Consider the following 115,343-nt stretch of genomic DNA (forward strand, 5'->3'; position numbering starts at 1 on the left):
GGATTGCTTGAAGAGCTTGCTGCAAAAGCGGCTCCCCCGCCTCTGCCATACCCAAAATTGTACGCTTCATTTGGTCTATCTCAGCGCCTCTCTGAGCCAGATAAGCACACAATTTCGAGTTCATGAGGTTGTCCCCCGCAATATCAAGCGTCTCGGTGCTGAAGCGGTAGACTCATCAGACTACTGGATAAAACACAAATTGGCTGATGAGCTCAGCAGTTGATTCTGGAGAGGCAACGAATTCTGAGAGCTCCACATCCCACCATGTCCCCTCAAGTGTCTCTGTGAGTACCGATCGAGAAAGAGCATCACCACTAGGATACTCAGCCTCCCTCCATTGCTCCAGGACATCAGATTGCCCTCCATCAGTTATCCAGTAAGCATAAATTCTGACGTTAGGACTCATCTCGCCAAGCTTTAGTGGGTCGGGCTGCCCATTTCCCGAGCGATTCGGTTTCAGCACTGTAGGCTCGGTATGAAGATGAAACTCCAATAGAGCAGGCTGTTCACCGTCAGACCTTATGTATAGGAATTTGGCATTCATCAGTGGCAGGTAGTCCCAAGCCCATTTTCGAGATGGACGAGTACCTGATCGTGAAGGGCGCTCGAAATCGATAGGATCCCATAACCAAAAGGTGCTGCCGAATTTCGCTGCAATTTCGTCGAAGGACGGTAGAATCCTCTTGTAGAAAGCTGCGAGCAGGCGGTGCGATCGCTGCACCTGGTTGACGAGCACATTCACTTGTTCACGATTCATTTCCATTTTCTTTCATCCGCTTCAAGAGCACGTACTAACGGCATCATGGATTGCCAATCGATTGCTTGCTGCGCCATTTTTCGGTGGCTTATCGCGCGCCAGTCCTCAAGCACATCAAAAGATGTGCTGAACTGGTCTGCCGGCGAGAGGAGATTAAATAGGTCGTTGAACGGCGCACAATCGTTGTTCATTCCAAAGAGGCTAAAAGCTTCAAGCCAATCCTGGATGATGCGCGAGTCCCTCACATCTGCCTTTGCTAGAATCAAGGCCAGACCTCTCATCACCTCCCCCCATTCTCTGCAGACAACTTGTAAACCTGCGTCAGCAAACTCATCCTGAAGAGCAGCCGCCAATTCGCTCGAATGGTTTGGATTTCGCCCCAGCGCGAGTAGAACAATTGGCTTCGATTCCTCCTCTTCAAGCAGAAGGGCTTCTACCTCAGCTCGCCACTGAGCTAGCCGTTGGGTACCGGCATGGGGAGGTTTTACCTCCACCAACACCTGATGTTTAGGGTAGTCGATGAGCACGTCAGGCTCTACAAATCCTCGACGTTTCCCTGCTCCTAACTTCGGCCAAAACTCGATAGCTTGAAGAGCCCCCAGTGCGGAGGCAATCTCTGCGCCGAGTAGTAGACTCAAAACCTGGCCGTGTGCGTCATCACTCAGATAGGACAGACGACCGAACAGTACCCCAGTCAGAAGATCTTCTCGCTTTCGGAAAAGTTCACGCCAACTTATTACTCGGCCGTCAATCTCGACTCGACCTGCCTTACCGTGAAGAACTGCCGTAAGCATCGACGCATCCTTGAACTTCGTGTTGGTTACAGAACTGCATTCACTGGCCGCAACCGATCATCTGGCCCGCCGGAGTGATGGTACACACGTTGCCTTCACTGTCTTCTGTGTGAGAACCACTGCTATCAGTCCAAGACTTGATCGAATAGCTATTGCCCTCGCTATCTGTAGACTCGACGACGTGGCCATTAAGATACGGACGGGTTTCGGTATCTAGGTGATAGGTATTGCCTTGGGTGTCCCAAGATCTCGCATGGACATCGCCATCTGAGTCAGTGTCAACGTCCGAGCAAACCATGTACTCCCCTTCTCCATAGCATTCAGCCTGCGCGGCTGAAGCCATGAGCAGTGCCATACATGCGATCAGCGTGGAGATTGTTTTTCCCATGCCACACCTATACAGCAACAGCGAATCGTTGAGCGTCCAAGGCAGACACCGCAACAAAGCCGGAGCTTTTCTTAAAGATCATGTTGTGAACAAAGTTCTTCATCGCGTCTGACGGATCAATTGCCTCAAGGTTCAGGCCATCGACTGTGGCCCGAGAGAACGCGACGCTGAGAATAGGTTGATCCTCCATATGCCCTGTCGAACTGTTGAGCACGTTATCCATCGCTGTCACGATCACCAGGTCGTCCGGGAGGATCGCCAACAACTCTCTTCCCACACGCAAAGCGCAGCTGCAGACGTAATCCTGATGGAGCTCATTGAAACGTCCAGCTGGCATCGCTTTGGTTGAGAGCTTGCCGCTCTTGAGCAGAGACCTGATTTCGGAGGGGATGACGTGTGAACCGTGGATGGCCAGCTTCGCTTCCAGAACTCCGCCCTCATGGACGATCATCTGGATAGATGAGCCTAGATGGGAGATTTCCTCCAAAGACTCGAAAGCCTCAATAGCATCAAGCTTCGCTTGGCGGTCACCATCGAGGATACGTAGAGCAATATCACGCTCCTCAGCCCAATCGTCGTGTGAAGTCTTCCATTCTTCAAGCTCTGCCTGAAACAGTCTTTCGTCTTCGGCAGCGGCAACGCCGATTCTCACCAAAAGCGCTTCGCGCTGGCGACGCTCAAGCTTGAAAAGCCGTGCCCAGAAATTAGGGCGATAGCTAGCAGATGCATGATGTGCGGCTTGCTCGAGCGCTCCGGCCTTCAAGGGTTGCCTGGGCTCTGGCGTTGAGAGGATCTTCTTCCATTGCACCGGCTCAGAGCATTCTTTGTGCATGGAAAGCAGGAGATCGATGTGATTTTCATAGACCTCTACCTCGTACGCTGCTTGCTCCAGAGCCTCCATCTTGTCGAACTCTTTTTGCCTCTTCTCGAGCTCACGCTGCCGACGATGAGCGTTGCGCTCAGCGCGTCTGGCCGATGCCTGCAGCGATCTTACAGTCCCTTTCCAACCCATCACAAGGAGATTCCGTATGACAGATCGTCGCCCTCTCAACCCCAACGTGAACGTTCCAAAGCCTGGCGGTGGTGAACAACCACGGTCTCGTAACAAGGACGGTCAAGTCCGCGATAAACGGAGCGATGCTGGCAAACCGCGCGGCAAATGACGGTTTACAGGTCAGCAGCATACGATCTCGCTGCTGACCTGTTCTGCCACTGCAAATTAGCCTTCGTGTGTACACAGGCGCGGCACAATTCGAAGCAACAGTGCTACACCCTGAATCGATAAGGGGCGCTGGTAATGCGCCCTATCGAGTATCACTCTGCGATCCGCTTTATCGCTTTTTCGATACGCTGACGGCCCGCGTGGGCAAGCTTACCGACCCCGGCTTCCTTGGCTACTGCGTAAACCAGCCCCTCTCCTACGTGTCCATGCTTAGTCATTTCATCTACTAAGGCACCTAGTTCGGGCAAGCAGATTTCAGCAAGTGGGCGAATGGCATCGTCATCACCGGGCCTACGAAAGACAACGTTCATATCCGACTCGAGATGAGTCGGCCAGAAGAATGTTCCTGCCTGCTCCTCTTCATGAGATCGGAATCGTGCCCGCGCTATTTGATCGACGCGATCACGAATGCGCGAGCCCGTTCTGACCCAGCCATGAGCACGCGCGATACGCCGTGCAAGCGCCATATCGAGCACAGGCCCCTCCTCTGCCACCACATGGGCAATCATCTGTTCCAAGGTAGCCGTGTAGCTCGCTTCGAAGAATCTGTCTGGATCAACCGCCTTCACAGCCTCGGCAGGGTCTGCTTCCTTGTAAACCAGGTGCTCTACTGGCACATAAGGAATCACGGTATCTTCTGCTGCTTGAGCCGCGGCAGCTCTGGCGTATTTCAACTCTGGCATTGCACCAGACGGATCATTGGCTCCGGCAGCTGAAGTCGAAGCTACAACAGCAACCTGATCCACAACCTCAATGACTTCAGCCATGGCAGCATCGACTTTTAGGCGCTCAGCCTCATGGGCAGCATCGATGACCGCCTGCTTGGCCCTCGATTCGGCAAGCAGTTCGGTGAGACGTTGATGCACCTTTTCTGCGGTTCCCACGGCATCAACCCACCAGTCGGTCGACCAGATCCTAACGATCTCCCAGCCAAGTCCACGCAGCACAAACTCACGCAGCTTGTCGCGATCACGCGCAGTCGCACTGCGGTGATAGGTAGCCCCATCGCACTCGACACCGGCTAGGAAGCGCCCTGGAGCATCAGGGTGCACAACCCCCAAGTCTACTCGGAAGGAAGAGACACCAATCTGGGTATGGATCTGCCAACCCTTCTTGGCCAAGGCAGCAGCGACTGCCTCTTCAAATGGGCTATCGAATCCACCCACACTACCGAAATTAGCTTCAGCCAAGGCCTGCGGCCCACGTTCAGCAAATTCGAGGAAATGCTTCAGGTCACGCACCCCGACGGCTTGCGTCCGAGCAAGGTCAATGTGCTCTGGGCGGAGGGTCGAGAACAGCACCAGTTCTTGGCGAGCACGCGTAATTGCAACGTTCAGTCGGCGCTCGCCACCTGGACGGTTCATCGGGCCGAAGTTCATAGACATCACGCCGGCAGCGTCTTTTCCGTAGGTGGTCGAGAAATAGATGATGTCCCGCTCGTCGCCCTGGACACTTTCCAGGTTCTTCACGAACACAGGCTCGAGCTCAGACTCAGCGAAGTACGAGTCGAGCGACGGATCCCTCCGGCATGCCTCATCGAGCATGTCCATGATGAGCTTCTGCTGCTCACCGTTGAACGTGACCACTCCCACAGTACGACGGCTCTCACGGAAGGCCGGTGACTGAAGGCGAGCAACAAGGTCAGCAACTAGGGCTCTTGCTTCAATCAGGTTGGTACGTGAGCCGCCCTTGTCGTAAACACCAGCAACTGGACACAGCCTCACAGCCTTATCAGCCGTGAATGGCGAAGGGAACGTCACCAGCTTCGAGCCGTAGTAACGCTGGTTGGAGAACGCGATCAGGCTCTCGTGACGGCTGCGATAATGCCAGTTCAGGTTGCGCATCGGCAGGTTCGCGCTGATGCATTCATCCAGGATGCTCTCGAGATCCGCTTCGACATCCTCATCATCAGCAGTGGACTCAGCCCGGTCAAAGAACGAGGTCGGCGGCAGCTGTTTCGGGTCACCTACCATCACGACCTGCTTTCCTCGCGCCATCGCACCAATTGCATCCCAGACCGGAATCTGAGAGGCCTCATCGAAGATGACGAGGTCGAACGGGGTTGAGGCTGGCGGCAGGTATTGGGCAATCGAGAGCGGGCTCATCAGCAAGCAAGGCGTCAGCTTGGTGAGGGCTTCTGGTGCCCGGGTCATCAACTCACGCAATGGAATATGCTTGGTTTTCTTGCCCATCTCATGACGCAGCAAGCCCCACTCTGAAGAGCGGCTCACGCTGTCCTGACTTGGCAGGTCAGCACACAGCCGAGCACGGAGCCAGTCCTTCGTCAGCTCGGTGAACTTGTCATCCAGCGCTCGGAAATCGCGAATACGCTGTTCATGCTCAACGCTGACAAATGTCCGGATCACTTCCTCGTTATCGACAGTGGTATTCAGCCACCAGCGAGCATAATTCACCTCGAAGACGCGGCGGACTTTTCCGGAGGTGATGGCTCCGCTTTCCATGGCCTGGACAATTGGGGCGAGGCCAACGGCGAAGGCCTCATCGCGCACCTTCCTCCAGGCACACCATGCCTTGAGTCGCGCCTCGGACGAAACTACGGTTTCGCAATTTTTCTTGAGATCATTCAACGAAAGGTTTGAGGTCTCAACAGCACCGGCCTCGGTGAAGTGACCGATCGAAGTCAGATGCGATGAACGCTCCTGCAACAACGCAAGCTTTTCGCGCAGGCCAACGCCTGCGAGAGCTATCGCACCTTCAGGCTCTAGCAAAGCGTTGCCATCGCCCAAGAGCGTTTGAAGGGGAGCCTTGTAAGCTGCAATCTGCTCCGGGTTCAGCGCGAGCTTCGCAACAGCAGTTGCTACCTGCCTTTGGAACACCACAGCCTGACGTGCAATCTCAAGCTTGGTCTTCAGGTCACTCCAGACCGGTACCAGTTCTCGCAGGTCAGCCAGGTCGGACAGATCACGTTCAACCGCTGCCCGCTCCTTCAACAGATCGAAGTCACCTTTCAGCAAGGCTCCACAGCGGCCCTCCTGCACTTCTGGGTGATCATCAACAAGGCGACCACGTTCTTCGATATCCCGACGCTCAGCCTGGAAGCACAGCGCTGCAGTAAGGAGTTCAATGTTAGTGTCCTTGCCGCACCAAAGCTGCTGAGTGCTCGAGCCAAGGTCGGACAAGGCACCCATATCGCTATCAAGGCGAGTCAGCGTGCGAAGCCGTCGCAGTTCTTCCTTAAATGCATCACCCAGCTGGCCTTGCTCGACCAACTGGAGCCCATCATCGATCCAGTCCGAGTCTGATTGCTGGAGCCGAATGGCCTCTTGAAGTTTGATCGACGTCGAAAGCTTCTCAGCGTCAGACTTAGAACCTTGCCAAACGGCAACGCACTCTTGCCCTGGCTCAAGCTCATCAATAGCGCGGCGCACGGCACGTATTTCTGCCCAGGTGGCTAAATCCTTACCTTGATCGGCCTCGCCTGCAGTGGTTTGAGTCGGGGCTAGCAAACCTGCGATACGACGCTTACCGAACCAGGACTTTGGCCAGAACGATTCCTCAGCCTCCTTCCACTCTCTCAGCAACAAATCGATGTCGAGCGATTCGATCGTATCGCCATAGGTCGCACTGAGCTGCTGCTTGAGCTCTACTATTTGGCTAAGCAGTGCCACCGCCTGAGCAAGCACATCGGTGACACTTTCCGGCCAGGCCGGGCTGAGCTCACCGAATATGGTGCGACGTTGCTGCAGCAGGTCAATACCCTGCTTCGCATCCGCCACAACGCGAGAAGTCCAGAGCGGCGAAAGCTTAGCGTTTAGCTCTCGATGTTGTTCAACCCACGCACAGCCATCGCTCAGCCGTTGAGAAATGGAGCGGGCTTCAGGCCGCAACGCGAAGCGCCAATCCTGTCCTGCTGCCGCGGGTAGTGCCTGGGAAAGGACTGACAGCCCCTCCAGTGCACCCGGGGTGTATTCCGAAGCTAGGAGCCCAGCCAACTCAACGAACCGATCAGCCGCACACTGGACATCCAAGACGGCAGGCAACACATCACGAGCCGCCTGCACGAACTGTTGTTGCCAATGAGGTGACCATTCCGCTTGACCAACTGCGGACAACGCATTACCAGCAAGCAGGCTGTAGCCCACAGCCTGCGCGTTCACTTCGAGGCGATCGCCCAATTCACGAAGCTCAAGCATGGCCTTGTGGTCATGCGTGTCAGGTGACGCCCAGCCAACAGGGGCAACAGCTTCATCGACACCCGAAGTGACCGTGCCAATCGCATCGTAGATGGTGTAACCGTTGCGATGGCGCCGGTGCAGTCGCTCGACGTAAATGTTCAGGCTGTCGCGCAGCGTTGCGAGACGCTGAGCCTCAACCTCCCATGCAGCGGAATCGACCTGCCCTTTTGCCTCCCAAGCGGACTGCAGCTGGGCCAGCACATCAGTTTTCCGAGCCTTGCTTGAGTGCAACTCGAGGCAGAACTCACCCAAGCCAATCTCACGCAAGCGACGGTACACGACATCCAGCGCGGCGATCTTCTCCGAGACGAACAGCACGCGACGCCCTTGGGCAATCGACTGGGCGATCATGTTGGAAATCGTCTGGCTCTTGCCAGTACCGGGTGGGCCGATGAGCACAAAGTCTTTGCCCTTGGCTGCAGCCATCACTGCAGCCAACTGAGATGAGTCAGACGGCAGCGGGCAGAAAACGTCTGTCGGGCCGTAGTCGCGATCCAGCGATTGCGCCTCTGGGAACGGTGTATCCGAAACGAACGAATCGCGTGGGGTATCCAGAAGGTGCTGAACGACTGGGCTCTGCCGCAGGTGCTCAGCGTTCTCGGCCAGATCCTTCCACATGAGGTATTTGGCAAACGAGAACATCGACAGCACGACGTCTTCGCTCAACTCCCAACCTGGGATGTCCTTGATGGCATGGCCAACCTTGTTCCAAATACCGGCGATATCAAGTCCAGAATCGTCCCGAGGCAATTCGTGCTCCAGCGACCCCAAGCCCAATTCGAAATCCTGTCGAAGCATCTCAATCAGGGTGGGGTTGAAGCGCGGCTCATCATCGTGAAGCACCATGGTAAATCCGGAGCGAGCGCTCTTGCGCTCCAGCGTAACCGGTATCAAAACCAATGGCGCCTTGTACTTCTGCCCTGCTCTGTCCTCGCGTGTCCAACTCAGGAAGCCAATGGCCAAGAAGAGCGTATTGGAGCCGCCTTCCTGCAGCGCTGTACGAGCACCTCGGTACAGTTCGGTGAGTCGAACGTCCATCTCGTTGGATGTCAGCGCAACAAACACCTCTCTGCGATTGAGGGCATCCTCGGCATGCCTGCGACGAACATCCTCACGCTCACGTTGCTCATACAGAGCGCGCTCCCGCGGATCAGCACCATCCATGAGGTCTGGGCGGGTGAGCAGCTTCAGCGACTGACCACTGGCCAATACGTCCTCGAGGGCTCCTGGATCTGGGGACTCCAGCTTCAGCGCCCGCTTGCCTGTCTTGAAGTTCAAGAGGTTGTTTCGAAGCGAGAGATCCAGGAGTTTGCGCTGCCACCGGCCAAGTCGGTCTGCTGGGTCGAGCTTGGAAAGGTCTTCGACCACTACCTCGTGGATCTCATCAGGGATTCCAGCCCCGTCCTCGACCAGGAGCGTCGGAGAGTCCACCGGAACCTCATCAGCAATCCGTGCGATCTGAGCCTCAGCACTTGCGAGTGGCTTGATCCGTTGCAGTCGAGCCCGGCGAATGTCGAGCAGCATTTCAAATTCGCTGTCCGCGTCTTCGGCAATCTGCTTCTCACCTCTCTCGACTGCGTAAGAGAAGGTTGGGACAGGATTCTGCGTACTGAGCGTCGTTTCAAATAGAACCAGTTCCCGCAGCTTCACCCGCTTGCGTACCGCCGTCACATCATCGACAAGGGCAGTAGTGAATTCCTCGGGCTTCATCCACAACCCCGCGAAAGCGTGACCGCGGGTGAACACGATGACTGGGTTCAGCCCGATTTGCTCCAGGGCAGCGCAGAATAGCAGGGTAAGATCCATGCAGGTTGCCAAACCAGTATCGGCAATCTGGCTTGGGCTTCGCACCTTTTGACCTGACTGTTCAAAACTTGCCGGCGGCAATGCATAGTCGAGCTTCATCCGTGCGACGGCGCTCCAGACCGCAGACGCCAGCTGCCAAGCTCGCTTCGCGCCACCCTCGTAACCATCCAGCGATGAGCACAGTTCACTTTGGCGAAGCAACTCAGCCGTCTGCTTCAAGAGTCGTTCAACTGCCGCATCATTCGGCTGCACGAAGGCAGCCGTCATGTCAGGAATATGCCGCAACCCACCCCACTGATTTCGGGGCAGAAGGTCTACGACTTGCTCAAAACGGGAGACCTCCTTTCTGCCGCTCTCGGCTTCCTTGTCGTCCGCCTCAAGCACGAAGGTGAATGTCGACAGCTCAGCTTCGGTCAGACGACTAAGCAACGGGCCGTCCAAGACCAGATCAAGACCAGGAATGATCCGGAAGCTATCTGCCCCAATCTCGTCGATCCGCCACACCTTGGCCTTGAACACCTCAGGTTCTGAGGTCAATGTCAGGGTCGCATTAACGAAACGGTCTTCGGTCTCGTTCGCTATACGAAGTTCGCGAATTACGGGAATGGCGTTCTGGAAGTCGGCAAGGTTCAGCTTCGCCACAAGGGTGGCAAGGATCTTGACTTCTTTAGGTGGGATTTCTTCTTGAGCAGCGGGGGGCTGAACGATGTCGTCCATGCGCAACCTTCCTTGTTGTGATGCTCAAGGGAGTGCCGGACAGACCGGCCGCGAAGGGATCCTCTTGAGCTGATGGCGGGATGATAGCGCTTCCTGCTTCAGGCGTAATGATCCTTTGGTCGTTCGCTGATGCTTAATCTGTTCAGCTAAGCAGCGATCTGCAGCAAAGCGCAGATGCATCCTGACTTGCCACAGACCTATCAGCTCTAAAAAATTAGTATCAAAGGTTTTTCAAAAGTGGCACAAAACTGCAAAAAGTCACATCAAGACTGACTAGTTCAAGGAAAGCCAGCCACCTAAAACATTCCAGCGAACTATAAGCTAGATGTATTGGACTCAATACCTATCAATCTCATCTCAATGTTATTCAAGCCGTCATACACAACTTTTGCATAGGAATGTTCACCAACCCAGTTCAGCTCATTTTTTATTTCTGATAAATCATATTTTATATCATCTAGCTTTTGTGAAACCTCTTCATTGATAGCGACAAGCCGCTCCAGAAGCGTCTCAATATTTTCAGTACTCATAAAAACTCCTTTTCAAAGCAGAGGAAACGGTCTGGTAAGTTCTGCGCAAAGTGGTTGGAGGCTGGGCTAGCTTGGCTGCAAATAGACATTTTGAGGCGCAGCTTGCACATCGAGCAGTGGCGCAGTGCCATCATTAGCATAAAAATGACCTCCTGTGGAAGACCTACGCTTCGTAGTACCGCTTCATCGCCTCAACAGCGCTAGTGCTCAAGGCCACCGCGGCGCTGTTCGATCAGGCTCAGTAGCGATTTTATAGCCACACTCTGCGGCTTGGTTAAATCGTGCTGGAAAAATTCTCCTCGATCAGCCAGGTTGCTGATCAAGGACTCGCCCTTCAATTTGAATACATCAATTGGCGATACCGAGATACTTGCGGAACAGCTTCTGAATCGCCCTGAGCTTCGTAGGCACCTCTTTGTCTTGCACTGAGGCCAATAAAGCTAGTTTTATAAACATCAATCGATGAACGGCCGCATTCGTTTCGAGGACTTTGAGTCAGTAATCTCCGGCCCGTGAGTGGCTTATGAACATTTGACATCGCCCACTTGTTAAATGACGTATTAAGGGAGGTGACCTCCTGTGTCGATCACCTGTGGTTTTGCCTGCCGATCACGCTCGAGCTGCCGGCGCCATATCGACAACTGCACAGCGTCCTTTCGTGCGTACCTTCTGCACCAGTCGCGCTCTGTTGACGAACACATCGATCTGACAACTGCCTGAGTGCTGCACATCCTCCCAGTATTCCGTGTGCACAAGCTGTCCGTTCTGCGGCCCCGTGTAAGCACCCGCGGCTTCACGTGTGACATAGCTGCTGTCGCGCACATACCTGAGCACGACCAGATCCTCTTCCGGCACCACCATGACCTGCCGTGGCACGCCGAAGAAATCGATCAGCTCGCCCACCGGGCGATCTTTCCAGGCACTGCTGGCTTCCAGCGATGCGCAGCCGCTGAGCAATGTGGCCAACAGGCCCAATGCGAACAATCGGTTCATAAGGCCTTCTCCCTGGAGGCCGCTTTACTTGGCAGACATCTGTGCGAACCCTTCGTCGATCTTCTGCATGATGGCTGCCTTGGCAGCCTCGCGGTTCAATATCTGGAACAGCTGCGGCCCTGCCTTGGCTATTTGCGATGCCGGCATCACACCCAGGCGCTCCATTTTCCGGGCCTGGCGGTCAGCCGGTTTACACAGGAAGTCGCGGCTTTGCGCCAACCAGGTGTCAGGTTTGCTCTGCCATTGACTGGAATACTTGGCGTTGTGCAATTCATTGAAAACACTACGAAGATCCTGCGCACCCATGATGCGTACACGGTTCTTTGCACAGTCGATTTCGACATCGTACGCCGTAAAGTTTGGTTTGCCGGGCTCTTCGTAAAGCTGATAAACGCCCAATGATTTCGCGCCACCTGGGCGATTGAAGATGTTATTGGGGTCGCCGTCTGCGACGAACACCTGGTTCTTGCCCAAGCCACCTTGGTAGTGGACTACCCAAAAGTCGCCCATCTGTACATCGCTCGCCTGGGCAGCGAGGACATTGCATACAAAGGCGACAGGCAGGAGCTGCTTCTTGAACACGATCATGGGGGACAGTCCTTTGCCTATTCTTCGAGGCAATAGTTTCTCGCCTGAACATAAGGCAAAGGGCTATCTAGTACATCCGTCCTATGCACCGCTGATAGCGCAGCGGCCACCCCATTCGGGTCTTGAGCGCCCTCCTCTGCAGCCTCGCCGAAAGGCCCGACGCCAGTTGCGCATGATCCGTGTATCAGGGGACGATCTGTCAAAACCGTGTCGTCGATTAGGAGCCGTGCGACGCCCCTGGATTCAGGACACTGGCCGTAACCACGAAGCCAGCACCTGCGGGTGCTTCTCGAACCAGGCGCGCGCCGCTTCGTCAGGGCTCGCGCCGCGGCGGTTGATGGCGTGGTCGAGCTCGGCCACGATGGTGTTGTCCAGGCGGATGTTGTCGAGCACCTGCAGCTGTGCGGCACTGAAACCCGATAGCCGGTCGTCCCGTGCAAGCAATACGGCCCGGTCAACACTGCCCAGCAAACCCTTGGGGTCCTTGAGCTCGCGGATCCGATAGCTGTGATGCAGGAACTGCGGGTGCCAGAGCGGAACTATTCCCCATTTGCCCTCACGCACCAGTTGCTCATAGGCGGCGACGCATTGCTCCTGGGTCCCGGTACGGAAACTGTACCCGGCACTCACCAGGTCATAGTCGACCATCATTTTCAGGGAGAAGCGGGTAATGCCGGCGCCCGCCCCTATCCCTTGAATCTGTTTGTGCATGCGTGCGCTGACGCTGGGGTCAAGCAGGTCCTCTACCGACGCGACCATCGATTCCGGTACATAATCGGGAACCCCCCATAATGCATAGGGCGTGTAATGCAGCCCCAGCTCACGGGTTGCTACCTGTTCCTCCACCTGTGCCTTGTAAAGTCCATGGCTTGAAGGTATCCACGCCGACGCGAGCATGTCGATCGCGCCCTCGCGCAGCCGCTCGAAGTTGCGCTCGTGAGGCGCGCTGGAACGCTCCACCACGAAGCCCATGCGTTGCAACACCAGGGCCACGACCGCTGCTGTGGCATGGTGAAAAGACAAGTCGGTTACGCCGAGCCTGACCATGTTTGCCCCTCTCTCTTGCATGTGCCCACGCGCCAATGCCGCTGGCAGCAAAGCCACAGTGGCCAGGGCCTGGATGAATTGTCTGCGCTTGACCGGTCGCATTGCCCGCACCCTCAGGGATGGGGCGCAACGGCAGATGAAACCGGGTCAAGGAAAATCAGTTGCAAGGGCTCCGCCAACAGCTGGTCGGCCTGCTCGGCAAAACGCTGGAAGTGTGCGGTGGCCAGGTGGGTGTCCAGGGCCTGCTGGTGGTCGAACGCCTCGCGCATGTAGAACGTCCCGGGCTCGTCGCTGCGTTCGAACAGCATGTAGTCGCGGTTGCCGGGCTCCGCTCGGGTGGGCTCGATCAAGGCCAGCAAGGCCGCTTTCAGTGCCGGTGCCTGGCCCTGCCTGGCCTTGAGGATGGCAAGGGAAACAAGGGGTTGATCCTGTCGGTTCATATCGTGCTCCTGGTCGGTTGTCCAAGGCAGGCGCGGTAAGGCCTGCCTCGAGGTGTGTGTCAGTGTCTGCGGGCAGCTCGCCCGGAGTAACCTGGACTGCGCGTCAACACTTTCACGGCTGCAGTGAAAATACCGATCACATCTGTGTCGCCCGTGGCTTGCTGGTACAGCGGTAGAGCAAGTTGGGTTCACTGACGATCAACAAGTGCTCAATGGGTCGGTGCCGGCGCCGCATCGATCTTCAGGCGCATCAAGGCATAGGGTTTCTGCCGCAGGTCCCGCCCGCCTTGGAACAACGCCTGGCGGTGCAGTTGGTTGGCGATGAAGTACAGGTAGCCATCCGGCCCGATCGACAGGGTATCGGGCCAAAGCAGTCGCGGATCATGCACCAACGTCTGCCAGCGCCCGTCCGGCCAGCGCTTGCGGATGGCGTTATGCTCGTAATCGCCGGCATAGACAGCGCCCTCGGCGTCGGCCTCCATCCCATCGGAGGCGCCCTTTTCACCGAGGTCCTCCACGGCTGCGGCAAGCCGTTGCTCGCTGATGGCAGGGTCGCGCAACAAGGCGGTGGACACGGCATACAAGTGTCGGCTCGACAGCGGCGTGAAGTAGAGCGTCTGACCATCGGCTGACAAGGCGATACCATCGGACGCCACCGACAATGGTTTCGATGTGCCGTCCGGCTGGCTCGCCATCAGCGGTGTCCCCTCGACTACCGGAACAAAGCCTGGTGCCACGGAGGTCGAGAGGGCACCACTGAGACGGCGCTCGGCGCGACCGCTGGCGATGTCCATCACGATGATCGCCCCTGGACCGCGCAGCGAGGAGTCGGTCACATAGACCGTGCCTTCGGCGCCATGGCGAAAATCAAAGCGCATGTCATTGACGTAGGTGCTGGGCAACATCACGTTTTCCGGGAACACCAGCCGCTTGACGATTCGATTGCTCGCCAGGTCCACTGCGATCAACTTCGCGCCACCAGGGCGCGGCGCCTGAAACCCCGGTGCCGCAGTGTCCAGCAGCCAGACGCGGCCCCGGCCATCGGCAACTACGCTCTGCACGCTAATCAACCCTTTTGCGGGGTCCTTCGGGTCCTCCTGATTCAACGACAGGTCCGGAAAGGGTCGGACCTCGCCGTCACGAAGCTCGCCGACGGTGAAAGGGACCTTGTCGCCCCAGCGCGGATAGTTGACGAAGATGCGCCCGGCCTCGGTGACGGTGACGCCTGTCGGCATGGCGTCATGGAATGCATGGACCTGTTCGAGCTTGCCGAATGCCCGCTCTGCGGGCGCATGCGCAGATAGCGCATTGGCATCGATAACCTGCGCAGAGGACATACCTGCCGTCAGTGCGGCGCAGAGAAACACGGTTTGTTTAAGCATGCTTGCTCCTGGCGGACCGGATCGGCCGGTCCGCCGTTGTCTGTCAAATAGGTTTCAGAAGCCTTCCAGAACGATCTTGCCGCGCGCCTTGCCACTCTCGACCAACGCATGGGCACGGCGCATGTTGGCAGCATTGATGGCTCCGAAATGCTCGCCCAGAGTGGTGCGCAGGATGCCCTGGTCGATCAGCCCGGCCACGCGCTCAAGCAGCGCGTGCTGGCACACCATGTCGTCGGTCTCGTACAGCGAGCGGGTGAACATCAACTCCCAGTGCAATGACAGCGACTTGCGCTTGAGCGGCATGACATCGAGGGTCTGCGGGTCGTCGATCACACCCAGGCGGCCTTGCGGCCGCAGCACTTCAACCAGTTGCGCGAAGTGCTGATCGGTATGGGTGAGGCTGGCGACATGGCTGACCGACTCGATCCCCAGGGCACGCAGTTGCCCTTGCAGCGGCGCACTGTGGTCGATGACGTGATGGGCGCCCAGTTCGCGCACCCAGTCTGCGGTCTCGGCGCGGGAGGCTGTGCCGATAACCGTCAGGCGGGTCAGTTGCCGGGCCAACTGCACCAGCATCGAACCGACGCCGCCGGCGGCGCCGACGATCAGCAGGGCATCGCCCTCTCCGCCGCCCTCCACGATACCCAGGCGATCGAACAACAATTCCCAGGCGGTGATGGCTGTCAGCGGCAGCGCAGCTGCCTGCGCTGCACCCAGACTGCGTGGTTGATGCCCAACGATACGTTCGTCGACCAGGTGATATTCGCTGTAGCTGCCGGGCCTGGCGATGGAACCTGCGTAGTACACCTGGTCACCTGGCTTGAACAGGGTCACCTGCGGCCCGACTTCACGGACGATCCCGGCCGCGTCCCAGCCAAGTATTTTCGGCTCACGGGTGAAAGTGCCAGCGCGCACCTTGGTGTCGACGGGGTTGACCGACACGGCCTTGACCTCGACCAGAAGGTCCCTTGGCCCAGGGTTCGGCCTGGGCATAAAGATGTCTTGAAGAGACGCAGGGTCTTCAATAGGCAAGCCGTTGTGGATGAAACTGATCGCTTTCATAGGCACTCGCTACTGGATATGGTTTGATTCGTGAACCCAGTCTGGCGTGTCCGGTCATTGGGAAAAACGGGCCCTGCCCGTGAACACTTTCATTGCAGGAGTGATAATGATCCGTCTCGACGACCTGGGCATCTTCGTTCGCAGCGCCGCGCTGGGCAGTTTTACCGCGGCGGCTCACGAGGCCGATTTGTTGCCCGGCCAGGCGGCCGAGGCGGTCAAGCGCCTGGAGCGTGAGCTGGATGTGCGGCTGTTCGCCCGTACTACGCGCAGCCTGCGCCTGACGGCCGAGGGCGAGCAGTACCTGCCTTCTGCCCTGGCGGCCCTGGAAGCCCTCCGACACGGGCGGGACAACCTGAATCGGGAAAGCGCCCAGTTGAGCGGAACATTGCAGGTGGCCGCGCCCTCCGATCTGGGGCGTAACGTGCTGCTGCCCTGGCTAACGGCGTTTCGTCGCGAACACCCGCAGCTGAACCTGCGCTTCTTTCTCTCCGACCAGATCGCCGATCTGTTCCGTGACCCGGTGGATATCGCCATCCGCTACGGCCTTAACGCCGACGCCAACTATATCGCCCTGCCACTGGCACCTTGGAACCGCAAGGTGCTAGTGGCCTCGCCGGAGTACCTGGCGCGGCAAGGTGCGGTGCAGGCCCCCGAAGACCTGCGCGAACACCAGTGCCTGCTGTACATGCAGCAAGGCCGGATCTACGACAAGTGGCAACTGGGGGCGCAGACCGTCCAGGTGCGTGGCGCCCTGCTCTGCGACGATGCCGATATCGCCCGGCGCTGGGCCGTGGCCGGCGAAGGGATCACCTACAAATCCTGGCTGGATGTGAGCGACGACGTGCTGGCCGGACGACTCGTCGTACTGTTGCAGGATCACCCCGGGCCGATCATGCCGCTGAGCCTGGTGTGCCCGCACCGCAAGCAGTTGTCGCCTGCGGTGAGGCAGTTGCACGCCTGGTTGTCGTGCCGCTTCGCCGGGCTCGAGCGCGACTGATCAACGGGAACAGGCAACTGGCGAAGAACAGTTTGTTGGCCTGGATCATGATCAGGGCTCCCGTTCACTGGGCATCGATTTCAGCGAACAGGTACACCAGGCAGAAGCCGTCCATGGGCATCACGGGGTTGGACCAGATCATGCGTGTGTGACGGGCTCGCTCGTTGAAGACCTCCACCAACAGGTCCGAAGCACCATCCAGCGCCTTGGCATGATCGTAGAAGTCCTCGGCCACATTGAGCACGCCTTCGAGCCTGTAAATCTGACGGATCCGGCTCAATTCACCCACCGCATCCTTGAGCTGTGCGATCGCGTTCAACGCCGCCAAGCGGCAGGCCGCATAGCCTTGGCCGAGGTCGAGATCGCGCCCCAGGCGGCCTCGGTACTGCAATTGCCCATCGACCCAGGGAAACTGCCCAGACGTCATCAGCGTATTGCCGACGATGCTCCAGGGTACATAGTTGCCCAGTGCCGGTGCCGGTCTGGGCAAAGCCAGGCCGGCAGCTTGCAGGCGTGATTCGGGCGTGTCGAGCATGTTCATGGTGAGGTCCTTGTGCTGTTGTTATTGTCAAGCACGCGCAAGGCGCGCCTGGACGCCATGCCGAGGAAAACTCAAGCAGGAGGCAGGTCGCCGCAGATCCTTGTCGAACCAACGGCGGTCAATCTGCGCTGACGGTGTGAGGCGCTTCAATCTCTAGGTGCGGCATGCTCTGGCCAACGATTCGGCTACCCGGCACGTAGTCGAAGATCATCTCGATGGTTATGCCGTTAGGGTCCTCGAGAAACAGTTGGTGTTCGCCGATTTGTGGTATGACGCGTTCACGAAACGCAATACCCAGGGATTGCAATCGTGCCTGGACTTGCACCAGTCCCTCGCAACGCAGCGACACATGATCGAGTGAACCCGATCCATACCCGCCTGGCTTGTCGCCCAGGTACATCTGCAGTTCCTTTGGGTCGCCCTGGACACTGGCGATGTGCAACAGCGGCTGGTCACCGGCATACATCCAGTAACCCGGGAAAAGAAACCCCGGCCGGGGCCCTGGCACCAGGCCGATCACGTGCTCGAAGAACGCTGCGGTTTCTACCCAGAGCGGGGTGCGGATGGTGAAATGGTCGAGTTTAAGGATGCCCATGAAATCCTCCGGATTGGGGGTAATGCCAATAAGCGAGCCGTTGGAACACGCGGCTCATCGCACCGGTACATCGTGTTGGAGACCGGCATTGCGCGTGTCGAGTCTGGCGTGCTCAGTGCCCGGGATTAATCAGCCCTGCCCATGAACACTTTCATTGCACAAGTGACAATCATCCGGCTCGAAGCACCGGTTATCTTCGTTCGCCACGTCACTGATAGGCGGGATAGTCGCTGTAACCCACTTCGTCACCGCCGAACAGGCGGCTGCCCTCGAACTCGGCCAGCGGCCAGTCATGCTGCAGCCGCACGGGGAAGTCAGGGTTGGCGACGAAGGGACGGCCGAAGGCAACCAGGTCCACCAGGCCGGCATCGAGCAGCGCCTGGCCGCGCGCCAGGGTATAACGCCCGGCCACGATGATCGCACCGCTGAATTCGCGGCGCAGTTGATGCCGGAAGGGTTGCGGAATCTGCGGTGCGTCGTCCCAATCCGCTTCAGCCAGGTGCAAATAGGCGATACCCAAGGTGTCGAGCGTCTGGGCAGCCTGAAGAATGGTCGGGATCACGTCCGGGCAGTTCATGCCACGGGCGGTGATAAAGGGGGCCAGGCGTACACCGGTACATTGCGCGCCGATCTCCCCGGCGACGGCCCGGGTGACGTCGATCAGGAAACGGATACGGTTCTCGCGGCTGCCGCCATACTCGTCATTGCGCAGGTTCGAGGTGGTGCGCAAAAACTGGTCGATCAGATAGCCGTTGCCGGCGTGGATCTCGACCCCATCGAACCCGGCTTCGCGCGCATGCCGGGCGGCGAGGCGATAATCTTCGATCACCGCCTGGATATCCTCCTGGTTCAAGGCGCGTGGCTCGCTGACATCGACCATCCGCCCTACCCCATCGTCACCGACCACCCATACCTGCGCATCGGCACGCAGCGCGGAGGGTGACACCGGCTGGCCATCGTCGTGGAAGCTGGCGTGGGACATCCGTCCTACATGCCACAACTGCAGGAACATGCGCCCACCCTTGGCATGCACGGCATCGGTGACTTGTCGCCAGCCTGCCACTTGCTCGGCGCTGTAGATACCAGGGGTGAAGCTGTAGCCCTTGCCCTGGGGGCTGATCTGCGTCGCCTCGCTGATGATCAGCCCGGCGCTGGCGCGTTGGGCGTAATAATGCGCCATCATCGCATTGGCCACGTCTCCAGGCTGGGTGCTGCGTGAGCGGGTCATCGGCGCCATGACGATGCGGTTGGGCAGCGTGAGGGCGCCGAGTTCGTATGGGGTGAAGAGTTGCTGCGGGCTGGACATGGGAGGCTCCTGGTCAGATGGGGGCTTGGCTGGGGTGCTGGTAGTCATATGTGGTCGAACTTGAAAGCGAGAGACATGGGCGACATCGTCGCGCTCTGTCGGTGTCTGCATGATCATTTATTGGAAATGTGCGATAAATATGGCTTTTGGCACATAACTTTTAAGGAATGCTTACAAATGCAAGGGCTGGCAGAGTTGAAAGTGCTGGTCAGAACCGCCGACGCCGGTAGCCTCTCGGCCGCGGCGCGTGAGCTGGACATCAGCCCTGCGGCAGCCAGCCTCACGCTCAAGCGCCTGGAGTCGCGCCTGGGGGTTCGCCTGTTCGCCCGCTCGACGCGCCAGCAGCGCCTGACTGTGGAGGGTGAGCGCTATCTGGAAGCCGCGCGGCTTGCCCTGGCAGCATTGGACGAAGGAGAACGGGCAATTCGCGGGGGGCAGCAGGGTCTGGCCGGAGTATTGCAACTGGCGGCACCTTCAGACTTCGGCCGCAGTGTGCTGCTGGGTTGGTTGGATGAGTTGCGCGTCTCGCACCCACACCTGCAGATGCATCTGTTGCTCAATGACCGCCCCAACAACCTGTTCGGCGAACCGGTGGATGTCGCCCTGCGGTTCGGCGTCCCGGTCGATTCAACCCTGGTGGCCTTGCCGGTGCTGGAGGCGCATCATCGGGTCGCCTGCGCCAGCCCCGCCTACCTTGCCCGCCAGGGGGAGCCTGCATCACCTCAGGCGCTGGCCGCCCACTCGGCGATCATCTACCAGCGTCATGGGCGCCCCTACGATGTCTGGCGTTTCAGCCGTGGTGACGAGTTCTGCGAGGTCAAGGTCCGCGGCGACTATCGCAGCGATGATGGCGAAGTTGCCAGGCGCTGGGCGCTTGCCGGGCACGGGATCGTGTACAAGGCATGGCTCGATGTCGTCACGGATGTGCGTGCCGGGAGGTTGCGCGTCTTGTTCGCCGGCTGGCAGGGAGAGCCTGCGCCGGTCTACCTGATGTGCCCGCACAGGGTTCAGGTCAGTGAACGGGTCAGGGTCCTTCAGGCCTTTCTACGCGAACGCTGCACGTCGTTGGCCGGGACGCAGGACATCCGCGCCATCTGAATGGTAGGCTGCCTGTCGCTCAAGTCCGAACAGGCGTCGTCACCATGCCCACCGCGCACACTGCCAAGCCATATACCCTGCTGGCCATCGATGACGATCCGCAATCGCTGGTGATCCTGTCGAAGGTCCTCACGGCCGAGTACGAGGTGCTTCTGGCCAAGAGCAGCGCACGGGGACTGGAGCTGGCCAGGAACAGCCAACCCGACCTGATCATCCTCGACATTACCATGCCGGAAATGGATGGCTTCCAGGTGCTTGGCGAACTGCGCAAGCACGCGGTCACGGCCAGCATCCCGGTGATCTTCCTGACCTCTCGCACCAGCGTCGAGGATGAGCGACTCGGGTTCCTGCTCGGCGCATCGGACTACATCACCAAACCCATTTCACCACCGGTCGTGCTGGCCAGGGTCGCCACTCACCTGGGCTATCGCGACAAGCTGCTGCACCCCTGCCAACCCGATGGCGACTCGACGGCGGGCAGCGACATGCGCGAAGGGTTCATCAGTGCCCTGGCCTTGCAACTGCGGCATAACCCAAGGTTGCGCCTGGATGCGTTGCTGGACAGCTTCGCCGCCTTGCTCGGTCATGTGCTGAGCGAACCCGACCAGGGGGCGTTACGTTCGGCGGCCTGCCTGGCCTTGATCGGCCTCGGCCAACCGCACGACAGCCTGCCCCAGGCACTTGGCGCCGGTCGTTTGCTGATCGAGGAGATCATCGGCCACACCAATGCCGAGGACCCGGTGCTGAACCTGGCTTGGGACCTCAGCCATGCAGATGTCATGCTCGACGGGGGGGCGTCAAGCTCATTGCCGGAGCATGCCCCGCTGTCCACCCGCTTGTTCGCGCTCGTGCTGGCGTACCATTTGGCGCTGCTGCAGCCAGCGGCGAACGTGGCGCTTAGGCATGATCGGGCCCTTGGTGCAATGCTCTCGCACCCTGCGGCATCAAACCTGCCCAGTGACACCGAGAGTCTGTGCTCGACCCTGCTGGGCATCGCCCGTGCGCACCTGGACCGTTGAGCGAGCGCGCTGACCATGGCAAACCTGGAAGACCTCGAACTCTTTGTCCTCATCGCCGAACTGCAAGGGCTTTCCCCTGCGGCACGCGCCATGTCCATCACCCCGGCGGCGGCAAGCCTTGCACTCAAGCGCCTTGAAAACCGCCTGGGGGTGCGGCTGTTCACTCGGTCCACGCGCTTGATGAAATTGACCAGCGAGGGGAAGTGCTACCTGGATAGCGCACAACATGCCTTGAAGATTCTCGCCCAAGGCCAGCGCGCCCTCTCCCAGGATAACGGTCAGCTGGAGCTGTCGGTGTCCTCCGACCTCGGGCGCAACCTGCTGCTCGACCTGTTGCTGCACCAGAAGCAACAGCAACCGAAACTGCAGATTCGCCTCTCGCTGGATGACAGAGAAGAGGATCTGTTCACAGGGCGTTTCGATGCCGCATTACGTTTCGGCCGCACCCTGGCACTGGACCTGGTCGAACTGCCGATAATCAAGCAACACCACTTCGTCGCCTGTGCGTCACCGGCTTACCTGGCAGCGCATTCTGCACCGGAGCACCCTGAGCAGTTGGGCGCGCATGACTGTATTGTCAGCCACAACCTGGGCAAGGCCGAATCGCATTGGCGCTTCCACAACGCGGGTGAGGTCGTGCATGCGCGGGTCCAAGGGCTGTTCTGCTGCGACGACGGCGACATGGCGAGGCGCTGGGCGCTGGCAGGTCAAGGGATCTGCTACCTGCCCTTGCTCAACGTTGCGCAGGACTTGCAGGCCGGCCAGCTTGTGCCGCTGTTGCCCGGCTGGAGTGGCGACCTGGTGCCTCTGAGCCTGGTGGTTTCCCACCGCTCGCGAATCACCGCGTCATTACGTCAGTTGCACGAGTTGTTGATCGAGGCCTGCAACGAACGAATCGGCCGTTGCCAGGCAGTGCTCGCCAGCTGGCAACGGACCTGACCTGCCAACCTTGCCATCCACGCCCCTGCTTACGCTAGCTGCCCTGTGATGCTCCCAGAAGCTTTCATCCTGGTCCTTGTAGGAATCTAGGGTCTGTATGAAACGTCTTGAGACGAAGGTCAGGCAAGGCAAAAACAGCCGAGGAACGGTCGGAGTCGCGCCCGACTTTACGGGTTGTAAATGAGCATTGCGAGGCTGTTTTCAACGCAGCATCACCGAGTATCAAGGCTTTTCATACAGAGCCTAGCGCTGAGTGGCGCTCAGCAGTCGATGAGCATAGGTGAAGTCCATACGGTAAATGGCTTCACGTACCTCCAGCAGTTGCCCGCCCGCGTCCCTCTGGCACAGCGCTTCAACCACCTCAAGCGCCTGGGCGTTGTTCTGCAGTAGCAGGCCTGCCAATCGCTCCACTTCAGCTGGAGAAATCCCTGAGCCAGCGTCTTTACCTAGGGGTGAAATGCCTGGGTCAAGCGACGCTATCGACGCCAGAGTGGCCAGCAACGTTTGCAGACAGCCACTGAGTGCCAACATCGGCGCAAGGGTATCCTCGTCACTCGCGGCACCTTGCTCGAGCCTGGCAGCTGCCGCCTGAACGGTCATCGCGCCAATATGTCCGGCACTGCCACGCAAGCCATGGGCCAACGCAGCCAGGGAAGGCCTGTCATTGCTTTCATGAGCTGACCAAAGTTGCGCCAGAAGCACTTGGTTGTCACGCAGGAACATGCGCAAAAGGCGTTGATGCAAAGCAGGGTCATGGCCCGCTACCGCAAGGCCATGTGCCAGGTCTATGCCTCCCGCCCCCCCGGGTGCGTACGGGGGGACTGCGCTTTCATCGGCTGGCCGCGTGCCTCGGCCAATCCAGCGGCACAGGGTGCGGTAGAACATCTTGACTTCCAAGGGTTTCACGATGCAGTCATTCATCCCCGCCGACAAGACTCTAGCCTGAACTTCGCCGGGCAGATTGGCAGTTACCGCGATGACCGGCAGACAGTGAAGGTGCAGCTCCTGACGGATCCTGGCTGTGGCCTGGTAGCCGTCCAGAATGGGCATCTGGCAGTCCATGAGCACGGCATCGAACGCTGTGTCCCGAGCCAGAATCGCCAAGGCGTCCTGACCGTTGCCTGCGATGACGACTCGAACGCCTGCACGCTGCAACAGGTCCATGAAGACTTCCTGATTAAGCGTGTTGTCTTCCACCACCAACACACGTGCCCCCAACAGTGAAAGCGCTCGCTCCTCTTGGCTGTCCTCACCTACCGGCTCGCTCAACGGAGCCTGTGCGATACGTAAGCATACGTTGAAGCGAAACGAGCTGCCCTGCCCCTCAATGCTCTGCACCTCGATGGTGCCACCCATCATTTGCACGATACGTTTGCAGATCGCCAGCCCCAGCCCCGTGCCGCCGTAACGCCGACTGATGGATGCATCAGCCTGGACGAACGCATCGAACAGGCGGGCGCATTGCTGTGGGGTCATACCCACACCGGTATCGCGAACGATGAACTCAAGCTCGATGTCGTCCTGCCATTGTTTCAGGAGATTGGCATCGATCGTCACGCTCCCTGACTCGGTGAACTTGATCGCGTTGTCCATAAGATTGATGAAGACCTGCTGCAACCGATGCGGATCGCCGATGAACGCTCCTCTCAGAGCCTGCGGGATCTCTGTACGCAACTCGATCGTCTTTTGCTGGAGACGCGAACTTACCAGCCCCATTACCTCATCAAGCAGGTCGACAAGATTGAAGGTCACCTGTTCCAGCTTGAGTTTCCCGGATTCGATCCCAGACAGATCCAGCATCCCGTTGACGAGAGTGACCAGGTGCTTGGCCGCCCGGTCCATCTTCTCGATATAACGCCGTTGCCTGGACTCCAATGGCATGTCGAGCACCAGATGGGCCATGCCAATGACCGCATTGAGCGGTGTGCGAATCTCATGGGACATAGTGTCGAGAAACGCCGACTTGGCCTGGATAGCCAGCTCGGCCTGCTGCCGGGAGTGCTGAAGCAAGGCCTCGGATGCCTTGCGTTCGCTAATGTCGAAGATCACTCCGTCCAGGTACTGGGGTAGCCCGTCCTGCCTGATGATCTGGCCTTTGTCATACAGCCAGCGAATAGCCCCATCGGTCGCAATGATGCGGTACTCGAGGACATAATCCGGGTTTTCCAGGCTCCGATCGAACACGGCCAGATCATCGGGATGGACCAGATCGCGCAAGGGTTTCCCGGCGATGAACGCTTGAGCCGAAACGCCACAGATCGCTTCGATCGCGTCACTGACGAACAGCATCGTGCGCTCCCGGTCCGGAAGGCTGCGAAACACCGCACCCGGGATGTTGCCGATCATCGAACTGAGTTTGGTCTGGCTCTCGACGACTGTCTGCTGTACGTCAACCATCGCACTGATGTCCTGCAGTACGCCGGTTACCCGCGTGGCTGCACCGTGGATGTCTCGTTCCATGACCCGGCCGATGTCCAGCACCCACAGCCACTGCCCGCTTTTGCTGAGCATGCGGTACTCGGCGCGATACTCGTCGGTTTGGTTGTCGATATGGGCATACAGTTTGGCCAATACCTGCGCGCGGTCATCCGGATGCACCAGGCCGGCCCAGCGCTCAAGCCCATTGCCGAGGGTCTGGTCCAATTCACCTTTGCAATAGCCAAGAATGCGCAACCAAACATCGTTGTTGACGATGATGCCAAGGCTAACGTGCCAGTCCCACAGGCCCAGCGCGCCACTTTGCAACGCAAGGTCCAGTCTTCGTTCGCTCTGCTCGATCCGCTGCACGTCGCGTTGGTGCTGACGTGCGTCGGACAACCGCCGCAGGCCGGCCCACATCAGCAGCATCAGAAAAAGCGCGCTAGCGCCTGAAACCAGCAGTACCTGGCCATCGGTCAGCACCTGGTTCAAATTGCTCAGGGTCACGACCGACCAGGGCCCTCCCGGGTCGCTCCAGTCGAAACTGTTCCGAGCCACCGCGTAGCGCTGGCCCTCCACCTCCACCACCGGGCGTCCCAACTCGAATGGCAAGGGTTCAGGCACCCCGCCGGAAAAAGAATGATCGCTGAACTGCCGGCGGATATCGCCGGAGAACATTGCCGGTGTCCACGGGTGATCGGCTTTGAGTACGAACTGTGGCGCATTGGAGGCCAGCACGATGCCGTTGGGAGACATCACCAGCACCAGGTCGTTGCTGCGTGGCTTGTTGAAGCCTGCCTCGAGCGTGCGGGCATCGAACCGCGCTACCAATACCCCAATGATCCGGTCATGCTTGTTCTGTGATTCATAGACAGGCGCGGCCATGTAGAACATGCGCTGCCCCGTGGTGCTGCTGATAGCGCCATAGACACTGCGTCCGCCTTGCAGCGCTGTTCTGAAGTAGGGCCTGAATCCGACGTCAAGCCCCACCACTGACCGCTCCAGACTGTCGTAGGCGGCAACGATCACGCCTTCGCGGTTGGCAACGAATGCATGGTCGGCCCCTACCACCATGGCCAGGGTCTTCAATGGCATGGCGGCCACTTGGCGCGCCTGCGCCACGGGTTGGTCGATCACGGCTTTCAGCGCGGTGTTGTGTCGACCCAGCATCGACAATGCACCAATCGCAAAACCATCGACATTCCAGTCACCAAGGTCGATGGCACGCTCCTGGTTTTGTTGCTGCACCTCGGTAACGAACCGGCTTTCGACATGATTGCGATAATAGGCGCCGATGCCCATGCCAGCCAAGATGGCGACGATCAGGCACCACGACAGGCACTCCCGCCGGCGACGGTCGAAACAGTTCACAATCATGGCATGCGCCCTCCCCGCACCGCCGATCTGGCGCCGCAGGTCAACGGCGCGCCAGGCTGTGAGGGAATTCCGGTGGCAGGAAATCCCGATCCGGATCGTAATCGGCTTTGAGATAATCGCAAAGTGCCTTCAGATCTTCCGGGGCCAGGGTGCCGACGGACTGCTTGAGACGTAGCGAGTCGAGGATGTAGTCATACCGGCTGTCGTTGTACTCACGTACCGCGTTGTACAACTGACGTTGGGCTTCCAGCACATCGACGAGGTTGCGGGTACCGACCTGCAGGCCCATTTGCGAAGCCAGCACTGCGCCCTGGTTGGAGATGATCGACTGGCGGCGCGCCTGGACCTGCTCGACGCCGCTGTTGAGGCTGCGGTGGAGGTTGCGGGTCTGCTCCACCACCTGGCGTTGCAGGTGATCATTGAGAAACTCGCGCTGGCTGAGACGCTGGCTGGCTTCGCGCACTTGCGAGCGGGTCTGCCCGCCGCTGAACAACGGTATGTTCAGTTGCAGGTTGATCGAACGCTGTTCGACGCCGCCGCCATAGCCGCCACCGCGCAGCTCGCTGTTGCCATAACCAAGATTGTCGTTGTCACCGGTCTGATAACGCAACATCGCGTCCAAGGTTGGCAGGTGCCCAGCCTTGCGTGCGCTCAGCGTGTGCTGGGCGGCTTCCCGCGCGTGCTGACTAGCCTGCAGCGACAGATTCTGGCGCATGGCAGTGTCGACCCAAGTCCGGGCGTCATTGGGGTTTGGCAAAGCCAGCGGCATGTCATGGCGCATACCCTGGATCGCCGTGTAGCGTTGGTGGGTCAGGGTGTCGAGGGCCTCGAAGGTGTCCTCCAGGCGTTTTTGCGCGACGATGCGGGTGGCCCGTGCACTGTCGTGGCCGGCCTGGGCCTGCAGTACATCGGTACGATCGGACAGGCCGAGCTGCAAGCCTTTGCGGGCACGGTCCAGCTGACGCAGGAACGCGGCCTCCTCGGCCTTGCTGGCGGCCAGTCCATCCTGGGCCTTGAGCAGGCCGAAGTAAGCCTCGGCGCTGTCGAGCATCAACTTCTGTTCGGTAGCGGACAGTTCCAGCAGCGCCTGGTCGCTCTGGGCCTGGGCAGCCTTGAGGCCGAACCAGCGGTCGGCGCGGAACACCGGCTGGTTGAGCGTGACCTGGTAACTGGTGCCGCTGCGTCGGGTTGCTTGCGCAGGTTGGTTCAGGTGAGTGCTGTTGTTGTTCAGTTCGGCACCGGCCGACAGGGTTGGCAGCAGGCCGGCGCGCGCCTGCGGCACCGCCTCGGCGCGGGCGGCCTGGTCGGAGCGGGCCGCAGCCAGCTCGCTGTTGTTCTGGGCGGCATCAAGGTAGACCTGCCAGAGATCGCTGTTGGCAGCGCTGGCAGGTGTCATGGGCGTTGCGATGGCAAACAGCAGGCCAGCGGCGGCCCGCCGAATGGAATTGATTGGCGTACGCATGGATATGAAGTTCCGCAGGGAAAACAGGAAGCGGCTGGCGGGGTACTGTCCCGCCAGCCGACCGTCACGGCGTCAAGCCAACGGTGACGTCAATAGCGGTCGTTCGGCCTGGCGCGCAGGCGTCCCGGTGCTACTGGCTACCCCCGCGTCCGGGAATGTGGCCATGGCCCCGCTCAATTTCGCCAGTTGCCCTGCGCTGTCCTGTACGACTGGAACGGCAGCGGTTTCGAAAGTGACTTCCTTGATCCAGCGATCACGATCATAACTCCCCGAAATGCCACGCAGCCGATAGTGCTGGTACGGGACACCCTGAGTGTTGATCGCCACACGCATCATGTCCTGCTGGCCGCTCCAGCTCAGCTCGCCAGACACTGCCGTCCAGTCGTTGTCGGAACGCAAGGCTTCGACTCGGTAGGTGCCACTGCGCGTCGTGTCCGCCTGGCCTTCCTGGGCCACGCTGTTCTGGGTATGCACGCTGAGCGCGGTCAATACCACCTTGTGCTTCAGGTCGAAACGCAGGTAACTGGCCTTTGCTTCCATCTCTGGCGTAAGCGCACCGGACACGAATTGCACATCTGCCACCTTGCTGGACTGGTCACCGAAGCCCATGTTGCTGGCCGCACGCCAGGCGAACGCTTCGCCAGCCTGGTCGAAGCCGTCGACCAGGTTGCCTGGCGCGCTTCGACCGAACCAGCTTTGCTCAGTTGGTACTTCACCATCGGCGCGCTCAATGGCACCTTGCTCCCACAGCGCCAATGCGCCATCGCGATCACCGCTGCCGATCTGCTGGTAGGTCAACGTGTTGCCGTTGGCCCCCAGCATCTGACCGGGCTGGAAGGTATAACGGAAATTGTCGCGCAACCGCGAACCGTGGACAGATGCCAGCGCCTGCTCAACCGTTGTATAGGCAGGCAAGCCAATGCCGCGCTGCTGCTGATTGAAGCTGGCCAAGTCATAGGGTTGATCGCCCAGTTGATGGACGTTGCCATCACCGTCCACACGCAGGTACTGCCTGGAGTAGAACTGCGACGAGCTGCGCGAGGAGAACTGCGACAGGTTGTCACTGCTACTGACCTTGATGCGTTCCCCACGGCTACCTGTTTCGTAGTGTTGGCGCTCACTGTTGCCGGCCACCACATCCTCCCCATCGACACCGGCAGCCACCAGCCGTCCGAGCAGGGCATCATTGGCAATACCCGCCTTGAGCAGGCTATCGACACGACGGTAGTCCAGGGAGTGGATGGCGACCATGCGCTGGGCCAGTTGCTCGGCACGTGACGGCAAGTAGCCTTTATGCATCAGAGCAGCCTGCAGTACCTGGGCATCTACAGCACTTTCTGGGCGGAAGTAGAACTTTGCACGGTTGTCGGCCCCTATACCGTTGCTATTGCGAATTGCCTGAAGGTCATTATCCAGATAATTGCGATCATCGCCGCGCAAGGCCAGGGCAAAGTTCAACAGCATGTCCCTGCCTGGCCAAGCTGCTGACCGAGCGTTGAGGTAGACGGCTGCTTCGTCCAGCGAAAGACCATAGTTGAACGCCCGGGTGATGAAAGTCCCGTCAACCTGCAACTTCTCCAGGTTGACGGCGTACTCGGCGTGCGCCTGGTTGAGGATCCAATTGCGACCGGACAGTACATAGTCAACCATGAAGGAGGCCGACAACTGCCCTTGCCCACGCAGGTGGAGGTCAACAACCTTCTCCAGGTTTGCGCGCGTCAGAACGTCCCCCATCCCTAGTTCGCCAACGACGGTCTCCGACACCCCCTTGACTCGCAAATACTTTTTAGCCTGTTCAGACATCACGCCCCAATTGTCGCCATCGCTATTGAAAATGGCACGCATCTGCGCGTCGGTAGCGACACCATTGAGCACCTTGGGTGTAAGTGACAACGAACTGCGCACGATGTTGCTCAAGCCGCGTGTCGCACTAAGTGTTGCGCGGGCGAAACCTGCCGAGTCTCTTGACGAACCACCTTCGCCCAAATCGTACTTCCTGAGCAGGAGGGGTATGCCGTTGTTCGGTGCGTAGACATCAATGTAACGATTCTCCCTGAATCGAAGCACCAGTTCACCCGAGGACAAGTCCAATTGCGTGGAGTTTATCGCTGGTGCGTGGAATCCACCGAAATCAACCCGCTCGATCACGGCGCTCGAGCTACCTCGGGAGAAACTACTGAACCCCAGGCGGCGTTCGCTATCGATCACCACTTGGAAGCCTTCGTTTGAAGAACCGCCGGTGCCAAACAACATCTGCTCGCCGCGTGGGTCGGGCAGGACCCGAACATAGACACTGAAGTCCTGTGTGTCGGGCAACTTCGTGAAGGATTCGGCACGGGCCCCGGCTTCAAGGTTGATGAGCGCCTGAATATCTTCGCGTGAAGTGACAGCATTGTTGATAAATGCCATCCGATCGGCCACAGGGACGTTCAATTCCTGGAGCAAAGCCAGTTCGGTGCTCCGGTAGTTCGGCGGAAACACGACATTCGCGTGCATCTGCATACGGTTCTGCGAAGCATCAAACCAACTGAATCTCACGCTCTGTGGGTTTCGGTAGTAATCACGCAACACCACGCTCTGCCCATCTTTAACAAGCGTCAGGTCATAACCCTGCCCACCCACGGCAGACAGATAATCACCCAAGGGTCTCTCCAGCGTGACCACTTGGCTGTTGGCCGGCGCGAACGGAGAAACACGTAGGCCATGGATGCCGATGCCCAATACCGCATTGGCAGCTTGTGGCATGTGAATGAAATAGCCACTCTCTGCATCAACCTCAGGCAGGCTGTACAGTTGGCCCTGCAGCTCCAACTGCAGATGGCGAGCTCGGCTGTCGACGACGTAGTTTTTCAACACAATCGTCTTCCTTGGCGTTCCGTACCCACCTTCCACTCGCCGATGCGTCGCAGCGGGTGTATCAAAGACCAGTAACTGAAGATCATCACCGACTACTCTTAATCCCAAGCGATCAAGCGCGATGTCGCCTCGAAGTTCCAGGGTATCCAGCTTGCTGTCCATGGACATGTTGTCCAACGTTACCAGGGCAGTCGACGCTACATCGACCTTATAACGGTCGCTTCCCCTCCCCCCCGCCAGGTTGCTTGATTGCGTCGCATCAAGTATTTCATTGCGCTCATCGCCAAGGTGCTGATCGACCGCCACCTTCAGATCAAACGTTTTCAGGTCGTATCGGATCCTTAGCGCAGAATCAGTAGGCTGGGTAAAATATTGACGGACACGTAAGTGCGGTGTCTGCATCAGGCCGCTGGCGCTCAGCCGATTGGCGTAATACAACACTAAATCGTCACCCAGCCGGACCTGTTTGAGTTGAATTTCAGGTCGGCCCTTCAACAGCCAACTGGGTGGCATTACGAGGGAAACCTGAGGATTCGCCAAAGCGTCAACTTCGTAGCTCTCTGTGCTGGTGAGCAAGTTCAAGCGCGTGATGGATGCCACTCTGTGCGTCTTGACCAGGCTGGCCATTGCCTTGTCTATTTCTGCATCAGCCTGGTGACTGTCTACTGCAGTCAGAGGCTGATCACCCCCTTCCTGAATCGCTGGCAGGGCGATTTCCACCAGCCGGGATTTCCCATTGTCATCATTATCTTGCAGCCAGAGTTTAAGTAACTGCCGATCTTTGGCATCTTGATAATTCTCGATACTGAGTTGCAATGGTTGTTCTTTGTCGTTGGAGCGAATTGTCAGCGTGTCATCGATGATGCTGAAACTCAGAGACGTCAAAGGCGCCTCAAGCATGAACTGCATCAGCTGGTTGGTGTGAAACGCCGCTCGAAAATGACCCGCCCCGGCTTTCAGCGCATAAGTGTTGACCGCTTGGTCGTTGCTCAGTCGCTGGATAGCGCGTTGTGGGTCGGCTCCGAACACAAAGGTCTTGGCCATGGTTTCCAGGGAACGCCACTGGTCGTCGATCAGGCCCAGCCCTGGCAGCGAGAAGCTGTACTTGTTGGCGTCCAACAATTGCAAAACCTTGCCGTTGTCCACCGAGCCATCCGCGTGGTACAGCCCCAGGACAGTGAGGACACCCTTGCCATCATTCAGCTCGATGGCCTGGCCATTGCGCCGTAAGCTGATCTGGCTGTAACGCGACGACAGGCTGACCTGCAGTGTCTGCGACGCTTGCAACTCACCTTGTGCATTGCGGGCGCCCTGCAGGCTGATCGTCGCGTTGACCGCGCTCCACAGAGCAGTATCGTTACTCGTGCTGGCGATGCGGTTGCCCTTGTTGACGGAATAGACATTACCCTCACCGGCTCCGCCCTGGATTGTCACCTGCGTCCCCGCCACGTCGAAGAACTCCTGACGCGTGGATCCTCGCACGTCGGCTTTGTTCGCGCCATGCAGCACATAGCTCTCGACACCCTGCACACGCACCTGGCGATCGACCGCCTGTGTCACTGCCGGGCGAGAAGACCCTGAGCGGTTGGTCAGCCCGTCACGCAGCACTCGCGAGCCGCGATAACTCAATGTCATGGCCCCATCGGTATCGCTCGCCAGAGCGACATCCATTCCTTGAGCATCGAACATCAGGCTGTCGTTCTCGTTCAACCCTTGTTGCAGTTGCTGCGGGTCCAGGCTCCCGGCGTCGATCTGGCGAATACGCGTGCCCGCGTCCAGGTTGAACGCATCGGACAGACGTCCCCCCGTCGCCGTGGACAGTGCCTGACCGGCAAGATTGAAAAGATTGCGCTTGTCCTGGCTACCCACCGCTTGGAAGTCAGGATGCTGGTTACCCATCTCCATCCAGACTTGGCCACCGTCGTTGGGCATCTGTGTAGCGACCCGATTCATCGCACCGTAGGCCACCTGGTGCTGCAAGGCGTAGTAGAAATCCTCGCCCGACTTCAGCGTACCGTGGGCCACTTTGTTGTCGCGGTCGCGGTAGTTCAGATAGCCATACTGGTCCTTGGCGAACAGATCGGAAAGGTAGAGCTTGGTCTTCTCCCAATCGCTGTTGAGGGTATTGCGCAACTCGCTCGCGGCACCGACAGCTTCCTTCTCGACCCTCGCGCGCTTGAGCGCGTCGGTTTCAACACCCACCCAGGCGGCGAAGAACTGAGCGACCTGGTCAGCGGTGCTGGCGAAATAGTCACCGAATTCGGCGAGCTGCATGGCCCCCTGCACGACCCCGTTGATGATAAAGCCGGCGGCCGCAATCGCCACCCCGATCGGCCCTGCCGACGCAGCCAGCGTGCCCAGCACCGAGGCGGCCACCGCGCTGCTCAGCGAGGCGGCAATGGATACGCCAGTCAGTGCCAGGCTGACGGCTGTGGTCACGGTGGTGATCACCGTGTTGGCCACCAGGCTCTTGTACTCGTAGCTGCCCATGTCGCCATTGCCCGACCAGAAGGACTGCCATTGCAGGCCGATTCCGGCGAAGGTCACCGGCGCCAGCGCAGCATCCAGCACGCCCCCCCTGATCACCGTGGCCGCCTTGGAGAACGAACTTACCGCCCCCAGTGCCTTGCCCGCCGCAGACACGGCCTTGGCAATTGCGGCGCTCAATGGCGACATGGCCACGCCACCGATCAGTCCGGTCAGGTTGAGCCCTTTGTCCGTTGAGCTCATGTGCTGCCAATTGCCGATCAGGTCGCGCACGGAGTTCAGCGTTTCGAAGACATCCAGTGCGGTTCCGAAGCGGTCAGCCGCTACCACCGCTCTGCTCGGTTTGCTGGAGCGCTGCGTATCGACTGTGTCGACGAGCGTTCGCACGCGCGCATCTGCAGAAACCTCCAGTGCACGCTTGATGGCCAGGTGCTGATCAGGGGCGAGCTTGAGCATTGCAGACGCCAGGCGTACACGGTCCATGCCGCTTGCACTTTCGACAAAACGCTCGAAGGCTGCACGGTTGACATTGAACGAGGCACCACTTTTACCCAGTAAGCCACGTTCAAGCATGAACGAAGTGGCCTGCTGCTCTGTCCAGCGTGCGGCCTGCAACACCTTCTCAGTGTCCTGCCCTGGAGCGACTCGGTTTTCCGCCGCATCCAGCGCCATCGACTGCAGGATCTGATCCCCCGACACCCCCGGGTTCTGTGCCTGCAGTCGCTTGAACCGGTCGAGATCGAAACCACCCACATCTCGCGCCAGCTCGTAGAGGTTCTGGACCTTGCGCCGCTCGTCCACGCTGAGGCCGCCTGCCTGCGCCAGCCACTGAGCGCGCTCACCCAGCCGTGTACCCAATGCGGCCTGCGCGGCCTTGGCGATTTCCACCTCCAGGCGAGGGCCGGAATAGTCCCTCAGCACGTTGATGTACTTAAGTGCCTCCTGCGGGACGCTCTCGGCGCTGAACAAGGCAACATTGCTACCGCGGCTGCGCTCCACCAAAGTACTGACCAAGCGCGACAGCTCGACCAGCTCGGGCTGCAGCGGCACTTTTGACATTTCATAGTTGAACCGAACCGAGTCGAATGTCAGTTGCTGGTCCGCACGCAGCTTGCCGCCCTGGCTTGCCAACAAGCCGGCGGTGAGCGGCTTGCCGTCCACCAGCAAACCCATGTCATGCAGCAGCACGGCTGGCAAGGAACCTTGCACCACCGCAGTCGCCTGGCCGAAGGCGTTCTTGGCAGGGCCATCGAACAACACATTACCGGCAGCCAGCAGTTGCTGGCGGTTGCGAGCACGCAGGCGTTCGACATGGCTGTCGGGGTCGAGGTGGCTCACGATACGACTACGGTCGACATCAGCATCCAGCACGTTATCAAGCATCGCTGTGGCGAACCTTTCACCCTCGGCCGAGGCAAGGCCCGATTCAGCCATGCGTTGTTGCTCATCAAGCATCGTTTGCACCATCTGCCGGGCACCGACGCTTTCCAGCTCCGTGCTGTTCTGATAGCGCTTGACCAATCCATCCAGCGCATCTTGCAGTTGGGCGACCTTCAATGGGTTGTCCAGCAGCGCGCGCAACGCCGCTTGATCCAGTCGTTCATCGGCCCCCGGGAACAGCCTGCTCAACGCATACTCCTGCGCGGCGCCAAGCTGCTCTGGTTTGATCCGGCCTTGCCCGAGATCGTCAAGCAACGCCACTACATCAATACCCTCGCGTCCGAGCAGGACGCTGGCGGCGACGTATTCGTCCCTTTCAAGCACCCCTTGTGCTCGCGTCCAGCTCAACACCCGCTTGTTGGTGCCATCGCTGTGGACCCATTCGCCGCTGGCATCGAGGGTCAGCTTGCGTCCTTCACTGTCCACCGAGACATTGGCGCTACGTACTGAGACCTCCAGCCCAGGGGTTTGCAATGCAGCAACAAGTTGGCGACCAAAGCCTGCCTGTTGCTCGGCATCTTCAAGCGAGCAACCGACCAGGCTGATACGTGCGGGTACCGAACCGATACCGTATTGCGCGTGCAACGCTTGTTGGAAGCGATCCAGGTGCATTGCCCATTGCTCGGCATCGAGCCCACCGAGCGTACGCGCCTGGACAGGCCCACGCCCGTGCCCTACCACCTGCCAGCGTACCTTGTCGTTGGCATGGAGGTTCTGGAACAAACCCGGATCGCCATGAACCAGCCGCATTTGCCCCGAAGCATCGAGCTGCACCACAAGGCTCTTGTCCGGATGTTTACCGGCCAGATTCGCGGCGGCTTTGGCAACTGCGGGATCGTTCTCACTCTGAATGATGATCTGAGCCCGATACTGGCTGTCACCACCTTCCGGGTTGGCGTGGACGACTACAGTGGACCAGTTGCCGACCTGCTGGTTGTGCAGCGGAGCATCAGCCAGTGGCCCGCTGGCCACTCGCTGTACCGCACTGATCGCAGCTTCGTCGGTGGCCCAGACGCCGTTTGCCAAGGTGGCAAGGACACGCGTGCCGCTGAATATCTGCGCCCCCTGAATGCTCAGCGTGGCCGGCAATGTCTCGGCGCTGAAATTGACCAGCATCAAACGCTGCAACGATGCCAGCTGGCGTTGCTGAGCGCGTTTCTGCTCGACGGTGGTGGCGGGCTCGAAACGCACTTCCGTCGTCGCACCGGCGCGATTCTTAAGGATCAACAGACCCTCGGCACTCTTGTTGTCGACTTCGATATCCCAGGCGCTGCGTAGAAGGTCGAATGGCAACAGGCGCTGCAACTGATCGGTGTAGCGTTCAAGCACATTACCCTTGAACGGCAACTCGAGGTACAGCTTGTTGGGATCCCCGGCGAAGGTGAAAGCCCCGCGTTTCGTGGAGGCGTGCCAGCTGTCCAGCAGATGCTGGATGCTGACGTAGGATTCCCCTTGGCGCTTGCCGAACACACTGGCCTGCTTGACCAGCTCAGCAGTGCTCCAAAGTGCTCCAGGCATCACCAGGTCGCCTCGGGCAGCGGCGATTCGCTCGCTGGCTGACAGGGCGTCCATGGCATTGAGTTCAAGCAGCTTGTCGGTGGTCTGTTTGAGCAATGCGATCATTGCCGCGTTACGGCCGGAGCCCGTGTGGGTATCGATGTAACGCTTCACCTCTTGGTGCAAGCTGATCAGAATCGCCCTAGGCCCACTTTCGACCCAACGTTTGTGCGCCGCCGCGTTCATCTCATCGGCGAACGCCGGAGGCAGGTACTTGGGGTTGGCCAGGACTTTGACATCGGCACTGGTCAGTGGCGATCCGATGTCGGTGAGTGGCTTGCCTTCATAATTGCCATACGGCTCGTGGAGCACTTTCAACTCGCCCACCACTCCTGCCTTCTGCAAGGCCCGCAGGATGGGCAATTCAGCGTTCCAGAAGTAACTGTTGACCTTCAAGCCTCCCTTGGACATCACATAGACGGTTCCGCCGAGATCGGCGGTACTGGCGGCATAGACAGAACTGAGAAAGCCGGCAACGGTCAGCGAACCCTGGAACGCCGCATCCGCCAATGGCCCGCCCTTGGCATGACCGACGAGGGTATTACGCAGTTGGTGGACGAAATCCAGCGCCGCCACATCGTAATCGGTGGCTATGCCCGCTTTGCCTTGAGCGGTCAACGCGCCGTCAAGAACGCTTTTGTAACCTTGGAAATCGTCGGACCAGAAGGTCAGCAAACGCGCTGGATTGCCCTTGGCGGCAAACGAGAAGCCCAGCGATTCCAGGTACAGCATCAACTCCGAGCGTTTGCCGAAGTCCTGGCGCAGAATCCCTTCCACGGCCAAATCGGCAATTCGATCACGTTGGGCATCATCGAAATCGAGTGGTCCGGCGAACCCTTGCCGACGTTGTACACCCAGTATGTTGTCCAGTTCGGACTTGAGATGCAGCTTGGCTGCCGCCAAGTCGAGAGCGGCCAGTTCGGCTGTGCTCAGCTGTTTGAAGCCCGGTGTCAGGACTTCGTCCCCCAGGCGCAGCTCACGGGTAAGCCGTTCGTAAACCTCCCCTACCAACTGAATCTTCTCCTGCAGTGTCCTGTAGGGCAGTGATTCACTACCCAGTGGTTGCAGGCGAGGGCCGAAGCGGTCGTATGACGGGGCATTGAATTGCTCTGCTGCCGGCAACCCCTGATTGACGACAGGTAGCACGAGTGCCATGACCTCTTCATAGACACTGCCCTGCAGTTCACTGCCGGCACCCAGCACTCGATATCGGTCAAACATGTCCAGCAGCTTGTGCCCAACGCCACCTGGCAGCGTCGGCTCGTAGCGTGCTGCCACGTAGAGTGTCTCGAAGAACGAATGGTAGCCGTTGCGAATCATGAAAGCGGCGTTGGCCATCTGGAACTGCCAATATTCCTTGAGTGTCAGCGCTCGGCCAAACACGTCTTTCCCCGACAGTGCCTTGGTGACCATTTTCGTGGTGCCCGAAATACCCCCTACAAAAGGTGTATCCAGATCACGCATGTACAGCGTGCTGTTCTTGTTGGTGTCCGGCACGAACTGAGAATAGCTTTGGTACTTGTCGTCGAGGATGACGTAATTGCCCTCCTGGTAGGCCAAACTTTCAAATTTGGCATTCAGTATCAGGTAAGGATCGGGTTGCGCCACGCGGTTGTTGATGCTCACGTCGGGCCCATCATGGCCTTCCATGCCCGAATGCGCGTAGGTCGTATTCGGGCTGCTGACAGCAGCAGTTTCCGCTACAGGACGCAGGACGTGGAACAACACCTGTTTGCGCAGTGACTTGCCCGCCGTGGTCTCCAGGAATGCAGCCACGCTCGAGCGCAGCGTGGTATCGCTGATTTGCAAATACGGTGGTGCGCTGAGCAGCAATTTGACCAGCTTGTCGGAGGTCGCCCCCTCGATGGCAGACAGATTGACGCTCAGAGGCGGGCGTTTATCCCTTGGATCCCGCTTGCTGTTTTCAGCATTGACGTACGCCTGCTCTTCCGCCTGCGCCCGCAATTTGAGCGCTTGATACAAGTCCGGCAACACCTGTTTCGCGGCAGCCAGATCGCTGTCCAGATAACCGTTCTTGCGCAGGCTTATCAGTTTTTCCTGAGCGATAGTGGTAGACAACTTCTGCGAGAGGCCGAACAGCAAATCATCTGTGGCGTCGTGCTGCCACACGGCCTTGGCGAAGTCTTTTTCCCATAACACTTTGTTCAGGTTGTTGCCTTTGATATCACGCTGATCGTTGCCCTGCTCGGCAGTCGGCAGCACAATACCGCCCGGGGTCATGTGGTTGCGTTCCAGCGTTCGCGTCAACTGCGCCTCGAACTGGCTGCGCTGTTGCGGGTCGTTGTACCATGGACTTGCACCTTGACGGCCGTCCTGAAGCGCCTCGAGCCTTTCAAAGAACTCGAGATTGTACGCGTAGAGCTCACGGGTTTCCGCCTGGCTCAACAACTTGCTCGTCAGGGTGTTGTTTTTTTGCCGGGTGACACTCATGAAGGGCGTGGCGCCAACATAGCCGCCACCTTCAGGCTTCTCCAAAAGGTAAAGGCGGTCGACGAAGCCAATGGATTGCTCCAGGTCGCTGATGTTGACGAACGCCCCGTCGCGCGCTGCTGAGTAATAGGTGTGTCGGAAGCCTTCCATAGCAATGGTCTGGAACGACTTGATGTCTGCGTAGTCGTTGATCAGCGCTTCGAGATCGGTGGGTTTGACCTTGAGTACTTCCTCGACGGTATTTTTGGGGGGCGGCGTGATTTCGCCCACTGCAATACCGATCTGGTTGGGGATTTTCCTGTCGACGCTGGTCAGTTTAATGCCGGTCTGGTCATCGAGAGGTTGAATGTTGAAACCGTTGCGCATGCTGTTTTCGGACACCAGGTAGTGCCCAAAGTACTTCTCGACAAACTCGGTTCTCATCAGCACCGAGCGAATCGGCGTGAATGTCGGCGACACGCCCGGTTCGTTCTTCACGCGGTACTGCTCCTGCCAGGCCAGCGAGCGCGCGGTGGTACCAAAGGAGAAGTTGAGCATGCCCTCCTTGGGCAGAACCAGCCTGCCATTATCAAGGAACATGTCCTTGTATTGTCCGCCATAACTGGCATTGACCAACGCCACATTCATACGGATGTAGCCTGGACGCTCTTCCATCAGCAGCAGCGACGCATTGACCGGTGCGTTGTCCGAAGCATCAGGCACATTGCTCATCGCTGCCAGCGCTTCGTTCTGCGCGGCACCTGGTTTCGCCGCCAGCAATGCCTTGTAATTGCGCTCGACGTGTTTGAACGCCTGTAGCTCGGAAAACACCCTTACATAGTTTTCGGTGAAGGTGTCGGTCTTGACCTGTGCAGCCAACTCCCCCTGCAACTGCTTGATCCTGGCGCTGATCTTCCCTTGTTTGGCGTCCTTGTCATTTACCAACGCCGGTGCATCAAGGGGCACCTGGGCGAACGGTGACACAATGCTCAGGGCTTCGCTCCACGCCGTCTCGAAACTGCGCATGGCGGTCTGTTGCCGCGTGTAAAGATCAATATCGATTTGCAGCTGACGCCTGTAATCGCGGTTGGCTTCAGTATCGGGTCGGCCTTGGGCGACGATCATGCTGTCCTTGAGCAGTTGCAGGTGCTCATCGATGGATACCGGATTGGACTCCATTTCATAGTACTGCGCCGCCAGTACACTCAGGGTGCTCTGCTGCATCTCGGTCAGACGCTGATTGACGGTACTGATGTACTGGGCCTGTTCTTCAGGTGTCATGCTGAACCACTCACTGTACCGCCCCTGAGTGGCCAGCTGGTTACGGATAATGCCTTCCATTATTGCGTTGAAATCAGTAGACATCGTGCTGCTCCTGATGGTGGTTCGCGAAGCGCGTTTTGGGGTTCTGAAGTTGCGCAAGGTCGGGACATGCCCGGCGCCATCCGTGGCTGTACTTCATTCCTTCGTCTGCAATGCCCATTGCCTGGCATACACACCGCCAAGTGCGAGCAATTGTTCATGGCTGCCCTGCTCGACCACCTGCCCCTGATCGATCACCAGAATCCGGTCGGCATGGCGCAGGGTGTTGAGGCGATGGGCGACACTGATCACCGTGCGCCCTTGGGTGATGCGCTTGAGGTTGGCCATCACCGCGGCTTCCGATTCGTAGTCCAGGGCGCTGGTCGCCTCGTCCAGCAGCAGGATTCCGGGATTGGTGATCAGCGCCCGGGCCAGCGCGATGCGTTGACGCTGCCCGCCAGAGAGCTGGCCGCCCCGCTCGCCCACCTGGGTCTCGTAACCGTGGGCCAGGCCCCGGATGAAGCCATCGGCCCCCGCCAGTGCGGCGGCTTCCTGGACCTGCAGATCACTGGCCTGCGGGCAGCACAGGCGGATGTTCTCGGCGATGGAGCCGGCGAACAGCACACTCTCCTGCAGCACCACGCTCATGTTGCGGCGCAGCGCCACCGGGTCGGCGATGGCCAGGTCGATGCCATCGACCATCACCCGTCCGTGCTGTGGGATGTACAGGCGTTGCAGCAGCCGGGTCAGGGTCGACTTGCCGGAGCCGGAAGGCCCAGTGATGCCGACGAACTCGCCCGGCTCGATCTGCACGCTGAGGTTGCGCAGGACTTCCTGGCCATCTTCGTGGTAGCGGAACCGCACGCCCTGGAAGCTCACGCTGCCGGCCAACGCTGGCACCGAGGCCAGCCCACCGCTACCGTTCTCGCACTCGGTGTCGAGGATGTCACCCAACCGACGCAGTGAGATCAGCGTGTGCTGGAAGTCCTGCCACACCTGGGCCAGACGCAGGATCGGCTCGACCACATGGCCGGCCAGCATGTTGAAGGCCACCAGTTGGCCGGGGCTGAGCTGGCCATCCATCACCAGGGTCACGCCCCACCACAGCAGCAGCGCGGCGGTGAGCTTCTGGATCAGGCCAATGCCCTGCCCCGCGCAGATGCCCACCAACCGCGTCGAGAACGCAGCGCGCACATAGCCTGCCAGCTGGCGTTGCCACTGCTGCTGAAAACCTTCCTCGGTGGCACTGGTCTTGATGGTCTCGATGCCGGTCACCGCCTCGGTGAGGAAGGCTGTGTTGTCCGCGCCCTGTTCGTATTCGCGCAGGGCACGCTTGCGCAGCAACGGCCCCACGCACAGCCAGAACAGGAAGTACAAGGCCAGTGAGCCGACCACCACCCACGTCAGGGTGGGCGCATAGCGATACATCACCGCGATGAACAGGCCGCAGAACGCCAGGTCCAGCACCAACGTCAGTGCCGAGCCGGTGAGGAACTGACGGATCTGCTGCATCTCGCCGACCCGGGCGATGATCTCGCCCGTCTGGCGCTGCTGGAAATAGCCCTGGGGCAGCTGGATCAGGTGCTGGTACAGCCGCGCCGACAGTTCGGCGTTGACCTTGCTCGCCAGGTTGGAGAACAGCCAGCTGCGCGCAAAGCCATACAGGGGCTCGAACAGTGCCAGGCCCAGCAGCGCCATTCCCAGCACCTGCAGGCTCGACAGCCCGCGGCTGACCAATACCCGGTCGATGATGTTCTCGAACAGCATCGGGGTGACCAGCGCCGTCAGTTGCAGCATCAGGGACACCAGCAGCACACTGCGAAACTGCCGGATGTGCTTGACGATCGAAGGCAGGAACCAGGCGATGCCAAAACGCGGGGCCTGCAGTGCGGCATGCCGGTCTGCCAGCAGCAGGACCGAACCTCGCCAGACAGCACCCAACGCTTGCGTGCTAAGGGTCTGGCAACGGTCCTCCAATGGCCAGTACAGTGTGACCTGGTCGTCGGCCAGGCCATCGAGCACCGCCCAACCGTGCACAGTTTCCAGCAGCGCTGGCCGCGGCAGGTTGTCCAGGCGCGTGACTGTGCTATGTACCAGGCGGGCTCGCAGGCCGACCCAGCCCGCGCAGCGGCACAGGTCGATCGGTGTTGCCATGCCCTCCACGCGGCCAAGGCGATGGTGCAACTGGGCAACATCCACCGCCACGTCAAAACGTCGCGCGGCCCACACCAGCGCATTCAGGCCAGTATCCAGCAACTGCGGTGACGGTGTTGCGTCATGGCTGAACAGTTCGCTCATGCTCAGCGCTCCCGCAGGGCTTCGGATTGGTACTGCTGGATCGGGCTGAGCAGGTAGTCGATGACCCGTCGATCGCCAGTGCGGATTTCTGCGGTCACACTCATGCCGGCCTGCAGCGGCATCCATTGCTCGTCCACCGCGATACTGGTGCGCTGCAGGCGGATGCGCGTGGGAAACACCAATCCCTGCTGCTCATCCTTGATGGCGTCCCGGGAGACATGGACCACCTCGCCCTGCAAGGTGCCATAACGGGTATAGGGAAACGCATCGACCTTCACTTCGACGGCCTGCCCGGCCTTGACGAAGCCCACGTCCTTGTTGAGCACCATTACCTCAGCATCCAGCTCGTTGCCGTCCGGTACCACGATCAGCAACTGCTGCGCCGGCTGTACGGCACCGCCCAGGGTATGTACCGACAACTGCTGGACCACGCCATCCACAGGTGCCAGCAGCGTCTGCTGGCGTTGACGGTCACGCCCTCGCACCAGTTGCTCTTGCAGCACGGCGATGTCCTGGCGGCTGCTGTTGACCACGTCGTGCTGTTCACGCTGGGTTTTTGCCATGTAGCTGTCACGCTGCTCGACGCGGTTGCGTGCCTCGGCCTTGAGCACGTTCAGCTCCGCGTGCTGCTGGGCCAGCGAGCGCTCCACGTCCAGTTGCTCCTTTTCCTGCTCGAGCAACTCGACCCTGGGCATCAGGTCTTCGTCCGCCATGGCCCGACGTGCTTCGAGGCGGCGTCGCACATTGCTCGCCAGCTTGGTCAGGGAGGCGATTTCCACGGCTCGGGCGCGCTGGTTGGCCTGGTTGATGCTGATCTCGGCCTCGAGGCTGTCGAGGTTGGCGTCGATTTCGCGGGCTGTGCTTTGCAACTGGGCGCGGGCGGCAGCCACTTGCTCGGCGGGCAAGTCGGCCGGCGGTCGGTAACTGGTCAGGGGATCGCGACTGAGCAGCGCCTCGGCCCTGGCCCGCTCTAGGCGCTTGAAGATCAGTTGCGCCTGCAACTCGCGCAGCTCGGCATCAACGCCGATCGGGTTGAGGGCCACCAGTGGCGCACCTGCGCGCACCCGCTGCCCTTCTCGGACGAAGATCGCGCTGACTTCCCCCGCCTGGTGGGCCTGGACCACTTTGGTGTAGCTGGACACGATCAAGCGGCCCGTGCTGCTGGCATGGATATCCAGAAAACCCAGCACCGCCCACAGCAGGGCGATCACCACCGTTCCGATCAGCAACCAGGCGGTGCCCCTTGCCCACGGCGCCGGAGGGCGCTCGACGATCTCCAGGTATCCCGGCTGGAACTCGTACTCGTCCCGAGTCCGACGGGCACTCGTCAAGGCGTTGCGCAGTCGACCAGACAAACCCGTCAGGTAGCGGCTCATGCCCGCGCCTCCTGCTGCATCGCTTGCTGCATCGCCCACAGCCGTGCGTAACAACCTCCGTTGGCCAGCAGTTGCGCGTGGCTGCCCGACTCGCTGATCTGCCCCTGCTCCAGGGCGATGATGCGCTGGCAGTCACGCACTGCACTGAGCCGATGAGCGATGACGATCACCGTCCGCCCTGCGGCGATCTGCGCCATGTTGTCCTGGATCAGTGCCTGGGATTCATCGTCAAGTGCGCTGGTGGCCTCGTCGAAGATCAGAATCCGCGGGTCGCCCATCAAGGCCCGTGCGATCGCGATGCGTTGACGCTGGCCGCCGGACAAGGAACCACCCGCCTCGGCCAGGACGGTGTCGTAGCCCAGCGGCAGTTGCAGGATGAACTCGTGAGCGCCTGCCAGTCGCGCCACCTCGATGACCCGCTCCAGGGAGGCGGTGGGATGACGCAGGGCGATGTTCTGCCGCACGCTGCGGTTGAACAGGTAGTTTTCCTGCAGCACCACGCCGACCTGGCTGCGCAACCAGGCTGGGTCCAGTTGCTCGAGTGGCTGTCCATCGATCAGGATGCGCCCGGCGTCCGGGACGTAGAGCTTTTGCAAAAGGCGGGTCAAGGTGCTCTTGCCTGAGCCGGATGGCCCGACGATTCCCAGGGTCTGCCCTGCCTCGATGTGCAGGTCCAGCCCATCGAGCACCAGGTCCAGGTCCGGGCGGTAGCGGAAGGCCAGCTGTTCGATACGCACCTCGCCGCGCAACGCGGCTGACGGCCGTTGCTGCCCCTGCGTCTGTTCCACCGGCAGGTTGAGCATATCGCCCAGCTTGTCCACCGAGACGCGAACCTGCACGAACTGCTGCCAGACATCGATCAACTTGGCCAAGGGTTGGCTGACATGGGACAGCATCATGTTGAACGCGATCAGTTGGCCGAGCGTCAGCTCCAGTGCAATGACCATATGAGCCCCCCAGCAGATCACCGCCACCGCGGTGACCTTCTGCAGCAAGGTCACACCCTGGCTGATGGCGCTCCCCAGGCTCTGGCTGGCAAACCCTGCTTCTACCATCTCGGCGGTCTGCGCCTCCCAGCGCCGCTGCATGCGCGGCTCCACCGCCAGGCTCTTGATGGTCTCGCTGCTGCTGACCGTCTCGTTGAGAAAAGCGGTGTTGCGGGCGGTGGTCTGGAACTGGCGCTCGACACGCCTTTCAAGTGGGCCGGCGCTGGCCCAGGCCAGGGCGACATACAATGGCAAGGTCGCCAGCACCACCAAGGTCAGTGGCCAGGAGATCCATGCCATGACAGCGAAGAACACCACTGTGAAGGCGACATCGACGCACAGGGTGAGCAGCGACCCGGTGAGGAACTCACGGATGCCGTCCAGCTCCTGGATCCTGGCGATGATCGCGCCGACCTGCCGCTGCTTGAAATAGAGCAAGGGCAGGCCCAGCAGATGGCGGAACAGCTTGACCCCGAGGCCGATATCGATACGGTTGGCGGTATGCGCCGAAAGGTATTCCCGCAGCCCCTTGAGCACGACTTCGAACACACCGACCACCACCAGCGCGAGTACCAGCACATCCAGCGTTGCCAGTGCACGATGGACCATGACCTTGTCCATGACCGCTTGAAAGAACAAGGGAGTTGCCAGGGCCAACACCTGGAGCAGCAGTGAGCACAGCAGTACCTCGCCCAGAATTCGACGATGGCGCAGCAACTCGGGAATGAACCAGGAAAGGTCGAAACGCAGGCCGCCTTGTCGTAGCCGGATGACCTCGCCCGTCCAGAAGTGGGCCAACTGTTCACGGCTGAGTATCTGCGGTGTGCTGGAGAGCGGTGATTGGACAAGTGCCTGGGTCGGTGACAATCGAGCAAGGAGCAGATAGTCACCGGCGCAAGTACGCCAGGCCAGTGGCAGCATCTGTGGCTTGAGCGCGCACAGGTCAAGTCGTCTCAGCCGCAAGTCGACGCCACAAGCGGTTGCGTAGCTTCTCACGGACTTGCGCACGTTCTCACGCGCATGCCCATCTGCGCTCAGGGGCTCACGGTCCTGATGCAGTTGCAGCAACAAGCGGCAGCAGCTCAATGCTGACTGGACATCACTGGCCCTTTGTGGGCTCAAAGGCGTCGAACTGATGGTGGCCGAGGCAGCAGTTGATGACGACATTGCAACTCTTCCATTCGTATGAGCAATCCACCTGCCGTGGGCGGCTGAGTGGGGACGAATGGATTTTGTGAGATGAGGGCGAGGGTGATAACTGCGATAGGCGTTAACGGGTGTTAACGAAAAATTGATAATCGATCAGGCGTTGTTCGCTTGTGCGGGGAAGGCAAGAACCGAGATAACCTTGAGGGGTTTGGCACGCATGCATAGAGATCATAGTTCGACTCAGGCCCGGTCTTTTTCTTATCGCCAGTGGACAGGGGGCATAAGGCCTGAAGCATCTACTGGACTGGGAGGAGTGAGAGCGGCGCGGTCGGTGTGGGAGCCGGCTTGCCGGCGATGGGCCGCAGCGGCCCCGAGGTCTAACAGACGCACGAGGTGCCCCACGTACAGCCACCATAAGCGACAACGTGCAATCCTTCGATCAGCAACGGTGTGTGCCTTAGGGCTGATTGCGCCCCTGGATGTTCCCGAGCTGCACCGCAGGTCAATTTTCCGCCTCGGGCGCCCGAAATGCTTTGCTGTAGTAACCAGACGAGTCGAAACAGCAAACCGCCTTCTTACCGGCCGCAAGCATCTCGCAGGCATCCCCAATTCGCTTTTCACGCGTCTTGAGTTGCTTCGCTGAAGTAATCCAGTGGATCCAGTCCACCCGCGCGAGGGTCGTCGTAGAGTTCCAAACCTTTTGAGCCTCAGGTGTGGCTGCCAGGGCTTTCTCGAAATCCGCTGGGATATCGGGTTCGGGCTCCTTCTTCACAGGGGCTAGTTCGAGGGTGACGATATCTCCAACAGCCACACCCGCCGCATCGAGTAACTCGCTACTGACCTTCAACCAATGGCTCAACTGCCCATCGGGTTCAAGGGTTGCCCGGAAAGGATGCCCATTGATCGTGCCGTCAACAGACGTCCTTCCCCGCCTCGGAAGCCGTTCACTCGCGTCCCTTGGAAGCACTACGAACGCCCACAACCTGCCATCACCGGGCTTTGCCGGACGAAGAAGCTTGGCTTCGAATCGGGACCTCGCATCTTCTGTTGTCATGGCAGGTTCTCCAACCGTGCGCTCAGTTAACCATCACCTCGTCCAGCGCCTGCTCAAGGGTGCTGACCGTGCGCTCGAGATTGTGCAGCTTTTCGAGCCCGAACAGGCCGATGCGGAAGGTCTGGAAGTCGGCCGGCTCGTCGCATTGCAACGGCACGCCGGCGGCAATCTGCAGGCCGTGGCTGGCAAACTTCTTACCACTCTTGATATCGGCGTCATCGGTGTAGCTCACCACCACGCCAGGGGCCTGAAAGCCTGCTGCGGCCACGCTCTTGATGCCTTTGCGGGTCATCATCGCGCGTACCCAATCACCCAGGGCCTGCTGTTCGTCGCAGATCTTGTCGAAACCGTAGGCCTGCATCTCTTTCATCACTTCGTTGAATCGCGCCAGGGCATCGCTGGGCATGGTCGCATGGTAGGCGTGGCCGCCCTGCTCATAGGCCTGCATGATCTGAAGCCACTTCTTCAAGTCGCAGGCGAAGCTGGTGCTTTGCGTCGATTCGATGCGCTCGAGGGCCAAAGCGCTAAGCATCACCAAGGCGCAGCAAGGTGAGGCGCTCCAGCCTTTCTGCGGTGCGCTGATCAGCAGGTCGACTGCGCATTTGTGCATATCAACCCAAATCGCGCCTGAGGCGATGCAGTCCAGCACGAACAGGCCACCCACCGCATGCACGGCGTCGCCCACGGCCCGCAGGTACTCATCGGGCAGGATGATCCCTGATGAGGTTTCAACGTGGGGGGCGAAGACAATCTGCGGTTTCTGCGACTCAATGGCCGCCAACACTTCTTCCAGAGGGGCCGGGGCGTAGGCCGCCTGGCGCCCCGTTTCAACCGGCCGGGCTTTGAGCACCGTTGTGGCCGCCGGGATATTGCCCATCTCAAGGATCTAGCTCCAGCGATAACTGAACCAGCCGTTGCGTAGCACCAGGCATTGCTGGCCGGTGGCAAACTGCCGGGCTACCGCTTCCATGCCGAACGTGCCACTGCCCGGGACCACCGCAACCGCCTGGGCGTTGTAGACCTGTTTCAGGGTGGTTGAAATGTTCTTCATCACACCCTGAAACGACTGGGACATGTGGTTGAGCGAGCGGTCCGTGTAGACCACCGAATACTCGACCAGCCCCTCGGGATCGATACCGGGATAAATCTTCGACATGGTGTGGCTCCTTTGGCAGAGATGTCCTTGGCATCGACCCTGCCCTAAGCCATTGCAAATGACAAGATGCATCAGGCGCACCGCAATCGCCAGCTGCGCCCCCGGCCGACTTCTTCATCTCGGTGACAACCACGCCCCCGCCATAGAATGAGCCACATTCACATCAGTGGTGCGTTCACTGACTGGAATGCCAACGGCTTCCTTGGCAGTCGAGCCCCGTATTGAACCCAACTCACACAAAGCGATAAAGCCTCCATTCCTGGATCACGGGGCAGGTGCCTCCATGAAAGTTCAGCGATGTTCACTTCCTTGTCCCACACGCAAAACTCCTTGTTCCACACACCGCTTTTCCCCAACTACGCCTCCACCCAAAATCCGCCCTGACGCCATTCCCCGTTTAGGCTATTTCAGTCCAACCGCAATTCATCTGCAGGCTTGGATGATCATTTCTGTCCGCTTCGAGAGCCCTCCGCGGTGCTAAACGTCTCTGCAGCAATGTCCTACTACAGGGTCGTGGTGTCCGTTGAAAGACGCCCCCCCCGGTTGCAACTGATGTATAGAAGCATGCTGCCACGTTGCAGTGGTGAACCCAGGGGCCATCCAAGGAGCGTGAGCCCTTGAACATGAAGCCCTCTCGCCCCGTCACCACATCACACCTAACCCGATGCGCCTCAGTCGGCAGCGGCAGCTCCCACTTGAACATCATCCGCCGTATATCATCATTGCGCAGCAACGTATCGTATCAGAGGGTAAATTTACCGCACCCAATCGACGAAGAGATCGTAAACTTCGTCATTGATGCGGATACCTCGATTATGATCATCAAAGCCATAGCCGTGCACAGCTAATGCTATTCGGCGTCGGTCCTCATCAAAAAGAAAAATCGGACTACCACTCTGCCCGGCCTGAGTGTCTAAGCCATATAGCAAAGTATCAGCATCCATGCCATCTATGCGCCCGGCGTTGAACCACTGGGTCCCTATTCGTTTATCGGCAGGATAGCCCGATGTGTTGACGATTAAATTGGACAGATTACTGTCGGTGTACGAAGCGAATCCAAACCACCCTAATTGCTCACCTAATGGCCTTTGCAGCCATATGACGCCTATATCCTGATGCTTGTTACCATTTCGCCAGCCGTCATGAATATTGAAATTACCAGAAACGTAGTAATCAAAAGGCGCTAGATCCCCATCTCGGCCTGGAATGACTGTTATACGAGACGCTCCTCGCCCCTTGTCCGGATCATAAAGGTTATGGCCGGCGGTGATCACCGTATGCGGACCAGCAAGCCAGCCCGTCCCTAATAGCTGTCGGTTAGGATGCACCCCTTCAACAACAAGCTGGCAAATACATCGCCACGGTAGAGCGGCGGTATTGGTGATAGGTACTCGATCGTCTTTACCAAATGACGACTGCGGGAAGGCATATTCGAACGCCATCGACTCACCAAGAAACTCTTGCCTTAACCGAGCAGGCAAAGCACGCTTGGGAAAATTTTGAGAGAGAACCCGGGCTGCATTAAAACCTGGAACACTTTCAAGGAGGCCACCATTATTGGTCTGGATCATGAAGTCAGAACGAAACCTAGTGCTGGGTGTCCTTGTGATTTTGTTCATTTGCGCATCCTTGCAGTCCCGTTGCCCATGTTTCCGTCGTTGGAAAGGGACTCTCTGACAGGCTTAGGTGCGGCCCTAGGCTCAACCTGATTCTGAGAATGCATCCCCTCGAGCGCATCGGTTCGTCCAACCCCGATTGTAAGTGTGGCTAAAACTGCATCCGTAGCCCCAGTCCCGTATAGCGCCGCCTCTGCCTTTTCACTGTTTTTTGCGAGCAATGCCTTATCCAACTCTGACTTGGCGGTGATTTCAGCCACCTGGGCATTGGCAAGAGCGGTTTCTTTTCCGCTCAGATCAATTTTGAGTTGCAGAACCTCAGCAATGGCACCGAATACGGCTTTCGTTCCGTCGACAGGTGCACTAGCTACAGCCAAAGCAGAACTCGGACGATCAGTCGTGATTGATTGAAGTACACCGTCCTGCAGCTTTATGTCATGAGTGCTTTTTACAAACGCCCACCGTTCAACCGGCAAAACGTATGTAGGTGAGCCATTGGGTAGCATGGCCATTACCGTATTAGATTCCCCATTCGGCCCTGTCAGTTTCAACACATAGGGCTGATTTTGGCGGTAGCAGAGACCAGGACTGCAGTTTACAGCTTGCTCTTTGTTGACGCTTGCTGCCGTGCCAGATGCGAGATAGACCCCGAAACTGCGCCCAGAGACAGTGTCTATCAATTTTCTGACTGCCTTGCAATCGGACGAGTCGGGTTTGGTGCAGGCCATCGCGTGGCGATTATTCAAATACCCCTTGGTGGCAGCCATGAGACTTTCATTGAAATCTTCGTTCATGTTGCTCGGGTCCAATAGCCCTCGAAACACAAGGTTCGAAGCTGCTCCGATGTCAGCGGCCTCAGCCTTTATTGAACTCACCAGCTTTACGATGGTAGATAACGACTGCTCCGTAGACTCTACCTTCACTGCCTGGAGCAGACCGGTATTCGGATTGACCGTAATTTGAACGTTATCACTGCTAAATGGGTTTGACGATCGCTCAAGTACATAGTGCTGTGCCTGATCCCCTAGAATCAAAGGTTCCTTGACTGTCAGCATTAATACGCCAGAATTCTCAGTGAGCTCCACAGGCAGCAAAGCCTTCGGTAGCATATAAGCAACGCCAGAAGCGTTCGAGCTGGAGGAGGAGCTGCTGAGAATGGAGCCACAAGACGTTAGAGTCAGCGTCGGCAGTAGCAGACCCAACACGGTTACGGCACGAGAGATCAGTTGAACCATTTTTTTGTCCCTGTGAGGTGAAAATTGAACGGGAGACCTGTTCAACATGGCTTCGTGCCAAGCATCAATTAAACCGGACTTCAGACGCATGACTAGCCGCAAGATCGGCGTGCAGGTTCAACGCGAACCGTGAGGTATCTCTCCCCTTCTACCCCGCGCCTAGTATGAGACTAGCATCAGAACAAAATTCCGTTATGGAAATCCTGAAGAAGATGTAGAATTTAGAAATAGGCGTGAAAACCTAAAAACGTGAAAAAAGAATTGGAGCGGCATTTATGCTTGCATCAGTTCCCACCTACGGTAGCCGAGGAAACCTGACGCAGTGTCGGGTATGAACTGGCCAACGGCTGGACTAGTGGTCTGACTGATCTCTCCGAAAAGGGCGCGGCGCATGATAGTTCGCGTTCTCCGAAGTGAGAGGTATTCATAACATCGAACCACTCTATCGGGTGTTTGGCTAACTGTTCTATATGAAATATTAAGGCTCCCGACTTCGTCACCGTCAAAGGCGTGACCAAGCTCGGCGTGAAGAAAGTGGTCTCGATGGTCACTCGTGGCGTGGTGCTGGGCGGTACGTCGCTCACCGTCAGCAACATCAAGGCGTTGCTGAAACAGCAAGGCATAATTTTTTTGATGCTCTGCCTGGCTGGCCGGTACCGCCACTGTGAGGAACAGCATTGAGAACAGGAGTCGGATAAGCATGTGACCCTCCGTGGAACGTGCATGAACCGCTGCTCTTTCGACCTTGCCCTCCTCGATAGGCAGGAAGGCATTCAAAGAGCCTAGCAGCCAAACTGGCACAGTGCCCTGTGCTTCACTCCGTCACCACCTCATACCTCACCCGATGCGCCTCAGTCGGCAACGGCACCTCCCACTTGAACATCATCCGCCGTATATCGTCATTGCGCAGCGACGTATCGCGTCGCTGGTTACGCCGCATGATCTCCTCCTCCGGCCGCTCCAGGTAGACGATCTCCACCTGCGCCCCGTAGCCGTACAGCAAGTCCAGCGTCCGGCTGCGCATCTGCGCCGACAGGTGCGTCGAGTTCCACACGAAGGGCCTGCGCTCGCGCAACAGCGCCTTGGCCCGGTCGATGGCGTAGTGCGCGGCGGCGCCTTCGTTCTGGCCGTGGCGCAGGCCCAGGGCCTGGCGCGCGTCGTCGAACGACACCACCGGCAGGTCCGGGTGGTGTCGGGCAGTCCAGGTGTCCTTGCCGCTGGCCGGCAGGCCGGAGAGCATCACCACCGGGGAGCCCTGGGGTTCGTGCAGCGCATAGTCCGGGTGCACGCGGGCGCCACGCAGGTACTGAATACGCGTGTAGTCGTCGGCAAACGGCCTTGGGCCGTACAAACACCCCTCCTCTGCGGCCAGTTCGCGCCACAGCTCGATGGCGGTCAGCACATCGGCCTTGCCGGCATAGTGGCGGCCCTGCATGTCGGCCTCAGCCACCGCGCAGAGCATCCACACCGGCAGTTCCCAGGACAGCTTGTGCAGCAGAAACTCCGCGCTGCGTCCGCTGCGGTCGCCCTGCAAGGCGAAGAACGGCAATTGATGCACAGTGATGATCCGGCAGATCTGTTCGCGCAGCGCGAACGGCACGCCAGCGCGCCACAGCAGCAGGCGTGCATCCACCGCGCCCCGGCGCGAGTGGCCGGGTTGGCCGATACGCCCGGTCTGTGGGTCGATCACCGTGGTGTCGGGCTTGGCGATGTCATGCAGCAAGGCGGCGAAGAACAGCACGAAGCGCTGCTCGGCGCTGGCGTCGCGGTAAGCGCTCTGCGCCAGCAACGCTTCGACCACCAGCCGGGTATGGACCCACACATCGCCCTCGGCGTGATAGGTCGGATCCTGCGGGGTGTCGGCCAGGCGTGCCAGGGCCGGGATAGCCGCCAGGCAGGCGGCGCAGTCCATGTCGTGCCCGGGGTCGGGCACCAGTTGTTGCAGTTGTCGAATATCCATTTCAGGAAGCTCCACAGTCGCCGCGGCGTTCGCCGTGCCAGTCCAGGGACAGGCGCGGTGCGTAGAGATCGACACCGGCGGCCAGTTGATTGGGTATGAACGGTTGGTTGGCATGGTGCTGGTCGGCGTCGAGGATGGCCTGGACAAAGTCCTGGCGCACCCACTTGAGCCGGCCCAGGGTCTGGCGCTCGTCTTCGAGCTTCAGGTACAGCCCCTCCATGCGGCTCGAGCGGTCGCATTGGCGCCAGGCGCGGGCCAGGTCGAGGCCTTCGCGGCGTATCACCTGCTCGAACACTTCGCGCCAACGCGCGGTCTTGGCCAGCGAGTCGCCGAGCAATGCCATCAGCTCGGCGTAGCGGCGCGGTGCCGGGCCTTCGTACAGCACCGGTACCGACAGCACCGGGCCGTCCGCGAGCAGATGTCGGCGCGCCGCGGTGGACAGGAACTGGCCTGTGGCGCGGTCCCACACGTCGAACTCGCAGAAGAAATGCGGCAGGTGGTCGTAGAACACCGAGTGCTTCTTGTGCAGCCACTCGCCATACAGCACGAAGCGGTCTTCAAGACGCTCCAGCAACCAGTGCTCGTGGGCCACGGCCCATTGCTTGAACAGGTTGAACTGGCGCTCGCGACCACCGCCGCTGAGGTAATGGCCACGCGATTGCAGGCGTAGCTCGCCGCCGTTGGTAAAGCTGATGCCGGCGTTGGCGCCGTCGAGTTTCTCTTCCACCACCAGCCATTGGCCAACCAACGAGCCATAGGCCACCTGGCCGGCATCGCTGTCGCCGTCCTGCAGACGCGAGCCTTGCAGATGCGCTGTGCGGGGGTATTTGAGCAGTTCGAGGGAATGTGCGTCGGCACGAAAATCCATGTTCATGGGTTTCTCCTTGGAAATAGGGAAAAACCGACGACAGGATCAGGCAGGTACGAGGATGAAGCGCCGCCGCGCGCAAGCACGGGCAGCCATCAGGCACGATGGACCGTCGTCGGTATCAGGCGTGTTTGATGGCGCAGGGCACTGGCTTCACCACTTTGGGGAAAGGTTGCGGGGATTCGAGGGCGCATATTCAACAGCAGGTATCAGTCGTGGGTCAAGCCCTCAATGGCAGCAATGTGATAGCATCTGCGCGCCCCTGGAGGGGCAATTTTTTGATATCCCGCAAGGAATACGCTTCGTGAAAGACTTCGTCATCAGCGTCAACAACATCGTTCTCTACATCTCCCTGGCCGTTATCTGGCTGTTCGCGCTCATCACCCTGTTCACCGGCGGATTCCTGCCAGCCCTGGGTGTCTTCGTGGCCGGCAGCCTCGGATGGTGCATCGTCTCCGGCTTCTGGTTCGTCCAGTCCGCCACTTACGAAGAGCTGCGCAAGCTCAACGCCAGCAAGGACTGAAGCATCCGGGCGGCTAGGCACCTCGCCTCGCAGCGCATGGCCGCCCTCCTCCAAGCCTGGAACCGTTATCGGCCGATCAGTACCGCCTCAGCCTTTATTGCGCAGTGCCTCGACCAGTTGCGCCTTGGTCATGCTCGAACGCCCCTTGATATCTTTGCTTCGCGCCTCTTTCATGAGGCTTTCCTTGGTTTGCGTACCCAGTGACGCACCTGACTCACGCGCATGGCCCTGACGCGTTTGCGCCGCCCGCTTGGCCGAATCGGCGCGTGCTGTCTTCTTTTCACTCGGCGATGTCTTGCTGCCCGACCCACCGGCCTTGTCACCGCCGCCGGATTGCTTGTTGACGGTAGCCCAGGCGCGAGCCTCGGCCTCGTCCTTGGACAGGCCCTTGTGCTCGTAGCTTTGCTCGATGTGTTCGGCCTTGCGCTTCTGTTTCTCGGTGTACTTGCCTTTGTCTCCACGGGGCATGTCGTTCACTCCTGAGTGAGTTTGGCTGAACGGTTGAAATGATTGCCACGCCCGAAGTGCGATCGACAGGACGAATGGTCGGCCACCGCAGGTTCTATTCAACGTGATAGTCCGCACCTGCCACCGCCTTCACGAACGCACGATCGGCAAGCCGGCGCAGGTCGCGCCACTCGGTCCAGTCGATCAACCGCTGCCGATCCATCTCATCGGCCTGGCGCAACAGTTCGTCGTGGTAGGTGCTTGGACAATGCCGACGCAGGGCGTGGTTGTCGTAGGTGTCGAACCAGCGGTTGACTGCTGCCAGCCGGCATTGCGCCGGGGTCATCGGGTCGCTGAAGGCATTCATCGCGGGCCGCCCTGCTTTCTTTTACGGAAGATGGCTGCGCGCCGTACGAGGTTCCGTCCAGCCGCCTGGATGGTCACCACAACGCAATGCCACTGGTGATCTGCGCCTGAACTTTACCGCGCTCCCTGGCTTCCCCTGCATAGACCCGTCACCACAGTGCGCAGGAGATCCAACCCATGAGAGCTTTGATCTGTCGCGGTACCCGCGATGTCCGTATCGATAGGCTTCCGGATCCGGTCGACCTGGATAAGGACGGCCGTGTTTTTCGCGCTACAGCCACACGGAGGGTGCAGCCATGATCGATCCCGCCACCGGCATGAAGCCGGGAGAACGCTATGCCGTGGACAACCTCGAGCGGGTGCATCCGTTCACCGGCTTCTTCCTCGACGGCAAGTACTACCTGGGGCCGGAACTGCTGACCGCCGTGTGGTGGCTGGAGGGGCGGCGATTCATCTATGACAACCTCGATGCCACGGGCGAGCCGGTGTTCGCGAACCGCATCGCCGGCGAGATCAAGGACCTGGTATTGACCCTGGCGGACGGCACTCCCCTGGCAGTGTCGCGCCTCAAGCATTGGCCCCCTGACGAGGGGGCCGGTGAAGTCGAACAGCCCGGACAGCGGCCATCGACACCTGAAGCCCCAGCCTTCGCAGCGGTGCAGGGGCGGCGTCTGCTGGCGGGTGTCGAGCGCCTGCAACGCCACCCCGCAGCCATCCTGGCAACCGCCTTGGCCCTGGGATTCGTGGCGGGCTGGGTGCTGGCGGCACTTGAACGCAAGCGCCAGTAGGCGGACCAGGCACGCGTGCGCCCTACCCTGGTCTGCGTCTGTCACTCACTGCCATGTGAGGCTTGAAGATCAGCGTAAAGGTGCCGGTCAGGCGCGCACGCAATTCCTTGGGATGGTGTATCCGAAGTGGACAAGCCATGTAACGCGGTGGAGCGCTGGCAGGGTCAAGACGTTCCGAAAACCCGGTCGGGAAAATCCGATCGACCTCTGGCCGCACCTCGACGTCCCATGAAAGGACGCTGCACATCACCGAGGGCAACCAGGAGGCGAGCCACTCATGAATGACCGCATCATTGAACTGTTCACCGATACCACGCTATTCGGTATCTCCATCCTCAACCTGTTGCTGGCGTTGGGTGTCGCCACCCTGACCTTTGTCGCGGCGCGGGCGGCGATCAGCTTCGTGCAGCGGCGGGTGCGCCGCTGGTCCGAACACGACGGCGCGTTCAGCCAGGTGCTGGCCAAGGTGCTCGGCGGCACCAGCAATGCCCTGCTGCTACTCGCCTCCCTGCTGGTGGGCCTGGGTATGCTCGACCTGCCTGAGCGCTGGCTGGCCCGGGTGGGCAGCCTGTGGTTCGTGGTGGCGGCGCTGCAGATCGGTCTATGGGCCAACCGCGCCATCGCCCTGGGCCTGCGCCGCTATTTCGCCCGGCACGGCAACGAGGGGCTGAACCAAGGCAGCGCGCTGGCCACCCTTTCGGCCTGGGGCGCCCGGGTACTGCTGTGGTCGGTGGTGGTGCTGGCCATGCTGTCCAACCTGGGGGTGAACATCACTGCCTTCGTCGCCAGCCTTGGCGTGGGTGGCATCGCCGTGGCGCTGGCGGTGCAGAACATCCTCGGCGACCTGTTCGCCTCGCTGTCGATCGCCGTGGACAAGCCTTTCGAGGTGGGCGACTTCATCGTCGTCGGCCCCCTGGCCGGCACGGTAGAGCATGTCGGGCTGAAGACCACGCGGATCCGCAGCCTGGGCGGCGAGCAGATTGTCATGGCCAATGCCAGCATGATCAGCAGCACCATCCAGAACTACAAGCGCTTGCAGGAGCGACGCATCGTCTTCGAGTTCGGCTTGTCCTATGACACCCCCACCGATGCCGTGAAGAAGGCACCCGGCATCATCGAGGAAGCGATCAAGGCACAGGGCCAGGCGCGCTTCGACCGCGCGCACCTGCGCGGCTTCGGCAAGGAGGCGCTGGAATTCGAGTGCGTGTATATCGTCAAGGACCCCGGCTACAACCTGTACATGGATATCCAGCAGGCCATCAATTTCCATCTGCTGGAGCGTTTCTCCAGGATCGGCGCCAAGTTTGCCGTGCCGGTGCGGGCGATCAAGGTCACCGCTTTACCCCAGGAAGACATGCTGCGCCTCAAAGAGGCCTGAACGCCTTTGGCCGGTGATCAGCGCCATAGCGTCATCAGGGCGCCTCGTGCGCCGGTCACCGGATCTTGCGCTGGCCGGGGCACGGCGGCGATGCGCGCCAGCGCCTGGTCGTGCGCGCCGTCCTCGGGCCGCTGAATATCGTACTTCTCCTGCCCAAGCGGATAAGCCCCCACCACCAGGAAGTCCTCGCTGTGCTCGACACAGCAATGGCCGGTGCCGGCCGGCAGCACCAGGACATTGCCCGCTCTCACGGTCAACGTCTGGCCGCCCGCGCCGCCCAGTGTCACCCGCGCCTGCCCGCAGGCGACACCCAGCACCTCATGGGCATTGGGGTGGAAATGCTGGTAGTCGAAAATGCCGTCGCGCCACAACGGCGTCCATTGGTGAGCGGCGAACAACGCCTCGAAGGCGCCGGCGTTGTCCTCGGCCGGTGCAAGGCGCAGGCGGTAGAGCAACACGGCGAAGCGGCTGTTCGGCGTCGCGCCGTCATCGGCGAAATGCAGCGTCTTCTGCGGCTGGATGGTGCTGTCGAGGGCAAGCATGAGGGCCTCGCGATGAGGTTGGGCGATACCCTTGAGAATCCGCTGCCAGCGTCGAGGTTCCTGCCGGGCGACCAGGTACATCCAGTGAAACTTTCCCCTTCGCGGCCCAGTCCAGACCCTATCCATCACTGACAGGGACACGACGATGACAACGACGGTAGGTGACTTCCTGGTCGAGCGTTTGTACCAGTGGGGCGTGCGGCGTATCTACGGTTACCCGGGCGACGGCATCAACGGTGTGTTCGGCGCGTTGAACCGGGCCAACGGCAAGATCGCGTTCATTCAGGCCCGCCATGAGGAAATGGCCGCGTTCATGGCCAGCGCCCACGCCAAGTTCACCGGTGAGCTGGGCGTATGTATCGCCACCTCGGGCCCCGGTGCCTCGCACCTGCTCACCGGGCTGTACGATGCGCGCATGGACCACCAGCCGGTGCTGGCCATTGTCGGCCAGCAGGCACGGGCGGCGCTGGGCGGGCACTATCAGCAGGAGCTGGACTTGCTGTCGATGTTCAAGGATGTGGCCGGGGCGTTCGTGCAGCAGGCGTCCACCCCTGCCCAGGTACGCCACCTGCTCGACCGCGCGGTGCGCACGGCCGTGGGCGAGCGCCGGGTAACCGCGATCATCCTGCCCAATGACCTGCAGGACCTGCCCTATGAAGCGCCCGCCAGGGCTCATGGCACCGTGCACTCCGGCGTCGGCTACAGCAAGCCGAGGGTACTGCCCTACACGGCTGACCTGCAGCAGGCCGCCGACGTACTCAATGCTGGGCGCAAGGTGGCCATCCTTGTCGGTGCCGGCGCCCTGCAGGCGAGCGAACAGGTGGAGGCTGTGGCCGAAAAGCTTGGGGCGGGCGTGGCCAAGGCGCTGCTGGGCAAGGCCGTGCTGCCGGACACCCTGCCCTGGGTCACCGGTTCCATCGGCCTGCTCGGCACCGAGCCCAGCTACAAGCTGATGACCGAATGCGACACCTTGCTGATGATCGGATCCGGCTTTCCCTATTCCGAGTTCCTGCCCAAGGAAGGCCAGGCCCGCGGCGTGCAGATCGACCTGCAGCCCGACATGCTCGGCCTGCGCTACCCGATGGAGGTCAACCTGGTCGGTGACACTGGCGAAACCCTGCTGGCGCTGTTGCCATTGCTCGAACACAAGCCCGACAGGCGCTGGCGCAAGAAGATCGAAGGCTGGCGCGCACGCTGGGACAAGACCCTGGAAAAACGCGCCCTGGCCAAGGCCGACCCGATCAACCCGCAGCGGGTGGTGCACGAGCTCTCCCCGCGCCTGCCGGATGCGGCCATCATCACCAGCGACTCCGGTTCCTGCGCCAACTGGTTCGCGCGTGACCTGATGATCCGCCAAGGCATGCAGTGTTCGTTGTCCGGCGGCCTGGCATGCATGGGCGCCGCCGTACCCTATGCGATCGCCGCCAAGTTCGCCTACCCGCAACGCCCGGTGATTGCCCTGGTGGGCGACGGTGCCATGCAGATGAACAACCTGGCCGAGCTGATTACCGTGGCCAAGTACTGGCAGCAATGGGAAAACCCCAAGTGGATCTGCGCGGTGTTCAACAACGAGGACCTCAACCAGGTCACCTGGGAGCAGCGGGTCATGGAAGGCGACCCGAAGTTCGAGGCCTCCCAGTCCATACCGGACGTGCCCTACCACCTGTTTGCCATTTCCATCGGCCTGCAGGGCATCTTCGTCGAGCGCGAGGACGAGGTCGCCAGCGCCTGGGAACGGGCCCTGGCCGCCGACCGCCCGGTGCTGATCGAATTCAAGACCGACCCCAACGTGCCCCCGCTACCGCCGCACATCAAGCTGGAGCAGGCGAAGAAATTCGCCAGCACCCTGCTCAAGGGCGACCCTGACGAGGCCGGAGTGATCGTGCAGACGGCCAAGCAGGTACTGGGTGCGGTGCTGCCTGGCAAGAGGTGATGCCAGCCTTCCGGGAATCCGCTGGAACTTCACGCCAGGCCCGAGGCCTGCCCTTTCAGACCTATCAAAAAAGGAGACACGACGATATCCCCGTCTTCAACGAGCAGTTGATCGCAGCGCTGGGGCGCTGACATTGGCGCATGGCCCCCTCGTCCCCAGCCTGCATCGAGCCGGGGCCATGCTTTGGGTTGTTCACGCCAGCTGGATATACACCGAATAACTACCCAGCAGCACCCAGAACACCAGGAAGATCCACGGGGTACGCAGTGAAAAGAGCAATGACTTGCGATGCCCCGCACGTGAGGTTTCGGCCTCGCAGAACAGGGGGGACTCGTCGTAGGCCAGCCCCATCAAGGGCTCGCTGCGCAGCAAGTGGCTCTGCTTGAGTTGCCAGTGATCGATGATGTTGTACGCCGCCCGAATGCCTGGCCAGGCATTGAGCGAACTCAATACCCCGAGCAAGGCAAGGAACGCAGGCACGATCAGGGTGAACATCTCGCCCCACCCCTGATTGAGGTTGCCCATGGATGAGACGAACGCGATGACCAGAAACGACTGGGCTGCCAGATAGGCGTCCGTGCGATTGGCCAGGATGCTGGTTTCGTACTGGATCTCACGCCGGTAGAAGTCCAGGCGCTCCTTGGGCGAGCCGAACATCCTGGCGTTATGTTCGGTGATTTCGTGTTCGGGGGTCGATGGGGTGATGATTCTAGGCACTCGGTTCTCCTGCGGTCAGGCTCCGGGCAAGAAGAATCGAGGAGCTCGCTGTGGTAGAACCGCTCATGCAGGGCAAAATTCAATTCTGTTTGGCGTTGACCAAATCGGCACCGCCGCCCTGCTTTCAGAGATCCAGGGCGCCCCTGAGCAAGGCGTTGAGCATCCCCGCCACATCATCCCCCTGCTCGTCCAGCACACGCAGCGGAATGCCCTGCAACACCGCTTGCGAACCCGCCACCCCGGTCAGGGCCATCGGGCAGGCAATCTCCATCTGCAATGCGCGCAGCCGCCTGGCCAGGCCGGCGTTCACCGGCCCTTGCACCGCGATCACCAGCGCTGCCGGCAGGGTTGCCGCGCACACCAGCGGAAGTTCCTCCAACGGCTGTCCGCAGCCGAGCACGTCGACGCGCTGTTGCTCGGCGCTCAGCAGCAGGCCGGTACACAGCAACGGTAGTTCGGCATGCCCCTCGGTACCGGCCAGCAGCACCCTTGGCGCATCGGCCTGGTTCATCTGCAGGCGCAGCAGCAGGCGGGCGCGCAGGAAGGTGTCGAGGAACAACCATTGGCTGCGTTCCCCGAAGGCCCTGCCTGCCGCCATTTCCTGCCACACCGGCAGCAGCACCTCACGCAGCACGGTAGCCTTGGGCAGGAGCGTGAACAGCTGGCCATGGACACCTTCCAGCGCCCGTGCATCGAATGCCATCGCCGCCCGTTTCACAGTGGCGCGCCAGTCGTGGAAGGCCGAGTCCTGCTGCACGGGCGCCTGGCGCTGGGCGGCGAGCATTTCGCCGACCTTGCTGATCGGCAGGCCGTTGGCAGTCCAGTGCAGGATGTCGCGGATGCGCTGCACGTCGCCGGGCGTGTACAGGCGATGGCCACCGTCGGTGCGCTGCGGGCGGATCAGCCCGTGGCGGCGCTCCCAGGCGCGCAAGGTCACCGGATTGATGCCGGTCAGGCTGACCACGTCGCGCATGGGCAATAAATCGGGTGAGATGGCTTCGGTCATCAGGAGGGATCGTCGGAAAGATGGCACATTCTAAACCCATACGCTCTTTCTGCGGCGAGCTCAGGTAGGCCATTATGTAGCGAATCGCGCCGGCGCTTTGTACCGTTGCGCCCGCCATACCGCTTAGGCTTTCCATGGGTGTCCCCAATGATCAACGCAAAACTCCTGCAACTGATGGTCGAGCACTCCAACGATGGCATCGTCGTCGCCGAGCAGGAGGGCCCAGAAAGCATCCTGATCTACGCCAATCCTGCCTTCGAGCGCCTCACCGGCTACTGCGCGGACGATATTCTCTACCAGGACTGCCGCTTTCTTCAGGGCCAGGATCGGCAACAGTCGGGCATCGCCGCGATCCGCGAGGCGATCCGCAAGGGCCAACCCTGCCGCCAGGTGCTGCGCAACTATCGCCAGGACGGCAGCCTGTTCTGGAACGAATTGTCCATCACCCCGGTGCGTAACGAGGCGGACCAGCTGACTTACTACATCGGAATTCAACACGATGTCTCGGCGCAGATCGCCGCCGAGGAGCGGGTGCGCGAGCTGGAAGCCGAGGTCGCCGATCTGCGTCGCCAACTGGCGGTGGCCGGTCTCTGAGCAAAATATCTGTACAAGAACGTTGACTTGTACAGATTTAAACGTAGGCTTCGTTTATACCTGTACAAAAAATACCGGTTGTACAGGATTTCCCGGAGCCGAGCATGTCAACGTACCTGCAGAATTTCGCCGAGCGCTTCGCCCAGCTCGATGGAGAGCACCTCGAAGCGCTGGAAAACCTGTACAGCGAGAACGTCACTTTCCGCGACCCGCTGCATCAGATTGATGGGCTAAGCGACCTGCGGGCCTATTTCGCCCAGCTGTACGCCAACGCCCATGACATCCGCTATGTCTTCTCTGGTGTCGACGAGGTGAAGACCGGGCAAGGGTACCTGCGTTGGACCCTGCAGTTTCGTCACCCCCGGCTGGCCGGCGGTCGCCCGGTTTCCCTGCAAGGCTGCAGCTACCTGCAATGGCATGATCGGGTGCATTTCCACCAGGATTTCTTCGACGCAGGCGCCCTGCTCTACGAGCATGTTCCGCTGATGGGCGGGGCGATTCGCTGGCTCAAGGGGCGGTTGGCATGAGCCGCTGCTGGTTGACCGGTGCCAGCAGCGGCATCGGCGCGGCGCTCGCGCAGTGCCTGCTGGAGCAAGGCCATCAGGTAGCCCTGGGCGGTCGCCGGATCGAGCAACTGGTGCCTTTTGCCGAGCGCTTTCCCGGGCAGGTGCTGCTGGCCAACGGTGATCTGGACGATCCGGAGCAGGTCACGCAGATAGCAGCCCGCATTCGCCAGGCCTGGGGCGCACTGGACCTGGCGATTTTCAACGCCGGGACCTGCGAATACCTGGAGCCCGGCCGGTTCGATCCGGCGCTGGTCGAGCGCGTGATGCGCACCAACCTGCTGAGCCTCAGCCATTGCCTGGCGGCCGCCCTGCCCCTGCTGCGGGCCGGCGCACGTCCTCACCTGGTGGTGATGGGTAGCTCGGTGACCTGGCTGGCCTTGCCCCGGGCCGGTGCCTATGGCGCGTCCAAGGCCGCCGTGCGCTACCTGGTGGAGTCGCAGCGCATCGATCTGACGCAAGCCGGCATCGACGTCACGCTGGTCAACCCGGGCTTCGTCGACACGCCACTGACCCGGCGCAACGATTTCCCGATGCCGCAGCTGTGGTCGGCCCAGCGCGCCGCCCAGCACATCGCCAGACGGCTGCCGCGTCGCCCCCTGGAAATAAACTTTCCGCGCCTGTTCACCTGGGGATTGCGCCTGCTCGGAGTGCTGCCGGCGCGGGCGCGCCTGGCATTGGGCCGGCGCCTGGCACGTCAAGAAACGGACTGAGCAACCATGCGTATAGCCATCATTGGCAGCGGCATCGCGGGCCTGACCTGCGCCTACCTGCTGTCGCGCAAACACGAAGTAACGGTATTCGAAGCCGCCGGCTGGGTCGGTGGCCACACCCACACTGTCGACGTGCTGTGGCGCGGTGAGCGCCATGCCATCGACACGGGGTTCATCGTCTTCAACGACTGGACCTATCCCCATTTCATCCGTTTGCTTGAACAGCTCGGAGTCGCTTCGCAGCCGACGCAGATGAGTTTCTCCGTGCATGATCCACTCTGCGGTCTGGAATACAACGGGCACGACCTGAACACGTTGTTTGCCCAGCGCCGCAACCTGCTGTCGCCGGGCTTCTGGGGCATGCTGCGCGATATCCTGCGCTTCAACCGGCAGGCTCTCGCCGACCTCGAGCACCAGCGTATCGACGCCACCACCACCTTGGGCGCTTATCTTCATGAACGCGGTTACGGCCCGCGTTTCATTGAGCATTACATCGTGCCCATGGGCTCGGCCATCTGGTCCATGTCCCGTGCCGATATGCTCGGCTTCCCGCTGGCGTTCTTCGTGCGCTTCTGTCGCAACCACGGTTTGCTGTCGGTGAACCAGCGCCCGCAGTGGCGTGTCGTCGCGGGCGGTTCTCGCAGTTATGTCGCCCCGCTGTGCCGACCCTTCGCCGAACGCATCCGCCTTGACTGCAAGGTGCACCGGGTCGGCCGCGACGAAGGCGGTGTCACCCTGGTCAGCGACGCCGGCACCGAGCGCTTCGACAACGTGGTATTCGCCTGCCACAGCGACCAGGCCCTGGCGCTGCTGGAGGCGCCGAGCGTGCACGAGCGTGCCGTGCTGGGTGCCATCGGCTACGCGGACAACGACGTGGTGCTGCACACCGACACCCGCCTGCTGCCGCGCCGCCGTAACGCCTGGGCCAGCTGGAACTACCGCCTGGGCGGCCCCGAGCAGGCGCCGGCCGCGGTGACCTACAACATGAACATCCTGCAGGGCATCCAGGCACCGACGACCTTCTGCGTCAGCCTGAACCAGACCGCGCTGATCGACCCTGCGCAGATCCTCGCCCGCTTCAGCTACGCCCATCCGCAGTACAGCCTGGCGGCATCCGCCGCGCAGGCTCGGCAAACGCAACTGCAAGGCCAACAGCACAGCTATTTCTGCGGCGCCTACTGGGGCAATGGCTTCCACGAGGACGGCGTGGTCAGTGCGTTGCAGGTGGCCAGGCACTTCGGAGAGCAACTGTGAACAGTGGCCTGTGCCTGGGCTGGCTCAGTCATCGGCGCCTGAGTCCGCGGCCCCATGCCTTTCGTTACCGGATCGGCCTGTTCTACCTGGATCTGGACGAACAAGCCTGGCTGATGGGCCTGTCTCGCTGGCTGGGGCGTTGGCGCCTGGCCCCGCTTTGCTGGCGGGAAACCGACTACCTGCCGAGCCTCACCCACCAAGGTCAGCCGCTGGCCCAGGCCGCGCGATTGCTGGTGAGCCAGGCCACGGGGCAAATGCCCGACGGGCCAGTGTGCCTGCTGACCCAGCTGCGTTGCTGGGGGCTGTCGTTCAATCCGGTGAGCTTCTATTTCTGCCATGACCGCGACGGACATCTGGCGGCGATCCTGCTGGAGGTGCGCAACACCCCGTGGCGGCAGCGTTTCCACTATGTGCTGCCGGTGCAAGGCGACCCGGCGAAAACCTTCGCCATGGCCAAGCGCTTTCATGTGTCGCCGTTCATGCCCTTGGACATGGACTATCGGGTGCGCTTTCACCTGGACCAGGCACAGATGCGCATCCACATGGAGAACTGGCAAGGCAGCCAGAAAGTGTTCGAGGCCGACCTGGCCCTGAAGCGCCGGCCGCTGAATCGCAAGGCTGTGCGCGACTACATCCTGGCCTTCCCTTGGATCAGCCTGCGCACCGTCTCGGCCATCTACTGGCAAGCCCTGCGCCTTTTCATCAAACGCACGCCCATCCACGACCACACCGCCAGCCGAGGCAACCTGGCACTCGGCCACCCCTGCGAGGACCCCGATCATGTCCAATCCGACCCTGAGCGTTAGCAAGTCCGCGGGCCTGGCGCCACTGCTCGGCGGCTTGGCGCGCAAGGCCGTGCTCGCCCAGCTGGGCAAGCTGCGTCATGGCCATCTGCGCCTACTCTGCCATGGTCGCCAGTGGACGTTCGGCGACCCCGGCAGCGCGCTGCAGGCCGAGGTGGAGATACTCGACGACACCGCCTGGAGCCTGATCGCCGGCAATGGCTCGATCGGCGCGGGCGAAGCCTATATCCATGGTTACTGGCGCAGCCCGGACCTGGCGTTGGTCACCCGCCTGTTCGTGGCCAACCTCGATGTGCTCGACGCCCTCGAGGGCGGCCTGGCACGCCTCGGCCGCCCTGCCCTGCGGCTGCTGCACCGGCTCAACCGCAACAACCGCCAAGGCGCCCGTCGCAACATCCTGGCCCATTACGACCTGGGCAATACCCTGTTCGAGCAACTGCTGGATCCGACCATGATGTATTCGGCCGCGCAGTTCGAGCACCCCGAACAATCCCTGGAGCAGGCTCAGCGGCGCAAGCTGGAGCGCATCTGCCAGAAGCTCGAGCTGAGTCCGCAGGATCACCTGCTGGAAATCGGCTGCGGCTGGGGCAGCCTGGCGATCCACGCCGCCACCCGCCACGGCTGCCGGGTGACCACCACGACCCTGTCGCACGCGCAGTACACCTATACCCTGCAACGGGTGAAGGACCTGGGGCTGGAGCAGCGGGTGACCGTGTTGTGCGACGACTACCGCGACTTGACGGGGACTTTCGACAAACTGGTCTCCATCGAGATGATCGAAGCGGTAGGCCACCGCTACTTGCCGGTGTACTTCCGTCAGTGCGCGTCACTGCTCAAGCCCGACGGGCTGATGTTGCTGCAGGCCATCACCATCCGTGACCAGCGCTACGCCCAGGCGCGGCGCTCGGTGGATTTCATCCAGCGCTACATCTTCCCCGGCGGTGCCCTGCCCTCGCTGAGCGTGCTGCTGGACACCGCCAGCCGTCGCACCGCGCTCAACCTCGTGCACCTGGAGGATTTCGGCGTCGACTACGCACTCACCCTGGGGCATTGGCGCGACAACCTGCGCCAGGCGCGCGGCACATTGGCGGCACTGGGCTACGACGAGACCTTTCAGCGCCTGTGGGAGTTCTACCTGTGCTACTGCCAAGGCGGCTTCGAGGAACGGGCCATCGGCGTGGCCCAGCTGCTGTGGGCGGCGCCCCAGGCGCGGCGGGCGCCGTTGCCCGGGCAATGACGATGCCCCGCGCCTGGCTGATCGCCAATGCGCTATGGCTGCAGGTGGGCTGGTGGGCCTGCGTGCTGGGCGCCAAGGTTCCCTGGCTATTGCTCCTGGTGCCGCTGGGGCTGGCCGTGCACCTTAAACTGTGCCCGGCCCGCAGCACCGAAGTCGGCGCACTGTTACGCGTGACCTTGGCCGGTTGCATGCTGGACGGTCTGCTGGGGGCAATTGGGATTTTTCGTTTCGAGGCATGGCCACTGCCATTGTGGCTGGCGCTGCTGTGGCTGGTGCTGGCCAGCGGCTTGCGCCACAGCCTGGCCTGGGCGGGTTGGCCGTTTTGGCGCGGTGCGTCAGTCGGCGCGCTGGGTGGCCCGTTGGCGTACCTGAGCGGTGCCGGGCTGGCCGATGTCGCCTTGCCCCTGGGGCCCGTGGCCACGGGCTTGCTGCTGGTACCGGTCTGGGCCCTGGCCCTGCCCTTGCTGGTGCGCCTCGCCGCGCGGCGCTGAGCGGCGGCAGCGTTCGGAACAGTAGCGCACCTGCGCCCAGCACCGCGCCCAGCGCTTGCGCCAGGTGAAAGGCCGGCCGCATGCCGCGCATACCTTGCTTGGAAGATGCTGCTTCTTCATAAGTCCTGGCCGGCATCGAGCCGCGCCAGCAACGCCTGGCCGCGTTGCCACACGCCCTCGCGACGGGCAGGCGCCATGCCGTCCAGGCTGCGATACACCAAGGCCAGACGAGGATTGCCTGAAAGCTGGGCGCGGTGGCGAATGAGAAAATGCCAGTACAACGCATTGAATGGGCAAGCGTCTTCACCGACCGCCTTGTCCACCCTGAAGCTGCAGGCCTTGCAGTGATCGGACATCCGCTGAATGTAGCGACCACTGGCGCAATAGGGTTTGGAACCCAGGTAACCGCCATCGGCGTGCATCACCATCCCCAGGGTGTTGGGCAGTTCTACCCAGTCGAACGCGTCGATGTACACGGCCAGGTACCATTGGCAGATCGCGGCGGGCACGATACCGGCCAGCAGGGCGAAGTTGCCGGTGACCATCAGCCGCTGGATGTGATGCGCGTAACCGAGGCGCAAGGTCTGTCCGATGGCCTGCGCCATGCAGCGCATGCGCGTCTGCCCGGTCCAGTAAAAGTCCGGCAGGCCACGCGTGTTGCCCAGGCGGTTGAGCCCGGCGTATTCGGGCATGCGCAGCCAGTAGATACCGCGCACATACTCGCGCCAGCCAATCAACTGGCGAATGAAGCCCTCTGCGGCGTTGAGCGGCACCCGGCCCTGGCGCCAGGCGTCTTCCACCTCCTCGCACAGGCAGCGCACGTCCAGCAGCCCGATGTTCAGCGCCGCGCTGATGCGCGCATGGAACAGGTAGGGCTCGCCTTCAGCCATGGCGTCCTGATAGTCGCCAAACGCCGCCAGGCCGAAATCGAGAAAATGACGCCATAGCTGTTGAGCGTCGGCATGAGTCACGGGATAGTCGAAACCATCCAGTTCGCCGTAATGGTCGCTGAAACGCTGGCGAACCAAGGCCACCACGCCACGGGTAATGGCATCCTGTTCAAAATGCGCCGGAAACGGGCCTCGCAGACCGCGCGCCAACGGCTTGCGATTTTCGTCATCGAAATTCCATGCGCCCCCCGCCGGGCTGCCGTCGGGCTCCAGGAGCAGGCCGCAACGCTTGCGCATGCCGCGGTAGAAATGCTCCATGCGCAGCTGGGTGCGGCCCTGGGCCCAGCGTGCGAAAGCCTCTCGCGAGCACAGGAAACGGGTGTCGCGGTGCCACACCAACGGTAGCCCTGCCTCCCGTAACGTCTGTTCCAGGCGCCACTCACCGCACTCGGTCAGGTGGATCTCGCTGGCGCCCAGGGCCTGCTGCCAGCGACGCAGTTCGCCGGCAATGCTGGCACTGTTGCCGTCGGCGTCCAGTTCGACGTAGTGCACATGCCAGCCACGCGCCCTCAGCGCCTGGGCGAAATGACGCATGGCGCTGAAGATAAGCACGATCTTCTGCGGATGATGCGGCACGTAGCGTGCCTCGCCCTCCACTTCGGCCATCAGGATCGCATCGCGGGCAGGGTCCAGCGCGGCGAGACTCGCCAATTCGAACGACAGCTGGTCGCCCAGCACCAGGCCCAGGCGCATCGCCGGGGCTACCACTGCTCGTCCAGCGTCACCGGCACCCGCAGCGGCGCGACGGGGCCGTCGCCTTGCCCGCACATTTCATCGTGTACCACGTGCTGGACCAGCATGCACGGCACCGGCGGCAGCCCGGCCAGCACCTGGCGCAACTGCGTGATGGAGCGAAAGCGCAGGGCCTGCCCGTGATCGTCGCTCAGCGTGACCGGCCCTGCGTCGGCCATGGCCCGCAGGAGGTAGAAACCGCCTTCCAGCGACAGCAGCTCCAGCGCCCGGACCTTGCCGGCGCCGACCTGATCGAAAAGTGTATTGAGATTCATCGCGTGCCCTCCGGCGGGCGGCGGAAGAACAGGGTGACCTGGCCGATCTCCACGCCCAGCTTGCTCATGCGCGAGCGGTTGATCAGGGTGTCGTCGTCCATCAGGTACATCCAGTCGTCCAGGTCCACCTGCCAGTGCCGCCCGTCAACCGGCAGGTCCAGCTGGTAACGCCAGCGCAGCGCATTGCCAGCCGCCTCGCCGCGGGCCTCGCCGATCACGTCGCCAGCGGTGCCACGCCAGCGACCGGGGCCATCGGGCACCAGCGTCCAGGTACGCCGCTGTCGGGTACCGTCGCTGTAGAGAAACTGCTCGTCGAGGATCAACCGGTCGCCATCGCGGCGGCTGTCGATACGCACGTGAAAACGCTTCACCACCTCGCCGGAACGCTTCTGGAACATGCCCCAGGCCTGCACCGGACGCGAAAAGAAGGTCGCCAGGTCCAGCTTGGGTTGCTCGTCGGCATAGTGCTCGACGCCGACATTGCCACAGCTGCCCAGCAGCAGGCACCCGGCCAATAACAGGGCTTTGTACATGTTCATTGTCCTCGATCGTTGCCGGCCAGGCCGAGCAGGCGCTGGCGCAGTTGTGGATCCCGGGCGCGCGGATCCAGCCAGATGGCGAAGAACGCCCGGGCAAAGGCCACATCGGCCACTTCACGGCGCAGCCGGCCATCGACGTAGAAGCGGCAACCTGCTTGCGGGAGGTACACCCCCGTGATGCGCATACCGGGACGTACATCCACGAATGCCGCTTGCATTTCCCCGGTCCAGGCGTCGAGTTGTTGTGCCGTGACGCTGCCGGCGCCAAGGCGACGCATCTCCTCAATGCTGGCCTTGACCAAGGTGTCCCGGGACAACGACCGGTGGTAAGCAAGCTCCAGGGCGAACGGTCGGCCCCAGTCCAGCAGCGGGCCCTCTGCCCACAAGCGGGCGCTGTACAGGCGCAGGCCGAACCAGGTGAACTCGCCTTCACCCAGTCGTTGAGCCGCCGGCAGCGTGGCTCGCCAATCCGCGCCGATCGAGGCGAGCGAGGTCAACAGCAGACAGAAGCAGGCTAATCGTAGAGCGAAGGTCATGATAAACCTGTACAGAAAACAAATTCTGTACAAGATTATATTTTTGTACAGATAAATTCCAATGCTGTATAGAAATTAGGGCAGCTCGATCCATGCCAGGGGAGTACCTCGAATGAGCCTCATCACCAACCTCCACAGCCCCGCAAACGTGCTGGTCTGCGGCGCCAGCCAAGGCATCGGCCTTGCCCTGTGCGAACAACTGCTGGCACGCGAAGACGTGGGCCTGCTAATCGCCGTGTCGCGCCAGGCAAATTGCAGCACGCCGCTCGATGCTCTGGCCCTGACCCATGGCCGCAGGTTGATGCGCATCGACTGCGATGCTCGGAATGAACAGGCGTTGCAAGCACTGGCAGCGCAGGTCCGGGTCAGCTGTGCGCAACTGAACCTGGTCTTAAGTACCCTTGGCCTGCTCCACGCCCCCCCGGCACGCGCCGAGAAGTCGCTGGCGCAACTGGACATGGCAGGGTTGCAGGCCAGCTTCGTCACCAACTGCTTTGCCCCTGTCCTGCTGCTCAAGCACCTGCTGCCATTGCTGCGCCAGCAACCGGTCACCTTCGCCGCCCTGTCGGCCCGGGTCGGCTCGATCGGAGACAACCACCTCGGCGGGTGGTACAGCTATCGCGCGAGCAAGGCTGCGCTCAACCAGCTGTTGCGCACGGCCAGCATCGAACTCAAGCGGCTCAATCCCGCTTCAACAGTCCTTGCCCTGCACCCCGGGACTACCGATACCCCGCTATCGCGCCCCTTCCAGGGCAATGTGCCAATCGACAAACTGTTCTCGCCAGCGTTTGCCGCCAGTTGCATCCTCGAACTCGTCGGCCGGCATGGACCGTTACAGACCGGTACCTTCTGGGCCTGGGATGGCAGGCCAATTCCCTGGTGACTCGCAGGCTTTTCAGCGGTGGAGCGGGTCAAGGAAGATCAGTTGCAACGGATCCGCCAACAACGCGTCAGCCTGCTCGGCAAAACGAAGAAAGTGTTCGGTGGCCAGGTGGGTGTCCAGAGCCTGTCGAGGGTCGAACGCTTCACGCATGTAAAACGTCCTGGGCTAATCGTTGCGCTCGAACAACATGTAGTTTCGGTTGCCGCCCTCGGCCCGGGTCGGTTCGCCAGGCCTCTTTAAAGTGCCGGCGGCTGGCCTGGCTTGGCCTTGCGTATGGCAGCGGTATATCCGGACCGGACAATCTTTTACAAACAAGTTCTTGAGGGTAGCGGCCAGTTAACCTCCAATACTCTAATCGGGAAGTTAGCAGTACTTCAGTACCCTCGAAACCATTGAAATCCAGAGAGCCTTTGTGAAAATATCACTCGCCACAATAACAAAGCACAACTATGAAGCCGTTTGCGAATTGGAAGTCACAGACGAGCAAGAAGACTATGTGGCCAGCAATACCTGGTCACTGGTGGAGGCTGCGTACAACCCTGAATACTCCGTACGGGCCATTTACGCCAACGATGAGCCTGTTGGCTTTTTCATGTGGGTTCAGGCGTCACCCCATAAAATATCCATCTGGCGGTTTATGGTTGACAAGAAGCACCAACAAAAATCCATCGGCAGGATAGCACTAGGCCTGGCACTTCAAGAAATCAAGCGAGCCCCTGGCCTGGAAGAAATTGAAATCTGCTACAACCCTGGTAATCCCGTGGCGAAAAGATTTTATTCCAGCTTTGGCTTCGAAGAGGTCGGCATGGCCCCAGACGGCGAAGACATGCTGGCGCTCATCAGGCTTTAATCTACCGAGACGCCTTTGTTTATCGAAAAGCGGTTCACGCCTGCCCCGCTTCCTGCTGCCCTTGGAGGCGATAGCGAGAAAGCGAAACACCGGTTTGCCGCTTGAAGTAGCGGCACAGGTAGGAGGCATCGACAAAGTTCAGCTCGTCGGCGATCTGGCCGATCGCCAGATTGCTGTAGGAAAGCAGCGCCTTGATTTCCTGGGTCACCTGGCGATCTATCAGGCCTTTGGCGGTGTCGTTGAAAAACGCTTTGGTCAGCTGTGACAGGTAGAACGGCGTGATGCTCAGCGCGTCGGCATAGAACTTCACATCCCGGTGCCTGGTGCAGTGCTTGCCGATCAAGTCCCAAAATTGCCAACTGAGCATTTCCTTGCGGCTGAACGCCCTGCTGCCTTTGTATGTAGCTGGAAGCTGCTCGGCAATTTTCAGGAAAAGATTCTGCAGTTGGTTGCGCAGCATGACGTGCCGGTAAGTCGGGCAGCACTTCACGATATCCCGCATCTGCGCCAGCCATCCTTCTATCAACGGCCTGTCGTCACTGTCCGGGACGCAATGTGGATGTTCATGCAAGAAGATGAACAGGGGGTTGGGCAGTTGGTAGGCGACCTCCGCAGCGAAACCCTTTGGCATCAGGCAAAAAAATACCTTGAATCCGCGTGAGCGACGTTTGAGCAAGGCAATGGTGTCTTCGGCCAGCAGCAGCACATCACCGCGCCGGACCACATGTTCCTTGAAGTTGAGCGTGAAGCGGGCGCTCCCGGACAGGCAGACCAGCAGCGTCAGATAGGTGTGGCCGAAGGAGAGTGGCACTCCCAGCCCTTCGGTCAGGGTGGTATCACCCATGCGCGGTAGGTCGTCAGCAGTAAAAAGTTGCGGAATATGCTGCATAGCCTCTAGATGCCAGGACCTGAAACGGGATGAATCTTATCACCCATTGGCCTTCTAGTTTCGAAAAGTACCGAAATCACCGAGGTACTGATGTATACCGAACCTGTCTTCCTCCCTACCCTGTTCCCCACCTGATCAGCCAACTGAGGACATGAGATGAGCCTGGAAACAACCCGACTGCTGCTGCGCCCTTGGCGAGACACCGACGCTGCGGATCTGTACGAATTCGCCAAGGACCAGCGAGTCGGTCCCATCGCCGGTTGGCCCCGGCACACCAGTGTGGAAAACAGTGCCGAGATCATTCGCACGGTCTTCAATCACCCTGAGGTCTATGCTGTCGAGTTCAGGGAAAATCGCCGTGCGGTAGGATGCGTCGGTATCCTTATCGGTGGCGATAGCAACTTCGAAATCAGTGCGCAGGAAGGCGAAATCGCCTACTGGATCGGAGTACCGTACTGGGGCCAGGGCCTGATTCCCGAAGCTGTGCGGGAAGTGATGCGACACGCCTTCGAAACCCTGAAGCTCAAAGCGCTGTGGTGTGGTTACTTTGCCAACAACAGTCAGTCCTTTGTCGCGCAGTCGAAGTGTGGTTTCCGCCATCACCATACTGAAGAGAACAAGTACAACCCGTTCCTCCAGGACTACCGGACAGAACACATCAGCCGCATTACCTATGAGCAGTGGCTCGAGCATACGAAAGAAGGCACTTGTCGAGCAGGTTAATCAAACAGGCTACGGATCTCTGATACCAACGCCTGCGTTGCCTCTTCAAGCGTTCCTTCGTTGCGACATAAAACCCACCCTTGATCGGCAACCACTCGCTCGAACGCTTGGGTGCAAGCGACATGCTCCTCCAGCGCGTGCATCACAGTGCTGCTCAATCCTCGCGACCGCGCCGCTGCCCTCCTCCACGAGACTTCAGGGTCGGTGACAACGCCCACATGCAAGTCCGGCACCCGCACGTTGCGTTCGATGTTCAACCGCAGGATCTCGGCAAACGGCACCAGCCGGCGAAACGCCGCATCGGACGGGTACCAGCGATCGATCAGGATGATGCTGTCCGTCGGCTGCTTGGCCAGCACGTGCCGGGAAATCCAGGCACGGCTGTCCGCCAGGCGCTCACAAACCTTCATCTCCAGGTCCCGGCAGGGTTTCCTGACGAACTGGTTGACCAGGACCATGGTTTCGCCCCGGTAGGGATCGCTTTTCTTCTCGCTGATGCGGATCACCTTCCTGTTTTCCGCCCTCAGCGCTTGCGTGACGGCTTCCAGGAGCGTGGTCTTGCCGGTGCCCTTGGGGCCATCCAGGGAAATGAACAGCGAACGACTCATGCTTCACACAACGGTTGAATTCCTTCACGAACAGTCAATGAACCGGGCTCGGTCACATCAGGCAGTAGAACTCACTGACCTCTGCGACGATTTCCCGGGCGGCATTGTACAGCCTCGCCTCGGGTGTCAGGGCCATGGAGCGGGCTTCCAGGACATAGCGCTGACCAGCCTGGAAATGGGCGTATTCGAGGGTGAGGTAGCATTGGCGGACGGTGGTGCCACCCAGCATGCTCATGCCTCCCCCACCGTTCGTTTCATAGTCGAAGCGCACGATCAGTTCGTGGCTGCCGGGGCTGACCTGGAAGAAACGGCCTTCATCCAGGTGTTGCTTGTCCAGGCGTTCGGCCAGCAGGACGCGGTCATTGGGGAATGGCAGCGACAGGTCGACCCAGGCCATCTGCGGGTTGGCGGCTGGCAGTGGGGTTTGGCAGCCTGGGATGACGGTGATCAGTAACAGCAGTAGCAGCCGGCGCATGGTGAGGTTCCTTGGGGAACTGGGTTAAGGATAGCGCTGGGGCGTTGGGTTGTTAATCACCGCGTGGGAACGTGATGGTGCTCGTCACTTGGGAGGAGATAAAACTCAGGCCCGCCAGGTTGAACCCGGACAGGCCTGAGGAAGGGAAACTGTCGGCCGGCGGGCGGCCGTTGAAGGCTACAGACTCTCGTCGAGGAACTTGACCACCGTGCCCATGCACGCCACCCGTTCTTCCACATGCGGCATGTGGCTGGAGTTCTCGAACAACGCCCAGCGGATACCGGGGATCAGGTCCAGGTACGGCTTGACCACCAGCGGCGTCGCCTCGTCGTAGCGCCCGGAGATCAGCAGGCTCGGCACGTTGATCCGCGGCAGGCGGTCGACGATGGTCCAGTCCTTGGTGCTGCCGATGATGTGAAATTCGTTGGGCCCGGTCATCGCGTGGTACACGGTCGGATCGGCCTCCACCTGGGCAAAAGTGCGTGCCACCTCTTCCGGCCAGGGCTTGAGCCGGCACACGTGGCGGTCGTAGAACACCTGGGTAGCGGCGATGTAGTCGGCTGCGGTGTAGTCGCCCACGGCTTCGTGGCGCAACAGGGTTTCCTGGACGTCCTCGGGCAGTTCCTCGCGCAGGCGGTTGGCCTCGCGCACCCAGGTGCGCATGTCGGCCGGCGAGTTGGCGATCACCAGGCAGCGCAAGCCCCTGGGCTGACGCACCGCGTGTTCGCTGGCGAGCATGCCGCCCCAGGACTGGCCCAGCAGTGCGTAGCGCTCGCTGATGCCCAGGTGCTCGAGCAGGTTGTCGAGCTCATCCAGGAACAGCTTCACCGTCCAGAACGACGGCGGCATCTGCGGCAGGTGGGTCGAACGGCCGTTGCCCAGTTGGTCGTAGTGGATGACCGGGTAGCCACCAGCGGCGACATCTTTATAGGCATCGACATAGTCGTAGGTGCAGCCCGGGCCGCCGTGCAGGATGACCAGCGGGGTGCGGCCACAGGCCAGGTCGCCGGTGACGCGGTACCAGGTCTGGTAGTCGCCAAAGGGGGCAAAACCTTCACGCGATTGGGTGAGTTCCATTTCATCCGGCTCCATGTGAATCATGGAACACACGATAACCCTGCGCGCAACGCGGCATAACTAGAGAGTTCACTAGGTTTTCGGTTTTTTTTGCACCTTTCACGGGTCGAGCAGGCGGTAATGCACCGCCCGGGCGACCGCCTGGACGCGGTTCTTCGCCCCCAGCTTGTGCATGGCCGAGGTCAGGTGCAGGGAAATCGTCGCCAGCGAGCGGTTGAGCTTGTCGGCGATCTCCCCCGCCGTCAGGCCCTCGGCGGCCCAGCGCAGGCACTCGGCCTCGCGACGGGTCAGGCGGATGGCGCGGGTGGCGGATTCCTTGGCCAGCAAGGGATAGGCAGCTTCCTGCAGGGCATGGGCGATCAGGCTGAAATCGGCAAGGTGTTCCCGGGCGTCGTCCAGGTCGCGCTGGCTGGCCTGGGGGCGCAGGCCGGTCAGGGTCGCCAGGCCGCCGCGCGGCAGGTGGATGGGTACGGTTACCCCGCAGGTCAGTTGCGCATCGTGCAAGTAGCCAACCACCGGGGCATGGCGCCTGTCGATCAAGCGCTGCAGGACGGTCTCGCCCTTGGGCAGGTACGACCAGACGAAGGGGGCGATGGAGGACACGGCCACCTGCTGCACCGGGTCGATCTGGTAGAAGCCTTCGGAGCACCACAGGTCCTGCCAGTCCTTCGGGGTCTGGCGCAGCCTGACCACGGACGGGGTGATCAGCTCGCCTGTGTGGTCCAGCGGTACTGGGCTGTAGTCATACACCAGGGCGTCGAAGCCCAGTTGCGCCGCCAGGTCGGCGACGCTGTCCATCTGTTCGTCCAGGCTGCTGCCTGACGCCAGACGCGAATTGAGTTCAGCCACCTTGGCCTGCATACCTGACACTCCCTGTGTTCCTTGTGGATTTCCAACTTGAAGTCCGGCACGTAGAATGCCACGGCTTGGCGCGGGACTGCCATACAAAACCTATAGGAAACACTAGCTTGTAGGCGACGAATTCTCCTGCGCTAGTTATAGCCCCAAGCCATGGCCAACAGGAGAGTAGCGATGTGGCGTGAGATGCAACCTGACCAGCGGTTCGATGTAGAGGTCGATGGCCACAACGTCGTGGTGTACAGCTTTGGCGAAGGGGACGAGGTGCTGCTGTGCCTCAATGGCGGGCCGGGGCTGCCTTGCGACTACCTGCGCGACGCCCATGCCTGGCTCAAGGACAAGGGTATCCGCGTGGTCGCCTTCGACCAGCTGGGCACCGGCGCCTCCGACCGCCCGGATGACGACAGCCTGTGGAACATCACCCGCTACGTGGCCGAAGTCGAACGCGTGCGCCAGGCCCTGGACCTGGGGCGCGTGCACATGCTTGGGCATTCCTGGGGCGGCTGGCTGGCAATCGAGTACGCCATTCATCACCCGCAGTCGCTGAAAAGTCTGATTCTCGAAAACACCGTCGGCGACATTCCGCACCTGATCACCGAGCTTGAACGCCTGCGCGGCGCGCTGGGCAGCGAGACCGTGGCGATGATGCAGCGCCACGAGGCCCTGGGCACCCTCGACCATCCCCAGTACCAGGCGGCCATCACCCTGCTCAACTACCGCCATGTCTGCCGCCTCGAGCAGTGGCCCGCACCGATCCAGCGCTCGCTGGGCGACTGGAACATGGGCCCGTACAGCACCATGCAGGGCCCCAACGAGTTCCTTTATATCGGCAACCTCAAGGACTGGAATCGCCTAGAACAGATGGGCGAGTTCCGCATGCCGGTGCTGATCACCACCGGCCAGCACGACGAACTGACCCCCGCCTGCGCCATGCGCATGAACCTGGCCCTGCACGGCCGCGCCGAGCTGCACGTGTTCCCTAATAGCAGCCACATGCCGTTCTACGAAGAACCCCAGGCCTATTTCCCGGTGTTGCTGGACTTCCTGCAGCGCAACCGGGGTTGATCGATGAACCTGGCACGTTACCGGTTCGTCCTTGTTCGCCCGTTGCAGTTGCTGCCGGTGCTGCTGGGCATCAGCATCATCACCTTCGTGCTGGTGCGCTCGATCCCCGGCGACCCGGCGCGGGTGCTGCTCGGCGCGCGCAGCACGCCGGACGCGATCGCGAAGATTCGCGCCCAGTTCGGCCTCGATGAGCCGATCTGGGTGCAGTACCTGTACTTCCTGAAGAACCTGCTCAACGGCGACCTGGGCAAGTCATTGCTGTACAAGGTCGATGCCCTGCCCCTGATCGCCGGGCGCATCGAGCCCACCTTGTTGCTGGTGCTGGGCAGCGTGCTGCTGGCGTTGCTGATCGCCGTGCCGCTGGCCACCCTCGCCGCCCGCCACAAGGGCGGCTGGACCGACAACCTGATCCGTCTGTTCACCACCGCCGGGCTCGGCCTGCCGGCCTTCTGGCTGGGGCTGATGCTGATCCTGCTGTTCAGCGTGCACTGGGGGCTGTTCCCGGTGTCCGGCTATGGCCGCACCTGGCCAGACAAACTGCACCACCTGGTATTGCCGTGCCTGACCATCGCCCTGGCGCTCTCGGCGGTACTGGTGCGCAACCTGCGCGCGAGCATTCTCCTTGAGCTGCAGGCCGACCACGTCACTGCCGCACGCGCCCGCGGCCTGGGCGAAGGCGCGATTCTGCGCCGACACGTTCTGCCCAACGCCATGCTGCCCACCATCAACCTGCTGGCGGTCAACATCGGCTGGCTGATCAGCGGCACCGTGGTGATCGAGAGCCTGTTCTCGCTGCCCGGCGTCGGCCAGCTGCTGGTGCGCGGCATCTTCACCCGCGACTATATGGTGGTCCAGGGTGTGGCCATGGTACTGGCCTGCGCCACGGTGGCGGTGAACTTCATCGCCGACGTGGTGACCACCGCCCTCGACCCGCGAGTGAACATCCAATGAGCCAGAGCCCCGCACTGGCGCTGCGCTGGCGCCTGGCCTGGCACTTGGGCAATGGCCGCCTGACGCTGTACTGCGGCCTGGCGATCGTCCTCGGCTGGTGCCTGCTGGCCCTGTGCGCACCGTGGATAGCACCCTTCGACCCGCTGGCACAGGATGCCGACCTGCGGCTGGCCGCGCCCAGCCTGGCCCACCCCTTCGGCACCGACAACTTTGGTCGCGACATCCTTTCGCGAGTGATCTGGGGCGCGCGCATCGACCTGCAGATGGCGCTGATCGGGGTGATCTTCCCGTTCCTGCTCGGCACCTGCATCGGCGCGGTTTCCGGCTATGTTGGCGGTTTGCTGGACAACGTCTGCATGCGCCTGGTCGATATCGTCCTGGCCTTCCCGTTCCTGGTGCTGATGCTGGCGATCATGGCCATCCTCGGCCCGGGTCTGGGCAGCTTCTACATCGCCATGGCCCTGGTCGGCTGGGTGTCCTATGCGCGGTTGATCCGCTCGCAGATCCTGGTGCTCAAGCAAGGCGATTTCGCCCTGGCAGCCAGGAGCCTGGGGTTCAGCCACCGACGTGTGCTGTTCGGCCACCTGCTGCCCAACGCTCTGTTCGGTTCGGTGGTGTTCTGCATGTCGGACGCGGTGCTGGTGCTGCTCAATGGCGCGGCCGTCAGCTACCTGGGCCTTGGCGTGCAGCCGCCCACCCCTGAGTGGGGCACCATGGTGGCCGAGGGACAGAGTTTCATCACCAGCGCCTGGTGGATCTGCACCTTCCCGGGCCTGGCGGTGGTGACCCTGGCCATGGGCTTCAGCCTGCTGGCCGACGGCGTCGCCGAGCTTCTGGGAGACCGCACATGAGCACTGCCCTGCTTCAGGTTCGCGAACTGAGCGTCATCGCCCGCGCCGGCCAACGCGATATCACCCTGGTCGATCGCCTGTCCTTCGACCTCGGCGAGGGCGAGATCCTCGGCCTGGTGGGCGAAAGCGGTTCGGGCAAGACCCTGGCCTGTCGTGCCCTGATGCGCCTGCTGCCGTCACCGAACCTGCGCCTCGAAGGCCAGGCCGTGCGCCTGGCCAGCAACGACCTGCTGCGCCTGGACGAAGCCGGCATGCGCCGTATGCGCGGCCGCGAGCTGGGCATGATCTTCCAGAACCCCACCAGCCACCTCGACCCACTCATGCGCATCGGCGCGCAGATCGCCGAAGGCATCCGCCTGCACCAGGGCGCCTCGCGTCGCGAGGCACGGGCCGAGGCCATCGAGGTGCTGCGCCAGGTCGGCATCCCCGACCCGAAAACCCGGGTCGACAGCTATCCCCACGAGTTCTCCGGCGGCATGCGGCAACGGGCGATGATCGCCGTGGCCCTGGGCTGCAACCCCAAGGTGCTGATCGCCGACGAACCGACCACGGCGCTGGATGTGACCGTGCAGGCGCAGATCCTGCGGCTGCTGCTGGAGCTGCGCGACCGCCGCGGCCTGTCGATGATCCTGATCAGCCATGACCTGGGTGTGGTGGCGCAGACCTGCGACAGCATCGCCGTGATGTATGCCGGGCGCCTGTGTGAACATGGCGCCAAGCAGGCCCTGCTCAGCCAGCCGCGCCATCCCTACAGCGCCGGGCTGCTGGCCTGCCACCCCGCGGCGCGGCGGCACACGGGGCTGATGAACACCATTGCCGGGCAACCGCCGCTGCTCGACGCCCTGCCCGCAGGGTGCCGATTCGAGCCGCGCTGCCCCCAGGCTACGCCTGACTGCCGGGCACAATTGCCGGAACTGCGCGTGATCGGCCCCGGGCATCGTCTGGCCTGCCATACCCCGCTGCTGGCCGGAGGCCTGTCATGACCACGCTGTTGCAGGTCAACGACCTGCATGTGCAGTTCCCCGCCCCGGGCGGCGGCCTGTTGAACCTGCGTCCACGCAAGGTCAACGCCGTCAACGGCGCTTCACTGAGCCTCGCCGCCGGCGAGGCCCTGGGCCTGGTGGGCGAGTCGGGCTGCGGCAAGAGCACCCTGGCCCGGGCCATCCTGCAGCTGACCCCGGCCAGCAGCGGCCAGGTGCTGTTCGACGGCAGCGACATGCACCAGGGCAACCGCGTGGATATCGAGCGCCTGCGCCGCGAGACCGCGATGATCTTCCAGGACCCGTACAGCGCGCTCAATCCACGCCAGCGCATCGGCCAGATCCTCGCCGAGGTGCTGCAGGTGCAGCGCAAGGTGCCCGCCGCGCAGATCCCCGCCCGGGTCGCCGAACTGCTCGGCCTGGTCGGCCTGCGCGCGGAGCTCGCCGAGCGCAAGCCCGGTTCGCTCAGTGGCGGCCAGTGCCAGCGGGTCGGTATCGCCCGGGCGCTGGCCGTCGAGCCCCGGCTAATCGTCGCCGACGAGTGCGTTGCCGCCCTCGATGTGTCGATCCAGGGGCAGATCATCAACCTGCTGCTGGAACTGCGCCAGCGCATGGGCCTGGCCCTGCTGTTCATCACCCACGACCTGGGTGTGGTACGCCACCTGTGCGACCGGGTGGCGGTGATGTACCTGGGGCGGATCGTCGAGGAAGGCCCGGTGGCCGAGGTCTTCGACGACCCGCGCCATCCCTACACCACCGCGCTGGTACAGTCCATCGCCGACATCGACCCGGCCCGGCGCCTGCCGCAGCACCCGCTGGCCGGCGAGCCGCCGAGCCCGCTGCAGCCGCCGTCCGGCTGCGCCTTTCACCCACGTTGCCGACACGCGCTGCCCCAGTGCGGCGCAGACATTCCCCCCAGCCACGCAGAGGGCAACCGGCACCATGCCTGCGTCCACCCGCGACTGCCGTGTTGACCCACCCCACATGACCATCAAACGGAGCTTGAGCATGAAACCCACCGCATTGAAGTTACTCACCGCCGCCGTGCTGGCTGCCAGCACCCTGGCCGGCGGCATGGCCCAGGCCGCCGGCGTGCTGACCATCGGCTGCCGCGAGGAGAGCACCACCTTCGACCCGATCAAGAGCGCGCAGAACCGCGACAGCTGGGTCTTCGCCAACGTCTACGACGTGCTGGTGCGTGTCGATAACAGCGGCACCAAGCTGCTGCCGGGCCTGGCCGAAAGCTGGAAGGTCTCCGACGACGGCCTGACCTACACCTTCAAGGTTCGCGACGCCAAGTTCTCCGACGGCTCGCCGCTGACTGCCAGCGATGCGGCGTTCTCCCTGCTGCGCATCCGCGACAACCCCGGCTCGCTGTGGGCCGACTCCTACAAGATCATCGACAAGGCCGAGGCGCCGGATGACCGCACCCTGGTGGTGACCCTGAAGAACAAGTCGGTGCCGTTCCTCGCCCAGCTGGCCACCGCCAACGTGTCGATCCTGTCGAAAAAGGCCATGGACGCCATCGGCGAAGAGGCCTACGCCCAGGAGCCGGTGACCTCCGGCGCGTTCAAGGTCAAGGAATGGCTGCGCGGCGACCGTGTGATCCTGGAAAAGAACCCCTACTTCTGGGAAGCCGACAAGGTCAGCCTGGACGGCGTGGAATGGATCTCCATCCCCGATGACAACACGCGCATGCTCAAGGTCCAGGCCGGCGAGCTGGACTCGGCGATCTTCGTGCCATTCTCCCGCGTCGACGCGCTGCAGAAAGACAAGAGCCTGACCATCCACATCGACCCGTCGACCCGCGAGGACCACCTGCTCATCAACCATGAGAAAGGCCTGCTGGGCAAGGTCGAGGTGCGCGAGGCCATCGACCTGGCGATCGACAAGAAGGCGCTGGTGGAAACCGTGACCTTCGGCCATGGCGAGGCGGCCTACTCGTACATCCCCAAGGGTGCGCTGTACCACAATGCCAACAACCCGCAACGCCCGTTCGACCCGGCCAAGGCCCGTGAACTGCTGAAGAAGGCTGGTGCCGAGGGGCTCAAGGTCAACTACGTGGTCAACGCCGGCAACGAGGCCGACGAGCAGATCGCCGTGCTGGTGCAAAAGCAGCTGGCCGATGTCGGCATTACCGCCAACCTGCAGAAAGTAGACCCGACCCAGAGCTGGCAGATGCTGGTCGACGGCGACTACGACCTGTCGGTGATGTACTGGACCAACGACGTGCTCGACCCGGACCAGAAGACCACCTTCGTGCTTGGCCACGACACCAACCAGAACTACATGACCCGCTACCACAACGACAAGGTCAAGGAGCTGGTGGCCGCGGCCCGGGTGGAAACCGACCCGGTCAAGCGCAAGCAGATGTACCAGGACCTGCAGAAGCTCGCCAAGCAGGACGTGCACTGGATCGACCTGTACTACAGCCCTTACATCAATATTTCGCGCAGCAATATCCAGAATTTCCTGCAGAACCCGTTGGGCCGTTTCACGCTTGAGGAAACGGTAAAGCAGGATGCAGGGGTGAAGACTGCACAGAAGTGAAGGTCAGGGGGCGGCTGATGGCCGCCCCTTTTCGTTTCACACCTTGGCCTTGCGCCGCCGCAACCACATCCAGCCCCCCCCCGCCAACACCACCAACCCCACCGGTAGCACCTGCGCCTTGTACGGCCGCAATGCCGCCCGCGCGGCATCCAGCTTCTCTGTCACGTAGCGTTTGTTGGCCTGGTCGAAGCGGGGCGCTTCGCACTGGTTGCCGAAATCCTCTGCCCACTGCACAAACGGCCCCTGCTGGACGTAACGCTTGTACAGCGCGCTTTCCTGTTCGGTGCCCGGCACCCAGCCCGCCGCCGTGCACAGCACCGCGGCGAAGGCCTGGCTGCTGCGCGGCAACTGGTCCGCAGCCTGGTTGGCCAGGTCGGCGGCGACATAACGATAGTGGTAGCGTTGGTCTGGTTTGGCCTCGGTCGCCAACTGGCGCTGCACCTCGCCGGCACCGATGAACGGCCCGGGCTGCAGGGTGGCACTGCCCAGGCTGAAGCTGCCGCCCAGCCAGGCATAGTCCGGCGCCATTTCGTAGCCGAGGATCTCCATGCCGGCGCCGCGTGCCAAGGTGGCCGCGGCAAACAGCGCCTCGGCGCGGCCCGTGGGCGTCCAGCGCGAGACGGCCTCCTGGCGGTGCTGGCCGTAGGCCTTGGCGTCGGCCTGCAACTGGGCCGTGGCGAAGTAACCGGGCGCCTCATCGTAACGGCCTTCGCGCAGCAGGCGGCGGCCCAGCAACTCACGCAGCTGCGTCGCCACCGGCCGCGGTGCATAGCCGCCCTCTTCCACCTTGGGCGCTGGTGGCGCCGGCACATGGGCGTCGACATAGCCCTTGAGCTCGTCCAGGGTCAGCACGCGGTCGGCCACGTTGGCCGTATCCTGCCAGTAGATGTCCTGGCTGCGGTACAGCAAGTCGAAGGCCTGCAGGTAGTCGCCGCGCTCCAGTGCCAGTATCGCGCCCTCGCCTTCGACCCGGCAGCCGGGCTTCACGCTTTCGTAGTCCCAATCGGGCGTCTGTCTCGAGCCCCACGACTCTTCGCGGGGGAACGCGGCGGCGGCCTTGGCGTAGGCAGCGGCGGCCTGGGCCTTGTCGCCATCGCGCAGGGCCAGCTTGGCGCGCAGCCACCAGGCAAGGCCGGTATCGCCAGCCTGCTGCAGATAGCTCCTGGTCGCGGCATAGTTGCCTTGCTGATAGGTCAACGCAGCCAAGCGGTCGGCGTCTTCCAGCTGGTCGCCGACACTGGCCTGCAGCAACGCGGGCAGGCGCCGGGCCTGGGTTGTCGGCTGGCCGTCGTAGTCCCAACCGACATGGCTGAGCAGATAGGCGGTGAGCAGCTTGCGTGGCATCGGTTGTGCCAACTGCGTCTTCAGCTGTTCATCCGGCAGGCTCACCAGTTCGTTGGCAAGCTGCCTGAGCGAGCTGTAGCCGCTGCCCGAGCCCAGACGGCTCTGGCTGGCATACAAGCGAATGGCGCTGTTCCAGTCGCCAGCGAGCTTGGCCAGGCGGGCCTCCTCGCCAAGGCTGGCAACCCCCAGTTCCAATGGGTCGCTGAAGCCTTCGGCGCTGAGCGCGCGGGCTTGCTGGAAAGCCTCGCGCGCCTGGGCTTGCAAGGCCTGCGGGGTCTGTTGCGGATCATCACTGGCCTCGAAGCTCCGGGCCATCAAGGCCCGCCCCAGCGAGTAGGCCGCCCAGGTGCTGCGCAGCTTGCGTTGTTCAGCTGGCAGGGCCAGCACCTTGGCGAAATAATCCGCCGCCAGGGCGTGGTCGTTGGTGTCGAAAGCCACTGCGCCGGCAATGTACAGGCGCAGTTCATCCGGCAGTTCGGCGCCCTGCTCCAGCACTTGTTGCGGATCCGCCAGGGCCCGCAGTTGCGCGACCTTCTCGCGCAGCGATTGCGGTAGCTCGCTTGCCTCGATACGGCTGCGCTGCTCACGGTAAGGTCGGTCGTTATCGTCACTGTCCCAGTAAGGCGTCAGGGTCGCATCGGTGGCGGGCTTGAGGCCTGCAATCTGCTCGCCGAGGCGATTCACCTCGAAGCCGAAATTGCCCTCCGGCAACTCGGCCAGGGTGTGCGCTCGGTCGCCGAGCAACTGCATCGGGAAGTCCGGGCCACAGGCCAGCGCCGGAACGGCCGGCACGCTCAGGGACAGGCACAGCAGGCGCCGGGGCCAGTTACGGGTAGACATTCCATGCTCCTTGATCGATTCCATGGCAGCGCGCCCAGCCGAGGATGCGCCGGCCGCCAGCGGCGAGACGCGCGCTGGACTGGCGGTTGAAAGTGAGGTGTCGCGGGGATTGCTGCAAGCGGTAGCCGTTGAGCCCGTCGGCGGCGTCACAGGATTCGACGTCCAGCTCTACCCGCGCAGGCATCGGCAGGTCGAGATTGCCGACATTGACCAGAGTGATGTCGCGCAGCCCCGCCTGCCCGGACAGCTCGACCCGCCATTGGCTGGCGAGCGCATCGCCCCGCGCCACCGCGCTCAAGGTGGTCAGGCTCCAGGCGCGGCGGTCGCCGGGCAACGGCAGGCGGAACCAGATCAGCCCGGCCAGGTGCGCAGGTGGCTGGTTGCGCAATTGTCTGCCCAGGTCCGCCAATTGCTGTGGATCGGCCAGCAGTTCGCGGCGTTCGCCACCACGGTTCAAGGGCGTTTCGCTTTCCACAACGGGCGCGCCGCCGGTGTCGGGCAGCAACGCGACGCCATAGGCGGGCAAGGCCAGGTAGAACGGCTTGTCGCCGACGCGACTCCAGCGTTCGGCCCATTGCCTGGCCTGTGCCGGATCGAACAGGCCGCGACGCGGGTCGCTCACTGCGTGCACCTGCAACACACTGCTGTCCACCACCTGCAACAGCGACGGCAGGTGCGGGCTGCCGAGCCAGGCGGGCAATGCGGTAATGCTCAGCTTCAGGCCAGGTGGCAGTTGTTCGCGCAGCTGCAGGAGAAATTCGCCATAGTCTGCAAGGCGAGCGCTGCCACTGTCATGGTCGATCTCCAACCCATCCAAGGGCACACCCACGGCCTGCCAGTCCGCCAGCAGGCGCGCCATCTGTGGGCCTGCCTCCTGCAGGTCGAGCGCCGGCAGCTGGCCGTCCAGGCGCACCACCGCGATCACCGGCCGGCCATCGGCCTTGAGCTGTGGCAGGTCGACCAGCGCCCTGCTCCACCCGGCCTTGGGCTGCGCTTGCAATGCCAGCACGCGCAAGGTCGAAAAGTCGGCGCGGCTGTCCGCCAGGGCCTGCTCGTGGACGGGTTGCCATTGGCGTTGCCAGATATAGAGCTGCTGGTCGAGGGGCGGTGCGGGTTCTGGCCGGCAGCCGGCGAGCGCTCCGAGCACGATACAGAAGCACAGGTGACGCAGGGACGGGGTGACGGGCATGCAATCCTTTGTCTGGTGCGTTGGCTGCCGTTGGCGAGGTGGGGATAATACCTCAACTCAGCCTCGAGGCGGCGTCCTGCCAGCCATGGAGCACAAATGTACTCCACGAGCAAATGTGCCAAGATTACCGTCGCTGCGCGGACAACACGAACCGCCCCGTCAGCCGGGGCAGTAGTTTGTTGTCCGGGTTGTATCAATGCGGTGAGGAAAGCGCCTTCACTCGGCACTCGTCATTCTAAATAGCTGCGCAATAGTTAGAAGACTACCTAACTTTGACTTCAACTACGAACTTGCAAGCCGAAGGATAACGCTAAAGTTAATTGATTATCATTCGCCAGCCAAATCATACGAACACCAAGATTAATCACTTATCTATAGTCACGAATAATAATTCGCAAGCATTCTAATGCGCGCATAAAAATCACGTGTTTCATCTAACCCTTCGCTTCACATTTACTTGCAAAAGCGAAGCGGCCGACTAGTTTTGTGTTTGTCTTCGCCAACATCCTAACTACAACTCCCCGGCCATTAAATTCAGAGGAGTCCATATCCTCGCGCCCATGGGGCGTGACGTTAGATTGCTGAAACGGAAATCAGTCAAACAACAAGAGGGACGCTTGATGAAGCGCAGCCGCGGGTATCGTGCGCTCTCGCAAAGAGGGCCGGGCAAACATTTCTGGTTGTCAGTACTGTGCTTCTCAGGCCTGGTGATCGCCAGCTTTGTGTTATTCGAGCAACAGATCCAGAACTTCCTCTCCCACCTAGAACACTTGCTGCCTTCGACCCCCGCCCAGATGCTTACCCTGGCGTTGCTGTTGATCGGCTTGCTGGCGCTGGACGTGGTGCTACCGGTGCCGTCGAGCATGGTCGCGCTGCTTGCGGTGGCGTCGCTTGGCAGCGTTGGCGGCTACCTGGCGATCTTCATCGGTCTGTGCCTGGGTGCCGGGCTGGGGTATGCGCTGGGGGCCGGGTATTTTCGCCTGCTGTCCAGCCGCCTGGGCCTGCACCAGCGCCAGCCGGGGCAACTGGCGTATCGGCTGGGCACGCTGTCGTTGATCTGCCTGCGCGGCGTGCCGGTGCTGGCGGAAACCTCGGTGGTGGCGGCCGGCATGCAGCGCTATCCGTTGCGCGCCTTCATCCTGGTCACCACCTTGGCCAATGCCGGCCTGGCACTGGCCTACAGCGCTATCGGCACCTTCCTGGTCGCGCAGAACGCGCTGCTGGTGACCCTGCTCGCCGGCATGGTCCTGCCCGCGCTGTTCATCGCCGGGTACAGCCTGTTCAAGGCCTTGCGCAAGGGTGAACCACTGCGCGGGCGTTTCACGGTTAGTTACGACTACCCCGTGGTGTTCACCGAGCACCTGTTCGATCCGCTCAACACCTGCCTGCATCGCCAGCTCACCGCACAGCAGCGTGGTCGGGTAATGGTGCTGGTCTTCGCCGACGAACAGCTGCTGCGTTGCGCACCGCACCTGCCGGGCCAGATCGACGCCTACTTTGCCGCCCATGACGCGGACCTGAACCTGAAAGCCGCGCCCATCGCCGTGCCGGCCGGTGAGCTGAGCAAGGACGCACAGGTACTGCAACAGCTGTACAGCGACATGCTGAGCCATGGGCTGGACCGCCATTGCTTTGTCCTGGCCCTGGGCGGCGGCGCCGTGCTGGACGCGGTGGGCTACGCCTGCGCCACCTTTCACCGGGGCATGCGCCTGATCCGTATCCCCAGTACGGTACTGGCACAGAACGACGCGGGCATCGGCGTGAAGAACGGCATCAACGCTTTCGGCCAGAAGAACCTGCTCGGCGCCTTCTACCCCGCCAGCGCGGTGATCAATGACTTCCAGCTGCTCACCACGCTTGCCCACCGCGACCGCATCGCCGGCCTGGCCGAGGCGGTCAAGGTGGCGCTGATCAAGGACCGCGCCTTCTTCGAGTGGATAGAGCAGGAGGCCGACGCCCTCGCCCACTTCGATCATCCGGCCAGTCGTTACGCCATCCGCCGTTGCGCCGAGCTGCACCTGGGGCACATCACCGGCGCTGGCGACCCCTTCGAACGCGGTAACGGGCGTCCCCTGGACTACGGCCACTGGGCGGCGCACAAGCTGGAAAACCTCAGCCAGCACCGCCTGCGCCACGGTGAAGCGGTGGCGGTGGGCATGGCCCTCGACGGGCTCTATGCCAATGCCCTGGGTCTGTTGAGCGATGCCGACAGCGAGCGCGTCATCAGCCTGTTGCTCAGGCTTGGCTTCAACCTGTGCCCACCGGAGCTGAGCCTGAAAGATGCGCATGGGCGTTCGCGGGTGTTGCTCGGGCTGGAGGAGTTTCGCCAGCACCTGGGCGGGCAGCTGTCCATCCCCATGCTCAGCTGCATCGGCACATCGGTCGACCTGCACGAGATCGATGACGCCCTGATGGAACAGGCGCTGCTGCGGTTGGTCAGCCAGCACGCGCCCCTCACCTTGGGCGAGGGCTGCGCGCAATGAGCCAGATCGCGCCGGACCTGAAAACCTGGATGACCGTTGGCCGGGTCTCTAACCTGCCCACAGTGTGGACCAATACCCTGGCCGCCGCCCTGCTGGCCAGCAGTGCGAGCGCCCTGGCGCCACCCTCGTCGCTTGTGTGGCTCCTGCTGCTGGCCATGCTGTCGCTGCTGTACCTGGCCGGCATGCTGCTGAACGACCTGCTGGACGCCGATTGGGACCAACAGCACAGCAACGCCCGCCCCATCACCCTGGGGCTGGTCAGCCGACGGCAGGTGCGCCAGGGCATCTACGGGTTGCTGCTGCTGGCCGCAACCGCCGCGCTTGGCCTGAGCCGCCTGGTCGAACAGCCGCACTGGCTGCTGGGCAGCGTCACCCTGCTGGTGGGCTGCATTCTCGGCTACAACCTGCTGCACAAGACCCATGTCCACAGCGTCTGGTTGATGGGCGCGTGCCGCTCCGCCCTGTACCTCACCGCGGCAGCCAGCCTGGCGGTGCCGGCGCAGCCCATCTGGCTGTGCGCGATCCTACTGGGCGTGTACATCAGCGGCCTGACCTACCTGGCGCGCCAGGAACACCTCAACCAGTTGCTCAGCCGCCTGCCCCTGCTGCTGATGCTCAGCCCGCTGGCCCTGGCGGCCTACGCCGACACCCTGTGGTTCTGGCCGGTGTTGCTGCTATGGCTGGGCTGGTTGGGCTGGCACTACTGGCTGCACCTCGCCGATCCGCGGCGCCGACAAGTACGCGCCTTTATCGGCGCGGGGTTGGCGGCCCTGCCGCTGTTCGATGCCCTGGTCCTGGCTGTGGCCGACCAGCCCTTGGGCAGCCTGCTGTGCGTCCTGGTGTTCTTCCTGCTTCCACACCTCCAACGCTGGATCAAACCGACATGAACAGTCATATCGCTTCGTCGCCAACGGCGGCGCTGGACATGAGCCACGACTGCCTGGCCGAACGGCAGCGGGCCTTGATCGCGCAACTCGATCAGGCCGAGTTGCAGTGGTGGCACCAGGCGCAGACGCGCCTCGGGCAGTCGCCGGACGCCAACACCGCCGCCCTGCTGAGCAGCCAGTGCAAGCGCCGGATCGGCGACCGGGCCATGCACGATGATAAGGGCTGGAGCCAGCTGCAAGTGGCGCGCGCGCTGCTGCTGGCGCAGGTCCTCAAGCAGCAACCCCAGGCCGGGCAGCTGCCTTTGCTGCGCCAGTTGTTCCTGTGGGGCGACGACCAGGAAAAGGTCGCCCTGCTCAAGGCCCTGGACTGGCTCGACAGCCGTGGCGCGTGCTTGGAGCTGGCCTTGCAGGCCGGGCGCACCAGCAACAGCCAGGTGTTCGCCGCCCTCGCCCTCGACACCCTCTACCCGTCCCGTCACTACCCGGAGCGGGCGTTCCACCAGCTGGTGCTCAAAGCGCTCGGCATGGGGCTGGACGTGAGCCGCCTGCTCGGCCTGAGCCAGCGCCAAGGCGTCACCCTCAACCAACTGGCCCTTGATCTGCTGGATGAGCAACTGGCTGCCGCGCGTCCGGTCTCCGGCGGTCTGTACCTGGCGATTGCCTTCAGCCTGCTCAGCCCGGCGCAGCACCAGCGTCTGCTCGGCCTCTGCCGCCAGCAATGTCTGCCCCCCGGCTGGCATGACCACCTGGCCGGCCACTTACCGACCTGATACCCGACGATGCCTTCTCCCTGACGAGGATTCACCATGCCCAAGTACTTCGACCCGCATATCCACATGGTCAGCCGCACCACCGACGACTACCAGAACATGGCTGCCGCCGGCATCACCGGGGTGATCGAACCCGCGTTCTGGCAGGGCCAGGCCAGGACCAGCCTCGGCAGCTTCGTCGACTACTTCGACACCCTGCTGGGTTGGGAGCGCTTTCGCGCCAGCATGTTCGGCATCCATCACTTCTGCACTATCGGCCTCAACCCCAAGGAGGCCAACGACCTGTCGATCGCCAATGAAGTGCTGGAGATCCTGCCGCGCTACCTGGTCAAGGACGGCGTGGTGGCCGTGGGTGAAATCGGCTACGACGACATCACCCCGGAAGAAGACCGCTTTCTCGCCGCGCAGCTTGAGCTTGCCAAGCAATTCAACCTGCCGGTGCTGGTGCATACGCCACACCGCGACAAGATCGGCGGCACCAAACGCACCCTGGCGGTGATACGTGAAGTCGGCATCGCCGAACACCTGGTGATCATCGACCACCTCAACGAACTGACCCTGCCGCTGGTGCTCGACAGCGATTGCTGGCGCGGCCATTCCATCTACCCCAACACCAAGATGTCAGAGCAACGCATGGTCGCGCTGCTGCAGCAGTACGGCACGGAAAAGATGGTGGTCAACAGTGCCGCTGACTGGGGCATCAGCGACCCGCTCAAGGTGCCAAAGACCGGCCAGGCGATGCTGGCCGCAGGCTTCAGCGAGGCCCAGGTCGAACAGGTGCTGTTCCACAACCCGGTGGATTTCTTTGCCCAGAGTGGCCAGCTGGACAAGGCCCTGGTCAGCACTCCGCTGCCCATCGACCAGCGTCGCCAGTGGCAGGAAAACTCGGCCCTGCGCGGCCAGGATCCGGTGGTCAAATGAGCGCTGCCCGGGGATGGAGCGCCACGCAGCTCGGCTACTGCGGCAATGTGCACCCGGCACCGGACCTGGCCGCGCTGCGCACCTCCATCAAGCTGCACTTCCAGGGCGTGCGCAGACTGCGCGGGCTCGAGGTGCAAGACAGTGGGCTGTGGATCAGCGCCCGCGCCGCTTCCGAGTTGCGCGAAGCGTCGGCACGGCAGGCGTTTCTCGACCTGCTGCGACGCAGCGGGCTGCGCCTGACCTCGCTCAACGGTTTTCCCTACGGGCAGTTCCATGAGGGCGCGGTGAAGGCTGCCGTGTACCTGCCCAGCTGGGCCGAGCCGCAACGGCTGGCGTACAGTCTGGAGTTGGCGCGGCTGCTGGCCGAGGCCCTGCCGCCGGACTGCCAGCAAGGGGTGATCTCCAGCGTGCCGCTGGGCTACGCCGCCCACTGGAGCCCGGCGCTGCAGCAGCGTGCCGAGGAACAGTTGCGCCAGCTCACGACGGCACTGGCCCGGCTGCACCAGGAAACCGGCAAGAAGATCATGATATGCCTGGAAATGGAGCCGGACTGCGTGCTGCAGAGCACCGACCAGGCCATCGCCTTCTTCCACCACTGGCAGGCCAGTGCCCCATACCATGAGTACCTGGCACTGTGCTTCGACGTCTGCCACCAGGCGGTGATGTTCGAGGACTGCCGGCAGTCCCTGGAAAGGCTGCGCCAGGCCGGGGTACCCATCGGCAAGATCCAGCTGTCCAATGCGATGATCTGCCGCCTGCCGGCCCAGGACATTCACCGTTGCGCCCAGATACTCGAGGTGCTGGGCGGCTTTGCCGAAGCCACCTATCTGCACCAGGTGCAGGCGCACGACAGCCAAGGCCACCTGTGCGCCTGGGCGGACCTGCCGGCTGCGCTCGCCGCCTGCCTGGCGGAGCCCGGGCGCTACCGGGAGTTGCGGGTTCACTTCCACATCCCGCTGTTCAGCGAACACCTGCTGCTGCCGGAGCTCGGCGCCAGCCAGGCCGCCCTGGCGCAGACCTTCGATTTTCTCGCCGCGCACGAGGACACCCGTCCCGTGCTGGAAGTGGAAACCTACAGCTGGGGCGTTCTGCCTACGCAGCTGCGACCCACCACCGCCCCTGCCCAGCAACAGGGCATCAGCGACGAGTTGCGTTGGGTAGAGGAGCAGTTGCGCCAGCGTCGCCTGCTGCAACCCCACGCACAGGAGGTGTGTGCCGATGCCCTCTGAACAGCCCCGCCAACCGCTGCTGCTGATCAACGTGGTCGGGCTGACGCCTGCGCTGCTGGGCACGGCAACGCCGCACATCAACCGGCTGTTGCAAAAGGCCAGGATGGCCAGCCTGCAACCGGTGTTCCCTGCCGTCACCTCCACGGTGCAGGCCTCGATCCTCACCGGGCTGCCACCGTCAGGGCACGGCATCGTCGGCAATGGCTGGTACTTTCGCGACCAGGCCGAAGTGCGTTTCTGGCTGCAACCCAACGCCCTGATCCAGGGCGAGAAGGTCTGGCAGACGCTCAAGCGCGAGCTGCCGGGCTTTCGCTGCAGCCAGTTGTTCTGGTGGTACAACATGTACGCCGACGTCGATGCCGCCATTACCCCGCGCCCGCACTATCCGGCCGATGGCCGCAAGCTGTTCGGCCTGTACTCCTCCCCGGCAAACCTGCATGCGCGGATCGAAGCGCAGATCGGCGCGTTTCCGTTCCCGGCGTTCTGGGGGCCGGCCGCCGGCATCGCCTCCAGTCGCTGGATCGTCGATTGCGCCATTGCCGAGTTCCAGCTCGATCGCCCGGACCTGCAGCTGGTCTACCTGCCACACCTCGACTACTGTCTGCAGCGCCTGGGGCCAGAGCACCCGTCGATCGTCGACGAAGTGCGGGCCATCGACGCCGAGGTTGGCCGCCTGCTGGGCTTCGCCAAGGCGCAAGGCGCGGCCGTGATGCTGCTGTCGGAGTATGGTATCGAAGCGGTCAGTCAATCAGTGTCCATCAATCGCCTGCTGCGCGCCGAAGGTCTGCTGCAGGTGCGCCAGTCACTGACCTGGGAACTGCTCGACCCCGGCGCCAGCGATGCGTTCGCCGTCGTCGACCACCAGATTGCCCATGTCTACGTCCGCCAAGCCCGCGACATCCCTCGGGTCAAAGCCCTGCTGCAAGGCCAGCCCGGCATCGAGCGGGTGCTGGACAGGGCCGAGCAGCAGGCCTGGCAACTGGACCATGCGCGCAGTGGCGAACTGGTCGCCATAGCCGCCGCCGATCATTGGTTCGACTATCGCTACTGGCTAGACGATCGCAAGGCACCGGACTTCGCCCGCACCGTGGACATCCACCGCAAGCCCGGCTACGACCCGCTGGAGTTGTTCATCGACCCCGCCATCCGTTTCCCCAGGCTGAAAGCGGCGCGGCGCCTGCTGCAGAAGAAGCTCGGCTTTCGCTACTACATGGACCTGATCCCGCTCGACACCTCGATGGTGCGTGGCAGCCACGGCCGTCTGCCCGCCAGCGCGCAGACCGGGCCACTGCTCATTACCGATTGTGATCTGCCGTTGCCGGGCAGCCTGCCGGCGACAGCGGTGAAGCAACTGCTCCTGCAGCATTTTCTGGGGCACTCATACACCGACCTGGCCAAAGCCAAGGAGCTTACATGCGGCGAGCCATTTCAATAACCGTCCTCAGCGCACTGGCCGGACTGGCCCAGGCCGAGGGCACCACCCCCTTCGATTGCAACCAGTTCATGCAGTTTGGCGGCAACGTCGACCAGGCCCGGCAGACCTTCGCCCAAGGGCCGGAAAGCATGAGCTGGAACTGGTTCGTCTGCCTGAACCAGCCGGTCGAGTCGAACAGCCCCAACCGGGTCTGGGAAACCCTCAAACCCTCGGACCAGGTCTACCTGAGCAATGGCGCCGCGCCGCTGCCCTGGGGCCAGAGCGAGCCGGTGCCGGCCGCGGTACTGCAGGCCGCCCAGGCCCAGGGCCTGAACCCCAACCGCACGTTCCACAACCTCAACGCCGTGCAGCAGGTGGATGGCCTGATCCTGGAAATGGGCGGCGCGGTACCCACCGCGCAACAGGGGCAACCGGTGCGTTTCCAGCTGTTGATGGGCGAGGACACCTTCAACTACATCGTGCAAAAGCAGGTGTACAACGTGAACGGCCAGGCTGCCTTGACCAGCAACCTGGCCTTTCCCTCCACCGCCTGGGAGCTCAAGGCCGCCTGGCTGTGGATCGGCAATGACCCGGATTATCAGCAGCAACTGCAAGGCGATGGCTACTACATTGCCCAGGCCTACTACCAGCAGGACAACGGCCAGTACCAGGTCGGCTACGCTGCGCTCAGTGGCCTGCACGTGGTCAACAAGCTGAACCCGCAATGGGTGTGGACCACCTTCGAGAATCGCAACAACGGCAAGTACACCGTGACCAACGCGATTCCCCCGACCCCGATGAGCAACAGCACCGGGCCGACCCCGGCGGCGCAGACCGCCAACACCACCTTCCAGGCCATGTACCCGGCGCTGGCGCAGTACGAGCTGATCGGCACCCAGTCCGAGACCAATCCGACGTTGCTGGCCAACTCCCAGCTCGAGTCGGCCTTCCAGAGCCAGTCCTCGTGCTTCGCCTGCCATGGCACGGCGGCCTACTCCAAGACCAAGGGCTATTTCAATTTCGCCCAGAAGCAGCAAGGCGGGATTGTCTATCCGACTGCCGAAGTGCCGGCGTCCGAGTTCGCCGGGTACAACAAACTGGACTTTGTCTGGTCGCTGAAACGCGCCCAGTGGCAACGCTAAGGAGCATGAAATGAGCGTACTGAACTTCCCGCGCATCTACCTCGGCGGCCATATGTTCTGGAGCCCGCCGACCGCCAACAACAACGACATGTTCCCGCTCTACGATGCCTCGAAGATGCGTCTGAACTGGCGTTTCCTCGAGTACTACGGGATCAACCCGGCGAATGCCAGCAGCAAGTTGATGCCATGGGTCATCGCCCCGCAAGTGCTGCTCGAAGCGCCAACCTATGTGACCCAGGTGCCGGGCAACGTCTCGCAAAATCCCAGCGTGATGATCCCCGGCGAGTGGAACCTGTTCGGCGACAATGCCTGCGGCACCGTCAACTACACGCCGGCAGACCCCACGATACCGGCGACCGCCTCCGTCATCACCGGCGGCGAGCTGCCCGGTGGCGGCTATGTCAGCCAGGACCCGCTGATCAACCAGACCTACAACTTGCTCGGCAACCCGTTCGGCAGTGACGCCCCCACCCCGGCGCGTTTCGTCGACGTCAGTCCCTGGCAGAACACCTTCACCGCGCTGTATTTCGACCGACTGGTACTCGGCGACGCCCAGTGCGGCCTGACGCTCAAGCGCGAGCACCGCATGCTCGACCGTTTCCTCAACTTCAACTGGGCGACCCTCGGTGGCCTGATCTATGTGACCACCACCTGGCAGACGTGCTTCCCCAAAGAGAACCTGAGCTGGGCCCTCGGCAACTCGCAACTGCTGCAGAACCTGCAGCAACAGATGGAGCAGCAGAACGCCAAAGGGCTGATGTTCCGCTTCTCTACCTACCTGACCTGCTACGACATGAACGGCATTTTCAACGACCAACCTCCCATCATCACCCACACCGTAGATTCGAAGATCCTGGCCAATGTGCAGGCGATGTACCAGAAAGGCCTGGACAATGTCGGCAGCATCTTCTTCAACCCCGCCTACAGCCGAACCGCCGGCACCCTGGGCCTGTGGTTCGACGACGAGTTCCCCACGGCGCCGGCCGGGCGGCGGCTGGTCCCTGCTGATCCGGTACAGTTGCAAAAAGACGGTGTGAACTTCAATTCCATGACATTGGGGGTCATCTCGGCGCAGGTGCATGACGACACCCTGTCGCTGGACCTGCTCAACGGATTCCCCAGCTATTCGCTCGACCCGAAGGCCAAGATACCGGTGGCGGCAAAGTTCGACGCCGGCAGCTACCAGCTGGGGATACGCCAGGGCGAGCAGTTCACGCCTTTGGCCAGTTTCGGCTACGACGACTATCAGCAGGCGGCCTTCGACAAACGTTCGGGGATCCTCGATCTGCCGTTGAGCGCCGAGGCGCAGAAACAGCTGCAAAGCGGAGCGCTGGAGCTGCAGCAGCAAGGCGCCACCCCCGTGCAGGCGGCGACCCAGCAGATGTGGACCGCCGAAGTGGTCGAGAGCGCCAGTTTCATCGACGTCGGCGACAGCAAGACCTTGCAGATCATGGTGCAGTACGACGGCCTGCCCGCGCCGGCCGGCACCGTGCTGTCGGTGGCCGAATACAACAACGCCTACATGATGTGCACCACCGACTACTACCTGGCGTTCAGCAACCCGGCCGACTTCACGCTGTTCCTGGAGGACCCGGACGATCCCGCCAACAACACCCCCAACCTGCCGCAGTTCGTCGGTACCCCGTCGCTCACCCGCCAGCTGAGCGAAGGCACGGGCCGCAGGCTCACGGCGGTCCACCCCGCCGGCCCGACCACCGACATGAAAGCGGTGAGCTACCAGCAGTACCTGCCCACGCCAGGCTCGGTGGCCCTGAGCCCCAGCCTGGCGTTCGCCAACCCCATCCAGGGCCAGGGCACACTGAAGGATGAGCCGAAGGGCAACGTGCAGTACAGCACCACGCAGATCACCACCGACGCCAACGGAGTTGCCCTGCTGACCGTCAAGGCCGTGGCATCGGGATTCCCGACCTTGCGCTTCTTCGTGCATGAGGACAAGCAGCCGCCGCAGATCCCGTTCAGCTTCAAATTGATGCAAACCTATACCGACTTCCTCGCGCCGCTGCGCGTGCTGCCCCAGGAGCCGGAGATACAGCAGGCGTTCGTCGATGCCTGGAACCAGGTCTACAAGCAGCAGAACGCCGGCCAGTTGATCTGGGAAAGCTTCATCTACCCACTCATCCTGCAGCCGTTCTTCTACATGTACCCGATCATGAACAAGTACATGCCGCTGAACTCCCTGGCCCGCATAGAAGGCGCGGTCGACCAGCTCATCGTGCTGATCAGCAAGGAGTACCAGGAGGAAAGCACCCTGGCGATGCCCATCACCCGGGACATGCCGCAAAGCCGTCGGGCGGTGCTGGAGCTCTGGGCCCAGGCCCTGGTGAAACGCAACTACCCACCCATCGAGCTGAGCATGAGCGACTTCCCGCAAGGCTGACCGGCAGGACTGCCGGGTGACGAGGCTGTCACCCGGCACACTTCACAGGAGTGTCCCATGAACATCCGCATCCTCGACCGACTGTTGCTGCTTGTCCTGCTGCTGTGCCCCTCGCTGGTCGCCCAGGCCGACGACAGCGCCGTCTACTTCACCATGGGCGTGCACAACACCCTGGGGTGCGATGCAAGCAACGGCAACTGCATCGCCAAACGCGCACCGAGCGACCCGTCCGATCCGTTCTTTCCGGCGTACTGGATCAGCGACTGGACGATGTACCGGGTGATGCACAACTACCAGAAGAATCCACCGCCCTACAGCAACCCGCCGGCCACCCTGGCCCCGGCCGACTACACCGTCTCGCGTGGCACCAGCTACTACGACACCACCTACATTCCAGCCGATGGCGACGGCTTCGGCGCCATGATGGAGCACTACGAGAAGTACTGCCTGCCGATCTTCCCGATCAAGAACAACAACTACACCTGCTCGTTCGTGTCCCTGGGCAACAAGGCCTACTTCCTCACCTACCCGCAGGACCGGCCCAAGGACATGCCGGCCTGCTGCCTGTTCTCGCCGATGAACCACCCGCCTCGGCAGGATTTCATCAAGCACCTGCCCTACAGCGCCACCCGCAGCCAGCACCTGGACGCCAGCGTGCAAGCCTATGCCCTGGACCTGGACTCGCCGCAGGGGCCGATCCTGTTCGGCTATGCCTTCTACAACAAGGCCACGGGCCAGCCTCCCTACCGGCAACCGCAGTCGTTCTACTTTTCCGGGGACGCCAGCGTCGCCAACGCGCCGATCGTCAGCCAGAACTACACCGGCTTTCGCATCGCCAAGCCCGACCCCACCAAGACCTGGGCGCAGGTCGCCGCCATGTGCCCGTCGAACCCGCCGCCCTGCCAGCTGTTCGAGCCGCCAGCGGCGCAGAGCAACGGGCACAAGGCGCAGTGGAACAAACTGATGCAACGCAAACCCTGAGCCACGACGAAGGATCGCCATGAAAGCCATACTGCGTTTATCCGTGATAGCCCTGGGCCTGGCCAGCCTGCCGGCGTTGGCCAGGGAACAGGCCTTGCCCTCGTCCCTGGCCACCCAGCTCGATTGCCAGCCGCCCAGCAGCGCCCCGGCCGCCAACGCCAGCCAGGACCAGTTCGATCGCTACAGCTGGCAGCTGTTCATCGCCTTGAACTGGCCGGCCCAGGACCGCCAACGCGGCAACCCGGACTGTACCAGGCAGCCTGGGGACGCCGGCTACACCGTCTGGCAGACATACAAGAGCGTCGACGAGATCTTCCTGCCGGGGGGCGCCAATCCCGGCCCTTGGAACACCCCGCAAGGCGCCAGGAGCCTGGGCATCATCAACATCGCCGCGCTGAAGAACAGCTCGCTGGTCAACGCCATCGACCAGGCGGTCGGTGGCTGGCTGATCGACCAGGCCGGCAACCCGACCTACTACGATATCTCGGCCAACGAGGCGTCCTACGACTACATCGTCGCCAACCAGTTCTACAACGCCGACGTGGTATCCAGGGCACCCAACATCCAGTTCCCCTATGGCGTCATCGAGATCAAGTCGAGCTGGCGCATCCTCGGCCCCCATGACAACGCCAGCCGCTACCTGACCATGCTGGCGCGGGTGGCCACCTTCGATGACCAGGGCCGGCGCAACGGCGTGACCGAGGCCTACCTCGGCCTGGTGGGCCTGCATGTGATCACCAAGGCCAAGGGTTATCCGCAGTGGATCTGGTCGACCTTCGAGCAGATCGACAACGTGCCGCCCAAAGCGCTGGTGGGCGGCCAGTGGGTCGATCAACCAGCATCCGGCACCGCCTATTCCTACTTCAACGCCGACGCGCCCGCCGCGAGCCTCAACCAGTCGCCCTGCGACTGGCAGACCCAGGGCACGCAACTGGTCTGCGTGCCCAAACCTGGCACCACCTTCCAGACCCCCAACCCGCTGAACCGTGTCACCCCGATCGCCGATGTCACCCAACAGGTCAACGCCGCCTACCGCGCCGACCCAGGGCTGCAACGCAGCGTGCTCAGGTACTATCAGTTGGTCACCACCCAGCGCCCGCTGATGCCCGACAACCCTGGCAATCCGCTGGGCCAGCCGACGCCCGCACTGTCGGCCAACGTCACCATGGAAAGCTACATCCAGCCCAACAGCAGCTGCATGAACTGCCACTCCATGGCCACGGCGGTCAGGAGCCCTTACAAGTCCGATTTCTCCTACCTGTTCAAATTCGCCCATGCGCCCCTGGGCAAACCCATCAAGGACGAGGATTGAACCATGAGCATCCTGAACGGCCCACGCCTGAACTTCTGGGGTGGCATCCGCACCGATGTCAGCCTGCCGAACAACTCGCCGACCATCCCCTTCGATGGCAACGACGAGTGGCCGATCTTCGACCTGACCACCTCGACCCTGGCGCCGGGGGCCCAGTCCTATACAGACGAGCAGTTGAACGACATGCTCAATGCGCCGAACAGCAACTACTACACCGCGGGGGGCTGGAATCATTACGGGCAACACCTGGTCGACGTGCAGAACGCCATGATCAGCTCGCAGGGCAGCCCAGGCAGCGTCAGTACCAGCGGTGACCTGGTGGGGCAACCGGTATACCTGCTTGGCTCGCTGGACCCGGCGACCGGCCAGCCAACCAACTCCGGCCCGATGATGGTGGACCTGGACCCGACCTCGACGACCACCACACAGATCTTCGTCGGCGGCCTGCAGATCGGCGGCACCAGCGATACCCAGCTGCTGATCCGCTGCGACACCGTCTGCAGCAGCCTCGATGTGAAGAAGCGCGTGCTGTTGCCCGCATCGATGGACGCGCCGGGCTCGTTCCGCCTGAGCGGCACCTTCCAGCTGACCTTCCCGCTCACCAGCATCGTCAGCTGGAACCGCGACAGTCCGGGTCTGCGCGCGATCATCCAGGCGCCCGGGGCGACCGGGATCGTGTTGCGCTTCGTGATGTTCGAGATGTGCCCGGCGATGACCAGCGCGCAACTGGACGCCGACTACGCCGCAGGTCGATACACCCCAAACCCGAGCATCGGCCGGGTCATCGGCACCCTGGCCCCGGCCTTTGCCAACGAGCCCGCCAACTGCCAGCCCGGACGCCAGCTGGTCAACCAGAGCACCGGCGGCACCGCCTACGCCGAGCTTGCCAGCAGCGGCCTGCTGAGCGTCGACATGGTCAACCTGATTCCGAAGCAGACCTTCAGGGCCGTGCGCGACGACATCACCAGCCCCATCGGGCCCAACGCCAACTACGGGCCGGTCACCTTCACCGCCGGTACCGTACCCCTGGCCACGCTCGATCCGAACAGCGACCTGCTGCTCAACTACTACGTGTATGGTGGCCTGGTCGACTTGCCACTCGACGCCAGCCAGCAGCAAGCGACGAAAACCTCGGTGCTGCACGTCGACGCCCCCGGCGCCGTCGCCGGCACCCTGTTGCATGCGTGCGAATCGGTCTATCGGGTCTACGCCGACCAGCGCAATGTCTACACCGAGGACTACCCCGACGGCCTGTCGATCACCCTGCAGGTCCGCTACCTGGGTGGCCCGGTCACCACCCTCAGCAAGATAGCGCTCGACACCGGCCCTTCCGGCCCGGACTACGGAGCGCCGGAAAACTGGGACTTTCTCGACGTGCCCGAGGTCCTGGTCGTCGACGCCGGCCAGCTCGCGGTCAACCTGCCGGTCAAGGTCAAGCCCGGTACCGACGCACAGGCCGGGTTCGTCGCCCTGAGCTATTCCGTTAACGGCCTGGCCGCCGGCAGTTTTTTCACCAACTTCCGCAAATTCGCCAGCACCGACTTCGGCATCGCCGCGGGCAGCACCATCACCTGGCAGCAGGTGTACCCGAATGTGCTGCGTTTTCACTACCTGGCCTTCCCTGCCATGTCCCGGTACGTGCCGCTGAACCAGCCCGACGCGATCATGGCGGCGAAGGGGCCGATCCTCGCCCGCACCGCCGATGCCTACAAAGGCACCACGCTGTTCATGCCGGTGGTGCGCTCGATGTCGCCGAGTCAGCGGGCCCTGCTGCGCGCCTACCTCACCGGCGAGCCGTGGCAGCCACCGCAGTAGCCGCTACCCCTGTTCGCTCACGGAGAGAAGCCGATGCCTGCACCTGTTCATGTACCCACACATCCACGCGAAACGCTGCGCCCCAGTACCCTCGTCGCCGAGGGCCTGCTCAACCCACGCGGCATCTGCCTGCAGGCCGATGGCAGCCTGCTGCTGGCCGAGGCCGGCTCCGGCCTGCCCGAGCAGCCCTTCAGCGGCCGGATCAGCCGACTGCAACAGGATCCGACCTCACCCGGCGCCTACATGCCCCGGGAAACCCTGGCACAGGGCTTTCGCGCCATGAACATGCAGGCGCGCATGTTGCGCGACGAAATCATGGGGTTGTCGGACATCGCCTGCGGTGACGGACGCTGCCTGGCCAGCCAGACCGACTATGTCGAGGGCTCGAGGTTGCTCGACCTGCAGTTCAACCCGCCCGAGCCGGTGTTCCACAGCCGCGGCAACCTCAACGCACTGTGCTTTCATCCAACCCGGCACAGCTGGCTGGCGGTCAAGCCCGATAGCAACCAGTTGGTGGAGTTCGTCGATGGCCAGCACGAGCGCGTGCTGGCGCAGTTGCCCGAACTGGAGCAAGGCCAGGAGGCCGTGCCCGTCACACTGGTGTACGAACCCGACACGGACGCGGTACTGATCAGCCTGTTCTCCGGCGAGCTGCACGGTGACCCGCTGCGCAAGGGCATCGACTTTGCAGACAGGGCCGGACGGGTCATCCGGGTCTGGCCAGCCGATGGACGCATCGAGGTGGTTGTCCAGGGGCTGCAACTGCCCACCGGCCTGGCCCTGGATCGCAACGGCAACCTGCTGGTGCTGGAGCTCTGCGACAGCGTGCAGCAACCTTTGACGCCTGACTGGCACGGCGAACCGCGGCATGGCGGCTTCACCCGTTTCTCAGGCAGGCTCCTGCATTGCAACCTGCAGACCGAGCAGGTAACGGTGCTTGCCCAAGGCCTGGATACGCCGTCCAACCTGTGCCTGGTGCGCGATGGGGTGTTGGTCAGCGAAGGCATGGGGCTGCTGGGGCGGGCACTGCCCACGCCAGAGGGCGAGGTGGTGCAATTGGGTGGCAGAGTGCGCTGGGTGGGGCTTTGATACGGCGTACATCCAAGCCTTGAACATTCCCGGCGTCCGGCGTAAAAACTCCCTGCCCTCCCCAATCCCGCAAGGAGCACCGGATGCTGGAGCTGCACACCGACCGCCTCTACCTGCGCCCCCTGAACGAAGCCGATTGGCCACTGTTCCTCAGGCTCCACCGCGAGCCTGACACCATGCGCCATGTGTTCGACGAACTGCCGGAAAGCGAAGTGCGCCGTGGTTTCGAACACCGCCTGCCGCAGTGGTCGCCCGAAGCGGAGCATTGGCTGTGCCTGGTGATGGTCGACAAGGCCAGTGGCTGCGACGTCGGCGTCACCGGCCTGCGCGTGCTGCGCCCCGGCCACGCCGAGGTCGGCTACCTGCTGCTGCCGCACTGGCACGGCAAGGGCCTGGGCAGCGAGTCGCTGCGGGCCATCGTGGCATTCGCCGCCGACAGTGACCTGAAGTCGCTGGAGGCCACTGTCACCGACGGCAACGACGGCTCCTGCCGGCTTCTGGAAAAATGCGGTTTCACCCTCGCCCGCCGTGTGCCCCAGGCCTACCTGCTGCGCAATACCTTGCACGACGACCTCATCTACACCCTCGACCTGCGCGGATAGCCCATGAACCCCTATCAATGCCTGCCGCCCCGCGCCTTCTGGCGCACGGCGATCGCCGTGCGGCCCGCCGAACAAGTCGGCGAGCTGTGGTCGCCCGCCTTCGAGATCGACGCCAAGGATGCCATCGTCACCGCCGGCTCCTGTTTTGCCCAGCACATCGGCCGTGCCCTGGTGGCCCGGGAAATGAACTGGCTCGATGCCGAGCCGGCCCCGGCCGACTTGCCCGAGGACCAGCGCAAGGCGCGGCAGTACGGAGTGTTTTCGTTCCGCACCGGCAACCTCTACACCCCGGCCATGCTGCGCCAGTGGCTGCAATGGGCGCTGGATGATCAGCCCCAGCCTGGCGAGACCTGGGCGCATGACGGACGCTACTTCGACCCGTTCCGCCCCACCGTTGAACCCGCCGGTTTCGCCAGCGAGCAGGCGTTGTTCGCCTCGCGCCAGGCAACCCTGGCGGCGATCCGCCTGGCGGTGCGCCGCGCCAAGGTGTTCGTCTTCACCCTGGGCCTGACCGAAGCCTGGGTCCACCGCGACACCGGCGTGGTCTATCCGCTGTGCCCCGGCACTGTGCGCGGCGAGTTCGACCCGCGGGTCCACCAGTTCCGCAACTTCGGCTTCACCGACACCTGCCAGGCCATGACCGAGGCCATCGCGCTGATGCGCGCGGTGAACCCAAGCCTGCGCCTGTTGCTCACCGTCTCGCCGGTGCCGCTGACCGCCAGCGCCACCGGCGAGCACGTGCTCAGCGCCACCACCTATTCCAAGTCGGTGCTGCGCGCCGTGGCCGGCCAGTTGTGCCAGGACCTGCCCGAGGTGGACTATTTCCCGTCCTACGAGATCATCACCGGCACCCCGTTCAAGGGCGCCTTCTACCAGCCCAACCAGCGCGAGGTGACGCCCGAGGGCGTGGCCTTCGTCATGCGCCAGTTCTTCGCCGGCCTTGCCGCTGAGGCCGCGCCCGCGGCAAGCGTCGCCACCCCGTCCGTAACCTGTGAGGACCTTGTCTGTGAAGACGCCAGGCTCGACTACTACGCCTAGTTTCCTGTTGCTGGGCGACTCCCATGTCGCGGTGGTCGGCTTGGCCGCCAAGGCGCGGGGGCTGGCGTTCGGTGGTGGGCCGCTAGGTGCCGGGCGCGATTTCGGCGTGGATTTCTTCAGCCTCGCGGCGGACGACGTGGCAATGCGCGACGCCGAGCTGGAGCAACTGTATCGCCAGGCCCTCGCCCAGCTCGACGCCCCCAGCCTTGGGCGGATCCCCGGCCCGCTGGTGTGCAGCATCGGCCTGAGCCTGCACTACCTGGCCACTACCCAGAACTGGCTGTGCTACCAGGGAGCGGATGGCGAGTTCGACCCCGGTTTCCTCGACGGGCCGCTGTTCGCCACGATCATCGACACCCTGTCGCGCCCCGCCCTGGCGTTCTACGAGCAGGCACTGGCCCTGGGCGTCAAGGTGTACGCCGTGCTGCCACCGCAACGGGTGCCGCCAATGGCCAACCGCCGGGTGTTCATGGCCGCGCAGGCGCTGCTGATGGAGCGCCTGCGCGGGCTGGGCGTGGAGCTGGTCGATGTGCGCGCAGCCGCCAATGACGACCGGGGGCTGCAGCGGGTCGAGTTCTGTGAAGTCGATGATCCGCTACATGGCAACCTGGCCTTTGGCGAGCTGGTGCTCGATCAGTTGTTGCGGCAGATGGCCTAGGCCCGCGGCCGCCCGCCAAGAATCGTCACCCGCTCGCCATAGCGTGAATGCGGGAAGTAATCCCACACCGCATGGTGCTGGGTACAGCGGTTGTCCCAGAACACCAGGGTGCCCGGCGCCCAGCGCACCCGGCAACTGAGCACCGGTTCCCGGGCCACCAGGTCGAACAGCATGTTCAACAGCGCCTGGCTCTCGCCGGCCGCCAGTTGCACGATATGCGAGGTGAAGCCCGAGTTGACGAACAGCGAAGGCCGCCCGGTCTCGGGATGGCGCACCACCACCGGGTGCTCGGTCTTGGGCAGGCCGGGCGGCGGCGTGTAGCCCTTCCATGGGATCTCGCCGTCATGGATGGCGGTCAGGGTGCCGAGAAATGCCTGCATGGCCGGCGACAGCATCTCCAGCGCCAGGTGCATGTTGGCAAACAGGGTATCGCCGCCCGTGGCGATGGCCGGGGTTTCCTTCACGTACAGCATCGAGCCCATGGACGGCTCCAGGTCGGCGGTGCCGTCGGTATGCCAGGTCTCGCCCGCGACGAAGCGCGACTGCGCATTGGCGCGGATCACCACCAGCTCCGGGTCGTCGCCGTCGATGTCTTCCAGCGGCAAGGCGCGCAGCTCGCCGAACAGGCGGCCGAAGGCCTTGTGCTGCTCGACGCTGAGCTGCTGGTCGCGAAACACCAGCACGTGGTTTTCCAGGAACGCCCGGCGGATCTCCAGCAACTGCTCTGGTGACAAGCTGCGCGACAGGTCGACCCCGCCGATCTCGGCGCCGATGATCGGCGTCAGCCGTTCCACGCTGATGCTGCGGTACGGCGTGCGCTGGGCGCCGGCGATCCGTTCGATGGCGTTCAATCCGTGTTGATCCATGCTTCCCTCGCTGATGCGTGTTGATTGATTTGGCTCGCCAGGCGCTGCAGCCCCGCCGCCAGGTGCGTGGCCGGTGCCATGCGCTGCTCGGTCGAGGTCGCGCAGGCCCAGCTGCAGACCCGCGCCAAGGCGCCGACGACGCTGGCGCACGCCTGTTCGTCAGTGTTGGCATAGGCGCGGGCGGCGACTTCGCTGCTGGCCGCCGCATTGGCCGTGGCGAACGCGTGGGCATTGGCCTCGGTGCTCAGTTGCGCGTAGTGCCGGGCGAAAGCCTCGGCGTCACCGAACTGGCCGGCGATCATTGCCTGGTTGCTCGGCGCCTGGCCGTAGTCCAAGGCACTGTCGTAGGCCTGGGCGTAGGCCGCTTCGGCGTCGTAGGCCCGGCGAAACGCGGGCAACAGTACCGGCCTGAGCGCGACGCGCCACTCACCGACACGCCCGCGCAGCCCCAGGCCGGCGCGTTGGTGCAGGCGTTGCAATGTGAGCAGCGCCTGGACGTGCTCGGGCAGTGCCTCGGCGAGCAGCGGCAACACCACCTCGGCCTGCCACCGGTGCAGCAGGCGCCAGTACGCCTGCCGCTCCAGCGGCAGTGGCAATGGCCCGGTCTGCAACACCCGCAGCAATGGGCTGAGCCACACAGGTGGCGTAATCTGTTCAGCCAGCATGGGCACCCTCCCCCTGCGCTTGCAGGTCGGCATTGATCGCCTCGGCGATCTGCCGCGCCCAGGGGCCAGCGACGATGCCATAGTGATCGGTATCCAGCGCCGCCCAGTCGCTCAGGCCCGGCAGCAATGCCTGCCAGGCCTGGCGCAGGTCCTGCGCCTGCCAGCCGCTGCCGATGCCGTAGGGGTTGGGCCGCGTGGCGATGAACAGCCGCCCGGGCGTGTCCGCCAGCATGGGCGGCACGTGCCCCAGCATGCTCGCCAGGTTGTTGCGACAGCAGGTCACCAGGCGCTCCAGATAGCGCGCGCCGTCCGCCTCGCCATTGCGCAGGGCGAATTCCCGTTCGAACACCTGCTGGATTTGCGCCTCGTCGATCTGTTGCAACTCGGTGCCGGCATCCGGCGCGGGTGGATCGACCAGGTACAGCGTCGGCGCCTCGCGCCCGGCTTCAACGGCCAGGGCGCACAGGGCCTGGGCCACCCAGGCGCCGAAGGACCAGCCCAGCAGGCTCCAGCGTGCACCGGCGGGCAGTTCGGCCTGAATCGCGTCCAGGTACAGCTGCGCACGGGCCTGCAGCGAGAGGTTGGGCAGCGCCGGCTGGCTCAGCACCGGGTCGGCGATCACCCGCACGCAAAGGTCCGGGTGCAGCGCCGTGGCCAGCTCGCGGTAGGCCTGGACGTCACCACCAACCGGGTGGATCAGGTACAACCAATGGCGGCCGCCCCCCTGCTGCCAGGGGTCGATGCGCAGCGCCTGGCGCCATGGGTCGCCGTCACCCTTGGCCTGCCACGGTTCGTCGGCAACCAGTGCCAGTACCTCGCCCAGGCTGACCTGCGGGCTGAACTGCGACAACTGCACGACCTGGCCGGTGGCGCCCTGCAATTCATCGATCAGGTCGAGCAGGGTCAGCGAGTCAGCGCCCAGGTCGTACAGCGACGCATCGTCCGCCAGCGCGTCCACGCCCAACCACTGGCACAGACAGCCACGCAGGCGCTCGGCCAGGTCGCTCCCGCTCGCCTGCACCACGCCTTGGGGTTGCGCCGCCGCCACGCCATGACGCACAGGGTAGAAGCGCCGAGCGGTTTCCAGTGACGTGGTCGAGACCAGCAGCTGGGGCAGCTGCGCAGCCATGGCTCGCTCGAACACCTCGCAGCCTTCCGCCGCCGACAGCCCGACCTTGAGGTGCTGCTGGTGCGCGGCATCGCTGCCATGGGTGCGGGTGGCCATGCCGGTGTCGCGCCAGATATCCCAGTTGATGCCCAGGCGCAGGCAGCCTTCGTCGGGCGTTGCGCGGTAATGGGCAAAGCCGTCGAGCACGCCGCTGGCTGCGGCGTAGTCCAGGTGCCCCACGCCACCGAACAGTGCCGACATGGACGAGCAGTACAGCACGAAGCCGGGCGTCATCCGTGCGATGAGCGCCTCCACGGCGAGCAGGCCACGGGTCTTGGCGGCCATCGCGGCGGCCATCTCCCGGGCGTCGCGATGCCGGATCAGGCTGCCGGCACCGACCCCCGCGGCATGGATCACCCCTTCGAAGCGCCCGTAGCGGCAGGCCAGGTCCTCGAGCACCTGGGGCCAACGCGTCAGGTCGGCGAGGTCGGCCTGCACCCAGTCGCCCCGCGGGTGATCCATGTCCACCGTCGGCGAACGCGACAGCAGCACCACGCGCCGCCCCTCGGCGCGCAGCAGGTGCTGGCACAGGGTAAGGCCGATGCCGCCAGCACCGAGGATCAGGAACGTGCCAGTGTGCGCGAGGCTTGGCGCCGGGGCCGCCGGCAGCGGGCTGGGCACCAGCCGCGGTTGCCACAGGAAGCCGTCGCGCAGCGCCAGGCGCCGGGGCAACGCCTCGGGCTCGCCCAGCAAGGTGGCCAGGGCGCTGGCTTGCTCGCCCAGCGCCGGGCTCGGGAGGTCCAGCCAATGGCAGCGCAGCGGGTATTCCTGGGGCGCGACTTCGGTCACCCCCGCCAGGGCCGCCAGCTCCGGCCGTGCCACCGCGCCCTGCACCGGGCACGCCTGCCAGGACAGCAGCCACAGGCGCAGGCTGGCGTCACGCGGCGCCTGGCCCCAGGCCTGCAGCAGGCTGCCGGGTGTATCCAGGCAGGCCCATTGCGCTGTCGCCAGGCTGCGCTCGTCGACCGCGCCGCTCACCGACAGGGGCAAGGCGTGCAGCCAGTCCAGCGCCCCTGGCAGTGCGTCGAACAGGCGGCCCAGTGCCTGGGCATCGCACACGTCCAGTTCGAAACGGTCGGCAGCAAGCTGACGGAAACCCTTGCCCGCCCGCACGTGCACGACCCGCTGGCAGGCTTGGCCCAAGGTCGCGAGCACACCTTCGTCGGCGGCGTCATGCGCGCACACCACGAGCGTCCGCTGGCCCTTGTGCACGGCTGCCGTGCCCAGGCGGCGCACGCGCTGCCATTGCCGCTGGTGGAACCAGTCGGCCAGAGGCTTGCGCTCAGGCGTGGTGTGCCCCTGGAAGCGGTAGGTTTCCAGGTCGAAGGCGGATGGCGGCAGGTTCCAGGGCGGCGGCGCCGAACGGCTCGGCCACTGGATCTGCGCCCCCTCGTACCAGGCTGCCAGCACGGCCTGGGGCGCATGCTCGCTGGCCAGCAGCCGGACCGACGAGGGACTGACCTCGCGCACCGCCGCCAGCGACAGGGCATCGCCTGCCTGGTAGACCATGCCGAAACGCCAGCGACCCTGGCGACGGCCGCCCTGCAGGTGCCGCAGCAACACCTGCACATCACCGGGGTTGGCCAGCAGCCAGTCGCCGACAACGCTGATATCGCGCTCCAGGGCCGTGCGGCTGTGGGCCGACAGCAGCAACAGCGGCGCCACCGTTTCGTGCACCTGCGGCTCGGCCTGCAACGCGCCGACGATCACATGGGCGTTGGTGCCGCCGATGCCGAAGCTGCTCACCCCGGCCATGCGCCGCTGCCCCTGCGGCCAGGGTTGCGCGGTGGTCGGGATATGGAACGGCGAGCGCATCAGGTCGATCTGTGGGTTGATGGCGGAGAAGCCCAGGTTGGGCGGGATCACCCCGTGGTACACCGCCAGCGTGGCGCGGATCAGCCCGACCACGCCTGCCGCCGCGCCCAGGTGGCCGATCTGGCTCTTCACCGAGGCCAGCGCGCAACTGCCCGTCGGCGCCTCGCCAAATGCCTGGGTCAGCGCGGCGACCTCGACCGGGTCGCCGAGCAAGGTGCCGGTGCCATGGGCCTCGACGTAGCCGATGGCGCCGCCACTCACCCCGGCCTTGTCCAAGGCCTGGGCGATCACCGCGCCCTGCCCGGCCACCGACGGCGCGGTGTAGCTCATCTTGGCGCGGCCGTCGTTGTTCAGCGCCGAGCCTTCCACCAGCGCGTAGATACGGTCGCCATCGGCGCGGGCGCGGGCCAGTGGCTTGAGCACCACCACCCCGTAGCCGCTGGCGCCGAGGGTGCCGCTGGCGTCTTCGCTGAAGGGCCTGCACAGCCCGTCGCGGGAGAAGATGTGCTGCGAACGGTGACGGTAACCGTCGGCCAGGGTCGGGTCGATCAGCACCCCGGCCGCCAGCATCAGGTCGCTATCGCCCTGGCGCAACAGGTTGCAGGCCAGGTGCACGCCGATCAGCGAGCTGCCGCAGGCGGCCTGTACGCTCAGCGCCGGCCCGGTGAAGTCCAGGTGGTAGGCGGCCTTGGTGGCGAGGAAGTCCTTGTCGTGGTGCAGGGCCAGCTGGAAGCCGTCCGGCAACTCGCCGGCGCCCTGCTCGCGCAGCATCTGCTGGAAGTAGGTGGTCTCGCCACAGCTGGCCACCAGGCCGATGCGCGGGCCCTCGTTCGACGGCACGATGCCGGCGTGCTGCAGGGCCTGCACGCAGGCCATCAGCAGGTGGCGTTGCTGCGGGTCCATCAGCCGTGCCTCCTGGCGGCTGATGCCGAAGTACTCGGGATCGAAGTCGAGCATGCCGTGCAATTGGCTGCGGGCGCCGACCAGGCCATCGGCAGCGGCGAAGTGCTCGATACCCAGCGCATTGTCCTGGACCATCGCCCAGAACTCGCCAAGGTCGCGGGCACCGGCGACGTTGACCGCCATGCCGATGATCGCCATCGGCTGCTCGCGGGTATCGCTGGCACGCGCACGCTGCGCCGGGGTGGCTGCGTCACGCGCCAGGTGCGCGGCCAGGCGGCGGATCGTCACGTGCTCGAACAGCTCGGCCATGCTCGGGGCACGGGTCAGGGCCTCGGTGTAGCGCGCCTGCAGGCGCATCAGGCCGAGGCTGGTGGCGCCGGCCTCGAAGAAAGTCTGCTGCGGCTCGATGGCATGGCCGATCACCTCGCGGAACAGCGTCGCCAGTTCAAGCTCCAGTGGGCTCGACGCACCCGTCACCACGCGGCGGCGTTCCAGGGGCTCACCCTGCCCGACCAGGGCCTTGCGCTCGATCTTGCCGCTGGGGGTGCGCGGCCAGTCGTCGATGCGTCGGTACTGGTCGATGCGCACATGGGCCGGCAGCTGCCGCGCCACCTGTTGGTCGAGGGCCTGTACCGTCGGCGGCGTGCCAGCAAGCTGCAGCCAGGCGACCAGGCGCGCAGTCTCGCCCTGTACCGTCACCACGGCGTTGGCCACACCGCTCACCGCCATCAATGCTGCCTCGACCTGGCCGAGTTCCAAGCGATGGCCGCTGAGCTTGACCTGCTGGTCGTCACGGCCCACGTAGTGCAGGCAGCCCTCGGCGTCGGCCCAGGCCAGGTCGCCGGTGCGGTAGTACAGGCAGCGGCCACCCTCGGCTTGGGGCAGTTCGACGAAACGTTCGGCGTTGAGCGCGGCATCGCCCAGATAGCAGCGGGCAACCATTGCCCCGGCCACCAGCAGGTAACCCTGGCTGCCGCGGGGCACCGGGCGGTCCAGGGCGTCGACCAGCAACAGCCGGGCATTGTCGACCGCCTGGCCGATGGGCGCGCGCAGCGGCCAGGCGCGCACGTCCGGCGGCAGCCGGTAGGCGCAGACCACATGGGTTTCGGTGGGGCCATAGTGGTTGAACAGGCGGGCCTTGGGCAGGCCTTCGAACCAGGTGCGCAGCGCCTCGCTGCACAGCAACTGTTCGCCGGCCGTCACCACCTCGCGCAGGGACGCGGGATAGATGCCCTGGGCCACGGCGGTCTGTGCCAGGTGCTGCAAGGCCACGCAGGGCAGGAACAGCCGTTCGATGCGCGCCTGTTGCAGATACCCCAGCAGCGCCTCGGCGTCCTGGCGCCAGCGCGGTTCGATCAGATGGTAGCAACCCCCGCCGCACAAGGTGCCGAACAACTCCTGGAACGCCACGTCGAACGACAGCATGGAGAACTGCAAGGTCACCGAACGGGCCGGCAACTGCCCGGCATTGCGCTGCCAGTGCAACAGGTTGCACAGGGTGCGATCGGTCACCTGCACGCCTTTCGGCGTACCGGTCGAGCCCGATGTGAACAGGGTGTACAACGGGCGCTCGCCGCGGTGTCGGGGCCGCGTCAGGCTTGCCGGCGCGGCGTCGAGGTTCACCCGCTGGCAGCGGCTGGCGTCGACATCAAGCGCCTGCAACGCCGACTGCGTGGCCGTGCTGAACAGCACACAGCACGCCTGCGCCTGGGCCAGCACCTGGCGCTGTACCGTCAGCGGATAGCTCGGGTCCAGCGGCACGGCGGTAATGTTGAGTTTGGCCAGGGCGAGCAAGGCGACCACGTGCTCCACCGATGGGGCCAGCAGCAGCACCATGGTCAACGGGCCTTCGCCTGCGTAGCGGCTGGCCAGGGTCGCCGCCAGGGTGTCGGCCAGGGCATCCAGTTCGGCGTAGTCCAGCTGTCGCGGTCCGGCCACCAACGCAGTGGCCTTGGGGATTGCCTGCACCTGATGCTCGAACCAGTCGGCCAGCGTGACGAACGGCAGGCCAACGTCGGGACCTTCGCTGGCCGCTGGCAGGCGTAGCCGATAAGGCGCCACCAGGGCGTCGAGGGTCGCCCGGGGGGCTGCCAGCAACAGGTCCAGGCCCTGGTGCAGCAACGTGTCCAGCGCGGCTACCTCCTCGGCCTCGAAATGGCTGCACTGGTATTCCCACCAGCACTCCAGCGGCCCGTCACCGCCCACCACCAGCAAGCTCAGCGGGCACTTGGCCTGCGGCGTCGCGTACGGCTCCAGGCTAGCCCGCAAAGGGGCGGCGGCGAGCTTGGCGTAGTCGGTGTTTTCCAGCACGAACAGGTAATCGAACAGGCTATGGCCCGAGGACAGCCGCAGGTCCTCGACCAGATCGGCCAAGGCCACGTCTTGCAAGGCCAGCACTTCACGCACGGTGGCGGTCTGTCGGCGTAGTTGCTCGCCTAGGGGTTGCGTGGCACGCAGGTCGGTGGGGATCAGCACGGTGTTGGCGAACATGCCCACGCTGGCCTCGAACTCGGCCAGCGGCCGATTGGCCACCGGACTGGCGATCCGCGGGCGCTCGCAACCGAGCACCGCGTGCAGGCTCCAGGCGAAGACGCTGAACAGGACGTCGAAGCGGGTCAGGCGCTGCTCCGCGCAAAAGCGTTCGAGGGCGGCGCTGCGCCGTTCGCCCAGTGGCTGGCGATACAGGCGCCCCCGGGCATCGCCGGGATACCTGGCCGGGCGCGGCGAGGTCGCCTCGCCGTGGCGTGCGTGCAACGCCACCAAGGCGCGGCGCTGTTCACGGTAGGCCGGGCTGACGCTCCATTGCCGCTGCCACAGGGCAAAGTCCAGGGTGTCCAGGGCCGGCGCCGGTGCCTGGCTGTCGCGCCCCTGCAGGGCGTCCTGGTACAGGCTGGCCAGATCATCGAACAGCAGGTTCATCGACCAGCCATCGGTGATGCTGTGGTGCAGATTCAGCAGCAGGCGGCAGCTGCCGTCGGCATGCGGCGCCACCCAGGCGCGCAGCAAGCTCGGGCTGGCCAGGTCGAAGGGGGTGTCGAACACCAGGCTGGCGAAGGCTGGCCAGGTATCCTCGGACAATTGGCCGGGAGCCAGGAGCCGACAGACAGCGGCCGACTCGGTGATCGCCTGCTGCGGGCCGTCGGCACCTGCCACGAACGCGGTACGCAGCGCCGGATGGCGCGCCACCAGGCGGCACAGCGCTTCAGCCAGGGCCTCGGGCTCCGCACCCGGCGCCAGGTGCAGCACCATGGGCACGTTGTAGGCGGTCGATTCGGGCAAGCGTTGCTGTTCGAGCCACAGGCGGCGCTGTTCGCTGCTGGCCGGGCCGGCTTGGCTGCCATGGGGGGCCGGCGCGGGCGGATAGGCCGTGGCCCCGCCCTGCTGCTCCAGGCGCTTGGCCAATGCGGCGAACGGCTCCTCGAGCAATGTCCCGATGGCGATTTCCTGGTGCCAGTGGCTGCGGATCGCCGAACGCAGGCGCATGGCCTTGAGCGAATCGCCGCCACTGCCGAGCCAGTCGTCCCCGGCGCCCAGGGCGGCCTGGCCAAGCAGTCCACGGGCCTGCTCCAGCAGCCAGTGGAGTTGCGGCGACTGCATGCCCGCCTCGGCTGGCGCGCGCCAAGGCCGGGTGGCCTGGGCCAGCAACTCGGCCTGGTCGATCTTGCCGTTGGCGGTCAGCGGCAGGCGCGGCACCTGGAACAGTTGCTGCGGACGCATCCAGGGCGCCAGGTGCTTGCGCAGGTAAGACTCGAACTCGCGGTAGTCCAACGTCCCGCGTGGCACGAGGAAGGCCAGCAACTGGTGGTCCTCGGCGGCCTGCCGGTGGCTGCAGACATAGGCCTGCGCCACCTGGGGATGTTCGCGCAGGCGCTGCTCCACCTCGCCCGGCTCGATACGGAAGCCGCGGACCTTGACCTGCCGGTCCACCCGCCCCAGGCACTCGACCAGCCCTTGCGCGTTGATGCGCACCAGGTCGCCGGTGCGGTAGTGCTTCTGCAAGTCGCCATCCGCCGTGGGCAGCAGCACGAATCCGCGCGCAGTCTCCTCGGGGCGGTTGCGGTAGCCACGGGCCACGCCGCTGCCGCTGAGGTACAGCTCGCCGACCGCGCCCGGCGCCACCGGCTGCTGTTCTGCGTCAAGCACCTGGATGCCAGTGTCCGGCAACGGCAGGCCGATGGGCACGCTGTCGCCGGCAAACTCCCGTGGGATTGCATGGCACAGGGCGAAGGTGGTGCATTCGGTGGGGCCGTACACGTTGAACAGGCGGCAGGCACTTTGCGGATTGGCCTGGTACCAGGCGCGCAGCGCCACGGCGCCGACCTGCTCGCCGCCGGTCAGCACCTGGCGCAGGCTGGCGAAGCAGGCCGGGTACTCCGCGCTCAGGGTATTGAACAGCGAAACCGTGATGAACAGAGTGTCGACCCGCTGCGCCTCGAGCACTTCAGCCAGGCGCCGGGCGTCGAGCAAGTCGTGGTCAGCGATCATCACGCAGCAGCCACCGTTGAGCAGCGGTGCCCACAGCTCGAAGCTGCAGGCATCGAAGGCCGGGTTGGACAGGCAGGCAAAACGGTCGCCGGGGCGGATATCGATATAGCTGCCGGCCTGCGCCAGGCGCAGCAGGCCGCGCTCCCCCACCTCCACGCCCTTGGGCAGGCCGGTGGTGCCGGAGGTATAGAACAGACACATCACCTCGGCGAAGGCCTGCGGCAACGGCTGCGCCGGTTGCTCAGGGTAGTCCAGCAGCGCCTCGACACTGGCCTCCCACGGCCCCGGCAGCCCTTGGGGCGCATCCGCCAGGCTCAGCACACCGACACAGTCGGCATCGGCCAGCATCAATGCACGGCGCTCGCCGGGGCTGGCGCGGTCCAGCGGCATCACCACGGCGCCGGCCTTGAGCGCGCCGAGCAGCGCCGCCCCCCCCTGCCAGCCACGCGGCAGGTAGAGCGCAAGCGCCTGGCCCGGCAGCACGCCCCGCGCCTGCAAGCCCCGGGCGATGCGTTCACTGGCGCCTGCCAGCTGCGCATAGCTCAGCCGCACCTGTTGATCGATCACCGCCAGGGCTTGCGGGGTGCGCTGTACCTGGGCGGCGAAGCGCGCAAGCACGGTGTCCTGGAGCACGCTCATCATTTGCCCTCCTGGGCGTCGAAACGTTGCAGTTCACGCTGGAGGGTGCGTGACACCCGATGGATCTCGGCGCTTTCGAGCATGTCCCAGTGGCCGCCC

The 115,343-nt window shown here is 62.6% G+C and carries 84 protein-coding genes and 4 pseudogenes (1 of these 88 running past the window's edge); 40 read left to right on the forward strand and 48 right to left on the reverse strand.

Going from position 1 to position 115,343, the window contains the following annotated elements; genetic code table 11:
* Window positions 1–175: 175 nt before the first annotated feature.
* From ACQ4OD_RS00885 to ACQ4OD_RS00935, 11 genes are all read right to left on the reverse strand, one after another.
* Complete coding sequence (locus ACQ4OD_RS00885) at window positions 176–757, reverse strand: hypothetical protein (protein ID WP_430943717.1); 582 nt, start codon at window positions 755–757, stop codon at window positions 176–178.
* Window positions 754–1,551: a hypothetical protein gene (locus ACQ4OD_RS00890; protein WP_430943718.1), complete on the reverse strand. Its 798-nt coding sequence runs from the start codon at window positions 1,549–1,551 to the stop codon at window positions 754–756. Before ACQ4OD_RS00890 ends, ACQ4OD_RS00885 begins: the two co-directional genes overlap by 4 nt.
* Window positions 1,552–1,946: 395 nt before the next feature.
* Entirely contained in the window at window positions 1,947–2,951 is a 1,005-nt protein-coding gene (locus tag ACQ4OD_RS00895; RefSeq protein WP_430943786.1) for a hypothetical protein, read from the reverse strand.
* A gap of 302 nt (window positions 2,952–3,253) precedes the next feature.
* The gene (locus ACQ4OD_RS00900) at window positions 3,254–9,880 is read right to left on the reverse strand and encodes a DUF3320 domain-containing protein (RefSeq protein ID WP_430943719.1); all 6,627 of its coding nucleotides are present in this window, start codon (window positions 9,878–9,880) and stop codon (window positions 3,254–3,256) included.
* A 314-nt stretch (window positions 9,881–10,194) separates the two neighbouring features.
* Window positions 10,195–10,410 carry a hypothetical protein gene (locus tag ACQ4OD_RS00905; protein WP_016499708.1) on the reverse strand — a complete coding sequence of 72 codons (216 nt, stop codon included), beginning with the start codon at window positions 10,408–10,410 and terminating at the stop codon, window positions 10,195–10,197.
* 609 nt (window positions 10,411–11,019) lie between these two features.
* Entirely contained in the window at window positions 11,020–11,403 is a 384-nt protein-coding gene (locus ACQ4OD_RS00910; RefSeq protein ID WP_198754189.1) for a hypothetical protein, read from the reverse strand.
* 24 nt (window positions 11,404–11,427) lie between these two features.
* Window positions 11,428–11,991, reverse strand: a complete 564-nt coding sequence (locus tag ACQ4OD_RS00915) for a hypothetical protein (RefSeq protein WP_430943720.1) — start codon at window positions 11,989–11,991, stop codon at window positions 11,428–11,430.
* A gap of 243 nt (window positions 11,992–12,234) precedes the next feature.
* Window positions 12,235–13,140 carry a glycine betaine ABC transporter substrate-binding protein gene (locus ACQ4OD_RS00920; protein WP_430943721.1) on the reverse strand — a complete coding sequence of 302 codons (906 nt, stop codon included), beginning with the start codon at window positions 13,138–13,140 and terminating at the stop codon, window positions 12,235–12,237.
* 11 nt (window positions 13,141–13,151) lie between these two features.
* Window positions 13,152–13,478 carry a putative quinol monooxygenase gene (locus ACQ4OD_RS00925; RefSeq protein ID WP_198754187.1) on the reverse strand — a complete coding sequence of 109 codons (327 nt, stop codon included), beginning with the start codon at window positions 13,476–13,478 and terminating at the stop codon, window positions 13,152–13,154.
* A gap of 209 nt (window positions 13,479–13,687) precedes the next feature.
* A complete protein-coding gene (locus tag ACQ4OD_RS00930) occupies window positions 13,688–14,860 on the reverse strand; it encodes an L-dopachrome tautomerase-related protein (RefSeq protein ID WP_277504124.1) in 1,173 nt (390 codons plus the stop codon).
* A gap of 54 nt (window positions 14,861–14,914) precedes the next feature.
* A complete protein-coding gene (locus ACQ4OD_RS00935; protein ID WP_111532844.1) occupies window positions 14,915–15,922 on the reverse strand; it encodes a zinc-binding alcohol dehydrogenase family protein in 1,008 nt (335 codons plus the stop codon).
* 106 nt (window positions 15,923–16,028) lie between these two features.
* Here ACQ4OD_RS00935 and ACQ4OD_RS00940 point away from each other — a divergent pair, with 106 nt between their 5' ends.
* A complete protein-coding gene (locus tag ACQ4OD_RS00940) occupies window positions 16,029–16,919 on the forward strand; it encodes a LysR family transcriptional regulator (RefSeq protein WP_110703451.1) in 891 nt (296 codons plus the stop codon).
* Window positions 16,920–16,983: 64 nt separating this feature from the next.
* Here the strand turns inward: ACQ4OD_RS00940 and ACQ4OD_RS00945 are convergent, their stop codons facing one another.
* The 3 genes from ACQ4OD_RS00945 to ACQ4OD_RS00955 all read right to left on the reverse strand — a co-directional run bounded on the left by ACQ4OD_RS00945 (window position 16,984) and on the right by ACQ4OD_RS00955 (window position 19,361).
* The gene (locus ACQ4OD_RS00945) at window positions 16,984–17,460 is read right to left on the reverse strand and encodes an Atu1372/SO_1960 family protein (protein WP_430943722.1); all 477 of its coding nucleotides are present in this window, start codon (window positions 17,458–17,460) and stop codon (window positions 16,984–16,986) included.
* 118 nt (window positions 17,461–17,578) lie between these two features.
* Window positions 17,579–18,055, reverse strand: a complete 477-nt coding sequence (locus ACQ4OD_RS00950; RefSeq protein WP_198754182.1) for a VOC family protein — start codon at window positions 18,053–18,055, stop codon at window positions 17,579–17,581.
* Between the two features lie 208 nt (window positions 18,056–18,263).
* Complete coding sequence (locus ACQ4OD_RS00955; RefSeq protein ID WP_198754181.1) at window positions 18,264–19,361, reverse strand: alkene reductase; 1,098 nt, start codon at window positions 19,359–19,361, stop codon at window positions 18,264–18,266.
* 177 nt (window positions 19,362–19,538) lie between these two features.
* On the opposite strand from ACQ4OD_RS00955, the gene ACQ4OD_RS00960 reads away from it, so the two are divergent.
* The 3 genes from ACQ4OD_RS00960 to ACQ4OD_RS00970 are packed head-to-tail and all read left to right on the forward strand — an operon-like array spanning window position 19,539 to window position 22,417.
* Window positions 19,539–20,459 carry a LysR family transcriptional regulator gene (locus ACQ4OD_RS00960; RefSeq protein ID WP_430943723.1) on the forward strand — a complete coding sequence of 307 codons (921 nt, stop codon included), beginning with the start codon at window positions 19,539–19,541 and terminating at the stop codon, window positions 20,457–20,459.
* A 44-nt stretch (window positions 20,460–20,503) separates the two neighbouring features.
* On the forward strand, window positions 20,504–21,478 hold the full coding sequence (locus ACQ4OD_RS00965) for a response regulator (RefSeq protein WP_430943724.1): 975 nt from the start codon (window positions 20,504–20,506) through the stop codon (window positions 21,476–21,478).
* Between the two features lie 15 nt (window positions 21,479–21,493).
* Window positions 21,494–22,417, forward strand: coding sequence for a LysR family transcriptional regulator (locus ACQ4OD_RS00970; protein WP_430943725.1), 924 nt, complete (start codon window positions 21,494–21,496; stop codon window positions 22,415–22,417).
* A gap of 243 nt (window positions 22,418–22,660) precedes the next feature.
* Here ACQ4OD_RS00970 and ACQ4OD_RS00975 read toward each other — a convergent pair whose 3' ends face one another.
* From ACQ4OD_RS00975 to ACQ4OD_RS01020, 10 genes and pseudogenes are all read right to left on the reverse strand, one after another.
* Window positions 22,661–26,212 (reverse strand): PAS domain-containing protein, encoded by a 3,552-nt coding sequence (locus tag ACQ4OD_RS00975; RefSeq protein WP_430943726.1) that lies wholly within the window; start codon window positions 26,210–26,212, stop codon window positions 22,661–22,663.
* 40 nt (window positions 26,213–26,252) lie between these two features.
* Window positions 26,253–27,674 (reverse strand): TolC family outer membrane protein, encoded by a 1,422-nt coding sequence (locus tag ACQ4OD_RS00980; protein ID WP_430943727.1) that lies wholly within the window; start codon window positions 27,672–27,674, stop codon window positions 26,253–26,255.
* A 72-nt stretch (window positions 27,675–27,746) separates the two neighbouring features.
* Window positions 27,747–39,809, reverse strand: a complete 12,063-nt coding sequence (locus ACQ4OD_RS00985) for a C80 family cysteine peptidase (protein ID WP_430943728.1) — start codon at window positions 39,807–39,809, stop codon at window positions 27,747–27,749.
* 93 nt (window positions 39,810–39,902) lie between these two features.
* Entirely contained in the window at window positions 39,903–42,044 is a 2,142-nt protein-coding gene (locus tag ACQ4OD_RS00990; RefSeq protein ID WP_198754175.1) for a type I secretion system permease/ATPase, read from the reverse strand.
* 2 nt (window positions 42,045–42,046) lie between these two features.
* Window positions 42,047–43,420, reverse strand: a complete 1,374-nt coding sequence (locus tag ACQ4OD_RS00995) for an HlyD family type I secretion periplasmic adaptor subunit (RefSeq protein WP_430943729.1) — start codon at window positions 43,418–43,420, stop codon at window positions 42,047–42,049.
* Window positions 43,417–45,492: a type I secretion system permease/ATPase gene (locus tag ACQ4OD_RS01000; RefSeq protein WP_430943787.1), complete on the reverse strand. Its 2,076-nt coding sequence runs from the start codon at window positions 45,490–45,492 to the stop codon at window positions 43,417–43,419. Before ACQ4OD_RS01000 ends, ACQ4OD_RS00995 begins: the two co-directional genes overlap by 4 nt.
* 565 nt (window positions 45,493–46,057) lie before the next feature.
* The gene (locus ACQ4OD_RS01005; RefSeq protein ID WP_430943730.1) at window positions 46,058–46,609 is read right to left on the reverse strand and encodes a YdeI/OmpD-associated family protein; all 552 of its coding nucleotides are present in this window, start codon (window positions 46,607–46,609) and stop codon (window positions 46,058–46,060) included.
* A 22-nt stretch (window positions 46,610–46,631) separates the two neighbouring features.
* A pseudogene (locus tag ACQ4OD_RS01010) lies at window positions 46,632–47,765 on the reverse strand (alanine--glyoxylate aminotransferase family protein).
* 755 nt (window positions 47,766–48,520) lie between these two features.
* Window positions 48,521–49,384: a trypsin-like serine peptidase gene (locus tag ACQ4OD_RS01015; RefSeq protein WP_430943731.1), complete on the reverse strand. Its 864-nt coding sequence runs from the start codon at window positions 49,382–49,384 to the stop codon at window positions 48,521–48,523.
* The gene (locus ACQ4OD_RS01020) at window positions 49,381–50,616 is read right to left on the reverse strand and encodes a hypothetical protein (protein ID WP_430943732.1); all 1,236 of its coding nucleotides are present in this window, start codon (window positions 50,614–50,616) and stop codon (window positions 49,381–49,383) included. The genes ACQ4OD_RS01015 and ACQ4OD_RS01020 overlap by 4 nt, the downstream gene beginning before the upstream one ends.
* 510 nt (window positions 50,617–51,126) lie before the next feature.
* On the opposite strand from ACQ4OD_RS01020, the gene ACQ4OD_RS01025 reads away from it, so the two are divergent.
* A complete protein-coding gene (locus tag ACQ4OD_RS01025) occupies window positions 51,127–51,297 on the forward strand; it encodes a hypothetical protein (protein ID WP_430943733.1) in 171 nt (56 codons plus the stop codon).
* 133 nt (window positions 51,298–51,430) lie between these two features.
* Here ACQ4OD_RS01025 and ACQ4OD_RS01030 read toward each other — a convergent pair whose 3' ends face one another.
* Both ACQ4OD_RS01030 and ACQ4OD_RS01035 read right to left on the reverse strand, forming a co-directional pair.
* Window positions 51,431–52,576 (reverse strand): AAA family ATPase, encoded by a 1,146-nt coding sequence (locus tag ACQ4OD_RS01030; protein WP_430943734.1) that lies wholly within the window; start codon window positions 52,574–52,576, stop codon window positions 51,431–51,433.
* A 1-nt stretch (window position 52,577) separates the two neighbouring features.
* Window positions 52,578–53,450, reverse strand: a complete 873-nt coding sequence (locus ACQ4OD_RS01035) for an RNA ligase family protein (RefSeq protein WP_430943735.1) — start codon at window positions 53,448–53,450, stop codon at window positions 52,578–52,580.
* A gap of 298 nt (window positions 53,451–53,748) precedes the next feature.
* Between ACQ4OD_RS01035 and ACQ4OD_RS01040 the strand changes: the two genes are divergently transcribed.
* Window positions 53,749–53,967: a hypothetical protein gene (locus tag ACQ4OD_RS01040; RefSeq protein WP_050705559.1), complete on the forward strand. Its 219-nt coding sequence runs from the start codon at window positions 53,749–53,751 to the stop codon at window positions 53,965–53,967.
* 87 nt (window positions 53,968–54,054) lie between these two features.
* On the opposite strand, the gene ACQ4OD_RS01045 is transcribed toward ACQ4OD_RS01040, so the two are convergent.
* Window positions 54,055–54,435 carry a termination factor Rho gene (locus tag ACQ4OD_RS01045; protein WP_110704365.1) on the reverse strand — a complete coding sequence of 127 codons (381 nt, stop codon included), beginning with the start codon at window positions 54,433–54,435 and terminating at the stop codon, window positions 54,055–54,057.
* Window positions 54,436–54,529: 94 nt separating this feature from the next.
* Window positions 54,530–54,781 carry a hypothetical protein gene (locus ACQ4OD_RS01050; protein WP_102681973.1) on the reverse strand — a complete coding sequence of 84 codons (252 nt, stop codon included), beginning with the start codon at window positions 54,779–54,781 and terminating at the stop codon, window positions 54,530–54,532.
* A gap of 295 nt (window positions 54,782–55,076) precedes the next feature.
* On the opposite strand from ACQ4OD_RS01050, the pseudogene ACQ4OD_RS01055 reads away from it, so the two are divergent.
* A pseudogene (locus tag ACQ4OD_RS01055) lies at window positions 55,077–55,347 on the forward strand (short chain dehydrogenase); the annotation flags it as partial.
* Between the two features lie 498 nt (window positions 55,348–55,845).
* Window positions 55,846–56,946 carry a mechanosensitive ion channel family protein gene (locus ACQ4OD_RS01060; protein WP_198754165.1) on the forward strand — a complete coding sequence of 367 codons (1,101 nt, stop codon included), beginning with the start codon at window positions 55,846–55,848 and terminating at the stop codon, window positions 56,944–56,946.
* Between the two features lie 17 nt (window positions 56,947–56,963).
* Here ACQ4OD_RS01060 and ACQ4OD_RS01065 read toward each other — a convergent pair whose 3' ends face one another.
* A complete protein-coding gene (locus ACQ4OD_RS01065) occupies window positions 56,964–57,488 on the reverse strand; it encodes a cupin domain-containing protein (RefSeq protein WP_430943788.1) in 525 nt (174 codons plus the stop codon).
* Window positions 57,489–57,633: 145 nt separating this feature from the next.
* On the opposite strand from ACQ4OD_RS01065, the gene ACQ4OD_RS01070 reads away from it, so the two are divergent.
* On the forward strand, window positions 57,634–59,421 hold the full coding sequence (locus ACQ4OD_RS01070) for a thiamine pyrophosphate-requiring protein (RefSeq protein WP_430943736.1): 1,788 nt from the start codon (window positions 57,634–57,636) through the stop codon (window positions 59,419–59,421).
* A gap of 192 nt (window positions 59,422–59,613) precedes the next feature.
* On the opposite strand, the gene ACQ4OD_RS01075 is transcribed toward ACQ4OD_RS01070, so the two are convergent.
* Entirely contained in the window at window positions 59,614–60,138 is a 525-nt protein-coding gene (locus tag ACQ4OD_RS01075) for a hypothetical protein (protein ID WP_023630687.1), read from the reverse strand.
* 124 nt (window positions 60,139–60,262) lie between these two features.
* Window positions 60,263–61,144: a MerR family transcriptional regulator gene (locus ACQ4OD_RS01080; protein WP_102681969.1), complete on the reverse strand. Its 882-nt coding sequence runs from the start codon at window positions 61,142–61,144 to the stop codon at window positions 60,263–60,265.
* A gap of 147 nt (window positions 61,145–61,291) precedes the next feature.
* Between ACQ4OD_RS01080 and ACQ4OD_RS01085 the strand changes: the two genes are divergently transcribed.
* The 7 genes from ACQ4OD_RS01085 to ACQ4OD_RS01115 all read left to right on the forward strand — a co-directional run bounded on the left by ACQ4OD_RS01085 (window position 61,292) and on the right by ACQ4OD_RS01115 (window position 66,799).
* Window positions 61,292–61,738: a PAS domain-containing protein gene (locus ACQ4OD_RS01085; protein ID WP_430943737.1), complete on the forward strand. Its 447-nt coding sequence runs from the start codon at window positions 61,292–61,294 to the stop codon at window positions 61,736–61,738.
* 104 nt (window positions 61,739–61,842) lie between these two features.
* A complete protein-coding gene (locus ACQ4OD_RS01090) occupies window positions 61,843–62,265 on the forward strand; it encodes a nuclear transport factor 2 family protein (RefSeq protein ID WP_258601061.1) in 423 nt (140 codons plus the stop codon).
* A complete protein-coding gene (locus tag ACQ4OD_RS01095) occupies window positions 62,262–63,014 on the forward strand; it encodes an SDR family NAD(P)-dependent oxidoreductase (protein ID WP_258601063.1) in 753 nt (250 codons plus the stop codon). Before ACQ4OD_RS01090 ends, ACQ4OD_RS01095 begins: the two co-directional genes overlap by 4 nt.
* 6 nt (window positions 63,015–63,020) lie before the next feature.
* A complete protein-coding gene (locus ACQ4OD_RS01100; RefSeq protein WP_214501688.1) occupies window positions 63,021–64,268 on the forward strand; it encodes an NAD(P)/FAD-dependent oxidoreductase in 1,248 nt (415 codons plus the stop codon).
* Window positions 64,265–65,074 carry a DUF1365 domain-containing protein gene (locus ACQ4OD_RS01105; RefSeq protein WP_430943738.1) on the forward strand — a complete coding sequence of 270 codons (810 nt, stop codon included), beginning with the start codon at window positions 64,265–64,267 and terminating at the stop codon, window positions 65,072–65,074. Before ACQ4OD_RS01100 ends, ACQ4OD_RS01105 begins: the two co-directional genes overlap by 4 nt.
* Entirely contained in the window at window positions 65,049–66,308 is a 1,260-nt protein-coding gene (locus ACQ4OD_RS01110) for an SAM-dependent methyltransferase (protein WP_277504087.1), read from the forward strand. Before ACQ4OD_RS01105 ends, ACQ4OD_RS01110 begins: the two co-directional genes overlap by 26 nt.
* Window positions 66,309–66,310: 2 nt before the next feature.
* Window positions 66,311–66,799, forward strand: coding sequence for a DUF2878 domain-containing protein (locus ACQ4OD_RS01115; RefSeq protein WP_198754157.1), 489 nt, complete (start codon window positions 66,311–66,313; stop codon window positions 66,797–66,799).
* Here the strand turns inward: ACQ4OD_RS01115 and ACQ4OD_RS01120 are convergent.
* The 5 genes and pseudogenes from ACQ4OD_RS01120 to ACQ4OD_RS01140 form a co-directional block, all read right to left on the reverse strand.
* A pseudogene (locus tag ACQ4OD_RS01120) lies at window positions 66,797–66,919 on the reverse strand (DUF2256 domain-containing protein); the annotation flags it as partial. The gene ACQ4OD_RS01115 and the pseudogene ACQ4OD_RS01120 overlap by 3 nt on opposite strands.
* A complete protein-coding gene (locus ACQ4OD_RS01125; protein WP_430943789.1) occupies window positions 66,916–68,442 on the reverse strand; it encodes a cryptochrome/photolyase family protein in 1,527 nt (508 codons plus the stop codon). The gene ACQ4OD_RS01125 and the pseudogene ACQ4OD_RS01120, both read right to left, overlap by 4 nt.
* An 8-nt stretch (window positions 68,443–68,450) precedes the next feature.
* Window positions 68,451–68,756 carry a DUF6482 family protein gene (locus ACQ4OD_RS01130; RefSeq protein WP_430943739.1) on the reverse strand — a complete coding sequence of 102 codons (306 nt, stop codon included), beginning with the start codon at window positions 68,754–68,756 and terminating at the stop codon, window positions 68,451–68,453.
* Window positions 68,753–69,289 carry a DUF3833 domain-containing protein gene (locus ACQ4OD_RS01135; protein ID WP_430943740.1) on the reverse strand — a complete coding sequence of 179 codons (537 nt, stop codon included), beginning with the start codon at window positions 69,287–69,289 and terminating at the stop codon, window positions 68,753–68,755. Before ACQ4OD_RS01135 ends, ACQ4OD_RS01130 begins: the two co-directional genes overlap by 4 nt.
* 2 nt (window positions 69,290–69,291) lie before the next feature.
* Window positions 69,292–69,831 carry a chalcone isomerase family protein gene (locus ACQ4OD_RS01140; RefSeq protein ID WP_430943741.1) on the reverse strand — a complete coding sequence of 180 codons (540 nt, stop codon included), beginning with the start codon at window positions 69,829–69,831 and terminating at the stop codon, window positions 69,292–69,294.
* A 112-nt stretch (window positions 69,832–69,943) separates the two neighbouring features.
* Here ACQ4OD_RS01140 and ACQ4OD_RS01145 point away from each other — a divergent pair, with 112 nt between their 5' ends.
* Window positions 69,944–70,714 carry an SDR family NAD(P)-dependent oxidoreductase gene (locus tag ACQ4OD_RS01145; RefSeq protein WP_430943742.1) on the forward strand — a complete coding sequence of 257 codons (771 nt, stop codon included), beginning with the start codon at window positions 69,944–69,946 and terminating at the stop codon, window positions 70,712–70,714.
* Between the two features lie 12 nt (window positions 70,715–70,726).
* Here the strand turns inward: ACQ4OD_RS01145 and ACQ4OD_RS01150 are convergent.
* Window positions 70,727–70,989 (reverse strand): annotated as a pseudogene (locus tag ACQ4OD_RS01150) (putative quinol monooxygenase).
* Window positions 70,990–71,126: 137 nt separating this feature from the next.
* On the opposite strand from ACQ4OD_RS01150, the gene ACQ4OD_RS01155 reads away from it, so the two are divergent.
* Complete coding sequence (locus ACQ4OD_RS01155) at window positions 71,127–71,564, forward strand: GNAT family N-acetyltransferase (RefSeq protein WP_111532833.1); 438 nt, start codon at window positions 71,127–71,129, stop codon at window positions 71,562–71,564.
* Window positions 71,565–71,598: 34 nt separating this feature from the next.
* Here the strand turns inward: ACQ4OD_RS01155 and ACQ4OD_RS01160 are convergent, their stop codons facing one another.
* Window positions 71,599–72,453 carry a helix-turn-helix domain-containing protein gene (locus tag ACQ4OD_RS01160; protein ID WP_430943743.1) on the reverse strand — a complete coding sequence of 285 codons (855 nt, stop codon included), beginning with the start codon at window positions 72,451–72,453 and terminating at the stop codon, window positions 71,599–71,601.
* 156 nt (window positions 72,454–72,609) lie between these two features.
* Here ACQ4OD_RS01160 and ACQ4OD_RS01165 point away from each other — a divergent pair, with 156 nt between their 5' ends.
* Window positions 72,610–73,176 carry a GNAT family N-acetyltransferase gene (locus tag ACQ4OD_RS01165; RefSeq protein WP_430943744.1) on the forward strand — a complete coding sequence of 189 codons (567 nt, stop codon included), beginning with the start codon at window positions 72,610–72,612 and terminating at the stop codon, window positions 73,174–73,176.
* On the opposite strand, the gene ACQ4OD_RS01170 is transcribed toward ACQ4OD_RS01165, so the two are convergent.
* From ACQ4OD_RS01170 to ACQ4OD_RS01185, 4 genes are all read right to left on the reverse strand, one after another.
* Window positions 73,173–73,784: a dTMP kinase gene (locus ACQ4OD_RS01170; protein ID WP_198754150.1), complete on the reverse strand. Its 612-nt coding sequence runs from the start codon at window positions 73,782–73,784 to the stop codon at window positions 73,173–73,175. The genes ACQ4OD_RS01165 and ACQ4OD_RS01170 overlap by 4 nt on opposite strands.
* 52 nt (window positions 73,785–73,836) lie before the next feature.
* On the reverse strand, window positions 73,837–74,259 hold the full coding sequence (locus tag ACQ4OD_RS01175) for a hypothetical protein (protein WP_430943745.1): 423 nt from the start codon (window positions 74,257–74,259) through the stop codon (window positions 73,837–73,839).
* Between the two features lie 177 nt (window positions 74,260–74,436).
* On the reverse strand, window positions 74,437–75,336 hold the full coding sequence (locus tag ACQ4OD_RS01180) for a proline iminopeptidase-family hydrolase (RefSeq protein ID WP_198754148.1): 900 nt from the start codon (window positions 75,334–75,336) through the stop codon (window positions 74,437–74,439).
* 99 nt (window positions 75,337–75,435) lie between these two features.
* Window positions 75,436–76,197 carry a LuxR family transcriptional regulator gene (locus tag ACQ4OD_RS01185; RefSeq protein WP_102681950.1) on the reverse strand — a complete coding sequence of 254 codons (762 nt, stop codon included), beginning with the start codon at window positions 76,195–76,197 and terminating at the stop codon, window positions 75,436–75,438.
* 171 nt (window positions 76,198–76,368) lie between these two features.
* On the opposite strand from ACQ4OD_RS01185, the gene ACQ4OD_RS01190 reads away from it, so the two are divergent.
* From ACQ4OD_RS01190 to ACQ4OD_RS01215, 6 genes are read left to right on the forward strand one after another with little or no spacing between them, the layout of a single operon-like run.
* Window positions 76,369–77,259 carry a proline iminopeptidase-family hydrolase gene (locus ACQ4OD_RS01190; RefSeq protein WP_023631947.1) on the forward strand — a complete coding sequence of 297 codons (891 nt, stop codon included), beginning with the start codon at window positions 76,369–76,371 and terminating at the stop codon, window positions 77,257–77,259.
* Window positions 77,260–77,262: 3 nt separating this feature from the next.
* Window positions 77,263–78,210 carry an ABC transporter permease gene (locus tag ACQ4OD_RS01195; RefSeq protein WP_111532829.1) on the forward strand — a complete coding sequence of 316 codons (948 nt, stop codon included), beginning with the start codon at window positions 77,263–77,265 and terminating at the stop codon, window positions 78,208–78,210.
* Entirely contained in the window at window positions 78,207–79,061 is an 855-nt protein-coding gene (locus ACQ4OD_RS01200; RefSeq protein WP_102681948.1) for an ABC transporter permease, read from the forward strand. Before ACQ4OD_RS01195 ends, ACQ4OD_RS01200 begins: the two co-directional genes overlap by 4 nt.
* A complete protein-coding gene (locus ACQ4OD_RS01205; RefSeq protein WP_430943746.1) occupies window positions 79,058–80,044 on the forward strand; it encodes an ABC transporter ATP-binding protein in 987 nt (328 codons plus the stop codon). The genes ACQ4OD_RS01200 and ACQ4OD_RS01205 overlap by 4 nt, the downstream gene beginning before the upstream one ends.
* Window positions 80,041–81,015 (forward strand): ABC transporter ATP-binding protein, encoded by a 975-nt coding sequence (locus tag ACQ4OD_RS01210; protein ID WP_258597905.1) that lies wholly within the window; start codon window positions 80,041–80,043, stop codon window positions 81,013–81,015. Before ACQ4OD_RS01205 ends, ACQ4OD_RS01210 begins: the two co-directional genes overlap by 4 nt.
* Before the next feature lie 34 nt (window positions 81,016–81,049).
* Window positions 81,050–82,591 carry an ABC transporter substrate-binding protein gene (locus tag ACQ4OD_RS01215; RefSeq protein WP_102681945.1) on the forward strand — a complete coding sequence of 514 codons (1,542 nt, stop codon included), beginning with the start codon at window positions 81,050–81,052 and terminating at the stop codon, window positions 82,589–82,591.
* A 36-nt stretch (window positions 82,592–82,627) separates the two neighbouring features.
* Here the strand turns inward: ACQ4OD_RS01215 and ACQ4OD_RS01220 are convergent, their stop codons facing one another.
* Complete coding sequence (locus tag ACQ4OD_RS01220; protein ID WP_430943747.1) at window positions 82,628–84,775, reverse strand: hypothetical protein; 2,148 nt, start codon at window positions 84,773–84,775, stop codon at window positions 82,628–82,630.
* Window positions 84,762–85,964, reverse strand: coding sequence for a DUF3142 domain-containing protein (locus ACQ4OD_RS01225; RefSeq protein ID WP_430943748.1), 1,203 nt, complete (start codon window positions 85,962–85,964; stop codon window positions 84,762–84,764). The genes ACQ4OD_RS01220 and ACQ4OD_RS01225 overlap by 14 nt, the downstream gene beginning before the upstream one ends.
* Window positions 85,965–86,584: 620 nt before the next feature.
* On the opposite strand from ACQ4OD_RS01225, the gene ACQ4OD_RS01230 reads away from it, so the two are divergent.
* The 15 genes from ACQ4OD_RS01230 to ACQ4OD_RS01300 all read left to right on the forward strand — a co-directional run bounded on the left by ACQ4OD_RS01230 (window position 86,585) and on the right by ACQ4OD_RS01300 (window position 104,703).
* A complete protein-coding gene (locus ACQ4OD_RS01230; RefSeq protein ID WP_430943749.1) occupies window positions 86,585–88,447 on the forward strand; it encodes a 3-dehydroquinate synthase in 1,863 nt (620 codons plus the stop codon).
* Window positions 88,444–89,334 (forward strand): UbiA family prenyltransferase, encoded by an 891-nt coding sequence (locus ACQ4OD_RS01235; RefSeq protein ID WP_198754142.1) that lies wholly within the window; start codon window positions 88,444–88,446, stop codon window positions 89,332–89,334. The genes ACQ4OD_RS01230 and ACQ4OD_RS01235 overlap by 4 nt, the downstream gene beginning before the upstream one ends.
* A complete protein-coding gene (locus ACQ4OD_RS01240; protein WP_430943750.1) occupies window positions 89,331–90,104 on the forward strand; it encodes an EboA domain-containing protein in 774 nt (257 codons plus the stop codon). The genes ACQ4OD_RS01235 and ACQ4OD_RS01240 overlap by 4 nt, the downstream gene beginning before the upstream one ends.
* 36 nt (window positions 90,105–90,140) lie before the next feature.
* Window positions 90,141–91,025: a TatD family hydrolase gene (locus ACQ4OD_RS01245; protein ID WP_258597911.1), complete on the forward strand. Its 885-nt coding sequence runs from the start codon at window positions 90,141–90,143 to the stop codon at window positions 91,023–91,025.
* On the forward strand, window positions 91,022–92,254 hold the full coding sequence (gene eboE / locus ACQ4OD_RS01250; protein ID WP_430943751.1) for a metabolite traffic protein EboE: 1,233 nt from the start codon (window positions 91,022–91,024) through the stop codon (window positions 92,252–92,254). The genes ACQ4OD_RS01245 and eboE overlap by 4 nt, the downstream gene beginning before the upstream one ends.
* Entirely contained in the window at window positions 92,244–93,689 is a 1,446-nt protein-coding gene (locus tag ACQ4OD_RS01255; protein ID WP_198754138.1) for an alkaline phosphatase family protein, read from the forward strand. Before eboE ends, ACQ4OD_RS01255 begins: the two co-directional genes overlap by 11 nt.
* Window positions 93,668–94,810 carry a hypothetical protein gene (locus ACQ4OD_RS01260; RefSeq protein WP_198754137.1) on the forward strand — a complete coding sequence of 381 codons (1,143 nt, stop codon included), beginning with the start codon at window positions 93,668–93,670 and terminating at the stop codon, window positions 94,808–94,810. Before ACQ4OD_RS01255 ends, ACQ4OD_RS01260 begins: the two co-directional genes overlap by 22 nt.
* 10 nt (window positions 94,811–94,820) lie before the next feature.
* Complete coding sequence (locus ACQ4OD_RS01265; protein WP_430943752.1) at window positions 94,821–97,208, forward strand: hypothetical protein; 2,388 nt, start codon at window positions 94,821–94,823, stop codon at window positions 97,206–97,208.
* A gap of 57 nt (window positions 97,209–97,265) precedes the next feature.
* Window positions 97,266–98,189 (forward strand): hypothetical protein, encoded by a 924-nt coding sequence (locus ACQ4OD_RS01270; protein ID WP_430943753.1) that lies wholly within the window; start codon window positions 97,266–97,268, stop codon window positions 98,187–98,189.
* Window positions 98,190–98,208: 19 nt separating this feature from the next.
* Window positions 98,209–99,501 carry a hypothetical protein gene (locus ACQ4OD_RS01275; protein ID WP_198754134.1) on the forward strand — a complete coding sequence of 431 codons (1,293 nt, stop codon included), beginning with the start codon at window positions 98,209–98,211 and terminating at the stop codon, window positions 99,499–99,501.
* Between the two features lie 3 nt (window positions 99,502–99,504).
* Window positions 99,505–101,316 carry a hypothetical protein gene (locus ACQ4OD_RS01280; protein WP_430943754.1) on the forward strand — a complete coding sequence of 604 codons (1,812 nt, stop codon included), beginning with the start codon at window positions 99,505–99,507 and terminating at the stop codon, window positions 101,314–101,316.
* Window positions 101,317–101,349: 33 nt separating this feature from the next.
* Window positions 101,350–102,405: a hypothetical protein gene (locus tag ACQ4OD_RS01285; protein WP_198754132.1), complete on the forward strand. Its 1,056-nt coding sequence runs from the start codon at window positions 101,350–101,352 to the stop codon at window positions 102,403–102,405.
* Window positions 102,406–102,488: 83 nt separating this feature from the next.
* The gene (locus ACQ4OD_RS01290) at window positions 102,489–103,007 is read left to right on the forward strand and encodes a GNAT family N-acetyltransferase (protein ID WP_198754131.1); all 519 of its coding nucleotides are present in this window, start codon (window positions 102,489–102,491) and stop codon (window positions 103,005–103,007) included.
* A 3-nt stretch (window positions 103,008–103,010) separates the two neighbouring features.
* Window positions 103,011–104,045 carry a GSCFA domain-containing protein gene (locus ACQ4OD_RS01295; protein ID WP_198754130.1) on the forward strand — a complete coding sequence of 345 codons (1,035 nt, stop codon included), beginning with the start codon at window positions 103,011–103,013 and terminating at the stop codon, window positions 104,043–104,045.
* Window positions 104,014–104,703 (forward strand): hypothetical protein, encoded by a 690-nt coding sequence (locus ACQ4OD_RS01300; RefSeq protein ID WP_430943755.1) that lies wholly within the window; start codon window positions 104,014–104,016, stop codon window positions 104,701–104,703. Before ACQ4OD_RS01295 ends, ACQ4OD_RS01300 begins: the two co-directional genes overlap by 32 nt.
* On the opposite strand, the gene ACQ4OD_RS01305 is transcribed toward ACQ4OD_RS01300, so the two are convergent.
* The 4 genes in view from ACQ4OD_RS01305 to ACQ4OD_RS01320 are tightly spaced (each overlapping or abutting the next) and all read right to left on the reverse strand, a layout consistent with a single transcriptional unit that may run on beyond the window.
* Entirely contained in the window at window positions 104,700–105,569 is an 870-nt protein-coding gene (locus ACQ4OD_RS01305; protein WP_430943756.1) for a TauD/TfdA dioxygenase family protein, read from the reverse strand. The two genes, ACQ4OD_RS01300 and ACQ4OD_RS01305, sit on opposite strands and share 4 nt — an antisense overlap.
* On the reverse strand, window positions 105,551–106,234 hold the full coding sequence (locus tag ACQ4OD_RS01310; RefSeq protein WP_430943757.1) for a hypothetical protein: 684 nt from the start codon (window positions 106,232–106,234) through the stop codon (window positions 105,551–105,553). Before ACQ4OD_RS01310 ends, ACQ4OD_RS01305 begins: the two co-directional genes overlap by 19 nt.
* Window positions 106,224–115,247, reverse strand: coding sequence for an amino acid adenylation domain-containing protein (locus ACQ4OD_RS01315; protein ID WP_430943758.1), 9,024 nt, complete (start codon window positions 115,245–115,247; stop codon window positions 106,224–106,226). Before ACQ4OD_RS01315 ends, ACQ4OD_RS01310 begins: the two co-directional genes overlap by 11 nt.
* Window positions 115,244–115,343: the end of an amino acid adenylation domain-containing protein gene (locus ACQ4OD_RS01320; protein ID WP_430943759.1), read on the reverse strand. Its footprint extends 4,016 nt past the window's final position; 100 of the gene's 4,116 nt are visible here — the last part of the coding sequence; its start codon lies off the right edge, out of view — the gene reads right to left on this strand; it ends in the stop codon at window positions 115,244–115,246. Before ACQ4OD_RS01320 ends, ACQ4OD_RS01315 begins: the two co-directional genes overlap by 4 nt.

The organism is Pseudomonas sp. WC1 (assembly GCF_050586565.1).
Classification (GTDB): domain Bacteria; phylum Pseudomonadota; class Gammaproteobacteria; order Pseudomonadales; family Pseudomonadaceae; genus Aquipseudomonas.

Bases quoted from the DNA above. Each gene is read 5' to 3' on its own strand.
- ACQ4OD_RS01080 (WP_102681969.1), bottom strand. From the start codon at position 61,144: ATGACCGAAGCCATCTCACCCGATTTATTGCCCATGCGCGACGTGGTC.
- ACQ4OD_RS00945 (WP_430943722.1), bottom strand. From the start codon at position 17,460: ATGAACATGCTCGACACGCCCGAATCACGCCTGCAAGCTGCCGGCCTG.
- ACQ4OD_RS01085 (WP_430943737.1), top strand. From the start codon at position 61,292: ATGATCAACGCAAAACTCCTGCAACTGATGGTCGAGCACTCCAACGAT.
- ACQ4OD_RS00960 (WP_430943723.1), top strand. From the start codon at position 19,539: ATGCAAGGGCTGGCAGAGTTGAAAGTGCTGGTCAGAACCGCCGACGCC.
- ACQ4OD_RS01005 (WP_430943730.1), bottom strand. From the start codon at position 46,609: ATGACAACAGAAGATGCGAGGTCCCGATTCGAAGCCAAGCTTCTTCGT.
- ACQ4OD_RS01255 (WP_198754138.1), top strand. From the start codon at position 92,244: ATGCCCTCTGAACAGCCCCGCCAACCGCTGCTGCTGATCAACGTGGTC.
- ACQ4OD_RS00990 (WP_198754175.1), bottom strand. From the start codon at position 42,044: ATGAGCGAACTGTTCAGCCATGACGCAACACCGTCACCGCAGTTGCTG.
- ACQ4OD_RS00940 (WP_110703451.1), top strand. From the start codon at position 16,029: ATGATCCGTCTCGACGACCTGGGCATCTTCGTTCGCAGCGCCGCGCTG.
- ACQ4OD_RS00905 (WP_016499708.1), bottom strand. From the start codon at position 10,410: ATGAGTACTGAAAATATTGAGACGCTTCTGGAGCGGCTTGTCGCTATC.
- ACQ4OD_RS00930 (WP_277504124.1), bottom strand. From the start codon at position 14,860: ATGCTTAAACAAACCGTGTTTCTCTGCGCCGCACTGACGGCAGGTATG.
- ACQ4OD_RS01060 (WP_198754165.1), top strand. From the start codon at position 55,846: ATGAATGACCGCATCATTGAACTGTTCACCGATACCACGCTATTCGGT.
- ACQ4OD_RS00920 (WP_430943721.1), bottom strand. From the start codon at position 13,140: ATGCGACCGGTCAAGCGCAGACAATTCATCCAGGCCCTGGCCACTGTG.
- ACQ4OD_RS01140 (WP_430943741.1), bottom strand. From the start codon at position 69,831: ATGACCTTCGCTCTACGATTAGCCTGCTTCTGTCTGCTGTTGACCTCG.
- ACQ4OD_RS01135 (WP_430943740.1), bottom strand. From the start codon at position 69,289: ATGTACAAAGCCCTGTTATTGGCCGGGTGCCTGCTGCTGGGCAGCTGT.
- ACQ4OD_RS01090 (WP_258601061.1), top strand. From the start codon at position 61,843: ATGTCAACGTACCTGCAGAATTTCGCCGAGCGCTTCGCCCAGCTCGAT.
- ACQ4OD_RS01305 (WP_430943756.1), bottom strand. From the start codon at position 105,569: ATGGATCAACACGGATTGAACGCCATCGAACGGATCGCCGGCGCCCAG.
- ACQ4OD_RS01190 (WP_023631947.1), top strand. From the start codon at position 76,369: ATGTGGCGTGAGATGCAACCTGACCAGCGGTTCGATGTAGAGGTCGAT.
- ACQ4OD_RS00980 (WP_430943727.1), bottom strand. From the start codon at position 27,674: ATGCGTACGCCAATCAATTCCATTCGGCGGGCCGCCGCTGGCCTGCTG.
- ACQ4OD_RS01050 (WP_102681973.1), bottom strand. From the start codon at position 54,781: ATGAATGCCTTCAGCGACCCGATGACCCCGGCGCAATGCCGGCTGGCA.
- ACQ4OD_RS01230 (WP_430943749.1), top strand. From the start codon at position 86,585: ATGAAGCGCAGCCGCGGGTATCGTGCGCTCTCGCAAAGAGGGCCGGGC.
- ACQ4OD_RS01065 (WP_430943788.1), bottom strand. From the start codon at position 57,488: ATGCTTGCCCTCGACAGCACCATCCAGCCGCAGAAGACGCTGCATTTC.
- ACQ4OD_RS01045 (WP_110704365.1), bottom strand. From the start codon at position 54,435: ATGCCCCGTGGAGACAAAGGCAAGTACACCGAGAAACAGAAGCGCAAG.
- ACQ4OD_RS01225 (WP_430943748.1), bottom strand. From the start codon at position 85,964: ATGCCCGTCACCCCGTCCCTGCGTCACCTGTGCTTCTGTATCGTGCTC.
- ACQ4OD_RS00955 (WP_198754181.1), bottom strand. From the start codon at position 19,361: ATGTCCAGCCCGCAGCAACTCTTCACCCCATACGAACTCGGCGCCCTC.
- ACQ4OD_RS01310 (WP_430943757.1), bottom strand. From the start codon at position 106,234: ATGCTGGCTGAACAGATTACGCCACCTGTGTGGCTCAGCCCATTGCTG.
- ACQ4OD_RS00970 (WP_430943725.1), top strand. From the start codon at position 21,494: ATGGCAAACCTGGAAGACCTCGAACTCTTTGTCCTCATCGCCGAACTG.
- ACQ4OD_RS00885 (WP_430943717.1), bottom strand. From the start codon at position 757: ATGAATCGTGAACAAGTGAATGTGCTCGTCAACCAGGTGCAGCGATCG.
- ACQ4OD_RS01130 (WP_430943739.1), bottom strand. From the start codon at position 68,756: ATGAATCTCAATACACTTTTCGATCAGGTCGGCGCCGGCAAGGTCCGG.
- ACQ4OD_RS01100 (WP_214501688.1), top strand. From the start codon at position 63,021: ATGCGTATAGCCATCATTGGCAGCGGCATCGCGGGCCTGACCTGCGCC.
- ACQ4OD_RS01095 (WP_258601063.1), top strand. From the start codon at position 62,262: ATGAGCCGCTGCTGGTTGACCGGTGCCAGCAGCGGCATCGGCGCGGCG.
- ACQ4OD_RS01030 (WP_430943734.1), bottom strand. From the start codon at position 52,576: ATGGATATTCGACAACTGCAACAACTGGTGCCCGACCCCGGGCACGAC.
- ACQ4OD_RS00995 (WP_430943729.1), bottom strand. From the start codon at position 43,420: ATGAGCCGCTACCTGACGGGTTTGTCTGGTCGACTGCGCAACGCCTTG.
- ACQ4OD_RS00965 (WP_430943724.1), top strand. From the start codon at position 20,504: ATGCCCACCGCGCACACTGCCAAGCCATATACCCTGCTGGCCATCGAT.
- ACQ4OD_RS01245 (WP_258597911.1), top strand. From the start codon at position 90,141: ATGCCCAAGTACTTCGACCCGCATATCCACATGGTCAGCCGCACCACC.
- ACQ4OD_RS01175 (WP_430943745.1), bottom strand. From the start codon at position 74,259: ATGCGCCGGCTGCTACTGCTGTTACTGATCACCGTCATCCCAGGCTGC.
- ACQ4OD_RS01195 (WP_111532829.1), top strand. From the start codon at position 77,263: ATGAACCTGGCACGTTACCGGTTCGTCCTTGTTCGCCCGTTGCAGTTG.
- ACQ4OD_RS00935 (WP_111532844.1), bottom strand. From the start codon at position 15,922: ATGAAAGCGATCAGTTTCATCCACAACGGCTTGCCTATTGAAGACCCT.
- ACQ4OD_RS00890 (WP_430943718.1), bottom strand. From the start codon at position 1,551: ATGCTTACGGCAGTTCTTCACGGTAAGGCAGGTCGAGTCGAGATTGAC.
- ACQ4OD_RS01180 (WP_198754148.1), bottom strand. From the start codon at position 75,336: ATGGAACTCACCCAATCGCGTGAAGGTTTTGCCCCCTTTGGCGACTAC.
- ACQ4OD_RS01020 (WP_430943732.1), bottom strand. From the start codon at position 50,616: ATGGTTCAACTGATCTCTCGTGCCGTAACCGTGTTGGGTCTGCTACTG.
- ACQ4OD_RS00910 (WP_198754189.1), bottom strand. From the start codon at position 11,403: ATGAACCGATTGTTCGCATTGGGCCTGTTGGCCACATTGCTCAGCGGC.
- eboE (WP_430943751.1), top strand. From the start codon at position 91,022: ATGAGCGCTGCCCGGGGATGGAGCGCCACGCAGCTCGGCTACTGCGGC.
- ACQ4OD_RS01035 (WP_430943735.1), bottom strand. From the start codon at position 53,450: ATGAACATGGATTTTCGTGCCGACGCACATTCCCTCGAACTGCTCAAA.
- ACQ4OD_RS01015 (WP_430943731.1), bottom strand. From the start codon at position 49,384: ATGAACAAAATCACAAGGACACCCAGCACTAGGTTTCGTTCTGACTTC.
- ACQ4OD_RS01145 (WP_430943742.1), top strand. From the start codon at position 69,944: ATGAGCCTCATCACCAACCTCCACAGCCCCGCAAACGTGCTGGTCTGC.
- ACQ4OD_RS01170 (WP_198754150.1), bottom strand. From the start codon at position 73,784: ATGAGTCGTTCGCTGTTCATTTCCCTGGATGGCCCCAAGGGCACCGGC.
- ACQ4OD_RS01215 (WP_102681945.1), top strand. From the start codon at position 81,050: ATGAAACCCACCGCATTGAAGTTACTCACCGCCGCCGTGCTGGCTGCC.
- ACQ4OD_RS00985 (WP_430943728.1), bottom strand. From the start codon at position 39,809: ATGTCTACTGATTTCAACGCAATAATGGAAGGCATTATCCGTAACCAG.
- ACQ4OD_RS01160 (WP_430943743.1), bottom strand. From the start codon at position 72,453: ATGCAGCATATTCCGCAACTTTTTACTGCTGACGACCTACCGCGCATG.
- ACQ4OD_RS01165 (WP_430943744.1), top strand. From the start codon at position 72,610: ATGAGCCTGGAAACAACCCGACTGCTGCTGCGCCCTTGGCGAGACACC.
- ACQ4OD_RS01125 (WP_430943789.1), bottom strand. From the start codon at position 68,442: ATGCGCCTGGGCCTGGTGCTGGGCGACCAGCTGTCGTTCGAATTGGCG.
- ACQ4OD_RS01070 (WP_430943736.1), top strand. From the start codon at position 57,634: ATGACAACGACGGTAGGTGACTTCCTGGTCGAGCGTTTGTACCAGTGG.
- ACQ4OD_RS00900 (WP_430943719.1), bottom strand. From the start codon at position 9,880: ATGGACGACATCGTTCAGCCCCCCGCTGCTCAAGAAGAAATCCCACCT.
- ACQ4OD_RS01260 (WP_198754137.1), top strand. From the start codon at position 93,668: ATGCGGCGAGCCATTTCAATAACCGTCCTCAGCGCACTGGCCGGACTG.
- ACQ4OD_RS01220 (WP_430943747.1), bottom strand. From the start codon at position 84,775: ATGTCTACCCGTAACTGGCCCCGGCGCCTGCTGTGCCTGTCCCTGAGC.
- ACQ4OD_RS00975 (WP_430943726.1), bottom strand. From the start codon at position 26,212: ATGATTGTGAACTGTTTCGACCGTCGCCGGCGGGAGTGCCTGTCGTGG.
- ACQ4OD_RS00895 (WP_430943786.1), bottom strand. From the start codon at position 2,951: ATGGGTTGGAAAGGGACTGTAAGATCGCTGCAGGCATCGGCCAGACGC.
- ACQ4OD_RS01295 (WP_198754130.1), top strand. From the start codon at position 103,011: ATGAACCCCTATCAATGCCTGCCGCCCCGCGCCTTCTGGCGCACGGCG.
- ACQ4OD_RS01265 (WP_430943752.1), top strand. From the start codon at position 94,821: ATGAGCGTACTGAACTTCCCGCGCATCTACCTCGGCGGCCATATGTTC.
- ACQ4OD_RS01280 (WP_430943754.1), top strand. From the start codon at position 99,505: ATGAGCATCCTGAACGGCCCACGCCTGAACTTCTGGGGTGGCATCCGC.
- ACQ4OD_RS01290 (WP_198754131.1), top strand. From the start codon at position 102,489: ATGCTGGAGCTGCACACCGACCGCCTCTACCTGCGCCCCCTGAACGAA.
- ACQ4OD_RS01270 (WP_430943753.1), top strand. From the start codon at position 97,266: ATGAACATCCGCATCCTCGACCGACTGTTGCTGCTTGTCCTGCTGCTG.
- ACQ4OD_RS01110 (WP_277504087.1), top strand. From the start codon at position 65,049: ATGTCCAATCCGACCCTGAGCGTTAGCAAGTCCGCGGGCCTGGCGCCA.
- ACQ4OD_RS01200 (WP_102681948.1), top strand. From the start codon at position 78,207: ATGAGCCAGAGCCCCGCACTGGCGCTGCGCTGGCGCCTGGCCTGGCAC.
- ACQ4OD_RS00915 (WP_430943720.1), bottom strand. From the start codon at position 11,991: ATGATCGTGTTCAAGAAGCAGCTCCTGCCTGTCGCCTTTGTATGCAAT.
- ACQ4OD_RS01205 (WP_430943746.1), top strand. From the start codon at position 79,058: ATGAGCACTGCCCTGCTTCAGGTTCGCGAACTGAGCGTCATCGCCCGC.
- ACQ4OD_RS01185 (WP_102681950.1), bottom strand. From the start codon at position 76,197: ATGCAGGCCAAGGTGGCTGAACTCAATTCGCGTCTGGCGTCAGGCAGC.
- ACQ4OD_RS01275 (WP_198754134.1), top strand. From the start codon at position 98,209: ATGAAAGCCATACTGCGTTTATCCGTGATAGCCCTGGGCCTGGCCAGC.
- ACQ4OD_RS01315 (WP_430943758.1), bottom strand. From the start codon at position 115,247: ATGATGAGCGTGCTCCAGGACACCGTGCTTGCGCGCTTCGCCGCCCAG.
- ACQ4OD_RS01240 (WP_430943750.1), top strand. From the start codon at position 89,331: ATGAACAGTCATATCGCTTCGTCGCCAACGGCGGCGCTGGACATGAGC.
- ACQ4OD_RS00925 (WP_198754187.1), bottom strand. From the start codon at position 13,478: ATGAACCGACAGGATCAACCCCTTGTTTCCCTTGCCATCCTCAAGGCC.
- ACQ4OD_RS00950 (WP_198754182.1), bottom strand. From the start codon at position 18,055: ATGGGCATCCTTAAACTCGACCATTTCACCATCCGCACCCCGCTCTGG.
- ACQ4OD_RS01210 (WP_258597905.1), top strand. From the start codon at position 80,041: ATGACCACGCTGTTGCAGGTCAACGACCTGCATGTGCAGTTCCCCGCC.
- ACQ4OD_RS01115 (WP_198754157.1), top strand. From the start codon at position 66,311: ATGCCCCGCGCCTGGCTGATCGCCAATGCGCTATGGCTGCAGGTGGGC.
- ACQ4OD_RS01235 (WP_198754142.1), top strand. From the start codon at position 88,444: ATGAGCCAGATCGCGCCGGACCTGAAAACCTGGATGACCGTTGGCCGG.
- ACQ4OD_RS01285 (WP_198754132.1), top strand. From the start codon at position 101,350: ATGCCTGCACCTGTTCATGTACCCACACATCCACGCGAAACGCTGCGC.